Origin of the sequence: Sphingobium sp. B12D2B, assembly GCF_025961775.1 — a bacterium.
Classification (GTDB): Bacteria; Pseudomonadota; Alphaproteobacteria; order Sphingomonadales; family Sphingomonadaceae; genus Sphingobium.
This window is the reverse complement of sequence record NZ_JAOQOH010000001.1, coordinates 2,396,072-2,509,962: the sequence shown is the minus strand read 5'-3', so window position 1 is coordinate 2,509,962 and position 113,891 is coordinate 2,396,072. Positions and strand designations below refer to the sequence as shown.

Annotated in this window: 94 protein-coding genes and 3 tRNA genes (2 of these 97 running past the window's edge); 47 read left to right on the top strand and 50 right to left on the bottom strand. The window is 64.9% G+C overall.

The genetic code is table 11. The annotated features are described in order from the left end of the window. From M2335_RS11865 to M2335_RS11855, 3 genes are all read right to left on the bottom strand, one after another. A protein-coding gene (locus M2335_RS11865; protein ID WP_264594823.1) for a family 43 glycosylhydrolase crosses the window boundary here: on the bottom strand, window positions 1-1,360 show its 5' portion. It extends 83 nt beyond the left edge of the window; only the first 1,360 of its 1,443 coding nucleotides appear in the window; its start codon is at window positions 1,358-1,360; the stop codon falls past the left edge of the window. A gap of 63 nt (window positions 1,361-1,423) precedes the next feature. Continuing rightward, window positions 1,424-2,137 (bottom strand): acetylxylan esterase, encoded by a 714-nt coding sequence (locus M2335_RS11860; protein ID WP_264594822.1) that lies wholly within the window; start codon window positions 2,135-2,137, stop codon window positions 1,424-1,426. A 60-nt stretch (window positions 2,138-2,197) separates the two neighbouring features. Then, window positions 2,198-3,148, bottom strand: coding sequence for an alpha/beta hydrolase (locus M2335_RS11855; protein WP_264594821.1), 951 nt, complete (start codon window positions 3,146-3,148; stop codon window positions 2,198-2,200). Window positions 3,149-3,418: 270 nt separating this feature from the next. Here M2335_RS11855 and M2335_RS11850 point away from each other — a divergent pair, with 270 nt between their 5' ends. Next, window positions 3,419-5,935, top strand: coding sequence for a glycoside hydrolase family 9 protein (locus tag M2335_RS11850; RefSeq protein ID WP_264594820.1), 2,517 nt, complete (start codon window positions 3,419-3,421; stop codon window positions 5,933-5,935). Window positions 5,936-6,127: 192 nt separating this feature from the next. Here M2335_RS11850 and M2335_RS11845 read toward each other — a convergent pair whose 3' ends face one another. Together M2335_RS11845 and M2335_RS11840 are read right to left on the bottom strand one after the other, a co-directional pair. Then, window positions 6,128-6,724 carry a 2-dehydro-3-deoxy-6-phosphogalactonate aldolase gene (locus tag M2335_RS11845; protein WP_264595411.1) on the bottom strand — a complete coding sequence of 199 codons (597 nt, stop codon included), beginning with the start codon at window positions 6,722-6,724 and terminating at the stop codon, window positions 6,128-6,130. Between the two features lie 46 nt (window positions 6,725-6,770). Continuing rightward, the gene (locus M2335_RS11840; RefSeq protein ID WP_264594819.1) at window positions 6,771-7,781 is read right to left on the bottom strand and encodes a sugar kinase; all 1,011 of its coding nucleotides are present in this window, start codon (window positions 7,779-7,781) and stop codon (window positions 6,771-6,773) included. 141 nt (window positions 7,782-7,922) lie between these two features. Between M2335_RS11840 and M2335_RS11835 the strand changes: the two genes are divergently transcribed. From M2335_RS11835 to M2335_RS11820, 4 genes are all read left to right on the top strand, one after another. After that, entirely contained in the window at window positions 7,923-9,023 is a 1,101-nt protein-coding gene (locus M2335_RS11835; RefSeq protein ID WP_264595410.1) for a fumarylacetoacetate hydrolase family protein, read from the top strand. Further along, entirely contained in the window at window positions 9,020-9,784 is a 765-nt protein-coding gene (locus M2335_RS11830) for an SDR family NAD(P)-dependent oxidoreductase (RefSeq protein ID WP_264594818.1), read from the top strand. Before M2335_RS11835 ends, M2335_RS11830 begins: the two co-directional genes overlap by 4 nt. Before the next feature lies 1 nt (window position 9,785). Continuing rightward, a complete protein-coding gene (locus M2335_RS11825; protein WP_264594817.1) occupies window positions 9,786-10,646 on the top strand; it encodes an SMP-30/gluconolactonase/LRE family protein in 861 nt (286 codons plus the stop codon). A gap of 67 nt (window positions 10,647-10,713) precedes the next feature. Beyond that, entirely contained in the window at window positions 10,714-12,132 is a 1,419-nt protein-coding gene (locus tag M2335_RS11820) for a sugar porter family MFS transporter (RefSeq protein WP_264594816.1), read from the top strand. 61 nt (window positions 12,133-12,193) lie between these two features. On the opposite strand, the gene M2335_RS11815 is transcribed toward M2335_RS11820, so the two are convergent. The 4 genes from M2335_RS11815 to M2335_RS11800 all read right to left on the bottom strand — a co-directional run bounded on the left by M2335_RS11815 (window position 12,194) and on the right by M2335_RS11800 (window position 17,431). Next, window positions 12,194-13,261 carry a LacI family DNA-binding transcriptional regulator gene (locus M2335_RS11815; protein WP_264594815.1) on the bottom strand — a complete coding sequence of 356 codons (1,068 nt, stop codon included), beginning with the start codon at window positions 13,259-13,261 and terminating at the stop codon, window positions 12,194-12,196. A 264-nt stretch (window positions 13,262-13,525) separates the two neighbouring features. Beyond that, the gene (xylA, locus tag M2335_RS11810; protein ID WP_264594814.1) at window positions 13,526-14,836 is read right to left on the bottom strand and encodes a xylose isomerase; all 1,311 of its coding nucleotides are present in this window, start codon (window positions 14,834-14,836) and stop codon (window positions 13,526-13,528) included. Window positions 14,837-14,864: 28 nt separating this feature from the next. Next, window positions 14,865-16,313 (bottom strand): xylulokinase, encoded by a 1,449-nt coding sequence (gene xylB, locus M2335_RS11805; RefSeq protein ID WP_264594813.1) that lies wholly within the window; start codon window positions 16,311-16,313, stop codon window positions 14,865-14,867. A 5-nt stretch (window positions 16,314-16,318) separates the two neighbouring features. Continuing rightward, window positions 16,319-17,431, bottom strand: a complete 1,113-nt coding sequence (locus M2335_RS11800) for a glycoside hydrolase family 43 protein (protein ID WP_264595409.1) — start codon at window positions 17,429-17,431, stop codon at window positions 16,319-16,321. A 260-nt stretch (window positions 17,432-17,691) separates the two neighbouring features. Between M2335_RS11800 and M2335_RS11795 the strand changes: the two genes are divergently transcribed. After that, a complete protein-coding gene (locus M2335_RS11795) occupies window positions 17,692-19,353 on the top strand; it encodes a glycoside hydrolase family 43 protein (RefSeq protein ID WP_413716118.1) in 1,662 nt (553 codons plus the stop codon). Between the two features lie 19 nt (window positions 19,354-19,372). Beyond that, on the top strand, window positions 19,373-21,739 hold the full coding sequence (locus tag M2335_RS11790; protein WP_264594812.1) for a glycoside hydrolase family 95 protein: 2,367 nt from the start codon (window positions 19,373-19,375) through the stop codon (window positions 21,737-21,739). On the opposite strand, the gene M2335_RS11785 is transcribed toward M2335_RS11790, so the two are convergent. The 4 genes from M2335_RS11785 to M2335_RS11770 form a co-directional block, all read right to left on the bottom strand. Further along, window positions 21,723-24,392: a glycoside hydrolase family 3 C-terminal domain-containing protein gene (locus tag M2335_RS11785; RefSeq protein WP_264594811.1), complete on the bottom strand. Its 2,670-nt coding sequence runs from the start codon at window positions 24,390-24,392 to the stop codon at window positions 21,723-21,725. The genes M2335_RS11790 and M2335_RS11785 overlap by 17 nt on opposite strands. A gap of 46 nt (window positions 24,393-24,438) precedes the next feature. After that, entirely contained in the window at window positions 24,439-26,442 is a 2,004-nt protein-coding gene (locus M2335_RS11780) for a right-handed parallel beta-helix repeat-containing protein (RefSeq protein WP_264594810.1), read from the bottom strand. Between the two features lie 162 nt (window positions 26,443-26,604). Next, window positions 26,605-28,149, bottom strand: a complete 1,545-nt coding sequence (locus M2335_RS11775) for a tryptophan halogenase family protein (protein WP_264594809.1) — start codon at window positions 28,147-28,149, stop codon at window positions 26,605-26,607. A gap of 65 nt (window positions 28,150-28,214) precedes the next feature. Beyond that, window positions 28,215-31,118, bottom strand: a complete 2,904-nt coding sequence (locus tag M2335_RS11770; RefSeq protein WP_264594808.1) for a TonB-dependent receptor — start codon at window positions 31,116-31,118, stop codon at window positions 28,215-28,217. Window positions 31,119-31,482: 364 nt separating this feature from the next. On the opposite strand from M2335_RS11770, the gene M2335_RS11765 reads away from it, so the two are divergent. From M2335_RS11765 to M2335_RS11745, 5 genes are all read left to right on the top strand, one after another. Then, entirely contained in the window at window positions 31,483-32,169 is a 687-nt protein-coding gene (locus M2335_RS11765; RefSeq protein WP_264594807.1) for a SapC family protein, read from the top strand. A 13-nt stretch (window positions 32,170-32,182) separates the two neighbouring features. Next, on the top strand, window positions 32,183-33,199 hold the full coding sequence (locus M2335_RS11760; protein WP_264594806.1) for a cupin-like domain-containing protein: 1,017 nt from the start codon (window positions 32,183-32,185) through the stop codon (window positions 33,197-33,199). Between the two features lie 38 nt (window positions 33,200-33,237). Further along, the gene (locus tag M2335_RS11755; protein ID WP_319801198.1) at window positions 33,238-34,326 is read left to right on the top strand and encodes an alpha/beta hydrolase; all 1,089 of its coding nucleotides are present in this window, start codon (window positions 33,238-33,240) and stop codon (window positions 34,324-34,326) included. Then, a complete protein-coding gene (locus tag M2335_RS11750) occupies window positions 34,323-36,278 on the top strand; it encodes an NPCBM/NEW2 domain-containing protein (protein ID WP_264594805.1) in 1,956 nt (651 codons plus the stop codon). The genes M2335_RS11755 and M2335_RS11750 overlap by 4 nt, the downstream gene beginning before the upstream one ends. 366 nt (window positions 36,279-36,644) lie before the next feature. Next, the gene (locus tag M2335_RS11745) at window positions 36,645-37,514 is read left to right on the top strand and encodes an OmpA family protein (protein WP_264574834.1); all 870 of its coding nucleotides are present in this window, start codon (window positions 36,645-36,647) and stop codon (window positions 37,512-37,514) included. A 78-nt stretch (window positions 37,515-37,592) separates the two neighbouring features. Here M2335_RS11745 and M2335_RS11740 read toward each other — a convergent pair whose 3' ends face one another. The 6 genes from M2335_RS11740 to M2335_RS11715 form a co-directional block, all read right to left on the bottom strand. After that, on the bottom strand, window positions 37,593-38,402 hold the full coding sequence (locus M2335_RS11740; protein WP_264594804.1) for a FadR/GntR family transcriptional regulator: 810 nt from the start codon (window positions 38,400-38,402) through the stop codon (window positions 37,593-37,595). Window positions 38,403-38,522: 120 nt separating this feature from the next. After that, window positions 38,523-40,130, bottom strand: coding sequence for an alpha-N-arabinofuranosidase (locus M2335_RS11735; protein ID WP_264594803.1), 1,608 nt, complete (start codon window positions 40,128-40,130; stop codon window positions 38,523-38,525). Between the two features lie 46 nt (window positions 40,131-40,176). Then, window positions 40,177-42,123: a sialate O-acetylesterase gene (locus tag M2335_RS11730; protein WP_264594802.1), complete on the bottom strand. Its 1,947-nt coding sequence runs from the start codon at window positions 42,121-42,123 to the stop codon at window positions 40,177-40,179. Window positions 42,124-42,207: 84 nt separating this feature from the next. Next, window positions 42,208-43,140, bottom strand: a complete 933-nt coding sequence (locus M2335_RS11725) for a Gfo/Idh/MocA family protein (RefSeq protein WP_264594801.1) — start codon at window positions 43,138-43,140, stop codon at window positions 42,208-42,210. Next, window positions 43,140-44,132: an AraD1 family protein gene (gene araD1, locus M2335_RS11720; protein WP_264594800.1), complete on the bottom strand. Its 993-nt coding sequence runs from the start codon at window positions 44,130-44,132 to the stop codon at window positions 43,140-43,142. Before araD1 ends, M2335_RS11725 begins: the two co-directional genes overlap by 1 nt. Before the next feature lie 72 nt (window positions 44,133-44,204). Next, the gene (locus tag M2335_RS11715; protein WP_264594799.1) at window positions 44,205-45,737 is read right to left on the bottom strand and encodes an aldehyde dehydrogenase (NADP(+)); all 1,533 of its coding nucleotides are present in this window, start codon (window positions 45,735-45,737) and stop codon (window positions 44,205-44,207) included. A 281-nt stretch (window positions 45,738-46,018) separates the two neighbouring features. Here M2335_RS11715 and M2335_RS11710 point away from each other — a divergent pair, with 281 nt between their 5' ends. Continuing rightward, the gene (locus M2335_RS11710; RefSeq protein WP_264594798.1) at window positions 46,019-47,395 is read left to right on the top strand and encodes a cation:proton antiporter; all 1,377 of its coding nucleotides are present in this window, start codon (window positions 46,019-46,021) and stop codon (window positions 47,393-47,395) included. Between the two features lie 51 nt (window positions 47,396-47,446). Here M2335_RS11710 and M2335_RS11705 read toward each other — a convergent pair. The 4 genes from M2335_RS11705 to M2335_RS11690 form a co-directional block, all read right to left on the bottom strand. After that, window positions 47,447-47,521 (bottom strand) — tRNA-Glu (locus M2335_RS11705). Window positions 47,522-47,686: 165 nt separating this feature from the next. Next, window positions 47,687-47,762 (bottom strand) — tRNA-Ala (locus tag M2335_RS11700). Window positions 47,763-47,952: 190 nt separating this feature from the next. After that, window positions 47,953-49,419 carry a DEAD/DEAH box helicase gene (locus M2335_RS11695; protein ID WP_264594797.1) on the bottom strand — a complete coding sequence of 489 codons (1,467 nt, stop codon included), beginning with the start codon at window positions 49,417-49,419 and terminating at the stop codon, window positions 47,953-47,955. A 308-nt stretch (window positions 49,420-49,727) separates the two neighbouring features. Further along, a complete protein-coding gene (locus M2335_RS11690; protein ID WP_264594796.1) occupies window positions 49,728-50,111 on the bottom strand; it encodes a hypothetical protein in 384 nt (127 codons plus the stop codon). A 371-nt stretch (window positions 50,112-50,482) separates the two neighbouring features. Between M2335_RS11690 and M2335_RS11685 the strand changes: the two genes are divergently transcribed. Further along, on the top strand, window positions 50,483-51,277 hold the full coding sequence (locus M2335_RS11685; RefSeq protein ID WP_264574992.1) for a response regulator: 795 nt from the start codon (window positions 50,483-50,485) through the stop codon (window positions 51,275-51,277). Here M2335_RS11685 and M2335_RS11680 read toward each other — a convergent pair. After that, a complete protein-coding gene (locus M2335_RS11680; protein WP_264569907.1) occupies window positions 51,274-52,935 on the bottom strand; it encodes a CHASE domain-containing protein in 1,662 nt (553 codons plus the stop codon). The two genes, M2335_RS11685 and M2335_RS11680, sit on opposite strands and share 4 nt — an antisense overlap. Before the next feature lie 106 nt (window positions 52,936-53,041). Between M2335_RS11680 and M2335_RS11675 the strand changes: the two genes are divergently transcribed. The 5 genes from M2335_RS11675 (at window position 53,042) to M2335_RS11655 (ending at window position 55,309) form a co-directional block, all read left to right on the top strand. Beyond that, entirely contained in the window at window positions 53,042-53,545 is a 504-nt protein-coding gene (locus M2335_RS11675; RefSeq protein ID WP_264594795.1) for a Dps family protein, read from the top strand. 122 nt (window positions 53,546-53,667) lie between these two features. Next, window positions 53,668-53,841: a NepR family anti-sigma factor gene (locus M2335_RS11670; RefSeq protein ID WP_264569909.1), complete on the top strand. Its 174-nt coding sequence runs from the start codon at window positions 53,668-53,670 to the stop codon at window positions 53,839-53,841. 31 nt (window positions 53,842-53,872) lie between these two features. After that, window positions 53,873-54,412: a sigma-70 family RNA polymerase sigma factor gene (locus M2335_RS11665; RefSeq protein ID WP_264588332.1), complete on the top strand. Its 540-nt coding sequence runs from the start codon at window positions 53,873-53,875 to the stop codon at window positions 54,410-54,412. Window positions 54,413-54,523: 111 nt separating this feature from the next. Further along, window positions 54,524-54,889, top strand: coding sequence for a response regulator (locus tag M2335_RS11660; RefSeq protein ID WP_264594794.1), 366 nt, complete (start codon window positions 54,524-54,526; stop codon window positions 54,887-54,889). A gap of 150 nt (window positions 54,890-55,039) precedes the next feature. Beyond that, window positions 55,040-55,309, top strand: a complete 270-nt coding sequence (locus M2335_RS11655) for a GlsB/YeaQ/YmgE family stress response membrane protein (protein WP_264594793.1) — start codon at window positions 55,040-55,042, stop codon at window positions 55,307-55,309. A 67-nt stretch (window positions 55,310-55,376) separates the two neighbouring features. Here the strand turns inward: M2335_RS11655 and M2335_RS11650 are convergent, their stop codons facing one another. From M2335_RS11650 to M2335_RS11640, 3 genes are all read right to left on the bottom strand, one after another. Further along, a complete protein-coding gene (locus tag M2335_RS11650) occupies window positions 55,377-57,698 on the bottom strand; it encodes an EAL domain-containing protein (protein WP_264574848.1) in 2,322 nt (773 codons plus the stop codon). 199 nt (window positions 57,699-57,897) lie between these two features. After that, window positions 57,898-60,015, bottom strand: coding sequence for a peptidase domain-containing ABC transporter (locus M2335_RS11645; protein ID WP_264594792.1), 2,118 nt, complete (start codon window positions 60,013-60,015; stop codon window positions 57,898-57,900). Then, window positions 60,016-60,573, bottom strand: a complete 558-nt coding sequence (locus M2335_RS11640; RefSeq protein ID WP_264574850.1) for an HlyD family secretion protein — start codon at window positions 60,571-60,573, stop codon at window positions 60,016-60,018. It abuts the gene before it with no gap. Between the two features lie 565 nt (window positions 60,574-61,138). Between M2335_RS11640 and M2335_RS11635 the strand changes: the two genes are divergently transcribed. Further along, on the top strand, window positions 61,139-62,584 hold the full coding sequence (locus tag M2335_RS11635) for an FAD-binding oxidoreductase (protein ID WP_264594791.1): 1,446 nt from the start codon (window positions 61,139-61,141) through the stop codon (window positions 62,582-62,584). A gap of 116 nt (window positions 62,585-62,700) precedes the next feature. Next, on the top strand, window positions 62,701-63,474 hold the full coding sequence (locus tag M2335_RS11630) for a glycosyltransferase family 25 protein (RefSeq protein WP_264594790.1): 774 nt from the start codon (window positions 62,701-62,703) through the stop codon (window positions 63,472-63,474). On the opposite strand, the gene M2335_RS11625 is transcribed toward M2335_RS11630, so the two are convergent. Continuing rightward, window positions 63,471-65,384 carry a PAS domain-containing sensor histidine kinase gene (locus M2335_RS11625; protein ID WP_264594789.1) on the bottom strand — a complete coding sequence of 638 codons (1,914 nt, stop codon included), beginning with the start codon at window positions 65,382-65,384 and terminating at the stop codon, window positions 63,471-63,473. The two genes, M2335_RS11630 and M2335_RS11625, sit on opposite strands and share 4 nt — an antisense overlap. A 264-nt stretch (window positions 65,385-65,648) precedes the next feature. Here M2335_RS11625 and M2335_RS11620 point away from each other — a divergent pair, with 264 nt between their 5' ends. From M2335_RS11620 to M2335_RS11610, 3 genes are all read left to right on the top strand, one after another. Then, window positions 65,649-67,049 (top strand): aldehyde dehydrogenase, encoded by a 1,401-nt coding sequence (locus tag M2335_RS11620; RefSeq protein WP_264594788.1) that lies wholly within the window; start codon window positions 65,649-65,651, stop codon window positions 67,047-67,049. Between the two features lie 525 nt (window positions 67,050-67,574). Further along, window positions 67,575-68,867: a flavin-dependent oxidoreductase gene (locus M2335_RS11615; protein WP_264572456.1), complete on the top strand. Its 1,293-nt coding sequence runs from the start codon at window positions 67,575-67,577 to the stop codon at window positions 68,865-68,867. Further along, on the top strand, window positions 68,864-69,328 hold the full coding sequence (locus M2335_RS11610; protein WP_264576122.1) for a DUF3237 domain-containing protein: 465 nt from the start codon (window positions 68,864-68,866) through the stop codon (window positions 69,326-69,328). The genes M2335_RS11615 and M2335_RS11610 overlap by 4 nt, the downstream gene beginning before the upstream one ends. Here the strand turns inward: M2335_RS11610 and M2335_RS11605 are convergent. Continuing rightward, complete coding sequence (locus M2335_RS11605; protein WP_264594787.1) at window positions 69,313-69,702, bottom strand: winged helix-turn-helix domain-containing protein; 390 nt, start codon at window positions 69,700-69,702, stop codon at window positions 69,313-69,315. The genes M2335_RS11610 and M2335_RS11605 overlap by 16 nt on opposite strands. A gap of 108 nt (window positions 69,703-69,810) precedes the next feature. On the opposite strand from M2335_RS11605, the gene modA reads away from it, so the two are divergent. From modA to M2335_RS11590, 3 genes are read left to right on the top strand one after another with little or no spacing between them, the layout of a single operon-like run. Further along, entirely contained in the window at window positions 69,811-70,593 is a 783-nt protein-coding gene (modA, locus tag M2335_RS11600; RefSeq protein ID WP_264594786.1) for a molybdate ABC transporter substrate-binding protein, read from the top strand. A 6-nt stretch (window positions 70,594-70,599) separates the two neighbouring features. After that, on the top strand, window positions 70,600-71,265 hold the full coding sequence (modB, locus tag M2335_RS11595; RefSeq protein WP_264594785.1) for a molybdate ABC transporter permease subunit: 666 nt from the start codon (window positions 70,600-70,602) through the stop codon (window positions 71,263-71,265). Next, complete coding sequence (locus tag M2335_RS11590) at window positions 71,258-71,980, top strand: ABC transporter ATP-binding protein (protein WP_264594784.1); 723 nt, start codon at window positions 71,258-71,260, stop codon at window positions 71,978-71,980. The genes modB and M2335_RS11590 overlap by 8 nt, the downstream gene beginning before the upstream one ends. Here M2335_RS11590 and M2335_RS11585 read toward each other — a convergent pair. Continuing rightward, window positions 71,977-72,549 (bottom strand): TetR family transcriptional regulator, encoded by a 573-nt coding sequence (locus M2335_RS11585; RefSeq protein ID WP_264594783.1) that lies wholly within the window; start codon window positions 72,547-72,549, stop codon window positions 71,977-71,979. The two genes, M2335_RS11590 and M2335_RS11585, sit on opposite strands and share 4 nt — an antisense overlap. A 72-nt stretch (window positions 72,550-72,621) precedes the next feature. Here M2335_RS11585 and M2335_RS11580 point away from each other — a divergent pair, with 72 nt between their 5' ends. Further along, window positions 72,622-73,671, top strand: coding sequence for an aromatic ring-hydroxylating dioxygenase subunit alpha (locus tag M2335_RS11580; RefSeq protein ID WP_264594782.1), 1,050 nt, complete (start codon window positions 72,622-72,624; stop codon window positions 73,669-73,671). 11 nt (window positions 73,672-73,682) lie between these two features. Here M2335_RS11580 and M2335_RS11575 read toward each other — a convergent pair whose 3' ends face one another. After that, on the bottom strand, window positions 73,683-74,567 hold the full coding sequence (locus M2335_RS11575; RefSeq protein WP_264594781.1) for a helix-turn-helix domain-containing protein: 885 nt from the start codon (window positions 74,565-74,567) through the stop codon (window positions 73,683-73,685). A gap of 92 nt (window positions 74,568-74,659) precedes the next feature. On the opposite strand from M2335_RS11575, the gene pobA reads away from it, so the two are divergent. Both pobA and M2335_RS11565 read left to right on the top strand, forming a co-directional pair. Continuing rightward, a complete protein-coding gene (gene pobA / locus M2335_RS11570) occupies window positions 74,660-75,826 on the top strand; it encodes a 4-hydroxybenzoate 3-monooxygenase (RefSeq protein ID WP_264594780.1) in 1,167 nt (388 codons plus the stop codon). A 156-nt stretch (window positions 75,827-75,982) separates the two neighbouring features. Further along, window positions 75,983-76,624 (top strand): RBBP9/YdeN family alpha/beta hydrolase, encoded by a 642-nt coding sequence (locus M2335_RS11565; RefSeq protein ID WP_264594779.1) that lies wholly within the window; start codon window positions 75,983-75,985, stop codon window positions 76,622-76,624. 25 nt (window positions 76,625-76,649) lie between these two features. Here M2335_RS11565 and M2335_RS11560 read toward each other — a convergent pair whose 3' ends face one another. Next, window positions 76,650-77,399 (bottom strand): SDR family NAD(P)-dependent oxidoreductase, encoded by a 750-nt coding sequence (locus tag M2335_RS11560; RefSeq protein WP_264594778.1) that lies wholly within the window; start codon window positions 77,397-77,399, stop codon window positions 76,650-76,652. A 96-nt stretch (window positions 77,400-77,495) separates the two neighbouring features. Beyond that, a complete protein-coding gene (locus M2335_RS11555; RefSeq protein WP_264594777.1) occupies window positions 77,496-77,672 on the bottom strand; it encodes a hypothetical protein in 177 nt (58 codons plus the stop codon). An 84-nt stretch (window positions 77,673-77,756) separates the two neighbouring features. Between M2335_RS11555 and M2335_RS11550 the strand changes: the two genes are divergently transcribed. Continuing rightward, window positions 77,757-79,409 carry an alpha-glucosidase gene (locus tag M2335_RS11550; RefSeq protein WP_264594776.1) on the top strand — a complete coding sequence of 551 codons (1,653 nt, stop codon included), beginning with the start codon at window positions 77,757-77,759 and terminating at the stop codon, window positions 79,407-79,409. A 220-nt stretch (window positions 79,410-79,629) separates the two neighbouring features. On the opposite strand, the gene M2335_RS11545 is transcribed toward M2335_RS11550, so the two are convergent. Further along, window positions 79,630-80,376 (bottom strand): glutathione S-transferase family protein, encoded by a 747-nt coding sequence (locus M2335_RS11545; RefSeq protein ID WP_264594775.1) that lies wholly within the window; start codon window positions 80,374-80,376, stop codon window positions 79,630-79,632. A gap of 50 nt (window positions 80,377-80,426) precedes the next feature. Here M2335_RS11545 and M2335_RS11540 point away from each other — a divergent pair, with 50 nt between their 5' ends. Continuing rightward, a complete protein-coding gene (locus M2335_RS11540; protein WP_264594774.1) occupies window positions 80,427-81,311 on the top strand; it encodes an SDR family NAD(P)-dependent oxidoreductase in 885 nt (294 codons plus the stop codon). Window positions 81,312-81,394: 83 nt separating this feature from the next. Here the strand turns inward: M2335_RS11540 and M2335_RS11535 are convergent, their stop codons facing one another. Both M2335_RS11535 and M2335_RS11530 read right to left on the bottom strand, forming a co-directional pair. After that, window positions 81,395-82,306, bottom strand: a complete 912-nt coding sequence (locus tag M2335_RS11535; RefSeq protein WP_264594773.1) for a TauD/TfdA dioxygenase family protein — start codon at window positions 82,304-82,306, stop codon at window positions 81,395-81,397. A gap of 299 nt (window positions 82,307-82,605) precedes the next feature. After that, window positions 82,606-83,019, bottom strand: coding sequence for a hypothetical protein (locus M2335_RS11530; protein WP_181559247.1), 414 nt, complete (start codon window positions 83,017-83,019; stop codon window positions 82,606-82,608). Window positions 83,020-83,640: 621 nt separating this feature from the next. Here M2335_RS11530 and M2335_RS11525 point away from each other — a divergent pair. From M2335_RS11525 to M2335_RS11505, 5 genes are all read left to right on the top strand, one after another. Then, the gene (locus M2335_RS11525; protein ID WP_264579247.1) at window positions 83,641-85,119 is read left to right on the top strand and encodes an aldehyde dehydrogenase; all 1,479 of its coding nucleotides are present in this window, start codon (window positions 83,641-83,643) and stop codon (window positions 85,117-85,119) included. 11 nt (window positions 85,120-85,130) lie between these two features. Beyond that, window positions 85,131-86,012, top strand: coding sequence for a hypothetical protein (locus tag M2335_RS11520; protein ID WP_264594772.1), 882 nt, complete (start codon window positions 85,131-85,133; stop codon window positions 86,010-86,012). Between the two features lie 17 nt (window positions 86,013-86,029). Next, a complete protein-coding gene (locus M2335_RS11515; RefSeq protein ID WP_181559250.1) occupies window positions 86,030-86,527 on the top strand; it encodes a DUF3237 domain-containing protein in 498 nt (165 codons plus the stop codon). A gap of 156 nt (window positions 86,528-86,683) precedes the next feature. Continuing rightward, entirely contained in the window at window positions 86,684-86,890 is a 207-nt protein-coding gene (locus M2335_RS11510) for a hypothetical protein (RefSeq protein ID WP_264572475.1), read from the top strand. Beyond that, window positions 86,887-87,120 (top strand): hypothetical protein, encoded by a 234-nt coding sequence (locus M2335_RS11505; RefSeq protein WP_181559252.1) that lies wholly within the window; start codon window positions 86,887-86,889, stop codon window positions 87,118-87,120. The genes M2335_RS11510 and M2335_RS11505 overlap by 4 nt, the downstream gene beginning before the upstream one ends. 18 nt (window positions 87,121-87,138) lie before the next feature. Here the strand turns inward: M2335_RS11505 and M2335_RS11500 are convergent, their stop codons facing one another. From M2335_RS11500 to M2335_RS11490, 3 genes are read right to left on the bottom strand one after another with little or no spacing between them, the layout of a single operon-like run. After that, window positions 87,139-87,543 carry a nuclear transport factor 2 family protein gene (locus M2335_RS11500; RefSeq protein WP_264594771.1) on the bottom strand — a complete coding sequence of 135 codons (405 nt, stop codon included), beginning with the start codon at window positions 87,541-87,543 and terminating at the stop codon, window positions 87,139-87,141. Beyond that, window positions 87,540-88,490, bottom strand: coding sequence for an SDR family oxidoreductase (locus M2335_RS11495; protein WP_264594770.1), 951 nt, complete (start codon window positions 88,488-88,490; stop codon window positions 87,540-87,542). The genes M2335_RS11500 and M2335_RS11495 overlap by 4 nt, the downstream gene beginning before the upstream one ends. A gap of 51 nt (window positions 88,491-88,541) precedes the next feature. Next, window positions 88,542-90,236: an alkaline phosphatase family protein gene (locus M2335_RS11490; RefSeq protein WP_264594769.1), complete on the bottom strand. Its 1,695-nt coding sequence runs from the start codon at window positions 90,234-90,236 to the stop codon at window positions 88,542-88,544. Between the two features lie 57 nt (window positions 90,237-90,293). Here M2335_RS11490 and M2335_RS11485 point away from each other — a divergent pair, with 57 nt between their 5' ends. The 6 genes from M2335_RS11485 to M2335_RS11460 all read left to right on the top strand — a co-directional run bounded on the left by M2335_RS11485 (window position 90,294) and on the right by M2335_RS11460 (window position 95,689). After that, window positions 90,294-92,441 carry a protein-disulfide reductase DsbD family protein gene (locus M2335_RS11485; protein ID WP_264594768.1) on the top strand — a complete coding sequence of 716 codons (2,148 nt, stop codon included), beginning with the start codon at window positions 90,294-90,296 and terminating at the stop codon, window positions 92,439-92,441. Window positions 92,442-92,445: 4 nt separating this feature from the next. Continuing rightward, on the top strand, window positions 92,446-93,189 hold the full coding sequence (locus M2335_RS11480) for a TlyA family RNA methyltransferase (RefSeq protein ID WP_264594767.1): 744 nt from the start codon (window positions 92,446-92,448) through the stop codon (window positions 93,187-93,189). 114 nt (window positions 93,190-93,303) lie between these two features. Further along, window positions 93,304-93,852: a TspO/MBR family protein gene (locus M2335_RS11475; RefSeq protein ID WP_264569944.1), complete on the top strand. Its 549-nt coding sequence runs from the start codon at window positions 93,304-93,306 to the stop codon at window positions 93,850-93,852. Between the two features lie 38 nt (window positions 93,853-93,890). Continuing rightward, complete coding sequence (locus M2335_RS11470) at window positions 93,891-94,169, top strand: accessory factor UbiK family protein (protein WP_264572482.1); 279 nt, start codon at window positions 93,891-93,893, stop codon at window positions 94,167-94,169. A gap of 187 nt (window positions 94,170-94,356) precedes the next feature. After that, entirely contained in the window at window positions 94,357-94,863 is a 507-nt protein-coding gene (locus M2335_RS11465) for a YbjN domain-containing protein (protein WP_181559260.1), read from the top strand. Between the two features lie 10 nt (window positions 94,864-94,873). After that, the gene (locus M2335_RS11460) at window positions 94,874-95,689 is read left to right on the top strand and encodes a pyrroline-5-carboxylate reductase family protein (RefSeq protein WP_264594766.1); all 816 of its coding nucleotides are present in this window, start codon (window positions 94,874-94,876) and stop codon (window positions 95,687-95,689) included. Between the two features lie 4 nt (window positions 95,690-95,693). On the opposite strand, the gene M2335_RS11455 is transcribed toward M2335_RS11460, so the two are convergent. After that, the gene (locus M2335_RS11455; protein ID WP_264594765.1) at window positions 95,694-96,194 is read right to left on the bottom strand and encodes a MarR family winged helix-turn-helix transcriptional regulator; all 501 of its coding nucleotides are present in this window, start codon (window positions 96,192-96,194) and stop codon (window positions 95,694-95,696) included. Window positions 96,195-96,374: 180 nt separating this feature from the next. On the opposite strand from M2335_RS11455, the gene M2335_RS11450 reads away from it, so the two are divergent. Next, window positions 96,375-96,449: transfer RNA gene (locus M2335_RS11450), tRNA-Gln, on the top strand. An 85-nt stretch (window positions 96,450-96,534) separates the two neighbouring features. Here M2335_RS11450 and M2335_RS11445 read toward each other — a convergent pair. The 4 genes from M2335_RS11445 to M2335_RS11430 all read right to left on the bottom strand — a co-directional run bounded on the left by M2335_RS11445 (window position 96,535) and on the right by M2335_RS11430 (window position 101,196). Continuing rightward, complete coding sequence (locus M2335_RS11445; RefSeq protein WP_264594764.1) at window positions 96,535-97,428, bottom strand: ROK family protein; 894 nt, start codon at window positions 97,426-97,428, stop codon at window positions 96,535-96,537. Window positions 97,429-97,431: 3 nt separating this feature from the next. Next, window positions 97,432-98,547 (bottom strand): glycoside hydrolase family 68 protein, encoded by a 1,116-nt coding sequence (locus tag M2335_RS11440; protein WP_264594763.1) that lies wholly within the window; start codon window positions 98,545-98,547, stop codon window positions 97,432-97,434. A 253-nt stretch (window positions 98,548-98,800) separates the two neighbouring features. After that, window positions 98,801-99,811, bottom strand: a complete 1,011-nt coding sequence (locus tag M2335_RS11435) for a LacI family DNA-binding transcriptional regulator (protein WP_264569950.1) — start codon at window positions 99,809-99,811, stop codon at window positions 98,801-98,803. 116 nt (window positions 99,812-99,927) lie between these two features. Beyond that, window positions 99,928-101,196: an MFS transporter gene (locus M2335_RS11430; RefSeq protein ID WP_264569951.1), complete on the bottom strand. Its 1,269-nt coding sequence runs from the start codon at window positions 101,194-101,196 to the stop codon at window positions 99,928-99,930. A 263-nt stretch (window positions 101,197-101,459) separates the two neighbouring features. Between M2335_RS11430 and M2335_RS11425 the strand changes: the two genes are divergently transcribed. Both M2335_RS11425 and M2335_RS11420 read left to right on the top strand, forming a co-directional pair. Beyond that, complete coding sequence (locus M2335_RS11425) at window positions 101,460-102,470, top strand: alpha/beta hydrolase (RefSeq protein ID WP_264594762.1); 1,011 nt, start codon at window positions 101,460-101,462, stop codon at window positions 102,468-102,470. A 161-nt stretch (window positions 102,471-102,631) separates the two neighbouring features. Next, complete coding sequence (locus tag M2335_RS11420) at window positions 102,632-103,222, top strand: PAS domain-containing protein (RefSeq protein WP_264595406.1); 591 nt, start codon at window positions 102,632-102,634, stop codon at window positions 103,220-103,222. A gap of 45 nt (window positions 103,223-103,267) precedes the next feature. On the opposite strand, the gene M2335_RS11415 is transcribed toward M2335_RS11420, so the two are convergent. The 6 genes from M2335_RS11415 to M2335_RS11390 all read right to left on the bottom strand — a co-directional run bounded on the left by M2335_RS11415 (window position 103,268) and on the right by M2335_RS11390 (window position 112,361). Beyond that, the gene (locus M2335_RS11415; RefSeq protein WP_264579232.1) at window positions 103,268-103,861 is read right to left on the bottom strand and encodes a superoxide dismutase family protein; all 594 of its coding nucleotides are present in this window, start codon (window positions 103,859-103,861) and stop codon (window positions 103,268-103,270) included. A 91-nt stretch (window positions 103,862-103,952) separates the two neighbouring features. Continuing rightward, window positions 103,953-105,044: a YihY/virulence factor BrkB family protein gene (locus M2335_RS11410; RefSeq protein WP_264594761.1), complete on the bottom strand. Its 1,092-nt coding sequence runs from the start codon at window positions 105,042-105,044 to the stop codon at window positions 103,953-103,955. After that, complete coding sequence (locus M2335_RS11405; protein WP_264594760.1) at window positions 105,041-105,271, bottom strand: hypothetical protein; 231 nt, start codon at window positions 105,269-105,271, stop codon at window positions 105,041-105,043. The genes M2335_RS11410 and M2335_RS11405 overlap by 4 nt, the downstream gene beginning before the upstream one ends. Continuing rightward, a complete protein-coding gene (locus M2335_RS11400) occupies window positions 105,271-109,533 on the bottom strand; it encodes a translocation/assembly module TamB domain-containing protein (RefSeq protein WP_264594759.1) in 4,263 nt (1,420 codons plus the stop codon). Before M2335_RS11400 ends, M2335_RS11405 begins: the two co-directional genes overlap by 1 nt. Continuing rightward, window positions 109,533-111,707: an autotransporter assembly complex protein TamA gene (locus M2335_RS11395; protein ID WP_264594758.1), complete on the bottom strand. Its 2,175-nt coding sequence runs from the start codon at window positions 111,705-111,707 to the stop codon at window positions 109,533-109,535. Before M2335_RS11395 ends, M2335_RS11400 begins: the two co-directional genes overlap by 1 nt. Window positions 111,708-111,911: 204 nt before the next feature. Then, window positions 111,912-112,361 carry a hypothetical protein gene (locus M2335_RS11390; RefSeq protein WP_264594757.1) on the bottom strand — a complete coding sequence of 150 codons (450 nt, stop codon included), beginning with the start codon at window positions 112,359-112,361 and terminating at the stop codon, window positions 111,912-111,914. 242 nt (window positions 112,362-112,603) lie between these two features. Here M2335_RS11390 and M2335_RS11385 point away from each other — a divergent pair, with 242 nt between their 5' ends. Further along, a protein-coding gene (locus M2335_RS11385) for an FAD-binding oxidoreductase (RefSeq protein ID WP_264594756.1) crosses the window boundary here: on the top strand, window positions 112,604-113,891 show its 5' portion. The gene runs 152 nt beyond the window's last position; 1,288 of the gene's 1,440 nt are visible here — the first part of the coding sequence; its start codon is at window positions 112,604-112,606; its stop codon lies off the right edge, out of view.

Sequence of the window (113,891 nt, the reverse complement as noted above, 5' to 3'; positions counted from 1 at the left end):
CGAGCGCACGTGCTTCGCCCGTGCCGGGCGTCGCCTTCGGCATGATCCGGTAAGTGCCGTCGGTGAGCTGGTCGATCCGCCAGAGCTGCTCGGGCGCCCCGGTGAAGGCCGGCACCGCTTCCACCTCACCTGTGGCCGTCGCCGCAAGCGCCCGTTGCGTGCCGGCGATGACGATCTTGTAATAAGGCGCACCCATTACGCCGCCGGCGCCCGGCACGGGGGCGACCGTCCAAAGCTGCTGGGGGCGGACCATATAGTCGCCCATATCTACGGGCACGGCTCCGTCCGGCCAGCCGGGTTCGACCTGCACCAAGGTCTGGTCGGGTACGTTGACAGGCGGTGTGCCGGGCGGGGCGAAGAAGCTGCGGCGGGCGTCGAACTCGATCCGCACGAAATCGGCGGCAAGCTGGAGGGCATAGCCGCTACGCTCGGCCTCGATCTCGTAGGTGCCCTCGGCGATGTTATCGCCCGCAACCGGCCAGCCATCCTTCCACAGCAGGGGGCGGATGCCGAGCACGCTGCGGCCCCGGTTCATGTCGATCTCATAGTGCATCGAGAACTTCTCGACCCCTTCGCCCAGGTCGATCAGCCCGAAGTGGCCGGGGCCGATGTCCCGCCCGCGCGCGTTGACGACCATCTTGCCGCCGCCCTTGAGCAGCGGAATGCCCATGTGATCCACATAAGGCCCGAGCGGATCGCGTGAGCGGCCGACGCGGATGTGGTAGGTGGAATTGGGGCCGTCACAGCAGGTCCCGTGCGTGCCAAGAAGATAATACCAGCCATCGCGGTGGAGCAGGGCGGTCGCTTCCATGTCGATGGCGATATCCACCGCCTTGTTGCCGGCCTTGCGCGCGCCGGTGGCCGGGTCCAGCTCGATCATCTGGATCGCGCCGAAATAGGTGCCATAGCTCAGCCACAGCCGGCCATCGACATAGAGGAAAGCCGGATCGATGGCGTCGAGATTCTCCTTGCCATCGCTGGAGGCGACCGTGCCGACTTCATGATAGCCGAAATCGGGGGAGGCGGGATCCAGCGACTTGGTCCACATGATCTTCACGTCGCTGGCATGGCCGCCGGACATGCCGCCGCCACCGACGGCGTAGGAGACATAATAGCGATCGCCGATCTTGATGACATCGGGCGCTACGCCGCCGCCCGGCCGGTTGCCGCCGCTGCGCCACGTCCAGCCATCTTCGGACACGAGGCCGCCCTGACCGGTGCCGAAGGTGTAATATTTGCCGTCCGAATAGGTGATAGTGGACGGGTCGTGGATATAGGGCTCGCCTGCAAGCTGCGCGCTGGTAGGGCTCTGGAGCAGGAGGGCAAGGGCGAGGCTGGTGGCTGCGATGGTGCGGTTCATGCGATCACCTCGGTCAGGCGAAGGGAAGGAGGAAAGGGCTGCTGGGCTGGAGCGCTTGGCTCGTCAGAGCGTGGTCACGGCGAGATCGGTGATGCCTCGCCCGGCTTCATCGATGAAGCGGACGCAATAGTCGCTCAGGCCCGGCCCGTTGATGACCGCGCCGCGAATGATGTTGCGCCCCTTTTTCAGGGTGATGCGGCGTGAGACTACATCGTCCATCACCATGCGGCGATCATTGAACAGGACAGCGGTCTCGGCTCCGTTCACCCACCACATGGAGGTGGAGTTGGAGCCGACGGCCATGCGCACCTCCATGTCGCGCGGGCTGTCCACGACCGTCGCGACATGGAAGATCACGCCATATTTGGTCTTGCTCAGTGACTGGGCGAAATTGAACAGCTTCACGTCGAATGCGCTTGAATCGAGCGCATGCCAGGCGAGCGTCTGCCCTTCCACGGTCACAGTCTCACCCGCGCGTGGCAGGCCGCTGGTCTGGGTGGGGAAGGGATAGGCGGTCAGCGTCTTGCGCACATAGCTGCCGGTAAACACCGTGTTGGTGCGGTTGGGCTTGGCGATCGGCTCCAGGATCAGCCAGCGGCGAATGAACCCGTCCCCATCCGGCTTGGCCGGGGCGCGTGCAGCAGGCGTGAAATAGGGTGCGAGTGTGCCGGCGCCCTCCGCCGCGTTGGCCATGCCGGGCGCGCCTGGCAGGGTGCCGAGCAGGACAAGCGAGGCGAGGCAGAAACGCACATGAGATAGGGCCTTGGACGCGATCATGGTCATTCCTTCAAGGGTGGGCTGCGGCGTGCGCAGCCCGCAAGAGACCTGCGGGGCAGGTCAGGACGGTTTCAGCAGCCCGTGCATGTCCAGCCACGCTACAAAGGCATCCAGCCAGCCGGTGCTGGTCGTGCCGTCCTTGCCGAGGCCAAAGCCATGGCCGCCGCGCTCGTAGAGGTGGAATTCAACCGGTTTGCCGGCCTCCTGCCACGCGTCGAGCAGGCCGAAGCCCTTTTTGGCGAACAGGGGATCATCCGAGGCGATGACGCCGAACAGCGGCGGCGCGTTGGCCGGAACAGTTACCCGCTCCATCGAGCCGTAGATGGGCGCGATGAACGCCAGGCCGAGATCGGGACGGGCGAGGGTGGTGACCATCGTCGTCATGGCCCCGGCCGAAAAGCCCATCATGCCGACGCGCTTGGGATCGATGCCCCACTCGGCGGACCGCGCGCGTACCAGCGTGATCGCGGCGACGGCATCGGCGATCTGCTCCGGCAGGCCGGCCACGGCCTCGTCCGGGCTGGAGCGCGTCTCCGCCCGGCCTACATTGGCGAAGGCAGCGCGCAACTGGCGGTCGAAATCGGCAAGCGCGGGCGGTGTGGGCCGCAGGCGATATTTGAGCACGAAAGCCGTGATGCCCCGGTCTGCCAGCGCGCGGGCAACCCGCCAGCCTTCATTTTCCATGGAAAGCAGCAGGAAGGCCCCGCCCGGCGCGACGATGACCGCCGTGCCATTGGCCTTGCCGGGTGCTGGCAGCACAGGGGTGAGCGTGGCGGTGGAGACATTGCGCGCCATCGGCACGCCATATTGGCGGAACCAGCTTTCGGGCGCCGTGGCGCCCTTGACCGGGCCGGTGCCGAGCGGGATAGCGCCGGGTTCGGCCGGCGCGGGAATGGCGGTTACGGTCGCATCCTGCGCGGCGGCAGGAGACAGGGCGGCAGGAAACAGGACGGCCAGGGCCAGTGCAGACAGCACGGCGTGAACGGACGCATGACGAATCGAGATGCTCAAGACTTTCCTCCCCGGTTCAGTGGCGGTCGATAGGCCGACCGCCTGCCTGCTCCTCGATACGACATTGCGGCGAACCTGCGAGTCCCCCGATGCGATGGCGGCAGGATAATCGTTGATTTCTTCAAACGTCAACTTGTCCGACAAAAATAGCGAGCAGTTTCAATCGTTGAGCGTTGCGGGGCCGCATGTAAGCCAACGTTTTTACACAATTTTGTTGCCAATCTAAAAATCACATGGCTATGTTAGCGTTAACAAAATGAGGAGGGGCGGATGCGGCGCGCGGCTATTTTTGGATCTTTTGTCGTAGTTTTTACGGCCTCGGCCGTGCCTGCTGCCTATGGCGAGGAGCCCGCCCTGCGGCTAGGAGACTCCGGCTATTTCGAGGCGCCGGCCGCCAATGTGCTGGTGTTCAGCAACTGGTATGACGGGCTGTTCGCCGACTCGAAGATCAGCGGCGTGGAGATCATCCAGCAGGATCAGCGTATCGCCACCAATGGCGATGTCCGCCTCTCCGCTACACCGGGCCAGTGGGATGCCATCGGGCGGATGGTCGAGCGCAAGGTCGATGCGCGCACCGGCACCATCGAGGCAGTGCTGGAATATCCAGAGCATGACTTCCGCTACATCATCCGCGCCGTTCCGCGCGGCGCCGACCTTATCCTGACCGTCGAATTGCCGCGCGCCTTGCCGGCGGCACTGGTGGGCAAGGCGGGGCTGAACCTCGAGTTCCTGCCCTCGGCCTATTACCACAATGCCTTCATGGTGGATGGCAAGGCCGGTGCCTTCCCGCGTTATCCGGCCAGCGCGATGGTGCGGACGCCGGAGCGTAATCCTGCGAGCGGACGCAGCGATGGCCCCGGCGCCGAGCCGCTCCCACTAGCGCAAGGCAGCGACATCGTGCTCGCTCCGTCTGACGCCGCACGCCGGGTCCGCTTGCGCTCGCAAACGCCCATTGCGCTCTATGACGGGCGCAATCAGGCGCAGAATGGCTGGTTCGTCCTGCGGTCGCTGCTGCCGGCGGGCAAGACGGGCGTGGTGATGGAGTGGATCCTCTCGCCGACCAGCGCGCCCGGCTGGCTGCGGCCGCCGTCCATCGGCCATTCGCAGCTTGGCTACACGCCGCGGCAGGCGAAGGTCGCGACGATCGAGATCGACCGCGCAGACACCCGCCGGTCGCAGGCGCAACTTCTGCGCGTCGAGCCTTCGGGGCAGGAGGTGCCCGTTCTCAGCGGCACGCCGACTGAAGCGGGGGATTATCTACGCTATCGCTATCTGCGCTTCGACTTCAGCACCGTGCGCGCCCCGGGGCTCTATCGGCTGACCTATGGCGACAGCAAGACCGCGCTTTTCCGCATCGCGCAGGATCTGTTCGCCGATGCCTGGCACACGACGCTCGACGTCTACTTCCCGGTGGCGATGGACCATGTGACCGTCAACGAGGCCTATCGGATCTGGCACGGCGAGTCCCACAGGGACGATGCCCGGCAGGCCCCGCTCAATCACGAGCATATCGACCTGTATGCGCAGGGGCCGACCACCGATACGCGCTTCAAGCCCGGCGAGCATATTCCCGGCCTCAACATCGGCGGATGGTACGATGCCGGCGACTATGACATCCGCACGCAGACGCAATATGCCGTGATACGCTCCATGGTGCGCAGTTGGGAAAGCTTCGGGCTGGATCGCGACACGACCAGCGTGGATGGTGCCACACGGCGCGTGGAAATCCATGTGCCGGATGGTCAGCCCGACCTGCTCCAGCAGATTCGCCACGGCACGCTGCAACTCGTCGCGCAATTCGATGCGGTGGGCCATGCGATTCACGGCATCGTGGAGCCGGATGTGGGCCAATATACCCATCTCGGCGACGCCGTGACCAAGACAGACGGCAAGATCTACGATCCGGCGCTCAAGCCTTATGAGGTCAAGGGGGACCGCAGCGGCACGCCGGATGATCGCTGGGCGTTCACCAGCCGGTCCTCGGCGCTCAATTACGGTTCGATCGCTGCGCTGGCTGCGGCCAGTCGCGCCCTCAAGACGCTGGACCCGGCGCTCTCCGCCAAGGCATTGGCCATTGCGACGCGGGTGTGGGCCGAAGAGCAGAGCCATCCGCCTTATGTCTTCCAGCATGGCAATACGACCGGCGGGCCGCTCGAAGCCGAGCAGTTCGCGGCCGCCGTGCAATTGCTCAAGACTACGCGCGACAAGCGCTACGCGGCACAGATCGAGGCGTTGTGGCCATCCGTCTCAAAATTCTTCGGGTTTCAGGCTGCGCTGGCGACCGAAGCCTTGCCGTTCATGCCGCCTTCCTACCGCACGGCGATGGAGCCGCTCGTGCGGCAATGGGCCGCGCAGAGCGACAAGATCGCCCCCGCCAATCCCTATGGCGTGCCGATCTCGGAAGGCGGCTGGGCGGGGAATGAAGGCGTGATCGACTATGGCCTCGCCGCTTATGCGCTGCACAAGGCCTTTCCAAAGATCGTGAAACCCGATGCGGTGTTTCGCAGCATCGACTATCTGCTCGGCAACCATCCCGGTTCCGACATCTCCTTCGTCTCAGCTGTTGGCGCGCGGTCGAAGGAAGTGGCCTATGGGACCAATCGTGCGGACTTCAGCTTTATCGCTGGCGGGGTTGTGCCGGGTGCGCTGATTATCAAGCCCGATTTCCCGGAGAACCATGAGGATTGGCCGTTCTTCTGGGGGCAGAATGAATATGTGATCTCGGCCGGCGCGGGATTTATCGAACTGGCGAACGCTGCGCATGAGTTGGCGAACGCGGAGCGGTAAGCAGGGGTGAGACTAACCACCCCTCCAACCGTCACCCCGGGCTTGACCCGGGGTCCAGCTAACCTGTTTCGGCGCATTTCGTCTGGCAGACCCTGGCGAGAAGTCGGTCCGGAAGGAAGCTGGACCCCGGGTCAAGCCCGGGGTGACGGCGGGGGTGGGGCAGGGTTTTGCCGAACACGCCACCTCAGGCGCTCAGTTCTCAAGGGCGCGCCACGCCGTGACCATGGCATCGGCCCGCTGGCGGACCTGCGCCGCATCCAGCCCCGGCTGATAAATCGATGATCCAATGCCGAACCCAGCCGCGCCGGCGCTGCGCCATGCGGCCATATTGTCCGGCCCGATGCCGCCCACCACCAGCACAGGAATGTCGGCGGGCAGCACCGCCTTCATCGCCTTGAGCACCGCCGGGCTGTGCATCTCGGCGGGAAAGAGCTTGAGCGCATCGGCCCCGGCATCGATAGCAGCGAAGGCCTCGCTCGGGGTTGCGATGCCGGGCATGGAAAGCAGGCCGAGCGCCTTCGTGCGGCGGATTACGGGTGGGTCCATATTGGGCGAGACGATGATGCGCCCGCCCGCCTGTGCGACCTGATCGACCGCGTCCACGCGCAGCACGGTGCCGGCCCCGATCAGCGCGCCGCCGGGCAGGCTGGCGAGGGCGGCGATGCTCTCCAGCGGGCGGGGCGAATTGAGCGGCACCTCGATGCAGCGCAGGCCCGCCTCGATGAGCGCAGCCCCGACCGCGGGGGCCTCCTCGGGGGTGAGGCCGCGCAGGATCGCCACCAGCGGCATGTCGGCGATCTGATCGAACCACTGTGTCACAGGGATGCTCGCTTTCTCATCGGCGGACGTCGCCGGTTTGGCCGGGGCGGAATGCGGCGAGTTCCTCCGCGCTGATCGGGCTGAAATCGCCATGAACGAAATGATTGAGCACACAGAGCGCCAGACCGCGCTCGGCTGCGGTGGCGATGCCGGCATCGATATGCGCGATGACCCCGGCGGCGAATGCGTCACCGGTGCCGATTCGGTCGACGATCCAAGCGACTTCAATAACTTGCGTCTCGAAGCTGTCATCCAGTGTATCGAGGCGGGCGCAAAGGTGATGGAGCCCGGCATGGGTGACCACGCGATGGGTGGAGGCGATTTGGCGCAGATTGGGGAAGCGCGCGAAGGCTGCCTCGGCTGCGGCGCGGCGTCCGTCCGCGTCCTGCGCATCGAAGGACTGGCCGAGCAGCATCGCAATGTCCCGCGCGCTGCCGAAGAACAGATCGGCCATCTCGACATGGCGGGCGAGGATCGGCGCGGGATTGTCGCACCAGCTTTCCCAGAGCGTCGCGCGGAAATTCCCGTCGAAGGAGATCGGAATGCCGGCGGCCTTCGCCGCTTCCATCGCCGCGAGGGACAATTTGGGAGCGTCAGGCGAGAGGGCGGGGATGATGCCGGAAAGATGCAGCATGGCCACGCCCTCCAGCGCCGCGGCCCAGTCATAACGTTCGGCCGGGGTGATCGCGAAGCTGCTGCCGGCGCGATCATAGCTGATCGCAGGGGCGCGCAGGCCGCTGCCCGGCATGAGATAGAACAGCCCCATCCGCCCCGGCTGGCGCTGCACATGCCGCACGTCCACGCCGGGCCGGCGCAGGGCGTCCAGCGCCGCATCGCCAACCGCGCCTGGCGGGAGCGCGGTAATCAAGGCGCTCGGAATGCCCAGCCGCGCCAGCGCCACCGCCACATTGGCCTCCGCACCGACGAATCGCGCATCCAGCCGCTCGCTCTGGAACAGGCTCTCGCCGGGGACGGCGGAGAGGCGGAGCAGCATTTCGCCGAAACAGAGGATCGGGCCGGGTGTCATCGTCTCTCTTGTCAATGCATTAGAGGCGCAGGAGTAGCCCCTCTTGACAAACAAGCGCAATAGCTCTTGATAGCGCTAACACACAGGGGCGCCCTCGGGGGCGAGGGAGAGGAAGTGATACATCCAGACGAGTCCGGCCCGATGCTGCCCGTCGATTGGGAAGAGGGCATGTTTCTGGGGCGAGCCGATTTTGGCGATGGCCCGAGCCCCGTGCTCGTCCGGCAGGGTGAGCTGCTTGATATGGCGCACGTCTGGCCGACCGTCTCGGCCCTTGTAGAAAGCGGCGATTTTTCAGGCGCTGGCGGCACGTCGCTGGGCCGTTTCGATCCTGCATCCACGCGCTTGCTCAGCCCCGTCGATTTGCAATGCATCAAGGCTTGCGGCGTCACCTTCGCTTTGTCCGCCATCGAGCGGGTGATCGAGGAGCGGGCGCGGGGCGACTGGAGCCGGGCCGCCTCGATCCGCGAGCGGCTTGAGTCGCGCATTGGCGGACAAATCCGCTCCGTCCAGCCCGGTACGCCGGAAGCCGCCTCTCTCAAGGAGGCGCTGATCGAGGACGGGCTGTGGTCGCAATATCTGGAGGTCGCCATCGGCCCGGATGCGGAGGTATTCACCAAGTCGCCGGTGCTCTCCACCGTGGGGCCCGGCGCCGCGATCGGCATCCGTTCGGATTCTGCGTGGAACAACCCCGAGCCGGAGATCGTGCTGCTGGCGGACAGCCTCGGCGCCGTCGTGGGTGCGACGCTCGGCAATGACGTCAATCTGCGCGATTTCGAGGGCCGCTCGGCCCTGCTGCTCGGCAAGGCCAAGGACAATAACGCCTCCTGTTCCATCGGCCCGCTGGTGCGGCTGTTCGATGACAGCTTCAGCATCGATGATGTGCGCCGTGCCGAAGTGCGGCTGACCATCGCCGGTGAGGATGGGTTCGTGCTGGAGGGCGTGAGCAACATGGCGGAGATCAGCCGCGATCCGCTTGATCTGGTGCGCCAGACGCTGAGCGAGCATCAATATCCCGACGGCTTCGCGCTGTTCCTCGGCACGCTGTTCGCGCCCGTGCAGGACCGCGACGAGCCGGGGCGCGGCTTCACCCACAAGGTGGGCGATGTTGTCACCATCGCCTCCGACAAGCTCGGGCGTCTGGTCAATCGGGTCGTCACCTCGCGCGATGCACCGCCCTGGCAGCTGGGTATTGGCGCCTTCTACGCAAATCTGCAGCGGCGCGGTCTTCTGGAATCGGCATGAACAAGTCTGAGCAAACACAATACGCTGTTTATCCCAGCCTGGCGGGCAAGAACGTGCTGGTCACTGGCGGGGCGACCGGGATCGGGGCGGCCATTGTCGCGGCGTTTGCGGGGCAGGGCGCGCATGTCGCCTTCCTCGATTTCAACGACATTGCCGGCGCCGATCTGGCGCGGGATCTCGCCGGCGCGCGCTTTCGCCATTGCGACCTTCGCAATGTTGCCGATCTGGAGCGGACCGTCCGAGCGCTGGAGAGCGAAATGGGCGGGTTCGACGTGCTGGTCAACAATGCCGCCAATGACGACCGCCATCGCTATGACGAGGTGACCGCCGATTATTGGGACGAGCGCATGGCGACGAACCTGCGCCATCAGTTCTTCGCCGCGCAGGCTGTAGTTCCGGCGATGCGCGCGCGGGGCGGCGGTGCGGTCATCAATCTGGGGTCGGTGAGCTGGCATCTCGGCATGTCGGAACTGGTTCTTTACCAGACGGCCAAGGCCGGCGTGGAAGGCATGACCCGGGCGCTGGCCCGCGATCTGGGCGGCGACAATATCCGCGTGACCGCCATCGTGCCGGGCAATGTCGATACCCCCCGCCAGAAGCAGTGGTACACGCCGGAAGGTGAGGCGGAGATCCTGCAGGCCCAGTGCCTCCCGCGCCGCATCCAGCCGCGCGATGTCGCCGCGCTGGCGCTGTTCCTCGCCTCCGATGACGGAGCGCTGTGCAGCGGGCACGAATATTTCGTCGACGCAGGCTGGCGCTGAGATGCAGCCCGAGCCGATCCTTCCCCTGGGCATGACGCTCGGCGAAGGGCCGGTCTGGTGGGGCGATGCTCTGTGGTTCGTCGACATCAAGGCGCACAGGCTCTACCGCCATGTGCCGACCACCGGCGCGCTGGCGGTATGGGATGCGCCGGACCAGATCGGCTGGGCGCTGCCTACGCGCAGCGGCGACATGATGACCGGCGTGCGCACCGGCCTGCATCGGTTCGATCCGCAAAGCGGGGCATTTTCGCTGTTCCACGATCCCGAGCCGCATCTGCCCGGCAATCGGCTGAACGACGCCGCCACCGATACTCAAGGGCGGCTGTGGTTCGGCAGCATGGACGACAGCGAAGCCGCCCATACCGGGCGCCTCTATTGCCTCGCCGGCGGGCAGTGCGCCGCCACGGCCGTGCCTGCTGTCGAGATCACCAATGGCCCTGCCATCAGCGCAGATGGGCGCACGCTTTATCACACCGACACGCTTGGCCGGAAAATCTGGAAAGTCCCCGTCGATGAGAACGGCACGGTCGGCGCGGGCGAGCTGTTCATCACTATCGAGGATGGCGCGGGCTGGCCCGACGGCTCCGTGCTGGATAGCGAAGGTTGCCTGTGGGTCGCTTTGTTTGGCGGCTGGGGCGTGCGGCGCTATGATCCGCAGGGCTCGCTGATGCAGACCATCTCCTTCCCGGTCGCCAATGTCACCAAGATCGCCTTTGGTGGGCCGGATTTGCGCACCGCCTATGCCACCACCGCGCAAAAGGGGCTGGATGCCGCCGCGCGTGAGGCACAGCCGTTGGCCGGCCACGTCTTCGCATTCGATCCCAAGGTTTCAGGATTGCCGGTTACCCCGGCAGATATTTGACAGAAGAAACGCCGTCCCGGCCTCGGCTGGAGTCGGCAGAGTTTTTGAGAGAGAGGAGGGGCTCGGCATGAGCGCTGAAACGCACGCCATCGGGCGAACCAACATCGGGTTCATATTCGCCATCGTGGCCATCGCCACCATCGGTGGCTTCATGTTCGGCTATGATTCCGGCGTGATCAACGGCACCCAGAAGGGGCTGGAATCCGCGTTTGACCTGGGCGCGCTGGGCATCGGTATCAATGTCGGCGCCATTCTGGTCGGCTCCGCACTGGGCGCGTTTCTCGCCGGGCGCATGTCCGACCTCATTGGCCGTCGCGGCGTGATGATGCTGGCCGGCCTGCTCTTCCTCATCAGCGCGCTGCTGGCCGGTGCGGCCGGGTCTTCGGCGATGTTCATCATGGCGCGGATCATCGGCGGCCTCGGCGTCGGCGCGGCCAGCGTGATTTCGCCGGTCTATATTTCCGAGGTGACGCCCGCCTCGATCCGGGGGCGCCTCTCCAGCATCCAGCAGGTGATGATCATCACCGGCCTTACCGGAGCGTTCGTCGCCAACTTCGTGCTGGCGCGCTATGCCGGCGGCTCGACGGCGACCTTGTGGTTCGATCTGCCGGCCTGGCGCTGGATGTTCCTGCTGCAGGCGATCCCTGCGGCCATCTATATCCTGGCGCTGCTGATCATTCCCGAAAGCCCGCGCTATCTGGTGGTCAAGGGCAAGGAAGAGCGCGCCCACGCCGTTCTCTCGCGGCTGTTCGGGCCGGAGGAAGCGACGCGCAAGGTTGGTGAGATCCGCGACAGCCTCGCCGCCGATCACCATCGCCCGCGTCTCTCCGATCTCATCGACAAGACGACCGGGCGCATCCGGCCGATCGTGTGGACCGGCATCGGCCTTGCGATCTTCCAGCAGTTCGTCGGCATCAATGTGGTCTTCTATTATGGCGCCACCTTGTGGGAGGCCGTCGGCTTCTCGGAGGATTATGCGCTGCAGACCAACATCCTCTCGGGCGTTCTCTCCATTGGCGCCTGCATCGCCACCATGTTCCTGGTGGACAAGATCGGCCGCAAGCCGCTGCTGCTGTTCGGATCGGCGGGCATGGCCGTCACGCTGGCGATCGTGGCCTATGCCTTCTCCACGGCGGTCACCGGCGCCGATGGCGGCGTGGTGCTGCCGGGCAGCAATGGCATCATCGCGCTGATTTCGGCCAATCTCTACGTGATCTTCTTCAACCTGAGCTGGGGGCCGATCATGTGGGTGATGCTGGGCGAGATGTTCCCCAACCAGATCCGCGGCTCGGGTCTGGCGGTGGCGGGGCTGGCGCAGTGGCTGGCCAACGCCTTGGTCTCCGTCAGCTTCCCCTCGCTGGTGATCAGCCCCGGCCTTGCGGTGGCCTATTTCGGCTATGCCTTCTTTGCCGCCGTCTCCTTCTTCTTCGTCCGCGCCATGGTGCGCGAGACCAAGGGGCGGGAACTGGAGCAGATGGAAGGCTGATCGCTCACCCAATCATACGCTCGGCCCGGTCACGCTTATGCGTCGCCGGGCCGTTCGCTTTTCAGGGCTGGGGCGGGGGTCCGTCACTCTCGCGCGCGATCAGCGTGTAGGGCGTCACGACATGCGGGTGGTCCACGCCCTTCGATGAGGCGTTGCGCATGCGGATTTCCCGCGTCAGCAGCGCCACCGCCTGCTGCGCCATATCGGTGATGGGCTGGCGGATCGTGGTCAGCTCCGGCCAACTGGTGAGCGCCAGAGCGGTATCGTCGAAGCCGCAGATGGTCAGCATTTGCGGCACATCGATACCACGCCGGTGCGCGACGGTCAGCGCAGCTGCGGCCATATCGTCGTTGGAGGCGAAGATCGCCGTTGGCGGCTCGGGCAGGTCGAGCAGGCGCGTGGCTGCCTCCAGCCCCGAGCGGAAGGTGAAGAAGCCCTGCTCGATCAGCTCGGGCTGCGGCTCGATGCCGTGCTTCTCCAGCGCGGAGCGATAGCCCTCCAGCCGTTCGGCGCTGGCCGTCTGGTTGGGGTGGCCGGTGATGAAGCCGATGCGCTGATGCCCGAGCAGGATGAGGTGATCGGTCATGGCGTGGGCCGCCGCCTTGTCATCGATGCTCACCGAGAGCGCCCAGTCGGGCGCGCGCCCGGTGGCGACCGCGACGACCGGCACGCCGGCGCCTTCCAGCACGGCGAGCACGGAGGGGGAATCGCTCAGCGGCGGGGGCAGGACGATCCCGTCCACCCGGCCCTTGAGCAGGGCCTCGATGGCCTTGTCCTCTGCGCCTTCCTCATTGCACTCCTTGACGATGAGCTGCGCGCCGGTGCGGCTGGTCTCCGCCAATATGCCGACCAGAAACTCGCTGAGATAGGCAAAGCTCGGGTTGGAGTGGAGCAGCCCGATGCGCGTGTCCTCCCCGCCGGCAAGCGTGCGGGCAGCGATATTGGGCGCGTAGTTCAGTTCGGCGATCGCGGCCTCGACCGCCAGGCGCTTGTCCTCACGGACATTGGTGCCCTTGTTGATCACGCGGCTCACGGTCATCGGCGAAACGCCGGCCAGGCGGGCGACATCCTCGATCTTGGGGCCAGAGCTCTGCCGACGGGACGAGCGGGAATTGCGGTTGGTGACCATCGCCTGACTTGTTCGCCTTCCTATCCGGAACCGGGCGAGACCTCTCCCAATATCGTGCGGTCACCGCAACAGATAAGATGAGGGGGCGATCTTGCTTTGGCTCCGCGTCGTTATCGTCTGTTCGTGCCGATCCTATGGGGCACGGCAATTTCGGTTTCGTTAGCGCCTGGGCGACAAGATAGCAAAAAAAGAGGTGGCCGCCGGAGCGACCACCTCATCAGTGACCTGACCCGGCGAAGAGGAAGCGCCCGGGTCCGGCATGGCTCAGATGAAGCGATTGACGAGATTTTCGATCCGCTCCTGCCTTCCGGAGGCAGGCTTGGGGTCGAGCGCGCGGGTTACGGCGAGGTCGGCGATCCCGGCGAGGTCGAGCGCAGCGATCTCCTTGCCGAGCGGGCCATCCCAGCCCGCATAGCGCTGATTGCGCAGGGCATCGATGCGGCCATCCTCGATGATCGCGGCGGCATTCAGCAGGCCACGCGCCACCGTGTCGATGCCGCCGATATGCCCGTAGAACAGGTCCACCGGGTCCATTGACTGGCGCCGCACCTTGGAATCGAAGTTGAACCCGCCGGTGGTGAAGCCGCCGGCGCGGATCACCTCGATCATCGCGACGGTTAGTTCTTCCACGGAATTGGGAAACTGGTCGGTATCCCAGCCATTCTGATGGTCGCCGCGATTGGCGTCGATCGATCCGAAGATACCCAATGCCGCTGCCGTGGCCAGCTCATGCTCGAAGGTATGGCCGGCGAGCGTGGCGTGGTTCGCCTCGATGTTCACCTTCACCTCATTCTCGAGGCCATAGCGCTTGAGGAAACCGTAAACGGTGGCCGTATCGAAATCATATTGATGCTTGGTCGGCTCGTGCGGCTTGGGCTCGATGAGGATCGTGCCGGAAAAGCCGATCTTGTGCTTGTGCTCGACCACCAGCGTCAGGAAGCGCCCGAAATTATCAAGCTCGCGCTTCAAATTGGTGTTGTGCAGCGTCTCATAGCCCTCACGGCCGCCCCAGAGCACATAGTTGACGCCGCCCAAGCGATGCGTGGCCTCCAGCGCATCGCGCACCTGCATGGCGGCGAAGGCATAGACTTCCGGGTCCGGATTTGTCGCGGCGCCAGCAGCAAAACGGGGGTGGCCGAACAGGTTGGCGGTGCCCCACAGCAGCTTGCGCCCGCTCGAAGCCTGCAGCTCTTCCAGATGATCGACGGCCTCGGCGAGGTAGCGGCGATGCTCGGCCACGCCTTCGGCCTGCGCCATCACGTCGACATCGTGGAAGCAGTAGAAGGGGACATCGAGCTTTTTGAAGAAATCGAAGGCGACCTCGCGCTTCTGATGTGCAGCAGCGCTGTCATTGGCGCCGGCATGCCAGGGGCGGTTGAAGGTGCCTGCGCCGAACACGTCCGAGCCCGGCCAGCAGAATGTGTGCCAGAAGCATACGGCAAAGCGGAGATGATCCTCCATCCGCTTGCCGAGCACGACGCGATCCTTGTCATACCAGCGATAGGCCAGCTCGTCGTCGGTATCCGGGCCTTTATAGGCGATGGGGGCAATGTCTGCGAAATAGTCGGTGGCCATCAGGCGCTCCCTGTCGGTTTCAAGAATGTCAGCTCTGTGCGGCGCGAATGGCGGGGTAGGCGCGGCGGAAGGCCTCGCGCTTGGGGGCCAGTCGTTCGGCGGTCAGCGGGTCGGGCTCGATCACATGGGCGACCGGCGGCGTCGTGCAGATGTCGGCGGGTGCGCCGCCGGTCACGCCGATCTGGGCCAGGCGGGCCGCGCCCATTGCCGGGCCGACCTCTCCGCCCTTGAGGTAGTTGAGGCGCGTGCCGAGCGCAGCGGCGATGATCTGGCCCCAATAGCGCGACCGCGCGCCACCGCCGATCACGGCCAGTTCCTCCACATCGCTGCCGGCGTCGCGCAGCGCATCCAGCCCATCGGCAAAGGCAAAGGCAACGCCCTCCAGCACCGCCTGCGCCAGCCGCTCCGGCCCGCTATCATGATCGAGATTGAGGAAGGCGCCGCGCACCTGCGGGTCGTTATGCGGCGTACGCTCGCCCGAGAGATAGGGGAGGAAGAGTTCCGGTCCGCACGCGGCGCCAACGGACTCCGCGCGGGAAAAGAGGTCGGCGGCGCCGGCTGCACCGGAGAGGCGTGCAGCAAAGTCAATGCACGACGCCGCCGACAGGTGCACGGCCATCTGATGCCAGTGTGCAGGCAGGCAGTGACAGAAGGCGTGCACGGTTCGGTCTGGATTGGGTTTGAACTGGTCGTTGGCGATGAAGATCACGCCCGATGTGCCGAGGGACAGCAGCCCGTCGCCATCGCTGACGATGCCGATGCCCGCGGCGCCGGCGGCATTGTCGCTCCCCCCGGCGGCGACCGGAACGGGGGACATGCCCCAGAGCTGAGCGACCTCCGCCCGCAACGTGCCGGTCAGCTCTGTGCCCTCGTATAGTGCCGGCATGTGCGTAAGGCTGAGGCCGGTCGCGTCCAGCAGCGCCTCCGCCCAGCGCCGCCCGGCAACATCCAGCCACAAGGTGCCGGCAGCGTCGGACATATCCGTGGCTTTGTCGCCGGTCATTTGCAGGCGGATATAGTCCTTGGGCAGCAGCACGGTGCGTGTGGCGGCGAAGATCTCCGGCTCGTGCCGGGCGACCCAGGCAAGCTTGGGGGCGGTGAAGCCGGGCATGACGATGTTGCCGCCGGTCGTGCGGAAGGCGTCGGTCTTGTCTTCCAGCGCGATGCATTCGGCGTGGCTGCGCCCGTCATTCCACAGGATCGCAGGACGCAGCGGCTGATCGTCCGCGCCGAGCAGCGTGGCGCCGTGCATCTGGCCGGCGAGCCCGACGCCCAGCACGGCGCGTCGCACGGCGGGGTCGATGGCCTGCACCGCTGCCGTGGTCGCCGCCCACCACGCGGCCGGGTCCTGCTCGGACCAGAGCGGTTGCGGCCGCTGCACGGTGAGCGCCGCCGTTCCCTGGCCGACAACGGCGCCATGCTGGTCAATAACGACCGCTTTCACGCCGGAGGTGCCGATGTCGATGCCGAGGAACATGCCGGTCAGTCGCGGAACGGATTGATCGTCTGGATCGTGCCGTCGGCATTGAAGGTCAGCTCCGTGACCTTCACGTTGCGTAGGTGGTTTTTGCCGCTCAGCTGCGTGTCATGATAGAAGAGCCAGGTCTTGCCGCCCCAGTCCACAATCGAGTGGTGGGTGGTCCAGCCCTGCACCGGTTCAATAATCTTGCCGCGATAGGTGAAGGGGCCATAAGGCGTCTTGCCCGTGGCGTAGACGAGGAAGTGCGTGTCGCCGGTCGAGTAGGTCAGGTAGTAAGTGTCGCCGCGCTTGTACATCCACGTGCCCTCGAAGAAGCGGCGATCATGGTCGCCACCGAGGAGCGGCTTGCCTTTCTCATCGAGGATTACGGCATCGCGGGGCGCTTCGGCATAGCTCTTCATGTCCGGGGCCATTTTGGCGACCTTGGGCATGAGCGCCGGCTGATCGTCCGCCTTCAGGTCGGTCACGCCGATCGCGGCGTCATACTTGCCCTTGGCCCAGTTCTGGAGCTGGCCGCCCCAGATGCCGCCGAAATACATGTAGCTGGTCCCATCCGTATCCGTGAACACATTGGGGTCCATGGAGAAGCTGCCGGCAATCGGCTTGGGCTCGGCCTTGAACGGACCCATGGGCGTGCTGCTGGTCGCCACGCCGATGTGGAAGATGCCGTCCTTGTCCTTGGCCGGGAAGTACAGATAGTAGGTGCCGTCCTTGAACGCCGCGTCGGGGGCCCACATCTGCTTGGCGGCCCAAGGCACGTCCTTCACGTCCAGCGCGACCGGCCCGATCTTCACCGGACCGCCGATCTTGTCCATCTCCAGCACGCGATAGTCGTGCATGGCGTATTGGTTGCCCAGGTCATCGTCCGGGATGCCGGCGTCGACATCATGGCTGGGATAGACGTAGATCTTGCCGTTGAAGACATGGGCCGAAGGATCGGCGGTGAAAATCTCCGTCACGAGCGGCTGGGAGAGGAAGCGCTTGCCGTCGGCCGAGATGCCATCCGATTCATGCGCCGCGCCAGTCGCGCCATTGTTTGCAGCGGCCGGTTCATCCGAGGAGCAGGCGGAAAGGGCGGTGGCGAGACCAAGCACGACAAAGCTGGTCCGGAGCATCGGGACTTTCGACAAGGGGGCTCTCCTTTGTTTATCTTGCGCGCCGCTTATGGTTGTGCGGCGTTGTTAAGGTAGCGCTACCATTGCGGATGTGGCGCGGTCAAATGGATTCCGCTCGCGCATGATTTTGTCCTGTTTGAAAGAGGATAGGCGCTCCTGCAGATAAACAGGGCTGGGCAAGAAGAAATGGGAGCGCTACCATTATGGCTCAGGGCAGCGAATCCGCACAGGATCAGCGTGGCGCCAAAAGGAGAGGGACAATGGAGATCGCGGCGGGACTGTGGGCGCGTGGGTGGATGGCCGCAGCGCTGGCCTTGATGCCCGCGGCGGCATGGGCAGGGCCGGAGGCCCGCTTTGCCAGCTTCGATTATGACGGCCAGTCCATCGAGCAGGTAACGGTCAAGCCCGGCGCCTACCGCAACCCCATCCTCTCAGGCTATTATCCCGATCCCTCGATCACGCGGGTGGGGGATGATTATTATCTCGTCACCTCATCCTTCGCGCATTTTCCGGGGCTTCCGGTCTGGCATTCGAAGGATCTGGTGAACTGGACGCAGATCGGCAATGCGATCGACCGGCCAGATCAGCTCAACCTTGCCGGCCGGGGCGTGTCCGAGGCCGTGTTCGCGCCGGACATCAGCTTTCATGATGGCACCTTCTACATCGTCAACACCTGCGTGGGATGCCGGGACAATTTCGTCATCACCGCCAAGAACCCTGCCGGCCCCTGGTCCGACCCCATCTGGCTACCGTTCGAGGGGATCGACCCGTCGATCTATTGGGAAGGCGACAAGGCCTATATCGTCAACAATCGCGGGCCGGATGAGACGCCGCGCTATGAGGGGCACCGCGCGATCTGGATTCAGGAATATGACTGGCGGGCCGGCAAGATGGTCGGGCCGAGCACCCAGCTCGTCAATGGCGGGGTGGACCTGAGCAAGAAGCCGATCTGGATCGAGGGGCCGCACATTCTGCGCAAGGATGGCTGGTATTATCTGACCGCGGCGGAAGGTGGCACGAGCGTCGATCACTCCCAGGTGGTGTTCCGCTCGCGCAAGCTGCGCGGACCTTATGTGCCGCACAAGGATAACCCCATCCTCACCCAGCGCGACCTCGATCCCGCCCGGCCCGATCCGATCACCTCCGCCGGCCACGCCAAGCTCGTCCAGACCCCGGCAGGCGACTGGTGGGCAACCTTTCTGGCGGTGCGGCCTTATGCCGACAATTATTACAATATCGGTCGCGAGACCTTCCTGCTGCCCGTCCAGTGGAAAGACGGCTGGCCGGTCATCCTGCCGCATGGCGAGAGGATCCCGTTCGCGCCGAAGGCGCCCGCGCTGCCTCCACAGGTCCGGCCGCCGCTGCCGACCAGCGGCGATTTCGCGTATGCCGACAGCTTCGAGGGCGACCGGCTGGGGATGCAATGGGTCGGCGTCCGCACGCCGGATCACCCGTTCTATCGGCTGGAGCGTGGCGATCTGGTGCTGGCCAGTGCCGCGCCGCTCGGTGACAAGGCCGGAACGCCCGCCTTCCTTGGGCGGCGGCAGCAGCATCATGTCGCGACGATGCGCACCGTCGTCACCTTCTCGCCGGAGCAGGAAGGCGACCGCGCCGGCCTTGCCGCGATGCAAAGCGACGATGCCTGGCTGTTCTTCGGCCTCACGCGGCTGAACGGGCAGGATGCAATCGCGCTGTATACTCGCGCCAAAGGGAAGGAGCAGCTGGTCGCCTCCGCGCCTATCGCCAACCGGAGCCCGATGACTTTGACGATCCGCGCGAACGGGGGGACCATGTCCTTCCACTATGCCGGGGCAGGGGGCATGGGCCGGCTCGCGGCGGATTTGGATGCCCGGTTCCTCAGCACACAGGATGCCGGCGGGTTCACCGGCACCATCGTGGGGCCTTATGTCTGGACCCGCTAGCCGAAAGGACCGCTGAGCGATGGTCACGCGCCGCGATGTGCTCGAAGGCTCGCTGCTGCTCGCCGCCAATGCCTGTTTGCCGGGCGCCGCCGTGACCGCGTCCGAGAGCGACAGACCCTTGCGCGACCGGCTTTGGTATCGGCGCCCGGCGACAGAATGGACGCAGGCCCTGCCGGTCGGCAATGGCCGGATCGGCGCGATGGTGTTCGGCGGCGTCGGCACCGAGCGGCTGCAACTCAACGAGGATACCTTATGGTCCGGCGGGCCTTATGATCCGGTCAATCCCGCCGCCCGTGCCGCCTTGCCGGAGGTGCGCAGGCTGATCGCGCAGGGAGATTATGCGCAGGCGCACGACCTCGCGAACCGCACCTTGATCGGCCAGCCGGTCCAGCAGATGGCCTATCAGAGCTTCGGCGATCTGTTGCTCAGCTTGCCGGGCGCCGCGTCCGCTACAGTCCCTGACGATTATAGGCGCGTGCTCGACCTCGACAGCGCCACGGCAACGACGACGTTCACGCTGGCGGGCACGCGTCACCGCCGCACGGTCTTTGCCTCGCCCGTGCGACAGGTGATCGTGCTGCGCTACGAGGTGGATGGCCCGGCATCGCTCGATCTCGATATCGGCTTCGCCCCGGCGCAGGAGGCGCAGGTGGAGGCTCGCGACGCGCTGCTGCTCATCCGGGGGCGCAATCGTGGCGCGCATGGCGTCGACGGTGCGCTGAAGCTGGCAGGGCTGGTGCGCGTGATCCCGGAAGGCGGCTCGCTCACCGCGCAGGGCGATCATCTGGCGTTGCGTGGCGCGCGGGCGGTGACGGTTCTGGTCGCGATGGCGACGAGCTTCCGCCGTTTCGACGATGTCTCCGGCGATCCAGATGCGCTTGTGCGCGGCTGGATCGTCGACGCGATGGCGCGCAGCACCGAGCAACTGCATGGTGAAGCGGTCGCTGCCCATCGCGCCCTGTACCGCCGCGTCGAGATCGACCTTGGCGATGACAGCGCCGCCGCGCTGCCCACCGATGAGCGCGTGATCGCCGCGCAGAGCCGCGATGACCCCGGCCTTGCTGCGCTCTATTTCAATTATGGGCGCTATCTGCTGATTGCCTCGTCGCGCCCCGGCTCCCAGGCCGCCAACCTGCAGGGCATCTGGAATGAGAGCATCGATCCGCCTTGGGGATCGAAATACACGATCAACATCAACACGCAGATGAATTACTGGCCGGCTGAGATCACGGCCTTGCCCGAATGCACCGAGCCGCTGGTGCGGATGGTGCAGGAGCTGGCGGAAAGCGGCGCCAGTACCGCGCGGGAGATGTATGGTGCGCGCGGCTGGGTGGCGCATCATAACAGCGATATCTGGCGCGCCACCGCGCCGGTGGATGGCGCGCGGTGGGGGATGTGGCCGACGGGCGGCGCCTGGCTGTGCACCCATTTGTGGGAGCGCTGGGATTATGGGCGAGACAAGACCTTCCTGCGCGATGTCTATCCGCTCATGCGCGGGGCGGCGCTGTTCTTTGTCGATACGCTGCAGGTCGATCCCGAGACCGGCGCCCTCGTTACCAGCCCGTCGCTCTCTCCGGAGAACGCCCATCATGGCGACATCGCGATCTGCGCCGGGCCGGCAATGGACCAGCAGATTTTGCGCGACCTGTTCGACCAGACGGCGCAGGCCGCCGATCTGCTCGGCATCGACAGCGCGTTCGCGGCGGAGCTTCGCGCCTTGCGCGGTCGCCTCGCGCCGGATCGCATCGGCGCGCAAGGGCAGTTGCATGAGTGGCAGCAGGATTGGGATGCGCAGGCGCCCGAGCCGGACCATCGCCACGTTTCGCATCTCTACGGGCTGTTCCCGAGCCAGCAGATCGACCCGGACAACACGCCAGCGCTCGCGGCGGCGGCGCGCCGCTCGCTGGAATTGCGCGGCGATCTCGGAACGGGCTGGGCGACAGCCTGGCGGATCAACCTGTGGGCGCGGCTTGGCGAGGGCGATCGTGCCCACCGCATCCTGCGCTTTTTGCTTGGGCCGGAGCGGACTTATCCCAATTTGTTCGATGCCCATCCGCCTTTCCAGATCGACGGCAATTTCGGCGGCACCGCCGGCATCGCGCATATGCTGATGCGCAGCGGGGGCGATGAGATCCACCTCCTGCCGGCGCTGCCCTCGGCCTGGCCGACCGGCGCGGTGCGCGGGCTGCGGGCACGGGGGGCCTGCATGGTCGATCTCGGTTGGGCGCAGTCCCGGCCACGGACGCTGACCCTCACCAGCGCCATCGATGCGGAGCGGACGGTCCGCTTCGCCAGCCAGCGCCTGATTGTGCCGCTGAAGGCTGGCCGCCCCCAGCAGGTCGACGTGAGCGGCTGGCTCGGCATCCCGCCTATTTCGGCAGGGTGACGCCGGTGCCGATCGCAAAGCCCGCGCTCTGCACCGGCAGGCCGCTGTCTGGCTGAGCGGAGCCGACCGAGACGCGATACGCACCGGTGAAGACCTGCCGCACGCCCTCCAACGACACCGTGCTCAGATCGCGCGGCGAGAGATCGAAGCTGATCTGGCGGGATTCACCGGGCTTCAGGTCCACGCGCTGAAAGCCGCGCAAGGCGATACGCGGGGTGCCGGGCACATCCGGGAAATCGAGGTAGAGCTGCGCCACCTCTTCGCCCGCCCGCTGCCCGCTATTGCGCACGGCCGTGGAAACCCGCACGCCCTGCGCAGCATCGCCCGATGCCTGCACCCCCAGAGGCTCATAAGCAAATTGCGTGTAGCTCAGCCCATAGCCGAAAGCGTAAACCGGTGTGCCGGTGAAGTAGCGATAGGTGCGCCCTGCCATGCTGTAATCGCCGAACGGCGGCAACTCATCCACGCTGCGATAGAAGGTGAGGGGCAGGCGCCCGGAGGGATTGGTCTTGCCGGAGAGGACATTGGCCACCGCGAGGCCGCCATTCTGCCCCGGATACCAGGCCTCCACGATGCCCGCTGCATGGTCCTTCGCCCAGGCGAGGTTTATGGGGCTGCCGTTCATCGCCACGATGACCAGCGGTTTACCCAGCGCGCGGGCCTTTTCCAGCATGGCAAGCTGCTCGGCCGGCAGATCGAGCGTGGTCTTGTCGCCACCCTCAAAGCCCGGCACCTTCACCGGCGTTTCCTCGGCTTCGAGATCCGAGGTGAGGCCGACGACCGCGACGATCACGTCCGATTGCGCCGCCGCAGCGGCAAGGGCGGCATCGGCATCGGGCGAGACGCGCTTCCACATCAGGTCGATGCCGGTGTTGATGTGCGAGGTCATCATGATCTCGATCGGGTAGCGCTTGCCCTTCTCCAGCGTCAGCGTCTTCATCGTCGGCAGGCTGTTCCAGCGCGAGTTTTTGAGGTCCACGAACGGCTTGCCGTCGAGCAGCATCTCGCCGTTGGAGCCGGACAGGCCAAGCCGGTAGGTGCCGCTCTCGGGCGGGACGAAGAAGCCGGTCCATACCACGCGATGATGGTCGGAGACTTTCGCCAGATCGAGGCTGCGCCCGGCCACATCGGCCTCCCTGCGGGTCACGACCGGCTTGGTCTGGAAGGTCATCGCCTTGGTTGCGCTGTCGAACGTGCCGGGCGCGAAGCGGGCCGGCGGCGTCTGCGTGGGATTATAATAGCGCGCCAGCAGCCCGGGCTTGCCATCCGGCGCGACGAGCGCCGTCGTCGGCACGCGGTCGCCATCGGTAAAGGTCTCGGCGAAGGGGGCATGGTGGATCGTCGCGCCGGGCATCGCCTGGCGCAGCCCCTCCAGCACGGATATCGGCGGGCCGGAGAGGGTGGAGGAATAATTGCCGCGCAGCACGCGGGTGGCGTCCGCCAGCGGGCCGATGACGGCGATGCGGGCATCGGGCTTGAGCGGCAGCGCGCCATCATTTTTAAGCAGTACCAGGCTCTTTTCGGCGGCCTTCAACGCCAGCGCGTTGTGGTCCGGCGCGCCGATGACGGATGGTGCTATGGCCGGGCGCGGCGCAAGACCGGGCAGGTCGCCATTGCGCAGGCGCGCGGAGAACAGCCGCACGAGCGCGGTGTCGACATCGCTCTGGGTGATGAGATTGCGGTTCAAGGCGTCGAGATAGGGCTGTCCCAGCCCGGCGGTGTCGCTTAGCGTCGCGCCATTGCACTCGCTGTCGACCCCGGCGCGCATCGCGGCGGCGACGGCCGTGGCGGCATCCGGCGCATAATGATGATTGCGGTTGATATCCGTCACCGCATCGCAATCGGAGACGACATAGCCCTTGAAGCCCCAGGCGTCGCGCAGGTGTGTCTTGAGCAACTCGTCACTGGCGCACGCCGGCTGCCCGTTCACCCGGTTATAGGCGCACATGATCGATCCCGCCTTGGCGTCCACGATGGCAGCGCGGAAAGCGGGCAGATAGGTGTCCTCCATATCGTGGCGGGAAACGTAGACATTGGCATGATGGCGCGTCGATTCCGGGCCGCTGTGCACGGCATAATGTTTGGGCGTCGCGATGATGTTGGGCCGTGCCGGGTCAGGCCCCTGCATGCCGGTGATGAACGCCTTGCCGATCTCGGCCGTGAGGAAGGGGTCTTCCCCATAGGTTTCCTGCCCGCGCCCCCAGCGCGGATCGCGGAAGATGTTGATGTTGGGCGACCATGTGTCCAGCCCCGTGCCGATGCGCCCGAGGCGCCCGGTCTGACGCGCCCGCGTATGCAGGCCGCGCATCTCGACGCTGATGATGTTGGCGACATCATGGACCAGCGGCGCATCGAAGGTGGCGGCGAGGCCGATCGGTTCGGGGAAGTTGGTGGTCGGCAGCGTGCCCATCGCGCCATGCAGCGATTCCGTCCACCAATTGTAGCCGGGAATACCAAGGCGCGGGATGGCGGGCGCGACATTCACAAGCTGGTCCGCCTTTTCCTGCGGCGTGAGCTTCGCCACGATGTCTGCCGCCTGCCGCTCCGACTGCGCCATGACCGTGTTGGCGTCGTCCGTCTGAGCGGCCAGCGGCACGGCGAACGCTGCAGCACCGGCGAGGATGAGGGCGCGTAGCGAGGGTGCGGGGGTCATGATCTGTCTCCAGCGTCTGAGTCGGCGAAAGGATGGGGAAGGGCGGTCATGGCGCGGTGCCGTCCATCTGGACCCCGGCACGGGCGATGACGGCGCGCGCCTCGGGCGGCCAGGCTTGCCCGTTGACGGCAATATTATTGGCGAGGTGGTTGTTCAGATAGGCTGACCAATTGCCATTGGCCTTTCCGCTGTTGAACCAGTTACCGGTCGCAACATTATCCAAATTGGTTCGGCGCGGCCGGGCATCGTCCTGCGCATTGAGGTTCACCCACAGGCCGACGCCGTCGATGACGTTATTGCGTACGGTGACGTAGCGCGAGCCTTCGTCCAGATAGACGCCGATGCCGCCGGGGACATCATAGATGTGGTTTTCCGCAATCAGCGCGCCCGGATCGGCGGAGAGATGGTAGATGGCGCCGCCGTCCGGAAACCAGCGTTTTACGCCATGAACGCGGTTGCCGAAGATCACCGTGTCGCGCAGGATCGTCGGCTTCTCGTAGATGCGATTGCCGGGCTGATCATAATAGCCGCGCGCCCGCGTCATATACGCGGTGTTGCCGCCGGGATCATTGGTCCCCCAGCCCCAACCGACGTCGATGCCATCATAAGGCGCATCGGACACATCATTGTGCAGGATGAGCGTGGCTGAGGCGTAGGTAACCAGAATGGCGGCCTGCTCGCGATAATCCTGCGACACTGTCTCGATGTGATTGTTGCGGATCAGTATGTCGCGGACGGCCAGCTCCGGTCTGGAGGGATGGTGGGCATCGACGGTCGTTCCCCCAACCATGATCGCGCCGCCGGCCAGCGGGCCGAAGCGCGAGCCGCTGACCTCGATCGACTGCGCGGCAAGCCCGGGGCCGCGCATATTGGCTTCCGGGCTGTTGCCGATGCCGAGCGCGATCTGTCCCAGTTGCGCGAAGGTGACGTTGCGGAACGTGATGCGCCGCGCGGCGGAAATCTGCACAGCGGCGGGCTGCTGGCGCCAGTGGTTGCGTTGCGCCTCGAACGCGGCACAGCCCCAGCTGCAATCGCGAACTGGATCGGCGGGATAATTGGCGATGTCGCCTGCGAGATAACTCCCGCTCTGCTGGCTGGCATAGCCCTCGGCGCTGCTCGGCCCACGCCAGCTTGTGTGGCGGAAGGCCAGCCCCTCGAAGAGAATGTCCGACACCGGCGCCTCCGCGCTCCCGGCGATCGTGATGAGCGCCTCCAGTCGCGGCACGACGATCTTATGGGCCTCGGGCGACTGGCCATCCTGCGGCTTGTGGTAGAGCACGCCTTTCGCCGGATCGGCGTACCAGTCCCCGGCTGCGCGCATGAAGGCGAGGGCATTGGCGATGAAGAAGCGGGCCTTGTTCCCGGAGACCGGCTTTGCGAAGGTATCATAGCCGATCAGATTGTTGCGCCAGCCGGGCTGCTTGAGAAGAATGCGGTCGCCCTCGATCCGGTCGATGACGGCCCGTCGATCGGTGAAAAAGCCGGTGTTCTCCACCTCCATGCGGCTCTGGTCCGGCAAGGTGGCAAGAAAGCGCCATGCCGGATCGACGATTTGGATGCCCCAATCGAAAAAGGCGAAGGCGCTCCGGGGCGCCTCGACAGCGGCGCGATGGGCGAGGCGGCCATCGACCCATAATTGGCGCGGATCGCTGCCCTTGCCGATCGACGCCGTCCAGATGTTGCGGTCGCGGTCGGCGAGCGTCCAACCCTGCACGATCGACCCGCCGGAGAGTGTGGGCTGCGCGCCCGGCGCGGCTTCCCAGCGGACGATATGGCCGGCATGGCCGCCATCCTCCGGGCCAAAGTGCAACGGCGCGTCGAGGGAATAAACGCCGTCGGCGAGCTGGACGGTGACGGGCCTGTCGCGGTTCAGGCGCCGCACGGACGCCTGCGCCTGCATCAGCGTGCCGAACGGGCGTGCGGCGCTGCCATCGCCTGTCTCGGTCCCGAGCGAAGCAACATGCAGCACGGCCGGCTCGGCGTCTGGCCGGGGCGATATCTGCACATTGGCGAAGGCATCTTCCGAGTTGGGTGCGCCTCGCGCAGGCATTGCGGGGATGACGGGCGCAGGCGGCAATTGCGCGGCGACCATACACGGCCATGCGCTGGTCAATGCGATCAGGATGCGAAGTGGTGGAAGAAAGGTAGCGCTACCCAATAAGCGTGGGACGTGGGGCTGAATGCCGGAAGCCTGTCTCATGCCCCCAAAAGCTCAGACGGGCTGGAGGCCGTAGTCGCGAATCTTGCGCAGCAGGTCGCGATGGCGCGGGAGGCTGGTCCGTAGCCGGTCGGTCTGGCGGCTGTTCTCGCGGATCGCCTGCATGGCGAGGGCAGCCTCCGGCGTCAGCGTTTCGGGTGCGACTTCTGTGCGGAAGCCCATGCCGTACAGCACATATTGGTAGCTCGCGGCGGGGAAGACCTCTTCGATGCGGTCGAACTCGTCATGGAACCAGGGCGACTGGTAGCGCCAAAGGTGCAGCAGGTCCGCCAAGCGGTCCGGGATGGTCTCCGGCAGCAGATTGTCCCGCCAGAAGGCGCTGTCGGTGCGCTTGGTCAGCACATAATGCAGCTTGAGAAAATCGATGATCCGGCCCCAGCGATAGCTGGTGGTCTCGTTGAAGCGTCGGGCGATGATGTCCATCACCTCCCGGCAGGCCGGCATTTGCTCGGCGATCATCTTGGCGGAGAGTTCCACCAGCACGATGGCGGAGGCTTCCAGCGGCTCGAGGAAACCGGCGGCGATGCCCACCGCCACGCAATTGCGCTTCCAGAAGATTTCCCTGTGACCTGAGCGGATGTCGATCTTCCGCAATGGCAAATCCGCGCCTGCCGGACCGATATATGCGCGCAGCTCGCGCTCGGCCTCGTCCTGCGTGATGTGGCGGCTGGAATAGACATGGCCGATGCCCCGGCGGGAGGGCAGGCCGATATCCCAGATCCAGCCGGCGCTTTGCGCGGTGGAGATGGTGTGCGTCGCGACCGGGCTGCTCTCGCTCTCATAGGGCAGTTGCACGGCCAGCGCGGTGTCGCAGAACAGGATGTCACCGCAGTCCTTGAACGGCACGCCCAGCGCATCGCCCAGCAACAGGCTGCGAAAACCCGTGCAGTCGATGAATAGATCGCCTTCGATCTCGCCGGCCTGCTCCGTGTCGATGGCGCGGATGTCGCCATCCTCCGCCAGCAGCACTTGCCGTACATCGGCCAGCACATGGCGCACGCCCAAAGTCTCGCAGCAATGGCGCTGCAGGAAGGGCGCAAACTTTCCGGCATCAAGATGATAGGCGTAGTTGGCGGCGCCTTCATACTCAGCCGTGGTGATGGATTTGGGCCCTAAATTCTCGTCGCAGATCACGCCCTGCGGACACACGGTGTCGCAAAAGCTCTGGCCTTTTCCGTTGGCGAGCCAGTGGGGGACGAGATTGACCCGGGCAAAACCTTCCGGGAGAACGAGCGGGTGATAATAGCCGTCGTCCGCCGCGCCCGTGGTCCAGCGGTTGAAGCGCGCGCCCTGTTTGAACGCCGCATCGCATTCGCGGAAGAAGTCGGTTTCGGATACGCCCATGGTCTTGAGCGTCGAGCGCAAGGTGGGCCAGGTGCCTTCGCCAACCCCGATGATCGGCGTGTTCGGCGATTCCACCAGCGTAACGGTGAAGCTGTGCGGGATGCGGCCGCGATGTCTCGCTGCGATGATCCCAGCCGTCAGCCACCCGGCGGTGCCGCCGCCGACGATCACGATATTCTTGACCGGATGAACCATGACCACTCACATGAACGATGCGGGGGAGCGCAGGAGTGCGCTCCCCCGGCAAGAAGTCAACCCGATCAGTACTTCACGCGGACACCGGCCGAGAAGCGGCGCCCGTAGGAGAAGACATCCAGCGTCTGATTGCTGAACCGCCCATGCGTGCTGTAGGTCGAATTGTTGAGGTTGTTGGCCTCGACAAAGACCGTCGCGAAAGGCGTGACGTCATAGCTGGCCGAGGCATCGATCTGCAGTTGTTGATCGACATAGACCGGCTCCGCACCGAAGGTACCGCCCTGATCCTGACCGAGCCGGACCAGATATTCGTCACGCCAGTTGAGGGCGCCACGGATCTGGAAACCGTCCTTGTCATAGAAGGCGATCAGGTTGGCCGACTTGGCAAGGCCGGTGATCGAGAAGGCCGAGCCGTCCGTGCTGGTGGGATCGTAATTGCGGTTGCTCCACGGGAAGGTGGCATTGGCCTGGAAGCCGAAGCCGCTCTCGCCAAAGACGTGCTGCACAGCGATTTCCACGCCCTTCACGGTCGCTTCCGGCCCGTTGACCTGGCTGTTCACGTTGAAGCGCGCAATCCGGCCGGTGCTGGGATCGATCGCATCGTCAATCGACTGCACCGACACACCGCCGACCACGAAGTTGGTGATGTGCTTGAGGTAGAAGTTGGCCGAAACATAGGAGTTGCGCTGATAGTACCACTCTGCCGCCGCATCGAAGTTATCGGAGAGATACGGCTTGAGATCGGGGTTACCGCCACTGGCCGAGAGGCTGCCCACGCGCAACGTTCCCAGCGTGACGGTGGGACGCAGCGCGGCGAGGCCCGGACGGGTCAATGTCCGCGAGGCACTCATGCGCAGCAGCAGGTTGGGCATCACCTCCAGCTTTGCATCGAGGCTGGGCAGGAGGAAGGTGTAGTTGGAACTGCGCGAGATGGTCGTCGGATCGGAGAAGCCGTTGGTCCCCAGGGCCGGGTTCGGCTGGATGAGGGTCGGATCGCCCGACGGGATCGACAGGCCCAGCAGACGGCGCCCGATCGCGTTCGAGGTCAGATGCGTGCCTTCATGCCGCAGACCGGCCGTCAGGCTGAACGGCATGCCGCCCAGATCGGTGTCGAAGGTCGCCCGGAAGAAGATGGCATAGGTCTTCTCGCGGATTTCATACACGCTGGCCGGATCGAGCGTCGGTGCCACCGATCCACCCGAGGCTTCGAGCAGCTTGTAGACCTGATACGGGTCATAGACGATGACCGAAGGCCCGAGATTGCCCTGATAACCGGGGATCCAGTTCGCGGTGCTGATGATGCCCTGATAGACGCTGGCCGGCAGTGGCGCGATGCCGCCGCTTGATCCGCCGGGGCGACCGGAAGGCGTGCCATAGCCTGAGCGGCTGGCGAACACGCCGTTGCTGAACGTGCTGGTGTTCTCGCCGTACAGCTTGTCTTCCATATACTGGCCACCGAAGGCCAGCTTGACGTTGTCCTGATCCCAGCGGAGCACGGCCCGCAATTGCTTGACGGTGTCCGCATTGTAGGGCGCGCCGCGCACGATCACGTGCGAACCGATCACGCTCGTGTCGGTAAAGCGCGAGACATTGCCCGCCGGGCCGATGTCGTGGATCTGTGGCAGATAGTCCTTGCTGGGGCCGAGGATCGTGACGCCGGTATTGGCCCCCAGGATGGTGGTGCCGCCAGCATTGGTGCCACCGTAACCGATGTCCATGCTGTCATTATAGCCGTTCCGACCCGGATTGCGGGTGCTGCGGGAAATGAAGCCGTCAACATCCAGCTTGAGATTCTCGCTAACATCCCATTTGACGTTCGCGCCAAAGGTGTTGGTCTCGAGAATGGTGCGGGTGTAGTTGGCGTTGAAATCCATCGGCGTGCCGAACTGCGAGAAGTCGACGACCGTGCCGTTCTCGTCATACTTCACGTTGCGCAGGTCGCTGCCGTTGAACCAGGCGGCATAGCCGAACGCATTGCTGTGCACGGTTTGGCGGCTGAAATTGTCATCGACCGTGATCAGCAGATTGTCCGAAGGCTGCCACTGCAGGGCGATGCGCGCATCGAGGCGCTCGTCCTTGGTGTGGATCTGCTCGATGCCGGTCTGCTGCGGAAACCAGTTCAGCACCGAATTGCGATTTGAGGGCGTCGCCCAGGCGGCGCTGGTCGGATCGCTGGTCGGTGTGCAGGTCGGCACATTCGGGCCGGCCTGGCAGGGCGCGAAATTGGCGCCGATCCAGCCCGGTACGAACACGCGGTTGGAGGTGGTGTCCGTGCGCTTGTAGTTGACGTTGCCGAGAATGCCGATGGTGTCATCGGCGAATGTGTTGGAGATCAGCAGGCCGGCAGACGGCGTCACATCCTTGCTGCGCGACTGGTACGAGCCGGAGGCGCGGCCGATGACCTGGAAACCCGGACGGTCGAACGGCTTGGGCATCTCCACATTGATGAAGCCGCCGATGGCGCTGGTGGAGAGTTCGACATTGGGCGTCTTGTAGACGTTCAGCCGACCGACGAAGTCCGAGCCGATGGTCGTGAAGTCGACGCCGCGGTTGCCGATGGCAGTGGAAATGTGGCGGCCATCGACCAGCGTGTCGATGAAGTCGCCGCCAAAGCCGCGGATGGTGACGCCGTCCGCCTCGCCACGGCGACCGTTGCGCTGCACGGAGACGCCGGGCAGGCGCTGCAGGGCGGCCGCGACGTTAGGATCGGGGAACTTGCCGATGTCCTCGGCCGAGATCGCTTCCACGACGCCGGCGGACTCGCGCTTGATGTCGAGATTCTGCTGGAGCGAGGCGCGGTAGCCGGTGACGATGATGTCTTCAGTCGATGCGCTCTGGGGCGCTGCGCTGCTTTGGGCCATCGCCGGTGCCGAGACGATCAGCGCCAGGGCACTGGGGGCGCCGAGCAGGACCGCCTTGAGAATTGCAGGACGATTGAGATAATCGAAGTTAGGCTGAATGCCTTTCATAACCCCCTCCACTTGTAATCATCGAACGGCTCCGCTGACCGGTTTCCCGGACAGAAGACGCCACGAAACGGCATTGCTGCCGCCGGTTTTCACATGATGCGGATAAAGTGGTCCCTTGTCGGCGTGACACGTCACGCTTACACCCTCTCCAGACATCGTGTTTTTCTATGCTTGAACGTTAGTGCGAAAAGGTAGCGCTATCAAGCTCAAATTTTCGGTGTATATATGGCCCACCAAAGGGCTGGATTATCGACCGAAAACGTCCGATTCCTGCGGTGGATTGCAGCGATTGGACTCGCGGTGCGGAGAACGGCGTCAAGAAGCGCGCTCCCGCCATCGCAATAAAAATGAGGAGAGGGATGGCATGGAAGCAGCACTCGAAATTCTGGATTCGCAGGCCCATCGGCACCTGCGTTTAGGCGCGATTTCGCCGGAAACGCGCAACTTCGTTCCGGTCCTGCCGTCGGAATTTGCGGCTGCTGCGGCGGTTTGCCCGATTCTCTTCGCGAAGAACCCGGAAACCGGCGCCTTCTATGTCGGTGCCCTGTTCGGCTTCAAGGAAGGCGAAAATCTGCTGGTCGACTCGCATTCCGGCAAGGCGCCTTTCCGCTCGCTCGATGAGCAGCGGGAGGCCTTTTTCGTCTCCGGCGAGAATATCGCGATCGACCGGGCCAGCCCGCGCCTGAGCGAAGTGTCCGGCGAGCCTTTGTTCGATGAAGATGGCGGGGCGACATCGACCACGCGGCATATGCAGCGGTTGCTCGGGCAGATCGTCGCCGGCCAGCAGGAGGCCGAGCGCTTCATCGCCACGCTCAACCGTTTGGGGATCATTCAGCCGATCGATATCTCGCTGCGGTTCGACGATGGCGAAACCATTGAGTTGGCGGGCTTATACACGGTCAGCCTCGATCGGTTGCACGATCTTGACGATGCCAGCGTGCTGGCGCTGTTCCGCAACGGCGATCTTCAATTGGCCTATTGCGTCGCCGCTTCGCTCAAGCAGGTTCCGGTGCTTGCCGAGCGTCGCAACCAGATGACGCAGGCCGGCTGATCGGAGAAGCTCGATGGCCGCCGCCATTGCCGAACTGGACCGGGATGCACTCACCGGCGCGGAGGCGTTTCGGCGCCTGCTGGTCGAGCCCTGCCAGCCTGCGGTCGTTCGCGGCCTGTGCGCCGATTGGCCAGTCGTCCGGGCAGCCGCGCAGGCGGACGGTGCGCTCGCGGACTATCTGGACCGCTTCGCCACAGACCGGCCGGGAGAAATCTTCGTCGGCGCGCCCGACATTGCCGGGCGCTATTTTTACGACGATGGCCTGGAGGGCTTTAATTTCGAGCGGCGCGAAGTGCCTCTGCGCGAGGGCTTGCGGGAGATAATGGCGCGCGCCGAAGCCCCCGGCGATGGCACGGTGTATATGGGCTCGCTGCCGGCCAGCAGCTATGTGCCGGGCTTTGAGGCGGATAATGCCCTGCCATTCATGCCGCAGGGCGTGGTGCCGCGCATCTGGCTGGGCAACGCATCCCATGTGAGCTGCCATTACGATACGTTCGAGAATCTCGCTTGCGTGGTGGCGGGCCGACGATGCTTCACGCTGTATCCGCCCGATGCGATTGGCGACCTGTACGTCGGGCCGATCGACCGCACCTTGTCCGGTCCGCCCGTCAGTCTCGCTGCTTCGGCGTCGGAGGGCGATCCCCGTTACCCCCGCATGGCGCAGGCCCGCGCGCGGGCCATGACGGTCGAGCTTCTGCCGGGAGACGCGCTCTACCTCCCCAAATTGTGGTGGCATCAGGTGGAGGCGACCGCACCCTTCAACATGCTCGTCAATTACTGGTGGGATGCCTTCTCCGCCGGCCCGGATGCGCCGATGACGGCGATGATGCTGGCGATGATCGCCATCGCCGAGCGTCCGGCGGCTGAGCGGGAAGCATGGCGCGCCTATTTCGACCATTATGTCTTTCAGCGCGACGGGCATCCGCTTGCCCATCTGCCGGAGGCGCAGCGCGGGTTGTTGGGGCGGCTGCGGCAGGGGAATTACGCGCGCATCCGGGCGCTCGTCATGCAGCAACTGCGCGGTGGCTGACTGGCTGCCGCTGATAAACACCAAAACAGGAGGATGGGATGACTATGAAGACAAGCGCAATTCATGCGGCCCTGCTGGCAGGTCTGTGCCTGGCTATGCCTGCCGCGCCGGCTCTGGCGCAGGTTGCCACCAACGCGCCAGCGCCGGTGCCGGGCGCGCCGAAGGTGACGCTGGAGCGTATCAAGGTCCATTCCCCGGCCATCGCAGGGAATCTGGAAGGCGAATCCGGTGACCGCGATGTTATCGTCGTCCTGCCGCCCAGTTATGCCGCCAACCGGACCAAACGATATCCGGTCGTCTACGCTCTGCACGGCTATTCCATCGGTGCTGAGCAATGGATCGGCGAAATCCATGTGCCGCAAGTGATCGAGGGTGCGCTGGCCAAGGGCGCGCAGGAGATGATCCTGGTCTTCCCGGACAGCAAGACCATTCACAATGGCTCGATGTACTCAAGCTCGGCGACAACCGGCGACTTCGAGCGGTTCATCTCCCACGATCTCATCGCCTATATCGACAGCCACTATCGCACGCTGGCGAACCCGCAGAGCCGGGGCCTCGTCGGCCATTCCATGGGCGGCTATGGCGCGGCACGGATCGGCATGAAGCACGCCGATCAGTTTGGGGCGCTCTATCTGATGAGCCCGTGCTGCCTGTCCGCGCGCGATGCCTTTGCGCTGGATGAGACGGGGCTGGCGCAGATCGCGGCGGTCAAAGCTCCCGCTGATTCGGCCAACCTGCCATTCCCGCTGCGGGCGCAGCTTGCGGTCGGCGCGGCCTGGTCGCCCAACCCCAAGAAGCCGCCGCTCTATCTCGATCTCCCAAGCGGCGATGAGGCGCAGCGCAATGCCATTCTGGCAAAATGGGCGGCCAATGCGCCATTGGCCTTTGTCGACCAATATATCGGTGCGCTCAAAGGCTATGCCGCGATCGCGATGGACGTCGGTGATCAGGATAGTCTCAAGACCGACACCGAGACGCTGCACAAGGTCCTCGATTCCTACGGCATCGCGAACAGCTTCACCCTGTACGAGGGCACGCATACCAGCCATGTCGCGTTCCGATTCCAGGACCATGTGCTGCCGTTCTTCAGTACGCATCTGGTTGCCAAAGCCGGCGCGGCCCGATGACCCTCAGACATGCGTCCCGTCTGTGGCTGGCGGTAGGGGCGGCAGCGGCGGCGTTGGCAGCGATCCAAGCTGGCGCCCAGACAACCCCCGCCGCGTCGCCGGATGCCGCCCGCAGCGCTATGGTTGATCCGCTGGCGCCCACGGGGCGCTGGAGCATCTACAGCGGCGGGCATGCACCGCTGCCGCCAATGGGCTGGAACAGCTGGAACGCCTTCACCAGTGATATCGATGAAGCCAAGCTGATGGCCTCGGCCCGGGTAATCGTGGAGAGCGGCCTCGCCGCAAAAGGCTATCGCTACATCAACATCGATGATGGCTGGTGGCTCAAGCGCCGCCAGCCGGATGGGCGGATGCTGATCCGGACCGAGACTTTTCCCTCGGCGGCGATCGCAGGCGGCGGCAACAGCTTTCGGCCGCTCACCGACAAGCTGCACGCCATGGGCCTCAAGGCCGGCATTTATTCCGATATCGGCCGCAATTCCTGCGGGCAGGTGTTCACATCGACCTTCCCCAACCAGCCCGAAGGCACGGTGCTGGAGCGCGAAGTGGGCCTTTACGGCCATGTCGATCAGGACATCGCGCTCTACTTCAAGGAATGGGGCTTCGACCTCATCAAGGTCGACGCCTGCGGTATTCGCGGGCTGCCACCCAGCGACCCGCGCGTGAAGGCAGGGCAATATCGCGGCCTCCATCCGCTGATCGACGTGGAGTCGCTCGGGCGTACCGACATTCCGGCCGTCAAGGCGCTGTATGACGAGGTGCGGCAGGCGCTGGAGCGACATAATCCCGACCAGGATTATGTTTATTCGCTGTGCCTGTGGGGATCGGCGGACTCGCGGGCATGGTCCCGAACGGTCGGCAACATGTCGCGCACCAGCGAGGATATCTTCCCCACCTGGAGCCGGATGCTGCACAATCTCGACAGCGTCGCGCATCGCCCGCTTTATGCTCACCCCGGCTCCTGGAACGACCCCGACATGCTGTTCGTCGGCACCGGGGACTTCGACATGACCAACCCCGTCCGTGCGCGCTCGCACATGGCGCTGTGGGCCATGGTCAATGCCCCGCTGATCATCGGCTATGATCTGCGCAAGGCCTCGCCGCAGATGCTGGCGATCCTCGGCAATGAGCGGATCGTCGCGCTCAATCAGGACCCCGCAGGCAATCAGGCGGTGCTCGCCTTCGATTCGCAGGACGTGCAGATCTTCGTGAAGGCGCTTGCCGATGGCGACAAGGCGGTCGCGGTTTTCAACCGCACGGCAGCGCCCGCCAAGGCGGTGCTGACGGCGGATCATCTGAAGTTCGCGACCAGTGCGCCGGTCAGGCTGACCGATCTCTGGCAGGGCGCAGACCGCCAGTTCACCGGCGAGCAAGCCCTCGACCTCGCGCCCTATGAGACGCTGATCTTTCGTGCAAAGGGCGCGCGGAGGCTCGTTGGCGGGCTTTATCTTTCCGAGCAGCCGTCACGGGTCAATCCTGCGGAGGATGGGGTGGTCGTGCCGGAGGCGGACCCGCAGGTGCATCGCGGACTGCTCCCCTGGCGCGGGACCAAGGGTGGAGGCGAGCGCACGCAATATGGCGGCTGGGGCGGGGCACGGCTGGACCAGACGCCGTTCGGGCAGGCGCTATCCGTTGCCGGCACGCATTTCGAGACCGGCCTTGGCATTCTCGCCAATTCGCGGGTGGAGGTGCGCAATGAAGGGTTCCGGCGCTTCGTCGCCTCCGTGGGAGTGGATGACTCCGCGCGCTCCCGCCAGCAGCCGGTGACATTCTTGGTCTACGGCGATGGCAAGCTGCTCGCGCGCTCCAGGCCGGCCCAAGCGGGAGAAGCGGCGCAGTCGTTCGATGTCCCCGTTGACGGGGTCCGCATCATTGAGCTGGTCGCCCGGACGGCGCAGGCTGAGCGCTTTCCCGACCCGGTGACCTGGGGTGATGCGGCGCTGATGGAATAGGCGCCGACACGCTACCACGAGGCATGCCTTCGCTCTCCTCGCCGAGCGATAAGGACCATCCCGCCCGTTCGTCGGTCATCGCATTTCTGTGCGCCTGCATCGCCGAGTTGAGTCGGCGCAAAGTCGTCCTGCCGCACGATCCACTCTGGTTACCGGTGGTTAACGTGGGGGGAGGGGAACCGTTCATCTATGCGCAAGGTTCCCCTGAACACGCAGGAACTCGTGGTGCTTCCTGCGCCGCATTGAAAGGTTCGGAGAGTTCATGACGGAGGGGTTTCTGACAGTCGAATACGCACCTCGCGAGCGGCGGTCGGATGATGCTGCGATCCTGCAGACCCCAGCCGATCGACGAGTAGGAGAAACGCAATGAATACCCTTTCCACCAGTTCCAAGCTTCTTATGACGCTGGCCTTGATGACCGGCGTGGCGTCCGGCAGCGTGCTCGCGCAGACCGAAACCGCCCCTGAGGCGGATGTCTCGACGACGGTTTACACCGATTCCGCCCAGATGACGGCCGGCCCGGAGATCGAGGGGATCATCTCTGCGCGTAATGGCGACCAGCTGCAGATCACCTCGACCGATGGCACGCGCAATACGGTTACCGTTAACAGCTCGACCCGCATTACCGCCAGCGGCGGCTTCCTTGGCCTCAATCGCGATCAGCTGGGTGCCGATCAGCTCCTGAACGGCCTGCCGGTCAAGGTCGACACGCTGCAGGGCGGCGGCGGTCTGGTCGCCAGCAAGATCGACCTCAAGAACCGCGATCTGCGCACGGCCGAAATGATCCGCAACGGCACCTCGCAGCGCTTTGAGGAGCAGACGGCCGCCACGGACGCCCTGCGCGCCCGCATGGGCGATATCGACAAGTACAACATTAAGAGCACGACCAACGTGAACTTCGACACCGGCAAGGCGGTGCTCTCGCCGATGGCCAAGCAGAACCTCTGCGCCACTGCCGCGCAGGCTGAGGCCACCGAGAATGCCCTGCTGCTCGTGGTCGGCTACACGGACTCGACCGGCGACCCGGAATTCAACCAGACGCTGAGCGAGAAGCGCGCGGCGAGCGTGCTCAATTATCTGCAGCAGACCTGCAAGTGGAAGCCATACCGCATGCTCGCCCCGGCCGGCATGTCGCTTTCCGATCCGGTCGCTGATAACTCCACGCCGGAAGGCAAAGCCCAGAACCGTCGCGTGGAAGTCCATGTGCTGGTCAGCAAGGCGGTCGACGGCGCCTAAGTCAGGATCGCGCCGGCCCCGTCCATCGCTGGCTCAATCGAGCCGGCGGTTGGCGGGGCCGATCTGCGTTCGGAAGCCTCACGGGAGGTCGCCTGTCTCGCCGTCCGCAGGACGCTGCATCGCCGCCCGTGTGTCATCGAGGGCGAGCTGCACGAGAACCTGCATGGCGTCCGCTGCCGCATCTGCGTCCCCGGCGGCAATCGCATCGTACACGCGCATATGATCGGGCACCGGGTCGCGCGGAAGGCCGACGGACCGCTGCTTGAACTGCGTCGTCCAGTTAACCGCCGCACCGATACTGGCGCTGAGCGTCATCAACACGGCGTTGCCGGTGCAGGCAAGCAAGGCGCTGTGGAAATCCCGGTCCGCTTCCCGCCCTTGCTCGGTGGCCAGCGTGAAGCGGCGCATTCGGGTCAGCGCATCCTTCATCGCGGCAACATCATTGCGATCCCGCCGCTTGGCGGCGAGGCGCGCCGCCTCTGGCTCGACGATTGCCCGCAGCTCGAACAGGTCGCGCACATAATTCACATCCGGCTCGCCGCCGAACGCCCAGGCCAGCACCATCGGATCGAGCAGGTTCCAGTGACTGCGCGGCAGTACGCGCGTGCCAGCCTTGGGGCGGCTTTCCACCAGCCCTTTGGCGGTCAGCACCTGAATGGCCTCGCGATAGGCACTGCGGGAAACGTCCAGCGCCTCGGCATTCTCAATCTCGCCCGTCAGCCGCTCGCCCGGCGCGATCCGTCCGGAGACGATGGCCGAGCCGAGATAATGAGCCACAGCCCCGCGGAGCCGCCGGCCCGATCCCTTGGCCGAGCGGGGGAGCCCGGTCGGGGTGTCGCCTAAACCTCCGTTCCCGGCCGTGCTGTTGTCCTGCGTGCTGATAGTCATGCCCCTGTTGCCGCCAGATCGTCTGGACGTTGCTGGAGGCTCAATTAGCGGGACTTGGGGCCTTGTGGCAACAGGAGGGCTGGCGCGGGCGCGATCATGCGCGCCCGCGCGGCTTCTTCATCAGGGTTCCAGCGCGATCACCGCGACGGACTTAGCTGGCATGTCGATCGTCAGCTTGCCACCGCGCACGCTGCCCGCAATCGGCTTGGGGCTGACGGTATTGGGGGCGGCGAAGCTGTTGATGCTGTCCACCTTTGGCGCGGTCAGCACCTCGCCGCGCGCCGAGCGCACGTTCAGCCCTGCGACGTTCACCGTCACCGGCGCCGCGCGCTGGGTGTCGACATTGGTCAGTGCCAGCCAGTATTTGCCCTGCTTGTCCTTCACGGCAACGGCATCGATGCGCGGCAGGGTGATGTCTCCATGCTGGTACGTTCCGGCCTGGAAATTGACCGGAATGAAGGTCGCATCCTGGAAAGGCACATACATTTTGAAGACGTGATAGGTGGGCGTGAGCACCATCTTCTCTTCATCGGTGAGGATCATCGCCTGCAGCACGTTGATCATCTGCGCGATGTTGGTCAGCTTCACCCGGTCCGCATGGCGGGCGAAGATGTTGATGTTGAGCGCCGCGATGATGGCGTCGCGCAGCGAGTTCTGCTGCTGAAGGAAGCCGGGATTGGTGCCGCGCAGGGGCTTGAGCCACACGCCCCATTCATCGATGGCGAGCGAGACCTTCTTCTCGGGATCATATTTGTCCATCACCGCCGCATTGGCCTTGATAAAGCCGTCCATCCCAAGCGTTTCCTTGACCAGCCGGGCATAGGCGCCCTCATCGAAGGCGTCGCTGGGGTAGGAGGGCGGCCAGCCGCCGGTCGTGTAGCGGTGGAGCGAAAGGCTCTCGATCGACCAGGCCCAGTCGTGCTGCTTCCAGGTCTTCATCACCTCCTCGGTGTAGGCGGTATTGTCATCGCCCGGCCCGACGGCGACGCGCAACATGGCATCGGGTTTGCCTTCACCCTGCTCGGGGTGATAGTTGCGCACGAAGCGCGCATAGAGCTTCATCTGGTCGGCATAGAATTCCGGCCGCATCGCGCCGCCACAGCTCCAGCTCTCATTGCCGAGGCCGAGATATTTGATCTTGTAAGGCTCGCGGTGGCCATTGTCGGCGCGCTCCTTGCCGGCGGATGTGGTGGGATCTGCGGTCATATAGGCGACCCAGTCCGCAGCTTCCTTCACCGTTCCTGAGCCGACATTGACGTTGAGGTAGACCTCGGCGCCGACCTGGCCGACGAAATCCATGAACTCGTCCGTGCCGAAAGCGCTGGTCTCGACCGAGCCGCCCCAGTTGGAATTGATCGAGCTGCGGCGGTTCTTGGCCGGGCCCACGCCGTCGCGCCAATGATATTCGTCCGCAAAGCAGCCGCCAGGCCAACGCACCAGCGGGGTACGAATGGCGCGCAGGGCGTTGACGACATCGGTACGGATGCCGCGGACATTGGGGATCTTGCTATCCTTGCCGACCCACACGCCGCCATAGATGCCGGTGCCAAGATGCTCGGCGAACTGGCCGAAGATGTCGCGGCTGATCGTCGCGCCCGGCTTGGTTGCGTCGATCCGCACCTCGACCGGATCGCCGGCGCGAGCCTGCGCGGCGGCGGGCGTGGTCGCGGCGGTGAAGGCCGGGATGCTCATGGCTGTGGCCAGCAGGGCCAATGTTGCAAATCTCAAAGTCTCTCTCCCCTATTTGAATGTCTTCAGTGCGAATGATCTCGTGTCAGGGCTGCACCTCGCTGCGGATCGGCAGCTCGAAACCGGGAACGGGCAGCGCGCGGCCATCGAACAGGTTAACAATGGGACTGTCGCCCCACGCATAGCGCACCCGGCTGGCGGCGCGGCCATCGTCCTCGAGCCACACGTCCGCTCCCGAGATGCGCGTCTGCGCATAGCGGCAGTTCTCCTGCGTATCGCCGCATAGCTCGAAGCCGATGGGCGCAGCGGCGCTCCATGCGGCGAGGCTGCCCTCAATGCCTGAGAAGCTGATCCTGATCCGCCCCCGCGTGCGCAAGGCTTGCATGGGCATCGGCAAAGGCGTTCCCTGCGCGGCCATGGCCAAGCGAGCGCCGAGCAGCGCCTTGTTGGCAGGGTGGATATCGGTGCGCTCGCCAATGTCGATGGCGGTCACCAAGGCGGCATTGGCATCAGCGCTGACGAAGGCGCGCTGGTCCTCGCGAATGGTCGCCCAACCGGATGTCGCCGGTGCGAACTGCGCTGGCCCGTAATTGGCAAGCTGCACCACCAGCATGCGCAGGTCCTTGCCGAACTGGTGACGCCATCCTGCGGCAAGCGCGGCGAGGCGGCGGGCATAGCCGGGCACGTCGACGTCGCTCTCGCCCTGATACCAGGCAGCCCCGCGCAGGGCGATCTCCCCGAGGGGCGCGACCATGGCATTGTGCATGATGCCGAGGCCGCCATTGCCGTCCCATGGCGGGCGCGGCGGGAAGCTGGGGACGGGGGCGATGCTGTAGCGCCAGCCTTGCGCGAGGGGGATCTCAGCACCGCCGGTGATGGCCAACTTCAACCGTTCCGGGCCGGTGGTGAAGCCGCCCTTGTCCCAGCTGTTGCTGATCGCGACCATGATCTCATTATCGCCCGCATGGAGGAAAGCAGGCGGGACGGCATAGCGGCGGGCCTCGTCCCAGCTGAACGTATTGCCCACCGCGCGGCCGTTGACGAAGGTCATGTCCATGTCGTCGATGATGCCCAGTTCCAGCGTCGCGCCGGCCCTGGCCTGTGCGCCGGTCAGCCGCACGGTGCGGCGCAGCCAGACGGTGCCGGTGGCATCCTTCGCGAGCCGCGTGCCTGTCCAGTCGTTCCACACGCCGATGGCGGGCACATCCTGCCAACTGAGGATATCCGGCTTGCGCCAGGGCTCGCTCTTCTCGGCTTCGTCCCGATACCAGCGCTCCCATTGCGGGGCGAAGGCGGTGACGGCGCCGAGCGGATCGGTGGCATGTTGGCGCAGCATTGCCAGATCGTCCTTGCCGTCCAGCGCTTCGGCGGCATCCGGTGTGAGCCAGGGTCGCAGCCGCGAGCCGCCCCAGCTCGCATGGATGAGGCCGATGGGGATCTGTTGCTGCGCCCGCAACGCCTTGCCCATGAAGTAGCAGGCAGCGGAGAATTCCGGCGTCGATTGCGGCGTCGCGGCTGTCCATGCCGTCGGGCTCCCGAAGCGCGGCGCGGGCAGGCTGGCGGTCGCCTTGGGAATTTGCAGCAGGCGCAGGCCGGGATCGCCCGACTGCATCACCACCATCGGGCCGTTCAAGGCCCGTGCGAGCGGGAACTCCATATTGGACTGGCCCGAGCACAGCCACACATCGCCGACCAGCAGATCGCGCACCGTCACAGCATTGCCATCCGCGCCCGAGAGCTGAAGCGTCAGCGGTGTTTCGCTGGCCGGGCGTGGAGGGAAGTGTAGGGTGAAGGCGCCATTGGCATCCGCCGTGGCTGCGGCCTGTTCACTGCCGAGAGTGGCGCGGATTGTCTCGCCTCGGGCGGCGGTTCCCACGATGACGATAGGCGCGTCGCGCTGGATGACGGCCTGATCCGTCCAGACCGGGGAAAGCTGAGGGGCGGCCAATGCGCCGCTGGCCGTAAGCAGACAGCCGAGCGCCAGAACAGGTCGGGCATATCCCAAGCCCCGCCGCGCGCCGCACACGCTCATCGTCCTCTCCCCACTCTTTGTTGGTAGCGTTATCATGATTGGCCGATCAGGATTCGGCAACCCCTTACAGTCAGATTTTCCGGCTCAATCCTCGAAGGCTTCCACCTGCACGCGCTGGCCGCGCAGGAAACTGTCGGCGACGATGCAAAGCGGCGCGGTGTCGACATCGCTGCGCCCATCGCGCACCAGCTCGGCGAAGCGAGCATAGAGGCCGGGATATTCGACATCGGGGCTCTCGACCGTGCCCTTGGGCAGGGAGAGCACGGCGCCACCTTTGGCCAGATGCACAGTGCCGGCGTCGGTCTCTACGATGATGTCCCAGCTCTGCGGCCCGGTCTGGCGCCAGTCGAGATCCATGTGGATCGGCGTGTCTAGCGTGTCGGACAAGCGCAGATCGGCGGCGATCGGCGCCGCCCGGTTCTCGGGGAATTGCAGCGTGGCATCCTTGAGGAACACCGGGTTGGGCAGGATCTGCGTGAGGATCGACAGCGCATTGATGCCGGGATCGAACACGCCAAGGCCACCGGGTTGCCAGATCCAGTCCTGCCCCGGATGCCACACGCGCACATCCTCGCGCCAGATGATCGACACATGCTCGATCCGCCGCTCGGCCAGCCATTGGCGGGCTGGCTCTACACCGGCGGCATAGCGCGAATGCCAGGAGGCGAAGAGGGTGACGCCGGCCGCCTCCGCCAGACCTTGCAGCGCAATGACTTCCGACAGGGTGGCGCCGGGCGGCTTTTCCAGAAACACATGCAAACCGGCCTCGATGGCACGGGCGGCGAGCGCATAGCGCACCTGCGGCGGTGTGCAGAGCGCGATCGCATCCACCGCCGGGCCATGGGCGATCAGCGCCTCGAGGTCGCTGAAATGGGGGATATCGTCCAAGCCGGCGGGATGGCGGCTGACGGTCGCGGTCAGCGCGAAATCGGGATTGGCGGCAATGGCGGGAAAATGCTGGTCGCGCGCGATCTTGCCCACGCCCTGCAGGGCGATGCGAATGGGGCTGGCGCTCATTACAGCACGCCCGGGCTGACGCGGGTTTCTGCCATGCGCGTGAGCGGGTTGGAGACCGGCAGCGTGAAGGGCGCCGCGCTGATCTCGAACACGTCACCTTCCTGCGCGCTCACGCCATCACTGAAGGACAAAGTGGCCGTGCCGAAGAAATGCACGTGCAGGTCACCCGGCCGGCGGAAGAGCGCATATTTGAAGTGATGATGCTCGAGATTGGCGATGCTGTGGGACATGTTCGCCTCGCCCGAGAGGAAGGGCTTCTCCCAGATCACGTCATCCCCCCGGAGGATGCGGCTGGTCCCCTCGATATGCGCTGGCGCCGGACAGAGCAGCAATTCCGGCCCGAGCGCGGCCTTGCGGAGCTTGGAGTGGGCGAGCCAGAGATAATTGTGCCGCTCGGTCACATGATCGCTGAACTCATTGGCAAGCGCGAAGCCGAGCCGCCACGGCTTGCCGTCTGCATCGATGATGTAGAGGCCGGCCAGTTCCGGCTCCTCGCCGCCATCCTGCGCGAAGGCTGGCATGTCGAGCGGCTGGTGCGGTCCGACCAGTTGCGAGCCATCGCCCTTATAGAACCATTCCGGCTGCTGGCCGACCTCACCCGGCGCGGGCTTGCCGCCTTCCAGCCCTTCCAGGAAGATGCGCATCGAGTCTGTCAGCGTTTCGGCCTGCAGCGCCTGCTTGTGCATCTTGTCCCGCCCTTCCGCGGAGCCGAGATGGGTAAGACCGGTGCCGGTCATCAGCAGATGGGCCGGGTCTTCATGATCGATCGGCGCGAGCAATTCGCCGGCCGAGAAGGCGGCGGCGAGATCCACAGAGGCACCTTTGGCATAATGCTGCACGGTCTCCAGCAGGGACTGACGCCGCGCGAGAGCGTCCTGCGCAAGTGCCCGGATGCTGCTGCTGCCCTGCAGCAGCCAGGCCTCATCATCCACGGCGAGGATCACGGATCGCGCGCCGGAAGGTGCCTGATGTTGCAGCAAACGCGTGGCCATTGGACGTCCTCTTCCATTCCTCATGCGCCGCGCGGGCGCCGGTTCGTGCTGTCTCGTCGGGGATTGCCGGCCTCAGCGACCGGCGAGCAAAGTGCCATCATACAGGCGCGGGATGCCATCCCCCAGCGCGGTATCGCGCAGCGGCTCTGGCAGCACCGACTGGGCGAGATTCTGGTAGCTCACCGGCCGCAGGAAGCGATCGATGGCGAGGCTCCCCACCGAGGTGGTGCGCCCGTCCGACGTGGCCGGGAAGGGGCCGCCATGGACCATGGCGTGGCAGACCTCCACACCGGTCGGCCAGCCATTGGCGAGGATACGCCCCACCTTGCGCTCCAGCACCGGCAACAGCCGCGCAGCAACCGGCTCATCCTCGGCGTCCATATGGAGCGTTGCGGTGAGCTGACCTTCGAGCGCCTTGAGGATCGCCATGACCTCGGCCTCATCGGCGCAGCGCACCAGAATGCCGCTGGCGCCGAAAACCTCGTCGGCGAGATCGGGATTGGCGAGGAAAGCCTGCGCGCTGGTCTGGAACAAGATGGCGCCGCCGCTCGTGCCCTCACCGGGATCGCCACTGGCCAATGTCTCGACGGCCTCATGATCGGTTAGCGCCGCAACGCCTTTCCCATAGGCATCGCGAATGCCGGTGGTGAGCATGGTCTGTGGGGCGGCCGTTGCCACGCCCTCGGTTGCGCTGGCAATGAAGGCATCGAGCCCGTCGCCCTCCATGGCGATCAGCAGGCCCGGATTAGTGCAGAACTGGCCGGCGCCCATCGTCAGCGAGCCAACGAAGGCGGTGCCCAGCGCAGCGCCGCGCGCCTTGAGGGCTTGCGGCAGCAGCAGCACCGGATTGATGCTCGACATCTCTGCATAGACCGGGATCGGAACCGGGCGGGCCTGCGCCAACTTGACCAGCGCGAGGCCGCCAGCGCGCGAGCCGGTGAAGCCGACCGCCGTGATGCGGGGGTCTTGGACGAGCGCGGCGCCGAGTTCGTGCGACGGCCCCATGATCTGGCTGAACACGCCCGTCGGGAGATCGCAGGCCTTCACCGCCGCCGTCAGCGCCTGCGCCATCAGCGAGGCCGTGATCGGGTGGGCCGGGTGGCCCTTGACGACGACCGGGCAACCCGCCGCGAGCGCAGAGGCCGTGTCGCCACCAGCAGTCGAGAAGGCGAGGGGGAAGTTGGAGGCACCGAACACCGCCACCGGGCCGAGCGGGATCATCCGCATCCGCAGATCGGGACGGGGCAGGGGCTGCCGCTCGGGCATCGCCGGATCGACGCGCAACTGCTGCCACCAGCCTTTGCGCACGACATCGGCGAACATGCGCAGCTGTCCCACGGTGCGTCCACGCTCGCCTTCGAGCCGGGCGCGCGGCAGGCCGCTCTCGCGCATGGCGGTTTCGATCAGGCCATCGCCCAGCGCCATGATCTCCTCGCCGCAACGCTCCAGGAAGCGCGCACGATCTTCGCGGCTCGTCGCACGATAGACCTCGAAGGCCGCCTCGGCAGCAGCGCAGGCCGCAGCGACATCCTGCGGGCCGTGGACGGGAAGTGGATCACCATAAGGCGCACCGGTTTCGGCAGTGATCGAGCGGAATTCGGACATGAGGGACTCCCTTTATTACTCCGACATATGAGGCCGGGCGCGCAAAGGCAACGGGGTGCGGCTGCGCTCGGGAAGTTTTTGTATCGCCGGATTTCCGATGCCTCCCCAGCTCGCCGGACAATCTATAGGCAGCGCGTAGCCGCGTTTTGTTGGGCCAGACGCGCCAGTTGGCCATTCACAGGCGCTGCAGTCCTCGCTTCCAATGATAACGCTACCATGGTAGCTTCTGGTCAGGCGCGGGACAAGCGGGCCATCGGGGAGGACACATGGAGCAGGGCGCGATGCAGCAATCGCTTTGGGATGAATTGGGCCGCGTCTTGACGCCCCACGGCCCCGCCGTTCAATCCGCTGTGAGCTTCACGCCATCCGACTACAGCGTGCACTTCTTCCTGCAGATCGCCGTCATCCTTGTGACGTGCCGGGTGGTTGGATGGCTCGGCCGCACCTTGTTCCGGCAACCGCAGGTGGTCGGGGAAATGATCGCCGGCGTCGTGCTGGGTCCGTCGCTCTTCGGCCTGTTCGTGCCCGATCTGCAAGCCGCGATTTTCCCCAACGAAACCAGCAACGTCCTTTATGTCGGCGCGCAGCTTGGCGTAGGCCTCTATATGTTTCTGGTTGGATTGACGCTCCGGCTCGATCACGTCCGCTCGAAGGCGCGCGCCGCCGGCGCGGTGTCGGCCGCGGGCATCGCCGTGCCGTTCATGCTGGCGGCGGTGATCACCCCCTGGCTGTTGACGATCGACGGGCTGTTCACGGCCGGGGTGGGGCGGGGGAGCGCCACCTTGTTCCTCGGCGCGTGCATCGCGCTCACAGCCTTTCCCATGCTGGCGCGGATCATCAACGAGCGCGGCCTCGCCAACACGTCGCTGGGCACGCTCTCGCTGACGGCGGGCGCCTTTGACGATGCCGCCTCCTGGTGCGTGCTCGCGGTCGTGCTGGCGACCTTCGGCGCCGGGCCGGGGGTCGCGGTGATCGCCATTGTCGGCGCGCTGCTCTATGCGGGGTTCATGCTGATGTGGGGCCGTCGGCTACTCGTCCCGCTCGGGCGTTTCGTTGAGGCGGAGGGCGGCATAAGCATGACGGTGCTCGCCATCGTCCTTGCGCTGTTCAGCCTGTCGGCGTTTCTCATGGACGCGATCGGCATACACGCAATCTTCGGCGGTTTCCTGCTCGGCGCCTGTATGCCGCGCGGGCTGATTGCGCTGGAAATCAAGCGCAAGGTCGAGCCGCTGGTGGTGGTGCTGCTGTTGCCGATGTTCTTTACTTATTCCGGCCTGAACACGCGGATGGACATGGTGAACTCCGTGCCGCTGCTCCTGACGGCGCTGGCCATTCTGCTCGTCTCGGTGATCGCCAAATTCGGGGCCTGCTGGGCCGCCGCGCGGCTGGCGGGCGAGGATCATCGCACGGCGCTGGGCATCGGCGCGCTGATGAACGCCCGGGGGCTGATGGAACTCATCATCATCAACATCGGCCTGCAAAAGGGTATTATCGGTCCGACGCTGTTCGCGATGCTGGTCCTCATGGCCATCGTCACGACGGTGATGGCGGGCCCGCTGTTTGAGCTGGTCTACGGCCGGCAGGCACGGGCGCGCGGCGATCTGGCGGCGCTGGAAGAGGCAAATGGCCCATCGACCGCCATGGCCCCGGCGGAGTGACGCTGGCGCGACTAGGGGAATGCTACGCTTGATAATGTGGGAAAGTCTGAGTGGTGACCCCTACGGGAATCGAACCCGTGTTTCAGCCGTGAAAGGGCCGCGTCCTAACCGCTAGACGAAGGGGCCATCCATGTCGGTCCGTTGCGGAGCCGTCATCAGGTCCGGCGCCTATGCCGTGGGATGGCCGGAGTGGCAACCCCAAAAAGGCGGACCGGTCCACAGAAAATGCGTCTTCCCGCCGCGCGGCTTAAGCCGGGGAGGGAGCGATAGCGTGGCTGGAAGAAAAATCCCTGGTGGAGCTGAGCGGGATCGAACCGCTGACCTCGTCATTGCGAACGACGCGCTCTCCCAACTGAGCTACAGCCCCCAGGGAGGGCTGCCTATAGGCAAGGCCCGCGCCGATTGCAATCGGGTTTTGCGTGTTGGTGGCGCGTCGCGTTGCGATAGCGACCTGAGTGTCGGATAGCACCGAAATTGCCGGTTTGCGCACCGCCAATTGGCAGGCGTGGAGACGCGCTGCGGCGTCCCCGAGCCTCCCGTCTGTATCGTCGGCAGGTTTAGTTGTTGAAGCCTACGGAGAGGAAATCCGGCATGGGGCCGTTCCATCCGTCATCCGGCTCCTGATCCGCGCGATTGCGCTGCTGCGGGGCCTTGGGACGCTCAGCGTCAGACCGGGCATCCTGGCGCCGTGGCTGGGGCTGGCGATCCTCACGGGTCTCACGCGGCGGGCGCGCATCCTCACGCGCGGGGCGTGCCTCGCGAGCGGGCGATTCGGTTTCACGATCATCCTTGGCGTCGGCGCCACGCTCACGCCGAGCCGGTGCCTTCGCCGGACGCTTGGATGCGCCTTTCGCGCCACCGCGACGATCGCGTCCGCGCCCTTCGTCCTCACCATCGTCGACGGCTTGCGTGCCCATGTCGAGGCGCGGGATTTTCGTGCCGATCAGCTTTTCGATATTCTCGACAGCTTCGGCATCGCTGTTGGTGATGAAGGTGAACGCCTTGCCGGTCGCGCCGGCACGGCCAGTGCGGCCGATGCGGTGCACATAATCGTCCGGGTGCCAGGGTGCATCGAAGTTGAAGACGTGACTGACGCCCTTGATATCGAGCCCGCGCGCGGCAACGTCGGAGGCAACCAGCAGGTTAATCTCGCCGGACTTGAAGCGATCCAGCTCCGCAATCCGCGCGGCCTGATCGATATCGCCGTGGATTTCACCGGAGCGGAAGCCGTGGCGCTTGAGGCTCTTGTTCAGCTCCCGCACCATCGTCTTGCGATTGCAGAAGATGATCGCGCTTTCGGCGCTCTCGCTCCGCAGCAGCGAGCGCAGCGTCTCGCGCTTGGCCCGCTCGGCGACGGGCACGAGCATCTGGGTGATGTTGGCGCTGGCGGTTGCGGGGCGCGCCACCTCGATCGACTTGGGATTGCTCAGGAAGCGATCTGAAAGCTTCTTGATCGGCGGCGGCATCGTCGCCGAGAACAGCAGCGTCTGCCGGTTCGCGGGGAGCTTGGTGCAGATATTCTCGATATCGGGGATGAATCCCATGTCGAGCATCCGGTCGGCCTCGTCGATGACCAGCAGTGAGCAGCCGGTCAGCAGGATATTGCCCCGCTCGAACAGGTCCATCAGGCGACCAGGCGTGGCGATCAGCACGTCGACGCCCTTTTCGAGCGCCTTGATCTGGTCGCCCATCGAGACGCCACCGATGAGCAACGCCATCGAGAGCTTGTGATATTTGCCGTATTTCTCGAAGTTCTCGGCGACCTGCGCCGCGAGTTCGCGCGTCGGCTCGAGAATGAGGCTGCGCGGCATCCGCGCGCGGCTGCGGCCCTGCGCCAGAATGTCGATCATCGGGAGGACGAAACTGGCCGTCTTGCCGGTGCCGGTCTGGGCGATACCGATGATGTCCCGCATCATCAGGACCGAGGGAATTGCCTGCGCTTGAATCGGAGTCGGCTCTGAATACCCCGCCTCGCCGACGGCTTGCAGCAATTCGTTCGAAAGGCCGAGATCGGCAAAGGGCATCAGAATTCCGTGAATAGAGGGCGCGTGACTCTTGTGGATCACACGGGCAACCGCTTGCGCCATGATGAAGGCGGGCGCGGATGTCAAGATTTTCTAGGGATGCGGGCGCTCGTCGAGGCTGCGTCACGGCGCGTGTCTACGCGACCTTTGACTGTCCGAGGCGAAGGAGGGGATCTGGCACCACCGGGCTAGCAGCATCTAAAATAGCCTGATGGTGCCAGATCTGCCCGTTAAACGAGCTATAGACGGGTTCGTTCCGGCCTTCGAAAACTTTCTCGCTTAATTTGGCAGAGAATGGTTTTCGCTTATTAACCCTCTGAAGAATCGTCTGATTCGTCAGTGTCTTGCTGCGCGCGCCATGCGAGATATCCCACCGTCGCAGCGGTCAGTCCGACGGCAACGAGCAGGGCGGGGTGGCGGCGGACGAACCGGGCGGCCGGCGAAGCCGCGAGCCCTGAGGGTTTCATGCCGGGCACATGATCGCGCACATTCTCAACGAGGGATTTCGAGCCCTTCGAAACCTTGCGCGCTGTGTCCTTCCCCAACCGGGATGCCCGGCGGCCGGCCTCGTCCGCCAGCGTTGTTGCCCTGGCAAGACCACGCTCGGCAATATCCTCCGCGCGGGAGCGAAGCGTTATGATCACGTCGCGGCCGTCTTCCAGAGGCGTGGAACGGTTTGTGCGAATGTGCATGGCTTAACTCCTCGTGATAACCTTCCTGAACCCAACGGCGGTTCGGACGGATGGTTCCTCTGTTCGCCGCGCGGGCACGGGCTCAGCAAAGAAGAGAAGAGATAATGTGGGGTGGTTGACCGGTTTCCGCACTTTGGGGGGTGAGGAGGAGCGGAAACCGGTCAAGTGACGCTGACATTATCGGGGGCAGACTAATGTCAATGCTGATCCTCAAATGCACCTGAATCGCGTTGGTTCCCGAGGTTTGCAAAAATAAATTTCTTGTGGGGAACCCTGTCGAAACCGTACATTCCGCGCACTTTTGGTGCTCCACCGCGTCATGCGGTGTTCTTGGTTGTGGGCGCTGGCTGAAATGCAGGAGACACGTTCATATGGCTCTATCCGACCTTATCGCGCGGCAACTTCCTTATCTGCGGCGATATGCTCGAATTCTGACGGGGTCTCAGTCGCTGGGTGACAGTTTCGTGCGGGAGCTTCTGGAGGCGGCGTTGGCCGATTCCAGCCTTCGCGAGCAAATCTCCACGTCGCGGACCGGGCTGTTCAGTGCCTTCTCGCGCATCTACGCTTCAGCCGGCGCCGAGCTGTCGATGAGCGGCGGCCTCGGCTCGGATGAAGGCACGACTGCCAGCAATCGCCTCGAACTGGTGACGCCACTGGCACGTCAGGCGCTGCTGCTGAACGCCGTGGAAGATTTTTCGGAAAGCGAGATCGCTGAGATTCTCGACTGCCCCGAGGACGACGTTCGCGAAATGATCGACAGCGCGCTGGCGGATATCGATTCCAGCAGCCGTCTCAATGTGCTGATCATCGAGGATGAGCCACTCATCGCGTTCCAGATCGAGGAGATCGTGACCTCCATCGGCCATGTCGCAGTGGGCACCGCTGCGACGCACGCGCAGGCGGTCGCGCTGTTCGATCAGCACCGGCCGGATCTCGTGCTGGCCGATATTCAGCTGGCGGACGGCAGTTCGGGGATCGATGCAGTCAACGAGATCCTGGGCAAGTTCTCGGTCCCGGTGATCTTCATCACCGCTTTCCCGGAGCGCTTGCTCACCGGCGAACGCCCCGAGCCGACCTATCTGATCACCAAGCCGTTCAGCGACGACTTCGTTCGCGCCACGATCGGGCAGGTCGCGTTCTTCGGGTCCACGGCGCCGCTGCGTTAAGCGGCGCCATCCTTCCTGCGCAACTGGAATGATTTCGGTTTGCGCAGGGGGATATCGAACGTGCACATGAGGCCGCTCGACAAAAAGTCGATGCGGATCGGTGTTCCCAACTCGTGGGCCAAAGCCCGTTCGATCAGGTTCAGGCCAAAGCCGCGCTTGACCGGTTCCACAACCGGCGGACCGCCGCGCTCTTCCCACGATACCGAGATCTTCTCGTCTCCCACCGACCAGTGCAGATGCACTTCGCCCTGATCGGCGGACAAGGCGCCATATCGTGTCGCGTTGGTGAGCAGCTCGTGCAGTGCCAAGCCGATGGACAGCGCATCGTTGGGCGAGATTAGCACATTGGGGCCATCGGACACGATGCGGCCGCGGGCGTGGCCATGCGATCCCAATTGCGTCTCAATCAACGCCTTGAGGTCCGTTGGCCCCCATTGCGCGCCATCCAGCAAAGAGTGGCTGGCGGCTAACGCGCGCACTCGCTCCATCAGATTGTCGGCAAAGCTGTTAATGTCGGTCGCGTTTCGACGGGTCAGGGCGATGATTGACGTGACGTTGGAGAGCGAGTTCTTCACCCGGTGATTGAGTTCGCGCACGAAGGCGGCGCGTTCCGCCTCGCGCTCGGCCTGCGCATTGACGAGCGCGACGAGATCCTCGTTGCGGCGCTGCACGAGCAGGATGTACGCGAGCAGCAGCATCGAAAAGGAGACGCCGCCGACCAGCACGACCAGTGTGAGGGGGTAGAGCCAGTGCTCACCGGCCGGATAGAAGCGCACGGACCATTGCTGGTCGAACAGGGAAAAGCGCTGCTCCAGCGGCCTTTCCACTCTCTCGCTATCGCCGGCGGCAAAGATGCGCTCCTGCCCATCCGGTGTGGTATCGAAAATCTCGATCCGGCCGGTTTCCAGCAGGGATGGTTTCACAGCGGCGCGAATGAATTCCTCGACCCGGATGGCGCCATAGATGAAGCCATTGACTGGGCCCTCATCATTCTGCGCGACCGGGAGCAGAACGACGATGCCGGTGTTGTGGTCGGCATTCTCGTCGACCTTCAGCTTGACCGGGTCTGTTGCGGCCATCGAGCGGGTGCGCAGAGCCCGGTCGATGGCAGCAGCGCGCCGTGCGTCGCTGTGAATATCGAAGCCGAGAACGCGGCGATTGGCCAAGGAATTGGGCTCGACGATGGTGATGATATACATCGGCTGCTTGGATTGCGCGGGGGCCGGGTTGACGGCAAAGTTCTCATATCCCGCTTCCCGCATTCTTGAGGTCAATTCCGGCAATTCCGCGGCGGTGGTGTGGCGCGCCCAGCCAATGGCCACGACACCCGTAAAATCATAATCCTGGCGGAGGCGGGTGATGAAGTCGCGAAAGAACTCGGGGCTGACCCCGTCTGCGCTGAGAAAGAGTGCGCTGGTGGCCTGGAAATAGGCGGAACTGGCGGCTGCCTGCCGCTGCAGAGCGGCCACGATCTCCCCGGCCTGCATGACGGCGGCCGCTCGCCGCGTCCGCTCGGACGCGACTTCGACGGACCAGGCACTGGCCCCAACAAGCGTGAGCGAAAACAGGAAGACCCCGATCGGCGTCGCCCGGGGATACTCTCTTAACCAGCTATCGAAGCGTCGCTTGGCACGTTTGCCAATATCCCAATTCACCATGAACCCAAATTACCAAAGAGGTGCCAAAGCGCCGTGATCCGTTAGATCGGAACTCTTTCCCCTTGGGATCGTTCCCCCACTCGTACGCCCCCAGCGGAGATCAGTGATGGCGAATAGCGCCCTGAATGCAAAGCCCAAAGATGCGGCCTTCAACACCGGGATCGATCGGCAGAATGTCGATGCGATTGCCGACAAGCTTGCCGATGCTCTGGCTGACAGTTTCTCGCTGTATCTCAAGACGCTGGGTGTACATTGGAACATCGTCGGGCCGAGCTTCTTTGGTCTGCACAAGCTGACCGAAGCCCAATATGAGGATCTGGCGCTGGCCATCGACGCGCTGGCGGAGCGCATTCGGGCGCTTGGCCACATCGCTCCTGCAGCCTTTGGCGACTATGCCGAGCGCAGCGTGGTGGAGAGCAGCAAGACGGTCCAGTCCTCCGCCGAGATGATTGATGCGCTGATCAAGGATAACGAAGCGGTCGCCCGGCGTCTTCGTGAGGCTGTCGCGGTCGCCGAAGGAGGCGACGATGTCTTTAGTGCAGACATGTTGACAGCTCGCATCGGAAAGCATGAGGAAAATGTCTGGATGTTGCGCGCTGTCGCGGCGTGAGCTGCGCTCCGGAACGCACATCAGTCACTTTACGAGGGGGCGGGAATTGGATTTCAGAGGTTTTGGGAACGGTTGTGCAGTCACATCTCAACAATTCTATATTCTGCGAGGCAAGTAGGGGCATGTCCAGCACGCCTGAAAAGCCCGGAAAGAACTCCGTGCAGCGCAGTGGTCGCGCAAAACCCGTTTGGGCCGAAGGCTTGAGGCGGATGTACGATGAAGTCGTCGACGAGCAATTGCCGGACGACTTCGTGGCGCTCCTCAAGAAGCTGGATAAAAGCGGTGACAGCCAGTAACATCCCGAAAAATTATGATTTTCGTACGGAGATGACCGGCGTACTTCCGCACCTTCGCGCTTTCGCGAGAGGCCTGTGCGGTCGCCCGGACTATGCCGACGACCTCGTTCAGGAAACGATGCTCAAGGCTTGGGCCGCGCGGGATTCCTTCCAGCCCGGCACGAGCATGCGCAGCTGGACGTTCGTCATTCTGCGCAACGTCTATCTGAGCGAAGCGCGACGCAACCGGTTCCGCGGCGATTATGATCCCGACCTTGCCGAAAAGCTGCTGAGCCAGCCCGCCGGGCAGGAAGACGGCCTTCACATGGGCGATCTGCGGGCCGCGATGATGCGCCTGTCGCCCGAACGTCGCGAGGCTTTGCTGCTCGTCGGGGCCGGTGGCTTCAGCTATGAGGAAGCCGCGGACATCGCCCAATGTGCGGTCGGCACGATGAAAAGCCGCGTCGCGCGCGCGCGCCGGAGCCTGGAAGATATGCTCGGCGACGAGGGTGAGAAGAGCGGGCGCTCGAAGAGCCGCGCCGTCTCTCACACGGAAATGCTGGCGGATCTCGACAAGGTCGCCAGCCTTTAATCTCGAAACAAGCGTAAAGACCCGCACTTGGTTCGGTCCATCGCAACGCTGTGGATCGCCTCGGGCGGGTGCGCATAGTCATCCCGTCAATCCTTGCTAACAGGCTCGCCCTTGTCGCCACGCCCCCACGCCGTTCTTCTGGTCGAAGATAATCCGATCATCGCGATGAATACCGAAGCCCTGCTCGAAGACCTGGGCATCACGGATGTGCGGGTGGCCGCCAACCTCGCCGAGGCGCTGGCATTCGTGAACGAGGTCGCGTTCGATTTCGGGCTGCTCGATCTCAAGCTTGGGGATGAGGAAGACAGCCTTCCCGTCGCGGCCCGTCTCGCGGACAAGGGCGTCCCGTTCGCCTTCGCAACCGGCGCGGGTGACGCGATGTACGGGGCGGAACGTCAGAACGCGGTGGCTATTCTCAAGAAGCCCTATCGCCTCGAAGACTTGCGGCGCGTGATCGAGGCGCAATTGGGCCTGTAACTTGTGTAAAGTTACGGCCGCAAGATGGGCCCATGTCGCACCCTGCACTCCATTCAAGATGACGGCATTTGTCAACTATCCGTTCAGCAAGAACGGAACGAATTCCTCAGACAATTGTTTTGCCTTCAACATCACTGAGGGAGACGGAATATGGGCCTTATCATTCTTCTTATTGTCGGTGGCATTGTTGGTTGGCTTGCCAGTCTGATCATGCGCACCGATGCCCAGCAAGGCATTTTGCTGAATATCGTGGTGGGTATTGTCGGTGCGGTTCTCGCCGGCTTCCTGCTGTCCCCGATCCTCGGCGCCGCCCCGATCACGTCGGGCGCGATCAATCTGACCTCCATTGTCATTTCGCTGCTTGGCGCCATCGTGCTGCTTGCGATCGTCAATCTGGTTCGTCGCGGTTCGGTGCGGTAAATAGCCCGACATAAATGCCAAAGAAAAAGGCGCCGGGTCTTCGATCCGGCGCCTTTTTCGTTGCCTGTTATGCTGCGGAAAGGGCGCTCTTGCGAGCTCGGCTCGCAGCCTTGCGGTTCGCCGCTTGGAGATTGGCAAGAAAGTCGGGAAGCGCGACCGGGCGACCGATATGATAGCCCTGGATGATGTCGCATTCCATGGCGGCCAGTGCCTGCAAGACATTCTCGTCCTCCACGCCCTCGGCAACCACCTGCATGTCGAGCTCATGGGCCAGCTTGATGGTGGAATTGATCAGCACCGCATCGCTGCGGCTGGTGAGGATTTGCCGCACGAAGCTCTGGTCAATCTTGAGTTCGGACGCCGGCAAGCGCTTGAGATAGGATAGCGTCGATTGGCCGGTGCCATAATCATCGATGGAGATGTGCACGCCCATCGCCCGGAGCGACTCCAGTTCGGCGATGCCCTGTTCGTCCGCCATGCTGGCCGATTCTGTGATCTCCAACGTAAGATTTTCGGCAGGCATTCCGTAAGTGTCGAGCAGCAGGCGGAGCGGCGCCTCCAGCTTGTTCTTGCCGACCATGCGCATCGAGAGATTGACCGCGACCGAGAGATTGAGCGGCGCGAAGTCGGCAATGGCGCGTTCGAGCACATAGAGCGTCAGCCGCTCAATGCGCCCCGCATCTTCGATGGCGCGGACGAACCGGTCCGGCCGGATAAAGCCCCGCTCGGGGTGAATCCAGCGGATCAGCGCTTCGGCGCTGGTGATGCGATTGCCGTGCAGGTCCAGCTTGGGTTGGTAGGCCACCCACACATCACCCCGGCGCAGCGCCTGCTCGAACTCGTTGAGAATGGAGAGCTTCCAGAACAGCTCGTCCTCCTCGGTCTCGTAGCGCTCCCACAAGATGCCGCGATTGGTGGCGTTGGTCGCCGCGAGGACTGCCTTGGGAATGGCTTCGGACACGCTCATGTCCGGCTTGTCGCAAAAGCCTGCGTGCAAAGTGATGTCGACCGTGAGCTGTTCGACCTGAACCCCCGGCGCGAACAGCGCTTCCAGACCCTCAAGACTGTCGACCACCTGAGGCACATCCTCCCGGCTCCGCCAGGCAAAGCTGTGATTGTCGATCTGGTAGATCCGCTCGTGGCCTGCGGCGAGGATGAGGCGGTCGCGAATCTTGGCGAGCAGCGTGCCCTGCGCCGCGAGGCCAAGCAGCGCCGTCGTTTCCACATAATTGCGCAGGCTGACAACGATCGTCACGCCTTCTTCGCCCTCGTTGAGAACCATGGCGGCCAGATTTGGGAGCCCCGCTTCAGCCGACTTGGTGCTGCGATCCAGCAAGGCCTGCGCGACACTGAGGAGCGACTGTGCGACCAGCGCCGCGACCAGCGTAAGGATCGCCGGGCCGACATCCGGCCGCCAGAGGGTCAGATGTTCCGTGTAAATCTGCGCGGGCACCAGCCCTATGGTTCCGGCCAGATAGAGCGGATAACGAAAGCGGGGCTTGAGCAGGAAGGAGAGGCCGATCAGCGCCAGCGCGAGTAGCATGGCCGGCCACGGCCCCACCTCGACCGGCAGTCCGGCGATCAGCGTTTCCGCTGCGGCGGCAAAGACATAAAGGCTGGAGAGCTTCTCGTGATAGGGGACGTTGAACTGGTCGCCGAAGCCGAAGGCATCGATGCCGACCAGGACCTTCTTGCCCTTGAAAAAGTCCTTGGGGAATTTGCCGGCCAGCACGTCCGAATAGGAAATATGGTCGATCTGGTTCCACCAATAGGACCAATCGATGGGGAAGGAGCCTTCCCCCGGATAGTTGGTGCCGGCAAGCGCCTGGGAAATATCGCGCAATTCCGTACCCAGGACCGGAGCATTGAGCACCAGTCGCCGATAATATTGGTCGGGATCGCTATGCAGCCACACGTTGACGGGCGTGACATAGGGCAGCAACGCCTCCGTCGGCAGCGCCTCGTAGGTTGCCCGCCCATTGGAGCGATTTTCCAGCAGTGCGGCCAGATAGACATCGGCCTTCGAGGCCGCGAGTGCCTTGATGAGCCGGTCGTCCTGCGCAGGGTCCGCTGCAGGTTGGTCGAAAATAATATTGGAGACGATGCGCTCGGCGCCTGCGCGATTCAGGGCATCGATCAGCTCGCCATGGCGCCCGCGCGGCCAGGGCCACGTGCCCAGCGCCTTGATGCTGGGCGTGTCGATCTTAACGATAACCAGCTCGCCGCTCGGCTGCTTGGGAAAGTGCTGGTAGCGCTCGGTGCGCGTCAAATTGTCCAGCGACGTGCCGGCGCCACTCATCATCACGATCATGCCGATGAGGCACGCCGCGGCGAGGATGAGGCTGCGAGCCGACCGGGTCAGTCTCGCAAGGAGGCGCAATCGCAACATGGGTCCACACTCGGGCGGTTCAGTCGCCAGTGGACGTCAATGTCAGGAAACTATGAACAAGTTGTTCACAAGAGATGGAAAGGCTTGTGCGAGGGGACAGGCAGGGAGGTGCGGCGGCGGTCTTCGAGAGCTTGGGCCGACTGTTCGTCGCGACGCGCTGGTGTACCGTCTGCGGTGTGAAACCGGCGTTCTGCTTGCTCTAGCTTGTCGTCGACCGCGGCTGACTATCGCTCGTGACCACCCCGTTCTCCACCCTGATCACCCTGTCGGCGGCGGCAATCGTCTCCGGCCGATGCGCGATAATGAGCCGGGTGATGCCCAATGCAGCGACGGCGCGATTAACCATGGCCTCATGCTCCAGGTCGAGATGGGCGGTGCCTTCATCCAGCAGTAGCAGTGCCGGCTCACGATAGAGCGCGCGGGCAAGGAGGATGCGCTGTTTCTGTCCGCCGGACAGGGTTGAGCCCATATCCCCGACCAGCGTCTCGGTCCGCATCGGCATCGCCTCAATGTCCTCCAGAATGGCAGCGGCTTTGAGGCAATCCCGCAGGCGATCAGGGTCGATCTCCCCAAATGCCGCGACATTATCGGCGATGGACCCAGCATAGAGGACGTCGTCCTGCAGCACCGCAGCGACATACTGGCGAAAGGCGCGGCGGCCGAACTGCGGCAGTGGCTGGCCGTCGATCAGCACCTGCCCCTTGGTCGGATCGATCAGGCCAAGGATGATCTTGGCGAGGGTCGTCTTGCCGCTGCCGGAAGCGCCGGTGATCGCGACATGATCGCCCGGCTTGATGACGAGATCGACGCCCCGCAGCACAGGCGGATCGTGCGGGCCGTAGGCAAAATGCACATCGCGCAGTTCTATCCGGCCGGAGAAGTCGGCGTGGTTCAGTGGTTCGGCAAAGCCCGCATCCTCCTCGCTCTGCACAATGTCCGCGAGCTGATCGAGATGGAGTTCGAGCAAGCGGAGCTTGACGCCTTCATCCAGCAGCGATTGGCCAGCTTGCACAAATTGCGTGCGAAAGGCCAGATAGGCGAACAGGGTGCCGAGCGTGATGGCACCATCCATATTGGCGCGCATGGCGACGAAAATCACTATCACCAGTTCCAGAGCGGGGATCATCGTCTTGGCGGTCTCGTGCCAGGCCTTGACGCGCTCGTGCTGGTAGCGCGCGCCGAGCGCCTCGGTCAGTCGGTTCTGCCAGTAGCTGTGGCGCATCGCTTCGCGGCCGGCGAGGCGCAGCGTGACCATGCCGCGCAAGGTCTCGATGAGCGTGCCCTGTTCGCGGGCGAGGGCCTTCACATATTCCGCCTCACGCTGTTTCTCGCGTGCGAGCAAGGCCAGCCGAACGCCGGAATAAAGGACGAGCCCGACCAGCGTGATCGGTGCCAGTTCGGGCGCGATCAGGAACATCATCACTAGGGTGAGGACCGAGAGCGTGCCATCGATCAACGCGAGCGGCGCGCTTTCGATGAGGAAGCGCTGGATCGGCAGTACGGATTGCACGCGGGTGAGGATGTCTCCCACCTTGCGCTTCTCGAACCAGGCGATGGGCAGGCGGAAGAGGTGGCGGACGATGTTGGAAGTGATGCCGAAAGAGAGCAGAGCGCCTGACGACAGCAGCACATATTTACGCAGCAGCGCCGCGCCGGCACCAATGAGCGCGAGCGCGCCAAATCCCAGCGCCAGCGTGAGCAGCAGGCCGCCGTCCTGCGCAGGCAGAACCTCATCGACGGCGGTGCGCAGATAGAAGGGGCTGGCGAGAATGAAGATCTGCATGACGATGGAGAGGATGACCGTCTGCGCAAAGGTGCGGCGTGCGCCCGTCATGCCGCTCCACAGATCGCGGAAGCGCAGGCGCCGCCTGGCCCGGACGGACTGGAAGTCCTGCGAGGGGCGCAGTTCCAGCGCGACGCCGCTGAAATGGCGTCCCAGTTCGTCGAACTTGTACCAACGCGCGATGCCCACCGGGTCGACGACATAGGCACGGCCCGGCTCGACGCGTTCGAGCACGACAAAGTGGTTCAGATCCCAGTGCAGGATGGCGGGCAGATGCAGAAGATGCAGGCCGGCCAGATCGAGTTTTAGCGGGCGCGGCAGCAGCTGCATGTCGTCCGCAGTCTGCATCAGTTGACGCAGCGTCATGCCCCGCGCGCTCACGCCAAAGCGCTGGCGCAGGGCATTGAGATCAAGCTCATGCCCGTGCCAGTTGGCGACCATTGCCAGCGAGGCGAGACCGCATTCCGCCGCCTCGGTCTGCAGGATCGGGCGAATGCGCCGCCGGCCCATGATTTTGGCAATCAGCGCGTTCATCTAGGACTCGCTGCGGGGAAGGACCGGCGCGAACAGCCAGCGCCACAGGCGGACCCGTTCGATGAGGATAGTCGCGGTGACAGGCTGTCCGTCAATGGCCCTGACCCTGAGGTTGCCCGGCTCTGCGCCTGGCGCTGTCAGATGGATCTCGACCGGCACCGTTGTTTCGCCGGGGTCCATGCGCGTCGCGATCGCCGCAATCGTGCCGCTCAGCGTCGTTGCGTCGGCAGCGCTGCCGCCAGCGAGCGAGACCCGGGCTTGTTGGCCTTGATGAACATCCTTGATCTGGGCGAGCGGCACGGTGACGCGGGCCGTCCATTCCGGCGAGGGGCGCGCTGCGGGTTGGGAAGGGGAGGGCGACGGCGTGTCTGACATGTGCAGGCTTCCCTCGGCCTTGATGGTCCGGCTGAAGCTGCCGAACGCGAGACAGGCTACACCGGCACAGACCAGACCAAGCAACAGCCAGCCGATGGCCTGCCAACGCAGTGGAGGGACGAGGAAAATGTCCCCGTGCAGTCGGTTGTGATGATCGAGTGCTTGTCGCCTGAAGAGTGGCATCCGGTCCCCCTGAGCGGCTTTCTAGGATGCTCTGCTGTCCCGAGGCGATGAAAAAATGCCGTGTCAGGTCATGGCAAATAAAAACCGGGCGGACGATCGCTTATTCGCGCGCGCCCCCCCGGCCATAGGATCAATCTGATCGTGGTGACCAGAAGCGACTGACAAATCAGCCGCGAATGCCACCGCTCGATTCGTGGCTCGGACCACCGCCCGCAACCAGATCGACTTCCTGCTCGCTGAGTTCTTCAACGATCACTTCGTTTACCATCGACGACTCCTGTATTTGGTCGGATCACCCGACCTCGACGACAATAAACTATGGTTAACAAGACGTAAACCAAGTTTACCTTTTTGCACTTAAGGAGCCGCTTGCGCGGCAATTCCACCAAAAATCACATGAATTTAGATACTTAACAGAATTTTGACTGGCTTCGCTAATCGTTGGCCGTCTCAGGGTGAAACAGAGGCGACCCTGGCGGGAGATTTCATGATTCGTTCTATCGCCCTTGGCCTATGCAGGGCGCCACCGGGCGTTATGCTGTGGCGGCAAGAGGAGAGAGGCGGGATGACCCAAGCAACGCTGGACGAGCGCTTACAAAGCTTCGCAGACGAAGCTCAGCGTGGTGCCCATGTCATCGCGCGCCTCCGCCAAGCCTTGGGCGCTGATATCGTGAAGGATGGGACGGACGGCGATTTCGCGCGCCATGTCTCTGATTTCACGAATGTCATGCCGGCGGACATTCCGCTCCCCGGCATCGCCTATCCGCGCACGACCGAGCAGGTCTCGCAGATCATGGCGATCTGCAATGAGGAGCACTGGCCGGTCGTGCCACAGGGCGGCTTGACCAGCCTGTGCGCCGGCGGCCTCGCGGATCGACCCTGCTTGTTGCTGTCGCTCGAACGAATGCGCGGCATCGAGGAATTGGACGAGGCTGGCCGCACGATGACCGTGTTGGCCGGAACGGTGCTGGAGACCGTTCAACGCGCCGCCGACGAGGCCGGCTTCCTGTTCCCGCTCGATCTTGGCGGACGCGGAACGGCGCAGGTCGGCGGCAATGCGGCCACCAATGCTGGCGGCAACCGCGTGCTGCGCTATGGCATGATGCGCGATCTCATTCTGGGCGTTGAAGCGGTGCTGCCGGATGGCACGATCATCTCGTCGCTCAATGTAATGATCAAGAACAACGCCGGTTACGATCTCAAGCATCTCTTCATCGGCAGCGAGGGCACGCTCGGTGTTATCACCCGGCTGGTGCTGCGGATGTTCCCCAAGCCACGCAGCGCCTGCACCGCCGTGGTGGCGGTCGAGGATTATGCGGCCACGCTGGAGTTGCTCAAACAATGCAATTCGGCATTCGCGAGCACCTTGTCCGCCTTTGAGGTGATGTGGCCGGACTTCTACCAGATCGGCACGACGGCGCTGGGTCGCCAGCCGCCCTTACCGCACGGTTACAGCGTCTATGCGCTAGTCGAAGTCCTTGGGACCGACCCGGAACGCGATCCCGAGCGGTTTGAGGAAGTGCTGGGCGGCATGATCGAATCTGGCCTGGTCAAGGATGCCGTCATCGCCCAGTCGGACAAGCAGCGGCAGGAGATCTGGGCGGTGCGCGATTGCCCCGGTGAGTGGCACAAGGGCGTGCATTGGCCGCAAGTGGCCTTCGATGTGAGCCTGCCGACGCGCAAGATCGGCGATTTCATCCCTTATGTACGCGACTTGCTGCTGGAGCGGTGGCCGGATTGCGTGACGGTCTTCTTCGGCCACCTCGCTGATTCCAACCTCCACCTCTCTGCGCGCGTCCCGCGCGACCCGATGCCCGAGCATGAGATGGAGGCGCTGGTTTACAAGGCGGTCGGCGAATGGGGCGGCTCGATCACCGCCGAGCATGGCATCGGCAGCATCAAGCGCGAATTTCTCCACCACTGCCGTACACCAGAGGAACTGGCGCTGATGCGCACGCTCAAGCGCGCGATGGACCCGAACAATATTCTCAACCCGGGCAAGGTGATCTGAAGCGCTGGCTCGGCTTTGCAATTCCTTAAAGGGAGAAGCCCAGTCTATAGGCCCGTTGAGGGCCGGAGCGAGTCGCGGCTGATCATCCATTATCCAGTCGAGAAGGACCGCAGCCGATGGTAAGCCCAACCCCCGCCGGTCGTGCTCTGCTCGATGCGTTCGATGCCATCCGGATCATCAATCTTCCTCACCGGGCCGACCGGCGCCGCGAGATGGCCGCGCAGTTCAAGCGTCTGGGGCTAGACCTCGATCATCCGAAAATCGCGTTCTTCACGGCGAAGCGCTTTTCGGATGCCGCAGGGTTTCCGACGCCGGGAACGCGAGGGTGCTTCGATAGCCATATGAGCGTGCTGCGGGAGGCGGCGGAGGCGGGGCATCGATCCGTCCTGGTGCTGGAGGATGACTTCGATTTCCATGACCGGATAGATACGGTTCTGCCGGCCGCTCTGGCCAAGCTGGGCGAGCTGGAATGGGACATCTTTTTCGGCAGCCTTCTGCCGGGGCAATATGAAGCGACCGAGCGCCCGCTTGAGCTGATCCCACCCGGCAAAGGGCTTGCCGGCTGCCATTTCTACGCCGTGCGCGGCGATACGATCGGCTTTGCCGCGCACTATTTAGCCGCGATGCTGAAGCGCCCCGCAGGCGGGCGGCATCCGGATGGCGAGCCGATGCATTATGATGGGGCGCTGTCTGTCCTGCGCAACCGCCATCCGGAACTGCGCAGCTATGTCGCCAATCCTGACCTTGGGCACCAACGCCTCTCGCGCACGGACATCCACGATGTTCGCTTTTATGACCGCTTGCCGGTCTTGCGCACCTTTGCATCCTTGCTGCGCCGGGCGATCCGCCTGAGCGGGCGGACCCGGCAAATGGGGCGCAAGTCCGTTTAAACCGCAGGGGTAGGGCGATCCTCCCTGCAACACGCCTGATAGATGGCCTTGGCGAGCTGGTGCTCGCCAAACGGTTTGCTCAGGCGATGGATCTGTCCTTCGGGCAAAACCAGCCCCTCGCCATATCCGCTTGCGATGATGATCGGCATGTCGCTCTGCACGGCGGTGATGGCCGCGGCGAGGTCCGTCCCGGTCATGCCGGGCATGGCCTGATCGGTGATGACCAAGTCGAAGCCGCCATCCTTGAATTTTGAAAGGGCATGAGCGCCGTTGACTGCGCTGACGACCTCGTGCCCCAGATCCTCCAGCAGCGCGACCGTGTTCATCAACACCAGTGCATCGTCATCCACCGCTAGGACACGACATTTGGCTTGCGGCGGCAGCGGCGGTTCCTTCGCAGCGGGCGTGGTTGCCTGTGACTGCTCGGCGGCCTGCGGCAGCCACAATTGCGCAGATGTTCCCTTGCCCGGCGCGCTGGTGAGCGTGAACGCGCCGCCGATCTGGCGCGCAAAGCCATGGATCATGGGGAGGCCAAGGCCCGTGCCCTTGCCAACGCCCTTCGTCGTGAAAAAGGGTTCGGTCGCGCGCCTGAGCGTCTCGGCATCCATGCCGATGCCGCTGTCCACCACAGTCAGAACCACATAATGCCCCGCTTCCAGATCGGCGATCTCATTGCTCCGCACGGTCTGGCGGTTTGCCTTGATGATGATCGCGCCGCCATCCGGCATGGCATCGCGCGCATTCACGGCCAGGTTGAGGATCGCCATTTCGAGTTGATTGGCGTCGGCTTTCACCGCCTGCAGTCCGAGTGGAATGATCATGCTGACGGGCCATTCCGGCCCGATGGTGCGCTGGACGAGTTCGGTCATGCCGCGCAGCAATTCGGGAATATGCACGCGACCGATGGACAGCTCCTGCCGCCGCGCGAAGGCGAGCATGCGCTGGGTCAGCGTCGCGCCCCGATCGACGGCCTGCATGGCATTGTCGAGCAGGCGTTGCGTCTCGGCCTGTTCCGGGATCCGTCGGCGCAGCAGGATGAGGCTGCTGTTGATCGCCATCAGCAAATTGTTGAAGTCATGCGCCACGCCGCCGGTGAGCTGGCCGAGCGCTTCCATCTTCTGAGCCTGGCCTAGCGCCTCGCGCGCTTCGTCCAGCGCGCGCTGGGCTGCCTCCCGCTCCGTAACGTCGCGGGTGATCTTGGCGAAGCCCACCAGCGCGCCGGTCTCATCGCGCAGCGCCTCGATGACGACGCTCGCGCGGAAGCGCTCGCCGCCCTTGCGGACGCGCCAGCCCTCCGCCGTGAACCGACCTTCCGAACGCGCGGTCTCCAGGGCACGTTGCGGCTCGCCGGCTGTGCGATCTTCTTCTTGATAGAATTGCGAGAAATGCTGCCCGAGCACCTCGTCCTTGCGATAGCCCTTGATCCGCTCCGCACCGGCATTCCAGCTGGAAACCATGCCCTCAGGGTCCAGCATGTAGATGGCGTAATCGGTGACGGACTGGACGAGCAGGGCGAACTGTTCTTCGCTTTTACGCAGCGCCTGCTCTGCGAGTTTGCGTTCGGTGAGGTCACGAGTGATCCCGGCATAACCGATCAGCGCGCCGTGTGCGTCCCGAACCGGATCGATGACGACATGCGCCCAGAAGCGCGAGCCATCCTTGCGCAGTCGCCAGCCCTCGGATTCGTGCTTGCCCTGTGTCGCGGCGATCTCCAGCGCGCGCTCGGGCATGCCCTTTTCCACGTCTTCGGCTGTGTAGAAGCGCGAAAAATGCACGCCGATAATGTCTTCCGGCCGGAAGCCCTTGAGCTTTTGCGCGCCTGCGTTCCAGTTCGTGATATGGCCCGTGCGATCCAGCATGCACATGGCATAATCGGTGATGCTTTCGACCAACTGCCGATAGCTCTCCAACGATGCTGCCCTGAGGTCTTCGGATGCCTGCACGTCTCGAACCCGCCGTCTGTTCCCAGTTATGCGCCACAACGCGCGAGGATCGACCCCTGTTCCTTCATTTCTTGGCGCAAGTCGAGCGTGGGGCGCGCAAGACAATTGCATCCGGCGGTTCCGCAAGGCAGAGGGGAGCCGCGCCGCCGCACGCATTTGGTCTGATCATTGCCATCCGGCCTCATGCGAGTGCGCGACACTGGTCTTGAGAGAGAGAACTGGAGGAACGCCATGGAGTTTAGCCGCAACAATCCGATGACGGGCGAGGTCGCATCCTCGGCGACCGCGATGAAGGCCGCCGATATCGCGCCGATCGCCGCCAAGGCTGCGGAAGGGTTCCAGAGCTGGTCGGTCATGGGGCCGAATGCGCGACGCGCTGTGCTGATGAAAGCCGCCGCCGCGCTGGAATCCAAGAAGGATGCCTTCGTCGAAGCGATGATGGGCGAGATCGGTGCGACGGCGGGTTGGGCGATGTTCAACCTCGGCCTCGCTGCCAGCATGATCCGTGAAGCGGCCGCGCTCACCACCCAGATCAATGGTGAGGTCATCCCCTCGGACAAGCCCGGCTGCCTCTCCATGGCGCTGCGTGAGCCGGTTGGCGTCATCCTCGGCATCGCGCCGTGGAACGCGCCGATCATTCTCGGCGTGCGCGCCATCGCGGTGCCGCTCGCCTGCGGCAACAGCGTCATCCTCAAGGCGTCCGAATCCTGCCCGCGCACCCATGCGCTGATCATCGAGGCGTTTGCCGAGGCCGGCTTCCCCGAGGGTGTGGTGAACGTCGTCACCAACGCGCCAGAAGACGCGGCCGATGTCGTCGGTGCGCTCATCGATGCGCCGCAGGTCCGCCGCATCAACTTCACCGGCTCGACCGCCGTCGGCAAGATCATCGCCAAGCGCGCTGCCGAGCACTTGAAGCCCGTTCTGCTCGAGCTGGGCGGCAAGGCACCGCTGGTCATTCTGGAAGACGCCGATCTCGATGAAGCGGTGAAGGCCGCGGCCTTCGGCGCGTTCATGAATCAGGGCCAGATCTGCATGTCGACCGAGCGGATCATCGTGGTCGATGCTGTCGCTGATGCCTTCGCCGCCAAGTTCAAGGAGAAGGTCGCCTCCATGCCCGTGGGTGATCCCCGTCAGGGCAACACCCCGCTCGGCGCGGTGGTGGACGCCAAGACCGTGGCGCACTGCCAGAGCCTGATCGAGGACGCGCTGGCCAAGGGTGCGACGCAGCTCACCGGCGGCGAGACGACGCACAATGTGCTGATGCCCGCCCATGTCATCGACAAGGTGACGCAGGACATGAAGCTGTTCCGCGATGAGAGCTTCGGGCCGGTCGTCGGCATCATTCGCGCCCGCGACACCGAGCATGCGGTCGAACTGGCCAACGACACCGAGTATGGCCTCTCGGCGTCGGTGTTCACCAAGGATATCGCCAAGGGCCTCGGCATCGCGCGGCGCATTCAGTCCGGCATTTGCCATGTCAACGGCCCGACCGTGCATGACGAAGCCCAGATGCCCTTCGGCGGCGTCAAGGGTTCGGGCTATGGCCGCTTCGGCGGCAAGGCCGGCATCGACAGCTTCACCGAGCTGCGCTGGGTAACGGTGGAAACCCAGCCGGGCCATTTCCCGATCTGATCGGGGTGCGATCATAGCGCCAGGGAGCTCGCGCCTTCTGAAGGGAAGGGGCGGGCTTCCTTCGTTTTGGGCGCGCTGTTTGTCCATTCTTTCATTCCCGTTCGTGTCGAGCGAAGTCGAGACACGGCAAGCACAGGTCCTGAGTGCCTCGACTTCGCTCGACACGAAAGGCGCGCTTGGTGCTGCGGAACGTCGCGCCGGTCCTGCTTCCTTCAGTGCTCCTGCGCAGGCAGGAGCCTAGGGCCCAGCCGCAGTGCCCTTGCGCCCTGGGTTCCTGCCTCCGCAGGAACACGGCAGGGGTGCGCGACAAGTCAAAGCCAGTGCTCGTGAGAAGGCAGGAGCCCAGGGCTCAGCCGCCCGACCATCGTCCTACTTCTGACCGCCGCCACCCCGCAGCAGCCGGCATACGATTGATCCCACCACATTGCCACTGCGCCCCCACGACGGTACAGCGCTCCCTCGGGCAGATGAGGCGCCGGCGCGGGTCGGCTGGGTTAGGCCCGCACGGAAAGGGCAATATTCTCGATGACGCACGACCATGTCTTGATCGCCGGTGGCGGCATTGGCGGCCTCGTCCTGGCCCTCACGCTTCATCAGATCGGCGTGCCCTGCACGGTGTTCGAGAGCGTGCGCGAATTGAAGCCGCTCGGTGTGGGCATCAACATCCAGCCCAATGCCATTCGCGAACTGGAAGATCTCGGCATAAGCGAGGCGGATCTGGACGAGGTCGGCATTCCCGCGCGGGAATGGGCGCTGGTCGGGCTGAATGGCCGCGAGATTTATTCCGAGCCGCGCGGCAAGGTCGCCGGCTATGACTGGCATCAATATGCTGTCCACCGGGGTGCCTTCCACCTGATGCTCTGCCGCAAGGTGGTCGAGCGGCTCGGCCCGGAGGCTCTGAAGCTCGGCCATAAGGTGACCGGCTATCGCAAGCGGGCGGAGGGTGGCGTCACCGCGCTGGTCGATCTCGCCGGCGGCGGCAAGGTCGAGGTCGATGGCACCCTGCTGTTCGGAGCCGATGGCATCCATTCCAGCGTCCGCGCGCAGATGCACCCGGATCAGCCGCCGATCCACTGGGGCGGCACGATCATGTGGCGCGGCACCGCGCGCGGCGTGCCGATCCGCACCGGATCGTCCTTCGTGGGCCTAGGCACCAGCCGGCACCGCGTGGTGATCTACCCGATCTCGCATCCCGACGAGGAGGGGCTGGCCGATATCAACTGGATCGCCGAGAAGACCTACGATACCGATCATGACTGGCGCAAATCCGGTTGGTTCCGCCCGGTCGAACTCGCCGAATTCGCGCATGAGTTCGACGGGTTTGTCTATGACTGGCTGAATCTGCCGGAGCTGCTGGCCAAGTCGGATGTCGCCTATGAGAACCCGATGATCGACCGCGATCCGCTGCCGACCTGGGTCGATGGTCCGGTCGCGCTGATGGGCGATGCCGCGCATCCCATGTATCCGACCGGTTCGAACGGCGCATCGCAGGCTATCGTCGATGCGCGGGTGATCGGCCGTGAATTGCTGGCGCATGGCGTGACACCGGCCGCGCTGCGCGCCTTTGACGAGAAGCTCTGCGGTCCCATCGGGCAGGTCGCCATGCGCAATCGCGGCTCCGGCCCCTTCGGGCTGCTGGAACTGGTCGAGGAGCGCTGCGGCGGTGCGTTCGAGGACATTGAGGATGTGCTGCCCGCTGCCGAGCGCTCTGCCTTCATGCTGGCCTATCAGCAGGCGGCCGGCTTCGCACGCGATACGCTCAACGCCGCGCCGCCCACCATCGAGCCGGGCGCGCTGGTCGCAAAGGTCGCGGCATGACGCTGCCCGCGCCCGGCCTCTCGCACGTCTGCGATTTCGAGATCCGGCTCGATCCTCCGCATGAGATGGGCATTACACCGGCTGGCACACGGCGGATCATCCCGGTGGTCGGCGGCACGGTGACAGGGCCGTTGCTCAATGGCACGCTGCTGAACGTCGGCGCAGACTGGCAAACCGTGCAACCCGGCGGCGTGGCGCAGCTCGATGCCCGCTACGCTATGGAAACGCACGACGGCGCCGTCATCGAGATCGTGGGCCTCGGCATCCGCCATGCCTCGCCCGAGGTCGCGGCCCGCATCGCGTCCGGCGAACAGGTGCCGCCGTCCGACTATTACATGCGCTCTTTCATTCGACTGGAAACTGGCCATGCGGGGTACGACTGGGTAAACCGCGCCCTGTTTGTCGCCACGGGCGGCAAGGTCGGCCCGACGGTTCGGCTTTCGGTTTATAGGATCGATTGAGCGCCGTCGGGATCGACGCCGTTCATAAGAGCGATCAGGTGACTGGCATGGGCCGTTCCGGCCGCCTGCACTGCGGTTTCGAGCTGCCGATAGGCTTCCAGGACCGCCCGGCCGTGATCGGTGAGGCGCGATCCGCCCCCGCTGGCGCCGCCCTTGGCGGTTTCGATTAGCGGGGCGCCCCATCCCGTGTTGAGAATATCGACCATGTCGCGGGTGCGGCGATAGCTCGTGCCCACCGCGCGGCCTGCCGCCGCGATCGACCCCGTCCGCGCGATCTCCGCGAGCAACTGCGCCTTGCCCGGACCGATGGCGATCACGCCATCGGCGATGACCTGCGCCTTGATCTTCAGCGTTGTTCCGCCGTCCTCACTCACGCTCTGCCGACCTCCTCCGCGCGCCTCTTGCGCATTCAGGACACTTGACACAGCGCCCCGCAGACGTCGATGTGTGCAATGTCATACATCGATCGAAGGGCGGACCTCATGACTCATCTGCTGCGCCGTTGCGCCGTGCTGCTCGGCCTGCTGGCGCTGGTCGCGTGCGGCAAGCCCGAGCCGGCGCCGCAGATCGCGGCTGCTGCCGACCTGCGCCTCGCGCTGACCGATGCGGCGGCGGCGTTCGAGAAAGAGACCGGTGAGAAGGTGGTGCTCAACTTCGGTGCCTCGGGTAATCTCACGCGGCAATTACAGCAGGGCGCGCCGTTCGAGCTCTTCCTCTCCGCCGATGAAAGCTATGTGACGCAGCTCGCCAAGGCCGGCAAAACTCGCGACGAAGGCCGGCTCTACGCCATCGGGCGCCTGGCGCTGATCGCGCCTAAGGGCTCGCCACTTAGGCTCGATTCGCAGCTTGCCGGTCTGCGTGAGGCGCTGGCGCGCGGGGACATCAGCCGCTTTGCCATCGCCAATCCCGAACATGCGCCTTATGGTCGCCGCGCGCAGGAGGCGCTGGATCATGCTGGCCTGTGGAAGCCGCTTCAGGATAAGCTCGTGCTGGGGGAAAATGTGTCGCAGGCGCTGCAGTTCGCCACGGAAGGCGGGGCGCAGGGCGGCATCGTCGCGCATTCGCTGGTGCTCGATCCTGCTGTGAAGGGCAGGGCGGCCTATGTGCTGATCCCCGCCAACTGGCACACCCCGCTGCGCCAGCGCATGGTGCTGATGAAGACGGCGGGGCCGGTGGCCGAGCGCTTCTATGCCTATCTGGCCCAGCCTGCTGCCAAGGCGATCTTCGCCAAATACGGCTTCACCCTGCCGGCCGGAGCACTCTGACCGGCGATGGACTGGCAAGCGCTCAATCTCTCGCTCCTGCTCGGGGCGCTCACCGTCGCGATCCTGCTGCCGCTGGCTTTGGTGCTCGGGCGCTGGCTGGCGCTGGCGCGCTTTCGCGGCCGGGCGGTGATTGAGGCGCTGGTGACGCTGCCGCTGGTGCTGCCGCCGACGGTGATCGGCTTTTACCTGCTCTCCGCCATGGGGCCGCAAAGCTGGGCTGGGCGAGCATGGGCGGCGCTGTTCGGTAGCGGGCTGGCGTTCAGCTTCGAGGCGATCCTCGTCGCCTCGGTGCTGGTCAATCTCCCCTTTGCGGTTCAGCCGGTGCAGCGGGCTTTCGAGAGCATCGATGCCGATCTGCGCGATGCCGCGGCGACCTGCGGGCATTCGCTCTGGCGCAGCCTGTGGCGGATCGAACTGCCGCTCGCCTGGCCGGGCATTCTCACCGGGGCCGTGCTAACCTTCGCTCACACGCTGGGCGAGTTCGGCGTGGTGCTGATGGTGGGCGGGTCGATCCCGGGCAAGACGCGCACGCTGGCGCTCTCGCTCTATGATCGCGTGCAGGCGTTCGACATGGCGTCAGCCAATGAGATGGCGCTGCTGCTGATGGCGGTCCCGCTGGTGGCGGTCAGCCTTGTCTTCCTGCTGGGCCAGAGGGGGCGCCGACATGGCTGAGGCGAGCGGCGAGGGCGTGACCCTGCATCTGCGCCATCATGCGCCCATCGCGCTGGACGTGGAACTCACTCTGGCGCGTGGACGGACCTTGGCGCTCGTCGGTCCTTCGGGTGCGGGGAAAACCTCCATCTTGCGCGCGATTGCGGGGTTGTTGGCACCTGCCAGCGGGCGGATCAGCGTCAACGGCCAGTGTTGGCTGGACACGCAGGCCGGCGTGCAGATGGGCGCGCGGGACCGGCATGTCGGCTTCGTGTTCCAATCCTACGCCCTGTTCCCGCACATGAGCGCGCGGCAGAATGTGATGGAAGCGTTGCTGGACATTCCGGCGACGCAGCGACAGGGGCGGGCGGATGCGCTGCTGGCGCAGGTCCATCTCGAGGGGCTTGAGGAGCGGCGCCCCCGAGAACTCTCCGGCGGACAGCAACAGCGCGTCGCGCTGGCGCGGGCGCTCGCGCGCGATCCGCAGGTGCTGCTGCTCGATGAGCCATTCTCCGCCGTGGATCACCCGACCCGCCGGGCGCTCCATCGCCTGCTGGTCGAATTGCGCGCCCGCTCGGACATTCCCATCATTCTCGTGTCCCATGATGTGCGCGATGCCGCCGATGCCGCCGATGAGGTCGCGCTGGTGCTGGATGGCCGGATCGTGGAGCAGGGCGATCCGCATAGCCTCATGAGTGATCCGCAGAGCCGCTTGTCGCGCTGGCTTGCCGGCTAAGCCCGGCTGGCCGCTTCCGGAAAGCCCGCCACCAGCGCGTCCAGCCCGGGCTCGAAGCTCCCTTGAAAGTCCAATATGCGATCGAGGAAACTGTGCATCGGCCCGTTCGCCTCGAAGGCCGACCAGCCCAGCACGAAGGAGATGACTGCGGCCTGCCGGGCAAGGGCCTGCTGCTGCGGTAGGCCCAGCGCCAGCAGTGGCGCGGCGATGCGGTGCGCGTGGACCGCTGGATCGGCCTCCGCCGGCGGGCGAGACACTGCACAGAGCAGCGCGCCATCGCGATGGGCAAGGAAGCTGCGCCGCAGAGCCCGCCCGAACTGCCGCAGCCAGTCGCGCCAATCCTCAGCGTGGGTAACGTCCGCATAAGCCCGGCCATGAATGCGGCGGGCCATCAGACCCAGCAACTCGGCCTTGTCTTTGACGTGCCAATAGATCGCCGGGGCTTGCACATTGAGGCGCGCGGCCAGCTTGCGCATGCTCAGCGCGTCCAGCCCGTCAGCCTCCAGCTGGGCAAATGCCGCGCGCAGCAAGCGCTCGATATCCAGCGGGACGGAGATGGGGGAAGCCATAAAGGATCATTGACTCCTTAACACCGTTAAGTCAATTTGCCTGCAGTGGTTTAAACTGGAGAGGCGCCTGTCATGGCCTATGTTCGCAATGCCTGGTATGTCGCGGGATGGTCGCATGAACTGGAGGCGGAGAAACCCTTTGCCATCTCCATCCTCGGCGAGCGGATCGTCATCTGGCGCACGGCATCCGGCGCGCTCCACGCGTTGGAAGATCGCTGCGTCCACCGCCTCGCGCCGCTTTCGCTGGGCCGCTGTGAAGGCGAGCGGCTGCGCTGCATGTATCATGGCCTGCTGTTCGATGCGGACGGGCAGGTCGTCGAGATCCCCGGCCAGGCGCAGCTTCCGCCGCAGGCCCGCGTGCGCCGCTATGCCGTGGTGGATCGCCATAGCTGGCTGTGGGTCTGGATGGGCGATGTCGACGCGGCCGATGAGCGCCTGATTCCGCCCGCCGTGGGGCTAGACCATCCCGATTACATCCTCGGCCACGGCCATCTCGATTATGCGGCGGAAGCGCGCCTCATCAATGACAATCTGCTCGATTTCAGCCATTTGACCTTCGTCCATGCAGAGAGCTTCGGCTCCGGGCCGCAATTTGCCGAGACGCCGGCGCGGATCACGCCGCTGGAGCGGGGCATCCGCTATGAGCGCTGGACGGAGAACGCCATCGGATCGGCCTCGCGCCGCAGTCCCGAACCGATGGACAGTTTCATGAGCTATGATTTCCTCATTCCCGGGGTCCTGCTGATGACCGGCGGCGTCTTCCCGCTCGGCACCGCCAAGGCTTGCGACTATGGCCAGCCGGACCTGTCGCGGGCGGTGAGCGGCGTCACCTTCACCAGCCAGGCCGTGACGCCGATGCGCGACAAGAGCGCACGCTATTTCTTCTCCTGGGGGCCGCATCGCAGCCATGGTGACGAGGCGCTGCGCGACGTTTTGATGCGCATGGCCGATCAGGCCTTCGCCGAGGACAAGGTGATGATTGAGGCCCAGCAGCGCGTGATCGATGACACGGAAGAGGTGCAAGTGATGCCCACCGTGCACGATCGCGGCGTGACCCTGTTTAATCGTCTGGTCAAGAAGCTGGCGCGGCAGGAGAGCGGTTCGGAGTTGGCAGCTGCCTGACGCGGTACGTCTCACACGTTCTTGCGCCGTTTTTCCAAGCCTGGTGCCCGTCCGGTCATCCGCTTGTAGAAGCGCGAGAAGTAGGATGGGTCGTCAAAACCCAGTTCCGCCGCAACCTCGCTGCAGCCGGCATTGGTGAAGCGTAGCAACCGCCGCGCCTCGAACAGCAGCCGGCGGTTGATGATCTGCAGCGGCGTCATGCCCAAGCTGGCCTGCGTCTGGCGCGAGAGCGTGCGGACCGTGCAATGCAGCCGCTGCGCATAATGCTCGATCGGTCGATGCTCGCGATAAGTTGCCTCGACCATAACGCGAAACCGCTCGGCCAGGGTGGACCGCGCGGCATCTAGCGGCGCACCGGCAGCAAGGGTCGTGCGTAGCCAGGCTTCGGCAAGCGCATGATGCAGCCGCTGGCCATTGGGTGCGAACCGGTCCTGCTCGGCCTCGACCAGCGCGGTGCCCAAAGCATCCAGACGCGCGGTCAGCGCTGCGTCCGGTCGCAGGATCGCCGGCGTCCGGAGATGTTGCCCCAGCGCATCCTGCCGGGTGAGACTGTCCACAAAATCCTGTGAGGCCGTCACGACAATACCTTCGACATCGGGCGAGAAGCCGAAGCCATGCACAATTCCGCTCGGCGCGCAGACCAGCAAAGGACCGGCCTCCCGCCGATCCTCCCCCGCAAGATGCAGCCGCACCTCGCCCCGTGCCACACACAGCATCTGCGTGAGCGAAGCATGGGTATGGGGTGCGATTTCCCAGTCATAGCGCCGGCTGCGCACAGCAATCGTCTCGGCGTGGAAAAAGTCCTCGCGCCGTGACGCCTTGTCCTCGCCATAGAGATCGTAAGCTGGGACGATCGCTTCGCGGGAATGGCGTGGGGGATGGGTGAGGGCAGTCATGTCCGGAAAATACCAGAGCTTGTCGCAACTGTCCCTTCCCAAATGCGCGCCGTCATGCGGATATGCGGCCAAGAGTCTGCGAGGAGGATGGAATGACACAGGTGTGCATCATTGGCGCTGGGCCGGCGGGTCTGCTGCTAGGGCATCTGCTGCGGGCTGAGGGCATCGATTGTATCTTGCTGGAGCGCCAGACGCCCGATTATGTGCTCGGCCGCATCCGTGCCGGCGTGCTGGAGCGCGTCACCGTCGAGCTGATGGAACGCCTTGGCCTTGATGCGCGGCTCAAGGCCGAGGGTCTGGTGCACGATGGCTTCAACCTGGCCGATGGCGAGCGGCTGATTCGCATCGATATCGCCAAGCTCACCGGCGGCCATGTCGTCGTCTACGGCCAGACCGAGCTGACCAAGGATCTCATGGATGCCTGTGACGAGCGCGGGCTGGAGGTCGTCTATGGCGCTGCCGATGTCGCCCTGCACGAGATCGAGAGCGACACGCCCTATGTCACCTACAGCAAGGATGGGCGCGAACACCGCGCGGACGCGCGTATCATCGTCGGTTGCGATGGCTATCATGGTCCCAGCCGTCAGGCGATCCCGGTCAGTGCCGGCCAGTCCTACGAGCGGGAATATCCCTTCGGCTGGCTCGGGATCCTCGCCGATGTGCCGCCCTGCAATCACGAGCTGATCTACGCCAATCACGAGCGCGGTTTCGCGCTGGCCTCCATGCGCAGCGAGACGCGCAGCCGCTATTATGTCGACGTGCCGCTGACCGAGAAGATCGAGGACTGGCCGGATGAGCGCGTGTGGGACGAGTTGGCGATCCGCCTCGGGCCGGATGCCGCGGCGCACATCACCCGGGGCCCGGCGTTGGAGAAGTCCATCGCGCCACTGCGCTCCTTCGTCTTCGCGCCGATGCGCCATGGCAGCCTGCTGCTCTGCGGCGACAGCGCCCATATTGTGCCGCCCACCGGCGCCAAGGGCCTCAACCTTGCCGCTAGCGACGTGCATTATGCTGCCGCGGCGCTCACCGCCTTCTTCAAGCGCAACGATGCCGATGCCGTCGCCGGCTATTCGGACAAGGCCCTGGCCCGCGTCTGGAAGGCCGAGCGGTTCAGCTGGTCGCTGACGCGCCTCATGCACCGCTTCCCCGAAGACGGCCCCTTCGAGCGCGCCATGCAGGTTGCCGAACTGGACTATATCGCCGGCAGCGTCGCCGCGCAGACCAGCATCGCCGAGAATTATGTGGGACTGCCGGTTTAATCGGTAACGGCATCGTTCATGGGGGAACCACGTGGCCGGATCAGCGCACGCTCCACCGCAATCATATTGTCAACTTAAACGTTAGACATTATAACGTGAGACGATCGGGACGTAGACCGAGCCGACTGATCTGCCCTGAGAGCAGGAGTTTTGATCATGGATCATGTCACATCCACATTGTCGACCCCGGTGGTCCTCACCGTGCCAGGATTGGACGGCAGCGGCCCCGCGCATTGGCAGAGCATTTGGGAGCGTGAGAGCGAGGAGTGCGTCCGTGCCGACCTCGGCAATTGGGCGCGGCCCAACCGCACGCATTGGGTGAGCAAGCTCAATCTGGCGATCCGCAGCGCGGGCCGGCCGGTCATTCTGGCGGCGCACAGTTTGGGGTGCCACGCCGTCGCTGCCTGGGCTGCGATGGAGCGGCCGGACTTCGGCTATCCGGTTGTCGGCGCGCTGCTCGTTGCGCCGCCCGAACTGGATCTGGCACCGCTGGATGAGCGGCTGGAGCCATTCGCTCCGGCCTCACGCGCGCCATTGCCTTTCCCCTCGATTTTGGTGGCGAGCCGCGACGATCCATACATCCAATACCACCGGGCAAGGCGTCTCGCCCAGTTCTGGGGCAGCCGTTTTGCCGATGCCGGCGCAGTCGGCCATATCAACGCGGCGTCTGGCCTCGGCAGCTGGGGATTTGGGCGCTTCCTCCTGGCCCGGCTCCACGGGGCAGGGCGCAAAGATAGGCACGGAACAGCGGCCTCAGTCTGGCCGATGGAAAGCGCAAGCGTCGACCTTTCGGCCTGATCCTGCTCGAAGGCCTCGCTCGGGGCTAAAGCTCCACGCAGCCGCCGTCCACATACAGGTCGATGCCGGTGATGAAGCTGGCTTCGTCCGAGGCGAGGAACAGCACCGGGCGAGCGATTTCCTCCGGCGTGCCCATGCGCTTCATCGGGATGGCGTCGATCATCATCGCGCGCATGCCCGCCACGGCCTCGGGTGGCAGGCCGGAGCGGTTGATGATCGGCGTTTCGGTCGGGCCCGGGCTGACCATGTTGACGCGAATGCCACGGCTGATCAACTCGACAGCCAGGGTGCGCGCCACCGCGCGAAGGCCCGCCTTGGCGGCGGCATACATGGCATTGCCTGGCACGGCGGCGACCGATCCGATCGAGCCGGTGATGACGATGGCGCCGCTCGGTGCCTGCCCCATCAGCGGTAGGGCCTTCTGAACGGCAAAGAAGCAACCGCGCAGATTGACGTTGTGCACCTCGTCCCACTGCGCCAGCGTCACCTCTTCCACGGGAGCGAAGGCACCGATTCCGGCATTCACGAACAATATGTCGATCCGCCCATGCGCCGCGCGGATGGCATCAAGCACGGCGTCGTTGCTGTCGATCTGCGCGATATCCGCCTGAAAACCCTGCGCGCCGGGAATCGCCGCCACGGTCTCGTCGATGGTCGCCTGCGACCGCCCAGTGAGGAACACATGCGCGCCCTCGGCTGCAAATCCTTGCGCAGCAGCACGCCCGATCCCGCTGTTGCCGCCAATGACGAGCACAACCTTGTCCTGAAACCGCATCGCTCTCTCCCGTTGATTTTGTCCGGAGCCTAAACGGATGGAGGCGAAAGGCAAATGAGGGATTTGAGGCTATCCCTCAGCGAGCGCTGACCGCCTTCATTCGACCACTTCCAGCACCCGCATCCCCTTGGTCCGGCTGGTGAGGTGATATTGGCGGCAGAGAGCGCAGCGATAGGGGCGGAGCGTAATCGTTGCGCGGAGCGCCACCGCGCGGGCGTCCGCTTCGGTGGCATAGCGCTTCTTTTTGGCGCAAATCCCAGCTCTTGTTCGCATTCGTCCCTCGTTCCGGGTGGCTTGCAGGCTGACGGCTACCCGACGCAATTGCCAGCGCCCAACTTCCCATGCAGTTTGGCGCGGATGAGCGAGAATCACCAGCCTGCCGCCACCAGCCTTCCCGTCAGCCAGCGCGCGCCCGACACGCTGCCCTGGTGGCAGGGCGCGACGATCTACCAGATCTATCCGCGCAGCTTCGCCGATTCCAATGATGACGGCGTCGGTGATCTCCCGGGGATCACCGCGCGTCTGGATCATGTCGCCAGCCTGGGGGTAGACGCGATCTGGCTCTCGCCCTTCTTCACCTCGCCGATGCGGGATTTCGGTTACGACGTCGCCGATTATTGCGATGTCGACCCGATCTTCGGCACCCTCGCCGATTTTGATGCCCTGCTGGCCCGCGCCCACGAGCTGGGACTGCGGATGATCATCGATCAGGTCTTTGCCCATACCTCCGATCAGCACCCCTGGTTCCAGGCCAGCCGATCCGATCGGCAGGGCGACCATGCCGGGTGGTACGTCTGGGCGGACCCTAAGGCGGACGGCTCGCCGCCTTCCAACTGGCAGAGCGTGTTCGGCGGCCCTGCCTGGACGTGGGATGCCCGGCGGCGGCAATATTATTTCCACAATTTCCTGCGCGAGCAGCCGCAGCTCAACGGGCATCATCCGCAAGTGCAGCAGGCCTTGCTCGATGTTTCGCGCTTCTGGCTGGACCGCGGGGTGGACGGCTTCCGGCTCGATGCGCTCAACTTCCTGATGCACGATCCGCGCCTGCGCCCCAATCCGCCGCACCCGAACCAGGCCGGGCAGCGCACGCGGCCGTTCGATTATCAGGAGCGCCGCTACAATCAGGGGCACCGCCATATTCCGCGCTTCATCGAGCGGGTCCGCGCGCTGATGGACAGCTATGATGACCGGTTCACGGTTGCGGAGATCGGTGGGGACGAGGCCCTGCGCGAGATGAAGCTCTACACCAGCGGCGAGAACCGGCTGAACACCAGCTACGGCTTCGATTTTCTCTATGCCGACGCGCTGACCCCGCGCGTGGTGGCGGATGCGATCGGCCAGTGGCCGGACCGCGCCGGCATGGGCTGGCCGAGCTGGGCATTCGAGAACCATGACGCGCCCCGCGCCGTCACCCGCTGGCTGTCTGACGGCGCTGAGCCCGAGATGCGAGCGCGATTCGCCGCGATGAAGATGCTGCTGCTCACCTGCCTGCGCGGCAACATCTTCCTCTATCAGGGCGAGGAACTCGGGCTGACGCAGGTGGATGTGCCGTTCGAGGATTTGCAGGATCCCGAGGCCATCGCCAACTGGCCGCTGACCCTCAGCCGCGACGGCGCCCGCACGCCGATACCATGGAAAGGGGACGCGCCTCATGCCGGCTTTTCAAGCGTGAAGCCGTGGCTGCCGGTGGGGGCTGACCATCCGGCCCTGGCTGTCGACAAGCAGGAGGCAGAGGAGGGATCGTTGCTCCATCTCACCCGCGCGCTGTTCGCCTTCCGCAAGGGGCAGCCCGCTTTGCGCTGGGGCGCCATCCGCTTTCTGCAGGTCGATGAGCAGGTGCTGCTCTTCGAGCGGCGCTTTGGCGAAGAGCGCCGGCTTTGCCTGTTCAATCTGGGGGCTGAGCCTGCGCCTTGGCCCAAGCGGCTCGGTCTGGCGGCGCCGTTGATGCAGGTCGGCGGCGCGGCAAAGGGCGATCTGCCGGGCTATTCGGGCTGCGTTCTGGAGCCCTGATCGCCTGCGCTTCGGTTGGTCAGGGGGAGATCGCTTGTCCGTCAGCCGGGGCAATCCGGTATCGCTGCAGCACGAAAACGGCCGGGAAGGCCGGGCTGACGGACAAGGCCAGCGCTCTCATGCATGAATTAGCTTAACCGGAGCCTAACGGGAACTTTCGCGATAGAAAAATGTGCGAAAAGGCACGGTGACCCGCAGCAGAAGAGGCGGCGGCGCGCCTTCAATCCTTGCGGGAGACCATGCCGGTGTGGTCCGGCATCGCCAGCGCTGCTGCCACACCGGGGCGGGCCTTCATCCGCGCCATCCACGCCATGGCCTGCGGCGTGCGGGTTTCGTTCCACAGATCGGGGTAACTGCGCGGCATGGAGATGGCCATGGCGAAGACGGCAATGTCGGCCAGCGTGAACATGCCCCCGACCAGCCAGTCATGGCCCGCGAGCGCGCTTTCCACCCGGTCGGTCACGTCCTCCAGATTGGCGCGCCAGCCCTCAAGCTCTCGCTCGGAGAAGCCGCCCTTGGCCGCCAGCTCCCATTTGTCGCGCTTTTCCTTGAGCGGGATGCGCTTGAGTCGCGCCTCGAACTCGCCCTCGGGCAGCGCCTTGGCCATGCCGGGGATCACCCGATGCCAGGCGAGGAAGGAGAGGGACGGGCGGAACACCTCATCGACATATTTGGTCCAGATGCGCATCTGCCCCTGCAGATAGGGATCGGCCGGCTTGAGCGGCGGGCCGTCGAAGGCGTCGTCAATATATTCGTTGATGACCGTCGATTCCGTCAGCACCCGCCCGTCGTGGACAAGCGTCGGCACCTGTCCGGCTGGGTTGATCGCGACATAGGCCGGCGCATGCTGCTCGAACTTCATCAGGTTGATGTAATGGCTGGTGAAGGGCACGCCTTTCTCATGAATGGCCTGCAAGACCTTCAGGCTGTTGGAAGCCGGCTCGCCATGATAGAGGTCCACGGTCATTGGTTGTAAATCCCCATAATAAGAGTGGTAGCCATGAGGCGAGGAGAGGCATGAAGACAGTAGCAGGCACGATGGCCTTCATCACCGGCGGTGCGAGCGGCATCGGCCTTGGCATGGCGCGCGCGCTGGCGGCGCAGGGCGCCAGGATCGCGGTGTGCGATGTGCGCGCCGATCATCTGGCGCAGGCGGCGCAGGTCGCGGCGGACGAAGGCTGGGCGGACCGCTTCCGCGCGCTCCAACTCGATGTCCGCGACCGCGACGCCTTTGCCGCCGCGCTGGACGACGCCGAGGCCGCGCTCGGCCCGCTGCAGATCCTCATCAACAATGCCGGCATCGGCATCCAGGGCCCGGTCGATGAAGCGACCTATGCGGATTGGGATTGGGCCATTGGCGTCAATCTGATGGGCGTGGTCAACGGCCTCGTTTCGGGCCTGCCACGCATAAAGGGGCATGGGCTGGGCGGGCATGTCGTCAACACCGCCTCGCAGGGTGCGATCATGCAGGCGCGCGCCACGCGCGGCGTCTACGCGCCGACCAAGGCGGCGGTCATTTCCATGACAGAGCATCTCAAGCTGGAGCTGGATGCCAAGGGCAGCAGCATGGGGGGCAGCAGCATGGGAGGCGGCGCGATCGGCGCCACGGTGGTGTGCCCCGGCCCGGTGCGCACCAATATCGAGGAGACCGAGCAGCACCGCCCGGCGGAGTTTCAGGTGGATACGCCCTTCCGCCACCGGGACGAAACGGCGCCGCCCGGCGCCTTGCCGCCGACGGCGCCGGGTTTCTGGCTCGACCCGTTGACCGTTGGGGAGATGACCGTGGACGCGATCCTCACCGGCAAGCTCTATGTCATCACCCACCCGGCCTTCATCGACTCGGTGAAGGCCCGTCATGCCGGCATCGAGGCGGCGATGGCGGAGGATTATCTGCCGCGCTGAGGCCATGGCGCGCGGCGGGGCGCCAAGCCGGGCGTTGCCGGGCATGGCGCCACTCAACACGCAGTTGAGAACCGCACAGGCGCTCAGTGCGCCGCCTCGGCCTGACGCCGGCGGAACTCATAAGTATCGCCTTCCTCGCCGCTCTCATTGAGCGTCGCACGGCGCATGTCGCGGCGATACTGGTCGGTTTCCAGCGGCGTCGCGGCGTGCAGAGCATAGCGATTGTCCCAGATCACGATGTCGCCGACCGTCCACTGGTGGCGATGGATATATTTGGGCTGGGTCACATGGGCGTACAGCTCTTCCACAAAGGCATGGCCCTCATCGTCGCTCATGCCGACCACGCCCACGCAATGCCCGCCGACGAACAGTGCCTTGCGCCCTAGCGGCGCCTCACGCACCAGCGGATGGTGCACCGGCGGCATCGGCATTGCGGCCTTCATTTCCTCGGTGACCTCAAGCCCGGCATATTGGCGGCCGCGCCAGAAATCGTGGATGCCGGTCATGCCATCCACCCTGTCCTTCATCGCCTGCGGCAGATCGTCATAAGCCGCGCGCAGATCGAGGAACAGTGTGTCGCCGCCAACCTCCGAGGGCGGGCACTCCACACCGCGCAGCATCGACCATTTAGAGGGCAGGGGGTTGAACGAGCTGTCCGCATGAAAGCGCTCGGCGCCCTTGGCGATGTTCGCATTGGCCGGGGTCAGCGGCTTGATATTGCCATCAGGATCGAGATTGCCGGCCGAGAACAGCTCCGGCGCGATCCGGCCCGCCGGGCGCTTGCCATAATTGGGCGGATATTCCAGCGGCCCGAACAGCCGGGCGAAGCGGATATGCTCCTCATCCGTGATCGGCCCCTGCCGCACGACGCAGACGATGTGCTTGTCCATCGCATCCTGCACCGCCTGGCGTAGATCCTCGGTTGGCTCGGCCTTGAGGTCCGCCCCGACGATCTCGCCGAAGAACAGGGGATGAAGCTGATTGACGGTGATCATGGGCGTCCTCTCTCGTCTCTCCCGCCTTTGCTTGCTTGAGTCTGCGGCGGTTTTCGGCGCGGAGTGTGAGCCGGTTACAGGATCGAGTCAATATGGTTGGATTTTGCAATCATTGTAGGGCTTGGAGTTTCGTGCACACCCCCGTCATTCCCGCGCACGCGGGAAGCCAGCAGTAACCTCGCCATGATGCGCAGCAATGATCCATGGTTTGCCAATCCAGAAGCGCCCCTCAAAAGCCCTTCCTCTTCACAGGAGGAGAAAAAAGCAGCGCTGTGAGTGACTGATAAGTTGTCGTTTTCTCATTGGGTCCAAGACCAGAAGTAGAGAGCATTCCGCTCGTAAACAGCTCCGGTTGAACCTTCGATTATCCCATTGGACCACTGGGTTTCAGCATAGCCACTTGTCTCATTGTTGAAGGTCGTCGGCCAGAAAGTTGCGCCGCACAAATGTTGGTCTGATGGAACTGGCCGGACAATCCGATCCTTTGGATCAAAGCGCCGACGTACGAAATCGTCGGCTTCCTCAGGCGACAATTCTACCCTCATGCACATGTGATAGTCGATCGCACCGATGCGGTAGATGTCCAATGGCTTGAGCAGATAGCGGGCGGGCAAGCTCCAGCGCATCGGTTCGATGGATATAACTGCCACGATAGCCAATGCTGCGGTTAACCACAGAAGCGCCCAGCAGCGATTGAAGGATCTGACGGTCACAATGCCACTCTGCCAAACGGAAGGAATGCCGGCAATGTCGTATGGGCCGGTCGTCGACTTGATGGGCGCGTCGCAGCGCGGCGGTCTCCTCTCCGCGGGATCCTCTAAGTCAATTGGCCCTCACTGATCAAAATGATCGCCGCGATTGCTGTAGCTGCTATGCCAGTCGATCCAACGACACCAATCAGTCCGACAACGCCAAATGCGGCGTGTCCGCTTTGGAAGTCTCGATGGATTTTAACGGCGCAGTAGATGGCGTTGCAGAACAGTCCCACGAGGGGGCAAAGACCATTTGTGTTTCTCCGGTGGATCATTTCAAAGGCCTTTCAGTATCACTCTAGGCCAATGAAATGCAGCCCTTCGACTGGATCAGGACGAACCGGTGTTAGGGGGGCAGCTTTTGATTGACGCCTGACACCGCGAACCACTGTAAGGGCCGCGCTACATTCTTCCAGACAAAGTCAACCTCTCCGCTCATCCATCACCGCTTTCCCCTTGCGCACCCGCCCGCAATCCTTAGCATCCGCGCCATCGAATCCGGCGGCGTGCAGGTCGCCAGAATCCGGGCAGTCCGCTCCCCAGAAGGCGGCGGCGCCGGGCATAAATTGAAGGAGAGAGAGCGTGGCAGGACATAATCCCGAAGGCGTGTTCGTGAAGGAGCCGGGCAAGGTCTGGATCAACGGGCAATGGCGCGCGCCTAACAGCGGGCGGTTCATCGAGCTGGTTTCGCCGAACACCGAGCAGGTGGTCGGCGCCGTGGCGGAAGCCGATGAGGCGGACATGGACGCTGCCGTTGCCGCCGCCCGCGCTGCCTTCGACCACGGTCCGTGGCCGCGCATGAGCGTTGCTGAGCGCAACGAGATCATGAAGAAGATCACTGCGCATCTGCAGAGCCGCGCGAGCGAGTTGGCCAAGGCCTGGACCGCGCAGATGGGTGGCCTCGCGAGCTTCGCGCCCGGCATGGTCGCGGGCGCAACCATGCAGTTCGATCAGACCCGCGAGGTGGGTGCCAACTTCCAATATGTCCAGCAGCGCGAGACGCAGGCCGCAGCCGCCGCCTATCTCGTCTATGAGCCGGTCGGCGTGGTCGCTTCCATCGCGCCGTGGAACGGGCCTTATGGCATCATGGCCTCCAAGGTCGCCAATGCGCTCATCACGGGCTGCACGGTCATCATGAAGCCCTCGCCGGAGACGCCGCTGGAGGCCTATATCATCGCTGAGGCGTGCGAGGCGGCGGGCGTGCCGGCGGGCGTCGTCAATCTCGTCTGCGGGCATCGCGAGGCGAGCGATCACCTTGTCTGCAATCCCGGCGTGGACAAGGTGAGCTTCACCGGCTCCACCGTGGCCGGCAAGCGCATCGCCAGCGTGTGCGGCGAGCGGATCGCGCGCTGCACGCTGGAGCTGGGCGGCAAGTCCGCTGCCATCGTGCGAGACGATTTTTCCGCCGAGGAGACCGCCAAGCTGATGACGCAAACGATCAGCCTGCTCTCCGGGCAGGTCTGCGCGATGCTCAGCCGGCTGATCGTCCCACGCGGCCGGCAGGACGAGATTGCCGATGCCATTGCGGCGGAAATGCAGAAGGTGAAGATTGGCTATTCGGACGATCCGACGACGCAGCTCGGCCCGCTCGCGATGAAGCGCCAGCTCGAGCGCGTGGAAAGCTATATCGAGGAAGGCAAGAAGACGGCCGATCTGGTGACCGGCGGCAACCGCCCCAAGCATCTCAACCAAGGCTATTTCATCGAGCCGACGTTGTTCAAGAATGTGGATAACAAGTCGAAGATCGCCCAGGAGGAAATCTTCGGCCCGGTCCTCAGCATCATCCCGGTGGATAATGAGGAGGAGGCCATCGCCGTCGCCAATGACAGCAATTACGGCCTCTCGGGCTCAGTGCTGACCAAGGATGCGCAGGCCGCCTTCGACGTCGCCCGGCGCATCCGCACCGGCGGCATCGGCCAGAACGGTCTGAAGGTCGATTGGGGCCTGCCTTTCGGTGGCTATAAGCAGTCCGGCATCGGCCGCGAGGGCGGCGTGGACGGGCTGATGGCCTATCTGGAGATCAAGGCCATGTACATGGACGCGCCGGTCAACGCGGCGTGAGCCAAAAGGGGATGAGCCGCGCGGCGCTCTATGACGCGCTGGAGGCCTATCTCGCGGCGCTGGGGCGCAAAGACCCCGGCGCCGTGGACTGGGCGCCCGACCCGTTCATCACCGAGAACAATGTCCGCCTCCAACCGGACGATGGCTTGTGGGGCACCATCGAGCGGCTCGGCGACTATCGCCTGATGTTTGCCGACGAACAGACGCGACAGGCCGGCTTTTTCGGTACGGCGGTGGAGCCGCTGGATGAGAGCGCATACACCGTGCGCCTCGGGCTGGACGAGGCGCGCCGGGTGGCGGAGGTCGAGACCATCGTGGTGCGGCAGGTCGATAGCTCCCCGGTATTCGAGAACCAGCGATTTGACGACAAGCCGATCCTCAACGTCGCCGTCGAGGCGCCCGTCTCCCGCGCGGAAATGATCGCCTTGTCAGATGGTTATTTCGAGACCTTGCAATTGAATGACGGGACGATTCGCACCAAATTCCACCCCGATTGCAACCGCGTCGAGAACGGCGTGCAGACCACCAACAACCCCGAGTTCGCCAAGCTGGTGCCGGTCGCCGGCCTGCCGTGCGAGGCGCAGTTCCGCACCGGCAATTACCGCTATGACGATCGCCTGCGCGCTCGCCGCTTTCCGCTGGTGGATGAGGAGCGGGGGCTGGTGCTGGCCTATGGTTTCATCGATCATTGCGGGCGGCTGGATCATTACACGCTGACCGATGGCACGCAGGTCCGCTCGCACATCCGCCGGCCGCATAGCTACTATCTCGCCGAGCTGTTCAAGATCGATCACGGCATGATCTGCCAGATCGAAGCGAATTTCATCACCGTGCCCTATCATATGCCCAGCCCGTGGGATGCCTGCCCGGAGGCGGGCACCCACGCCGCCTGATCGTCCAAGGAGCCGCAATGTCCTTCTCGACCCTCGACCAGCCCGTGCTTGAGTTCGCCTTCGAGTGCCGCCTCATGTTCACGCGGGTCTTCGGCGTGCCCAATGTCCATAATGGCGGCTTCCGCTCGGCGGTGCTGGTCGATGAAGGGCATTTCGAGGGGCCGCGGCTGCGGGGGCGGGCCGTGCCCAATTCCGGCGGCGATTACGCCCATTTCCGCGATGACGATACCGCCGTGTTCGATGCCCGCTATCTGCTGGAAACCGACGATGGCGAGATCATCTACATGCAGAACAAGGGCTATCTCTGGGGGCGCAAGCCGGACTCCATGGCCAGGCTACGCGCCTGGGCCTTCGAGGGGGGTGAGCCAGTCGCGCATGAGGATTATTATCTGCGCGCGCAGCCGACCTTCGAGACGAGCAAGGGCAAATATGACTGGATGACCCGCCATGTCTTCGTGGGCGTCGGTGAGCGCAAGCCGGACGGCAATCTGGTGCGCTATTATGCGCTGACCTGATCCGTGCGCGGTGCGCCGGGCTGTTGCCGGGGCGATTGCGTGCGACAGATGACACATTAGCTGCTAGGGCGACGCCATTAGCGCGAACCCTGCTCGCAAGCTGTCGCGATAACTGAGAGACCGTCGTGCTCCCGCTTGCCGTGTCGGGAGACGCTCATGGAAGATTTCAATCGCCTTTTGCACGATCAGCAGCGCGCGCTGATCGATGCCCAGTTCGCCGGGTGCAGCCAGCGCCATCATGCCGCGCGGGAAGCCGCCTGCTCTGTGTCCGCCCGCATCAAGGCGCATCCCTATCCCTACCGTCTGCGCTCGGCCACGGCGATGCGCGCGGTGTTCGCGCAGCAGGGGAGCCTCGCCGCATGAGCCGCGTCGTCATCCTCGCCGCCCCGGAAGCGGATGTGCTGGCCTATTGTGCCAAGGCTGGCATCGGTCTTTCTGTGGTCGAGCCACTGCCGAGCGGTCAGACCCGCGCGGTTCTCAACAATGTCATCGATGCCGACAAGGTGCGCAAGGGCATGAAGGCGATGGTCGTCAGCGGCCCGGTCGCGCGCTCGCCGCTCTATGTGAGCCGCACGCAGTCGCCCTATCGCTAAAGCAGCTCGCCGCGCCGGTCAGCCGGTCGGCGGCGCCAGCGCGCAGGCCACGTCCACAATCAGCCCATCGCGCAGGGTGTAGAAGATGAACTGCCGCATCTCCTGCACCTCGCCGGCCTTGATCGGGAACAACCCGCCCGCGCCATTGTCATCGAGCGTCGCCCGGTCGAGGTCGCGATAGGCCTCGATGCGCACGATGGCGTCGACGGCCGTCAGGGTGTCGCTCGATGCGAAATTGAGGACCCGCACGCTCTCATGAACATGGGCGTGGAGGAAGCTGTAGAAGCGCTTCATGTCCTCGCGGGATTGCAGCGCGACGCCGAAGAAGCGCATGTCCATCGGCTCTGCATAAAAGTCGCAGACCGCGTCATAATCCTTGGCATTGAACGCCGCGAGATAGCGCTCGTAATCGGGGCGGTTCATGCCGGTTGCGCCGCTGCCGCGCCACGGGCGGCCTCGACCAGCATCGCGCGATTTTCCTCGATCATCTGGCGGACGGAGCGGGCGGGGCGGCCGGTCAACGTCTGCACGTCATCGGTGCGCAATTCCAGATAGCCTTCGCGGATCGCGCGGCCGAAGGTGACCATATCATCGCTGTTCCAGGGAATGCCGCTCACATATTGGTCATCGACCGGGCGCCGGGGAATGCCCATGCTGTCGAAGATGGCATATTGCTGCGCGTCGTCGACGGGAATGTGCTCTACCGGACAGCCGGTGATCTGCGTGATGAGCGCGGCGACCTCGCCAAAGGTCTGCAACTCCGGCCCGGTGATGTTGTAGACCTTGTTCTCATGGCCGGGCGTCGTCATCGCGGCGACGGCACAATCCACGCAATCGTCGCGCCACACCATCGCTTCGCGGCCCTCGCCGGCATTGCTGAACCATTGGCCGGTTGCCAGCACGTTCGGGCCGGCCATCAGGATCATGGCATCGGCATAATGTGCGTCGCGCAGCGCCGTCCACGCCATGCCGGAGGCGCGCATCGCCTGTTCCGTCTCAATATGGTCGTGGCGCACTTCCGCCGGGTTGTTCGGGTCATCGATGCCGATGAAGCTGGTGTAGAGAATATGGCGCACGCCGGCGGCCGCGGCCGCGTCGATCGCCGCCTTGTGCTGGACGACGCGGGCGCCGACCCGCGTGCCCGAGATGAGCAGCATTTTCTCCGCGCCCTGCACGGCGGCGGCCAGCGTTTCGGGCTTGTCATAATCGCCATAGCGCACGTCGCAGCCCTGCGCGGTGCGGTCCGCCAGTCTGTCCGGCGAGCGGCTGATGAGGATGAGCTGGTCTGCCAGCCCTTTCTCGATCAGCCGATCCGTGGCGGCCCGGCCATATTGGCCCGAGGCACCGGTAATGACGATCTTGCCTGACATGCGTAGCCTCTCCTTATTCGGTCATGCTTGTTGCGACCGATTCAGGCCAGTCTAGCGATCCTGCGGGGCAGGGCAACGGCTTGCCGGACCGGGATCGAGATCGAGGCAGCGGCCATCGATCCGGTCGGCGGGCACGGTGACGCCGATCTGCGCCGCGAGGGTCGGGAGGATATCCACCGTCTCGACTGCCTGGGGCTGCTCCATGTGCATCAGGCCCTTGCGCCAGAACAGCATCGGCACCCGGCGATCATAGCCCCACGGGCTGCCATGGGTTGAAACATAGCCCGGCGCCGGTGTGGCAATGGGCATGATGCGCGGCTTGAGCAGAAGGACGAGATCGCCCGAGCGCTCCGGATCGTAGCTGGCCTTGGCGATCGTCGCGAGTGACCAGCTTTCCGGCGATCCGGTGGGGGCCGGCGCGGCCTCGATATCCTTGCGGGTGAAGACGGCCTCGACTTGCCGGTGAGCGGCGTAGAACGCCTTGGCCTCGGCAATGACGCGGGTGCGCTGGGCGGCGGTGAGGGCGGCATTCACATAGATGTCGCCAAAGGGATTGGTGCCGAGCAGCAGCGTACCCTGCGGGACGGTGATGCCGGTGCGCGCGCTGATCGCCGCACTCACCGCGCTCGGGTACAGGGCGGGGTCCGCGCGCTCGGCGTCGGTAACGGCCTGTTCGCGCAGCCGCTCGGGAATGTCCGGCCCGCCATGGTCGGCAGTGAGCATCACCATATAATCGAGGCCGGTCGCGTCCAGCCGATCCAGGAAGCTGGCGAGGGCATCGTCCAGCGCAAACATCTGGATGCACATTTCCGCGCCGCGATTGCCGTAGCTATGGCCGATATAGTCGGTGGCCGAGAGGCCGACGATCAGCAGGTCGGTGGTGTCGCCGCGCCCGAGCTGCTGCGCCTCCAGCTGCTTGACCGCGAGCGCCAGAACGGCGGCATCGGCTTCCGGCGATGTGCGGAAGGCGCGGGCATCGCCGCCGGCGCGGGCGAAATGTCCGTCACCGACGCTGAGCGTATCGGTCAGGCGGACGGCGCGGTCACTGGCCTTGCAGAAGGCGGGCACGTCCATCGCCGGGCGGGGCTGGTCGAAGGTCTTGCGCACCCCGGCGTTCACTTGCTCGATCAGCGGCGTGAGCGGCGTCCCTCGATAGCTGGTGAAGCCATTGCCGCCCCACCACCAGATTTGGTCGACCACCGGCCCGCCCATCATGATCGCTGAGCGATCCTTGCCGGAGACGGACACCACCTTGGCCGCCGGATTCTGCGCCTTCATATAGCCCCCGAGTGTCGGCACGCGGAGCATCTTCACGGACGGCGCATAATCCCGCGAGCTTGTGCCGGGCACGTCTGGGTCTTCGGCGCAGTAGACGGTCTTGTCGGCACGGGCGATCTTCTGGTCGATCCAGTCATTGCCGATGATGCCGGTGCGGGCGGGGCGGCTACCGGTCAGGATCGTCGAGTGACCGGGGCAGGTTTCCGTGGCGGCGTGGCCCTGATAGCCATTGGGGAAGACGACCCCCTGCTGCAGGCGGGCCAGGCCGCCGGTGAAGGCGCTGCGATAGGCCCCGAACAGGTCGGTGGAAAACTGATCGACGGAGATGACCACCAGCAGCTTGGGCGGGCTCTGCGGCGCCTCAGCTGCGGGCGCAGCGGGCGCGGCTGGAGTCTGCGCGGGCTGGGCCAGCGCCGGGCCATTCAGGGCCAGCGTTGCGGCAAGGCACAGGCAAGCAGGGAAACGCATAGATTCTCCTTGGGGTCGGGGCGGCGCGCGCTTACAGAACGGCCAATGATCCGTTTCATGGCTTTTCCTGTGCGCCGGCTCAATGGCGTTTTGATGACGCTAGGGGTTCTTCTGGCAGCATTGCTGGTCGGCTTAGCTGCTTTTGCGCAATCTGCGGCACCAGCCGATGGCGGTGCGTTCGGGCAGCGCGGGGCACCGAATATCATCGCGAGCCTTATCGCCGAGACGGATCGCCCGGCGGCCGGGAGCACCGTTACGCTCGCTATCGTGATGAAACCCAAAGCCGGCTGGCATGGCTATTGGGGCAATCCGGGCGATGCCGGGCAGGGCATGCAGGTCGCCTGGGATTTGCCGGCGGGCAGTGGCGTCAAGATAGGCAATTTCCGCTATCCCGTGCCGGACCGACTGCTGATCGCCGGGCTGATGAACCATGTCTACGAGCATGACTATGCGGTGCTGGTCGATCTGGCGGTTCCCGCTGGGTTGGCGCCAGGGACGGTACTTCCGGTGCGCGGCAAGGCGCGGTGGCTGGCCTGCACGGACGCGATCTGCGTGCCGGAGCAGGGCGAGATCGCGACCACTCTGACCATTGGCGATGGGGCCACGACGGCGGCCTCCCGCAAGATCTTCGATGGATTTCGCGGGGCTCACCCCCGTCCGCTCGATCAGCCTGCGCGATATGCTGTGGCCAATGGCATACTGAGCATCGCCGTGCCCTATCCACAGGCTGCCCCGATGGGCGCGCCATGGTTCTTCGCGACGACACAGGACGTTGTGCGCTATGCGCAACCGCAGACCGTGCGTCGCGCGGGTGACTGGCTGGTGGTGGAGGTGGGGCTGGCCGAGGACGCGTCCGTGCCCGGCACGGTCGAGGGCGTGCTGGCAGTTTCGCCGGGCGTCGCGCTGGCGATCAGGGCCACGCCCGGTGCTGTGCCCGAGGGTGGTGAGCGGCTGACGGTGGCGCCGGATGGCGCCACAACGGCCGAGCCAGCCGCGCAGACCGGGCTTGGCGCGGTCCTGCTGATCCTCGGCGGCGCCTTTCTGGGCGGACTGATCCTCAATGTCATGCCGTGCGTCTTCCCGATTCTCAGCCTCAAGGCGATCAGCCTGGCCAAGGCGGGCGGGGATGAGCGGCAGGCCCGGCGCGATGCGCTGGCCTACACCGCCGGCATTCTCGTCACCTGCCTCGCGCTCGGGACGCTGATGCTGGCGATCCGGGCCGGCGGCACGCAGGTCGGCTGGGCCTTCCAGTTGCAGGACCCGCGCGTGATCGCGGTGCTGCTGATGCTGATGGTGGCGATTACGCTCAATCTTCTCGGCGGGTTCGAGATCGCATCGCTTTCGGTCGGGCAGGGGCGGGCCGGGCAAGGCGGGCAGGCGGGCGCATTCTGGACTGGCGCGCTGGCCGCTTTCGTGGCGACGCCCTGCACCGGGCCGTTCATGGGCGCGGCCATGGGCGCCGCGCTGGTGCTGCCCTGGCCGCTGGCTCTGGCGGTGTTCGCAGGCCTCGGCCTCGGGCTGGCCTCGCCGTTCATCGCCATTGCCTGGGTTCCGGCACTGCGCCGGCTGATGCCCCGTCCCGGCGCCTGGATGACCCGCTTTAGGCGCATCATGGCAGTGCCGATGGGGCTGACGGCGCTCGCACTGCTCTGGCTGCTCTCGCGGCAGCTTGGTGCCGGTGGCGTGGTGCTGGGCGTGCTGCTGGCGGGCGGCGTGATCCTGGCCCTCCTGCTGCTGGGGCGTCGCCAGCGCGCCGGCGCTGGCGTCAACTGGGCCTTGGGCGGACTCGTAGCCCTGCTGCTGAGCGGCGCTGCAATCGCCGCGCCTGCGCTGGTGCGCGGGGATCGTCCCGTAGCGGGCGAGGGGCTGGTGGGCGAGCCGTTCAGCGAGGCCCGGCTGGCTGCGCTCCGGGCGCAGGGCAAGCCGGTGTTCCTGTATTTCACGGCCGACTGGTGCCTCACCTGCAAGGTCAATGAGGCCAATGCCATCGATACGCAGGCGGTGCGCGAGGCCTTCGAGGCGGGCGGGGTCGCCGCGATGGTCGGCGACTGGACCAATGCCGATCCGGCGATCAGTCGCTTCCTCGAAGCGCATGGCCGCTCAGGCGTGCCGCTCTATCTCTTCTACGCACCCGGCGCCGCAACGCCGCAGGTTCTCCCGCAAGTGCTGACATCCGGCACGCTCACCGCTTTGGCGAAACGCTGAGCGCATGGCCAAGAAGCGCCTCGATCAATTGCTCGTCGAGCGCGGCCTTGCCGAGAGCCGCACCCGCGCGCAGGCCCTCATAATGAGCGGCAACGTACTGGTCGGCGACAAACCAGTGGACAAGGCGGGGCAGGCGGTGCCGGAGGAGGCGGAGATCGTCCTCAAGGGGCGGGATCACCCCTGGGTCTCGCGTGGCGGCCTCAAGCTGGCGCACGCGCTGGAGGCGTTCGACATCGATGTGACCGGACTGGTGGCAATGGACGTCGGCAGTTCCACGGGCGGCTTTACGGACGTGCTGCTGACCAACGGCGCGGCGCGGGTCTATGCCATCGATAGCGGCACCAACCAGCTTGCGTGGAAGCTGCGGCAAGACCCCCGCGTCATCGTTCACGAGCAGACCAGCGCGCGTATTCTGACTGCCACGCATGTGCCTGAGCCGGTCGACATCATCGTCTGCGATGCCAGCTTCATCAGCCTCGCCAAGGTGCTGGAGCGCCCGCTGACCTTCGCGGCACCCGCCGCCCGGCTCGTCGCGCTCATCAAGCCGCAGTTCGAGGCGGGGCGCGAAGAGGTCGGCAAGGGCGGCGTGGTGCGCGATCCGGAGGTCCACGCCCGCGTCTGCGCGGAGGTGGAGGCCTGGCTGGCGGCGCAACCGGGATGGCAGGTTACCGGCCTCACCACCAGCCCGATCACCGGGCCGGAGGGCAATGTGGAGTTCCTGATTGCCGGCGCACGCGTGCCAGGATGAAGCAGGCGCGATCCTCTCCCGTGCAATCGGCATGCGGGAAGGGCTGGCGCGGCGCAACGCCATCGTTAAAGTCATGTCAACGCTGTGGGGATTCGGCATGAAGTGGGAGTGCGCGTGAACCAGATTGCATCGCGAAGTCAGTTGCGGATGTCTTTCCTCCGCTGGGCGCTTGTCACCATCCCCGCCATCGAGTTTCTCGGCTTTGTGTCGGGCTATCTGTCCAACAGCGGCTATGACAATCGCTGGTTCGATGCGCTGAGCAAGCCGGCATTGGTACCGCCCGGCTGGGTGTTCGGGACGGTGTGGCCCACCCTCTATCTGCTCATGGCCCTGGCGCTGGCAATGATCCTGCACGCGCGCGGCGCGAGGGGGCGGGGGCTCGCCATCACGCTGTTCATCGTCCAGCTCTGCATCAACCTCGTCTGGTCGCCCTTGTTCTTCGGCGCGCATCAGGCGACGCTGGCTTTCTATTTGATCCTCGTCATTCTGGTGCTGGCCACGATCACCACCATCCTGTTCGGGCGGATCCGGTCTGTCGCGGCGTGGCTGATGGTGCCCTATCTTTGCTGGTTGGGCTTTGCGAGCGGGCTCGCCTTCGATATCGACCGGATGAACCCGGATGCCGAAACCCTTGTTCCGGCCGCGGTGCGTACCCAAATCTAGGCGATGGCCGCCATCAGCGGCGGCGAAGGATCAGACCCATGCAAAGTGAAAACCGCTTTTTCGACGACCTGTCCAAGATCATCAACGGCGCCGCCGGCACCGTGGCCGGGGTGGGGCGCGAGTTTGAAAGCAATGCCCGGGAGCGCGCGCGCGAGTGGATCGGCGGGCTCGATTTCGTAAGCCGCGAGGAGTTCGAGGCGGTCAAGGCCATGGCGGCGCAGGCGCGCGAGCAGGTCGAAGCGCTCGAGGCGCGGCTGGCTGCGCTGGAGGGCGGTGCGCCGAAGGCCGGCAAGCCGTCGGACAAGGCCGCAAGCTGAGTTTTCGACCAGCTATCCCGCATTTATCCACAACTTATTCACAGCAACATATCTCATTCCGGACAGGTTGGGCGCGGCTTCGCTGCCGCCTGCCTTTCCGCTTGCGCCGTGTCGTGCTACGAAGGGCTGTCCAGCAGGGGCAGGACGGCGCTGGCCGTTACAGGAAGTGGACTGACGGTTTTTGAGTATGATCGACCGGGATGAATTTACAGGCGGCGAGCAGGAAGCCGAGCCGATCGATATGCTCGCGGCCTATTTCGAGGCGCATGACTGGCCCTTCGAGCATGTCGGCGAGGACGAGCTTGTTGCGCGGCATCGCGGCAGCTGGACCGAATATGAGGTCCGGGCGATCTGGCGTGACGATGACATGGTGCTGCAGCTTCTCGTGCTGCCGGACATTCGCGTCGCCGATGATAAGCGTCTGGCGATCTGCGAAACCATCGCCCTTATCAACGAGCAGCTTTGGCTGGGCCATTTCGAGCTGTGGTCGGCGAGTAGCACGCTGCTGTTCCGTCATGGCGCCTTGCTCGGCCCTAGCGGATCGCTGACGCTCGATCAGGCGCAGTTGCTGGTGGAAAGCGCAATCGATGAGTGCGAGCGCTTCTACCCCGTCTTCCAGTTCGTCCTGTGGGGCGGCAAGAATCCCGCCGAAGCCATGGCCGCCAGCCTGATCGAGACGCATGGCGAAGCCTGAGGCTGGCCCGATGTGGCCTTCGCACCTTCTTCTGCTGGGTTGCGGTAACATGGCCGGGGCCATGCTGCTGCGCTGGCTCGACGAGGGCCTGCCCGCCGAGCGGGTGACGGTGGTGCGCCCCAGCGGCAAGGCGGTCGCGCCGGGCGTGCGGGTGCTGACCGCGCTCGATGGGCCCGTGGACCGGGACTCGCTGGTGATGCTCGGCTGCAAGCCGCAGCAACTGGCAGACGTTGCCGGGACAACGGCGGCGCTTCTCGGCCCCGGGGCGACCCTGCTTTCGATCCTCGCGGGCGTACCGATCGCCCGCATTCGGGATGCTTTCCCGGCCGTCCAGTCGATTGTCCGCTGCATGCCCAATCTGCCCGTTCGGGTCGGCAAGGGTGTCAGCATTCTCAAGGTGGAAGACGCGGCTGACGAACGCGCGCGCGATCTGGTCGACGCCATGTGCAGTCGCCTCGGTCTGGTCGAATGGCTGGACGATGAGCAACTGTTCGATGCCGCGACGGCGCTCGCAGGCTGCGGCCCGGCCTTCGTCTATCGCTTCATTGATGCGTTGGCTGCCGCCGGCGCCGAACTTGGCCTTGCGCCGGATGCCGCCGCGCGCATGGCGCTCAAGACCGTGGAAGGCGCCGCGTTGAGCGCAGCGGCGGCGGATCGCCCGCCCGCCGATCTGGCGGATGCGGTCGCCAGCAAGGGCGGCATGACCCGCGAAGGTCTGGACATACTGGATCGGGCGGACGGCCTTGCACCGCTCGTTGTGGAGACGCTGAAGGCCGCGCGGGATCGAGGCGCGGTTCTTGCTGCCTTGTCCAGCAAGGCCAGCTGAACCGTCAGCGCGCGATTTGCAGGGCGGCGACCAGTCGCTGGGTTTCCGGATCCAGCAGGCTCTCCAGCACCCGCCAGAAGCCGGTGACGGACGATTGCCCCGCTGCCGAATAGGCCGCCGCGAACCGTTCGCGCACGGCATCGAACAACGCCTGCTCGATAGCCTGCCCAGCAGGCGTCAGCCTCAGCAGCTTCTGCCGGCGGTCGCGGTCGCCCTTGTGGACCGCGAGCAACTCGCGCTCGATCAGCTCATCGAGCACCCGCCCCAGCGACTGCTTGGTCACGCCCAGCAGCGCGATGAGCGCCGACACGCTGAGATTGGGCCGCCGCGCGATGAAGTAGAGCGCCCGTTGGTGCGCGCGGCCGAGCCGGTGCTGATCCAGAATCGGGTCCATGGCCTGCGCGAACGCCATATGACCAAATTGCAGCAGCTCGATCCCGCGACGAATCTCCTCCTCGCGCAGGAACAGGGGAGAGGCTGCGGGACTGGATGGGGCGTTGCTCATGCGCCGTTTCATAAGGCCTGTGGGCAGGCGATGGAACTTCGTTCCGCAGCCCGATTACCCCTTTCGCAAGCAAGGCGCACAGGGGGAGCATACTCGCCTAAAGAGATCGCCAAACCACCGTTTCTCCGGCTTGGCATTTGCGCCCGGCCCTGTATATGGGCCGCTCGCAGCGCGCGATGCTGGGGCGTAGCCAAGCGGTAAGGCAGCGGTTTTTGGTACCGCCATGCGGAGGTTCGAATCCTCCCGCCCCAGCCAAGTTCAAATTCAGTGAGTATGAAGCGCCGATGTGGCAAGCGAACGCCGCGGCGTCGTCACGCCGCGCAAACGCTCTGCCAAAAGCTCAGCCCTGCAGCGCGGCTATGGCAAGCGCGATGGCGCCCATTGGGCCGGCTTCGTCGCCCAGGCCTGCGAGGCACAGACGTTGCTCGACCGTCTCCTGCGTGAGGAAGGGCAGGTAGCCCGCCAGATCCCGCAGCAACGTGGCGCGCACGGTGGGCAGGAGCGCAGCGCGGCTGGTGGCCACAGTGCCACCCAACAGGATACGCTCTGCCGCTGTGGTGAGGAACAGCGTGGCGGCGAGTTGCGCCAGGTCGGACGCCACGAAATCCCAGCGCGGATCGTCATCGGCGACGTGCTCGGGGCTGGTGCCGAAGCGGGCGGCGAGGGCGGGGCCGCTCACCAGTCCTTCGATGCAGTCGCCATGGAACGGGCAGGCCCCGGCAAAGCTGTCGCCTGCCGCACGCCGCACATGGATGTGGCCGATTTCCGGGTGCATGGCGCCGTGCACCGGCTTGCCGTCAACAAGCAGACCGCCGCCGAGCCCGGTGCCGATGGTGATATACCAGAAGCAATCGAGATCGCGACCGGCACCCCAGCGATGCTCGGCCAGGGCCGCGCCGTTGACATCCGTATCGATGGCCATCGGGCAATCGAGGCCGCTTGTCAGCCCCCCGGCAATGTCGGCGCCCGCCCAGCCGGGCTTGGGGGTGGGCAGCATATGGCCGAAATTATCGGATTTGCGGGACAGAGCGATGGGGCCGAAAGACGCGATGCCGATCGCGGCAATGGTCGCATCCGCGTGCCAGGCGCGCAATTGTGCGTTGGCGGCAGCCAGCGTCTCGTCAGGCTGCGTCGTCGGAATGCGAACCCGCTCGACGATGCGATCACCTTGAGCAAGCAGGACGAAGGTCTTCGTCCCACCCAGCTCGACCCCGGCAAGGCGCGTGCTCGACATGGCTCAGTCGATAATCCGCGTCGTCTCGCCATCCAAGGCGAGGCGAAGGAACGGCGCGAAGGTGCCGGCAAAGCGCTTAGCACCCTCGGCAGCCTCGCCACGGCCCCAATCGTCCGCGAAGGCCGTGACGGAGAGATCCGGCAGCACCAGCCAGCTATAAGCCTGACGCGGCGCTTCCGGCGGGTTGGCGATGACGAGGCCGGAACCGTTCAAGGGTTTCCACCCGTGCGTGATCTGCTCGGACACCATGCCGTAGAGGCCCGTCGGGGCACGGGGGGCTTCCGGGTTGAACACATGGGTCTGTGTGGACCAGAACAGATAGTAAAGTCCATTGGCCAGCACGATGTGCGGCCGCTCCAGCTCATTGTTGAGGCCATCGGCGCTGATGATCGGCGCGGTCACCTCCCACTGGCCGAGGGCATCGGGCTTGGCCCGCGCCGCGCCGATCACGCCATTATAGGCAGATTGCGAGGTGGCCAGCGAGCCGGTGAATAGCAGCCAATGCTCGCCGCTCGCCGGATCGAGGAGATAGCCGGGATCGCGAAAGGCCTTGATGGTGCCGAGGCCGCCACCGGCTGACAGCGGATCGGCATAAAAGCGCGGGTCGCGCGGGAAGGATCCGCGCAGATTGCGGCAATTCTCGACGGACCAGCCGCCATCCTTGCCGACCAGATCGGCCTCGACCTCGAACAGGCGTTGCTCGAAGCTGAGTTCGCTCTCGCCACGAAAGCCGGCGGCAGTGAAATAGAGCGTCAACCGGCGCCCGTCATTCTCCAGATAGGCCGAGCCGGACCATTCCCGGCTGCCGGGCGAGAAGCCATCGGGCATCACCGGGCCATAATGCCGCCAATCATCCCCCCGCCGCTCGAACAAATGAATGCGGGCATGACCGTGACGGTCATCCGGGTCGGCAAACCAGGGCGAGGCCAGCGCCATCCACAAATCGGCCGGCGCCGGCGAACCGTCGCGCTGCAGGATGGGCCAAGCGTCCCACACGCAGACATCGTCACTGATCCGAGCCACATCGGCCTCGCCGATGAGCGGCGCCACGCAGGATGGGGTCAGTTTGAGGTGCTTAAGCTGTTCGACCGTCCAGCGGGTCGTGCTGATATCGTTCATGGAGAGCCAGTTAGGTCAGAGAAAGGAGAGGGCGCGGGTGCGCAGGAGGCCGGGGCAGGCGATGTCCGGAAAGGAGGCGTTCGCAACTGTGTTGCAAGGCCATTGACCCCTCGCGCCATGCTGCAAATATGCGCGCGATTGCGCCTGAATTTCGATCATTGTCCCCGTTCCTCAAGTCCTCGCAACCAATACGCCATTGGCAATCGATTACAACCATTTTGGAACAGGGCTGTCGCAGCGGAAAATCGGTCCGTCAGGTGGAGCCGCGCACCACCAGAGCGGGGTTGAGAATGATCGAACCGGTCTGTCGGCCCTCGATGCGTTTAAGCAGGCAATCGACCATCTGCGTGGCGCCGCTGGCGATATCCTGGTGGATCGTGGTCAGCGGCGGCACGATGCTCTGCGCAATCGGGAGGTCATCGAAGCCGACGATTCGCACATCGTCGGGGATCGACATGCCCCGGCTGATGACGGTCTGGACGGCGGCGAGGGCGATCATGTCCGAGGCCGCGAAAATGCCGTCAGGCAGTTGATCGACCTGATCGAGATAGGCGTTGATGTCCGGCGCGCTGAGTTCCGGCGCGAGGTGGGTCGGCACTTCGGTCAGCATCACCTCAGCCGCGTGATCCTGCTGCACGGCGCGCGCGCCCTGTAAGCGCTGGGCGATCTCGATGGCGCGGGGATTGCCGAGGAACGCCACGCGCTTGCAACCGCGCTCGATCAGGTGGCGCATTGCCATCTGGCCGCCGAGGAAATTGTCCGTGCCGACCGAGCAATGGCTCTGCCCTTGGGTGAAGGCGCCCCAGGCGACCATCGGCAGATAATGACCGGCGGCGGCATTAAGGACCGCGGACTGGTCGGACTGGCCGATGATGATGAGGCCATCCACCCGCGCGGTCTTGATGATGCCCTCCAGCCAGTCGTCCCGGTCCGGAATGACCCGCGAAAGCATCAGGTCGAAACCGCGCTCGGTGAGTTCATCGGCCAGGAAACCGATGATCGTCATGAAGAAGGGGTCGGAGATATGCTGGGCGCGCTCATGGCCAAGCGGGATGACCACGCCGATCGCCCCGGTCTTGCGCGTGCGCAGGTTGCGGGCGAGCGGGCTCGGCTGAAAACCATGTTGTTGCGCCAGCTTGCGGATGCGCTCGGCAGTCTCGGAATTGACCACGGCCTTGCCGGCCAGCGCGCGGGAGACGGTCGCGGCGGAGACACCGGCGAGCTCTGCCAGATCGTAGATTGTCCGAACCTGCTTGGGTTTCAACGCTCCTGTGTCCTCTCGCATCCAAAGGCCAAACAAATGGCATCTCTAGGGCGCAGGCGGGTTTTGCCAAAGCATTTTTCCGGCGCGGGCCGCAGCGTCCGCGCCGGGAGGGCCCGTCAGGCGGTCGGGCCGGTGTCGCCGATGATGACTTCCTTGCGGTAATCGGCGCTGTTGCGCTCGGCTAGGCGGCTCGCAAACGGCTGCTTGCGCCAGTTCCAGATGCACTGGATGGCAAGGCCCGTCGCCATCAGTGCGCCGAGCGCGATGCTGTAGCGCGCGTCGCCGAGCCCGTCGCCGATCAGCGCCATCGCAAGCGGGGCGATGACAGCGCTGAGGCAGGTGAAGAACAGCAGCAGCCCCGCAACCGAGCCGTGGCGCGCCTTCTCGAAGCAGCTGATGCCGGTCGAGTTGATCGTGGGGTAAAGCACGGACATGAACAGGCCGGTGGCGGGCAGGGCGTAGATGGCGACGCCCCGATCCCCCAGCACGGCGATCCAGAACAGGATCGTCATTGCGACGGTGCACACGGCGAGCACGGCGGTCCAATCGTAACGCGCCAGCAGCCACACGCCGAGGAAGCGACCGGCAGCGCGAAGCACGAAGAAGATCGAGACGGCATAGACCGCGAGCCACGCGTTCGAGCCCTCGTAACTGGCGAGGAATGTCGGCGTCCACACGTAGATCGCGGCTTCCGCGCCGACATACAGCATCAGAGCGGTGGCGAAGAACATGGCGGTGGGATCGGTCATCATCCGGGCAGCATCGCGCGGATCGGCAGGCTTTTCATCGGCCCGCACCGGGGTCGGGAAGCGCGCGCCGAATGCGCCCAGCACGAGCAGGGCGCAGATGCCGGCGGCGAGGAAGTAGACCCACTTCCAGCTCAACCCTTCCTGCAGCGACCAGGCAACGACGGCCGGGCCGACAATCGCGCCAGCGCCGAAGAAGCCCTCGACCAAGTTCATGATCGTCGAATGCTCGCGCGTCGAGCGGGAGATGTCGCCGATCAGCGCGAGCGCGCCGGCCTTGAAGATGCCGATGCCGATGCCGGAGATGAACAGCAAGGCGACGAAAAACAGGAAGTCGTGTCCGGCGGCGAAGGCGACAGAACTGAGGCCAAAGAGCGTCAGGCCGATCAGGATCGTCGCCTTACGGCCGATGCGGTCTGCCAGAAAGCCGAGCGAAATGGCCGAAATAGCGATGCCGGACATCGTCGCATATTGGAACGATCCGGCCGCCGTCATGCCCAGATTGAACTCGCGGATAATCTGCGGAATCACCGTGCCAACCGAATCGGTAGTCATCGCGAACATCGCGAACATCAGGAAGACCAGCCATTTCAGCAGGGCCGATGCGTTGCTCGGCTGGATGTGGGGGCGTTCCGTCACTTCGCGATCCTCTCGGCCTTATTGTTCCATCGCAGCGTCGGTCGAACCAGGCTGCATGCAGATTATCATTCCGCAGCAACGCGCGGCGAATGAGGGTATGGCTGTAATCGATTGCTTTCGGAATGTCGATTGGCTCAGCGTCGGCAGATCTGGCGGGCGGCTCGCACTAGCCGGGCGGCTTGCAATGCAATCGATTACCGCTAGTGTCTGCGGCGATGTGAACATAAGCCGGCTCAGCTGGCGACGATGATGGGACAGGACTGATGGCAAAGGAAGACGGCGCACTGGATCGCAGAGGCTTTCTGGCGGCAGCGGGCATTGCGGCAGCCGTGGCCGGTGCAGCAAGCGTACCGATGGCCGCTGCACAGCCGCCGGCTGGGATGCCGCCTCGCGTCATTCCGCCTTCCTGGACTGCCGCGCCGACCATCGACCTGTGGACGGGCGCGCCGCCCGAGAACGGCTTTTCTGCACGTCCTCTGCCGATGGACAAGGCGCCGCCGGTTTTCATGCACAATGTCGACAAGCCCTATCTGCGCGTCTTCCGACCGGCCAAGTCCAATGGCCGTGCGGTGCTGGTCATTCCCGGGGGTGCCTACATCTTCATTTCCATCGATAATGAAGGGGCGGAAGTCGGGCAGGCGCTCGCGGGGCAGGGCTATACGGTCTTCGTCCTCGTCCACCGGCTGCCGGGGGAGGGCTGGACCAACCGGTCCGACGTGCCGCTGCAGGATGCGCAACGCGCCATGCGCCTCATCAAGTCGATGGCCGGGACCTATGGCATCGATCCTGATCAGGTGTCGGTGCTCGGCTTCTCGGCCGGCGGGCATCTGGCGGCGACCCTGATCACCGATTTCGCGCAGCCGGTTTACGCCCCGCGCGATGCCATCGACCGGCTCGACGCGAGGCCGCGCACTGCCGGGCTGATCTATCCGGTCATCAGCATGCGCATGCCGGATACCCACCCGGATTCGCGCAAATATCTGCTGGGCGAGAAGCCCGATCCCGCATTGGTCGCCCGGCGCTCGCCGGCCGCCCATGTCGGGCCGCAGACGCCGCCCACGTTCTTGATGCACGCGCTCGACGATCCGGCGGTGCCGCCGTCGAACAGTCTGGAGATGCTGCAGGCGTTGCGTGTCGCGGGGCGGCCGGTGGAGGCGCATTTCTTCGAGGAAGGCGGCCACGGCTTCGGGCTGGGCTGGCCGCAACTGCCGGTCCGCCAGTGGCTGGGGCTTTTCGTAGCCTTTCTGGATCGGCACGCCCGGCCGGAGGGCTGAGGAAGGCTCACAGCTTACTCCCTCTTCTTCAGAGGAGGGGCCGGGGCGAGGGGGCTGGAGGGCTAAGGCTGCCATGCAGCCGCGCAAGAAAACTCGCTCGGACACTGCCATTCTCCCGCCAGACCTTGGCGGTGCGTACGGCTTTTGATATCGCTGCCGGCATGGCGATAAGCGACATCATCGATGCCAGTTCGACCGCAGCGGTGATCAGCAATCCCCGGCTGCCCGATAATCCCATCATCGCCTGCAATGAGGCGTTTCTGCGCCTTACCGGCTATAGCCGCGCGGAAATTCTCGGGCGGAATTGCCGCTTCCTGCACGGGGCCGAAACAGAAGCCGCATCAAGCGAATTGCTGCGCACGGCCATTCGTCAGAAGAAGCCGGCCATTGTGGAGATCACCAATTATCGCAAGGATGGTTCGCCGTTCCGCAATGCGGTGATGATCGCGCCGATGTTCGACAGCGATGGCGGGCTGGAATATTTTCTGGGGTCTCAGGTCGAGGTTGCGGCCGTGGCAGCCGCCGGGCCGGACAGCCGCAAGGGCATGGCCACCGCGCGCGTCTCGGCACTCACCGAACGGCAAAGACGCATTCTGGTGCTGATGTCGGCGGGCAAGCTCAACAAGCAGATCGCATTCGACTTGGGCCTCAGTGAGCGGACCGTGAAAATGCACCGCGCCGCGCTGTTTCAGGCGCTGGGCGTCCGAACCGGAGCGGATGCCATCCGACTGGCTGTCGAAGCCGGTTACTGATCTCGCGATCAGCCCCGGCTTCAAGAAAATCACCTAAACGCGCGGTCAGGCGCCCGCTTGGAAGACGCCGCACGCAATGCGCCCGCCGCTATCGCCAGACGGATCGGTGCGCTGGTCGTCCGTGCCTTCATGCACGACGATCGCCGAGCCATCGGTGTCCATCAAGCCGGCCATCGTGGCGCCCTTGAGCGTATATTCGAGCGTACCCCGGCCATCCTCGCCAATGTCGATGTTCGGCATGTCGCCGGCATGCTGACCCTGCGGGTTCTCCAGACCATGTTTGGTGCTGGCAGGATTCCAGTGACCGCCCGCCGTGGTGAAGTCGGGCGCATCGCACTTGCCGGTCATATGCACATGGACACCCTTGCTCCCTGAAGGCAGGCCCTGCAGGGCGAGCATGATCTGCAAGCCGCCATCCATGGCGCGGATGGTCGCGGTGCCGGCCGGCGCGCCCTGCGCCGTCTGCAGGGTCGCGGTGGCGCTTTCGCCGCTCGCCATATTGCCCGTGGCATTGCCCATCATGGCATTGTCGGCAACATTATCGGCCGGCACGGCGTTGTTCTGCGTGTGATCGGGGCTGCTACAGGCTGCCAAACCCAGCGTGGCGATTGCGGCCACGGCGTAAATCCTTGCAGTCACGGCATTACTCCCATTGCTTACGGATATAGAGCGAACACGAGAGGGAAGCGGATCGTTCCCGAAAAGATTGGCCGCGCCCCGACGACCCCGCTCAATGCGCCTTGTTGGCGGCCCGATCGGCGTCGCGCCGGCGCTTCTTTTCGAGCAATATGCGGCTGGCATCATTCACCGCCAGATTGTCCGCCATCACCGCGCCGCGATGGCCGATCGGGCGATCCGGCCCGATGGTGGAATCGACCATGGTCTGCCGCTCCATCTCGCTATTCACCTCAGCGCCGATCAGCACCGCAAAGGCGGAGAGGAACAGCCACATGAGGAAGATGACGACGGCGGCAAGCGAGCCATAGGTGGCGTTATAATTGGTCAGATTGGCGACGTAGAAGCCGAAGCCCAGCGTGATCCCCACCCACAGCAGGGTGGAGAGCACCGACCCCACCGAGAGCCAGCGCCATTTCGCGGCTCTGCGGTCCGGCGCATAGCGGTAGAACACGGCGAAGGTCAGGCTGATGAGCACGCCCGCAAAAATCCAGGTCGCGACCTGAATGATCAGCGCCGAACCGCTGCCGATATAATCGGAGAGCACGCGCCCGGCATAAGTGAACAGCGAGATCGCCAAGGTGCCGATCACGCCCACCGCGACCATGCCGACGGTGATGCCGGCGGCCACGCCGGTGGTGCGGAAGAAATTGCGCGTCTCATGCTCTTCATAGATGATGTTGAGGGCCGCGATCATCGCCGTCGCCGAGCGCATGGCGCCATAGATCGAAAAGGCGAGGGCCAGCACCAGACCGAAGCCCTGCGCCGCCTTGCTGGTCGTCACAATGGCGAGAAGCTGCTCTTCCAGGATGGTGAGCACCTCCGGCGGCACGAAGCCGCGCAGCAGGTTCACGTTGCTGGCGACGATCTGCGGATCGCCGATGAGGCCGTACAGCAGAACGATCGAGGCGATCAGCGGCACGAAAGCAAGGAAGGAGAAGAAAGCGACCCCGGCGGCGAGCAGGCTGAGATTATGGAAGCCGATCATCACGTAGATGCGCTTGAGGATCGCCCACCACGCTTTGGGCGGCAAGGAGAGCGGCGAATCGCCCTTCGCGCCGGGGATTTCTTCGGCAAGCACTTCGAGTTCCTGGGCAGAGATCGGGCGGTCCTCCTTGTCTTGATCGGTGTCGGCCTGGCTGGTCATGGTTGGGCCGTGGCGTTGTCGACCACATCATTTTCATCGATGGGGAGGGCGAGGCGGCCGGCTGCGGCAGAGGCATTGAGCTGCTCGTCGAGCTGCGCCTGCATATTGGCCGCCATGCCCTCGACCCGGTTGGATTCGGCAGCGTAGCGCTCATCGAAGCTCGGCTCCTTGCTGCACCCCGCCAGCCCGAGCGCTGCCAGCATCGCCAGGATCGTTACCGCGCGCATCAATAATCCTTCCGGTAGCGCAGGTTCACCCCGGATCCCCCGAAGTTGCTGACCGAACTCAGCACCGAGAGCGCTTTCGAGAGGCTGATTTCCAGCTGCGTAGCGGTGTGGCCGCGCGCATCGGTGATGATCTCCACATAGACATCGTTGCTGATGTACTGCCCCACGGCGAGCGAAGTGCCCCGGCCTGTTTCCTCGTCGGCACCCAGCAGACGCAGCCGGTCGATGCCACCCGCCGATTGCAGCACGCCCAGCGGATTGAGGCCGCCCGAGCCGCCGCGCAGCGAGTTGAGCGAGGCGGCCAGCTGCACGGCCTGGATGGCGCTCAGCTCGCCCACCGAATTGCCGAACAGGATGCGCGCCATCAGCTCGTCCTGCGGCAAGCTGGGCGTCGAGGTGAACGCGATCTGCGGGTCCTGCGCATTGCCAGTGATCGTGATGGTGATCGTCACGTCCTCGACCTCGCCGCTCGCGACGATGCGCAGCTGCGGGTTGGTCATCTCCGGCCCGCTGAAGGTGATCCGGCCCTGCTGAAGCTCGAACGAGCGCCCGGCAAAGCCCAGCGTACCGCGCACGAGGTTGACGCCCCCTGTGATCTGCGGCGCTGCGCTGGTGCCAGCGACGCGCAAATCCGCCGCCCATTCGGACTCAAGGCCCATGCCGCTCACATAGATCTGGTTATCCGCCTGCACGCGCAGGTCCAGCCGCCAGTCAGAGGGGATGGTCTTCATTGGCTCAGGCGCGCCGGAGATGCGCTCGCGCTTGAGCGTCGGCTTGCGCCGCACGCCGGTCAGCGTCGGGACTTCCGCGCTGCCCTGGAAGACGATGCGATAGCGCGTCTCGGGCAGGGTGAGGCGCCCCGTGATCGTCGGTGGCTGGTTGGGGCCGTTGACCACCTGGATCTGGCCGGTCGCCCGCGCCTGCAGGCCATCGCTGCGCGCCAGCTGCGCATTGTTCATGTCGATGCCGAGCTGGATGGGGAAACCCTGATCGGAATTGAGCGAGACCGATCCGCTGGCGCTGACCGTGCCATTGCCGGCATTGGCGGTGAGGCTCTCGACCTCCAGCCGGTCGTTGGTGAAGCGTCCGCGCACGGCCATGTTGGTGAGGCGGGTGCCGTAGCTGGTGTTCTCATAGGTGAGGTTGCTGGCCCGCACGACCCCCGTGAGCTGCGGCGACCGGACCCGTCCGCTGAAATCGGCGGCGACACCGACTGGGCCCTTGAGGCTCTGGTCTGGCAGCGCGGCGAGTGAGAAGAGCACGTCGGCCGGGCCGTTGTAGCGCAGGCCGCCGGACAGAGGCGCGGCGAGCAGGCGGGTCGACCAGCTGCCGGCGCCCGGCCCGAGCGGCTGGAGGCTGACCTTCATCCGGCCGATCGCGGCGCCGCGCCGGCGGATGAGCGCATTCGCCTCACCGCCTTGCGGGATCAGCCGGCCGGCGAACTGGATATCGACCGGTTCGGAGACGGCCGCGAGGCTGGTGCGGGTGAAATCGTCGATCGTCAGGCGGGCGTCGGCGGCGGGGAAGGCCGTCTCGCTGGCCTGGGTGAAGTCGAGGCTGCCGGTGGCCTTTCCGCCGAGGCCAAGGCCAGGCACGAAGGGGTTGGCGATGGCGAGGTTGAGATCCTGCATCCGCGCCTGCACGGCCATGCCGTCACCATAATGGCCGGCAAGGTGCAAGGTGCCTCCGCCGACCGTGAGCCGCGTCGGGGCGAGTGTATAGCGTCCGTTCGATGGCACGATCCGCATAGGCGAGCTTGTCTTGACGTCGACGCCGTTGAAGCGACCGTCCAGCGCGAGCTGCCACAGATCCCGCGCCATGCGGGCGTTGGCAGCCAGGCGGAACGGATAGCGCGTGCGTCCCTCGACCAGCAGTTTCGCCTGACCGCCGCCCTCGCGATAGTTCAGCGTGCCGCGCGCGACCGCGATGGTGAGATCGCCCATCCGGGTGCCGGCAAGCTGCGCATCGGCAACGATCTGCGGCTGCTCGGTCAGCAGAATGTCCGCCTTGATGAGCGCCTGCTCCACGGTAAGGCCGGCCTTGCCGGGCAGGCTGGCATTGCGCGCGGTGGCATCCACCAGCGCGCGCTGGACGGCACCCTGCGCGGAAAGCGCAACCCGCCCGTTGATGCCGGACCCATCGGCCAGCAATGTGCCCTCGAACGGGCCGGCGCGGCTTCGCGAGATGCGCCCGGAGAGGCCGACGCCGCCGAAGCTCGTGCCTTGGCGCACATCGACGGTCAAAGGTCCGCGCGCAGTCATTACAGCCAGATTGAGGTCCAGCGGACCGTAGTCGGAGGCGCCTTCGCCCTGCACCAGATAGGTGCCGTTGTCGCCCCGCACGGTCGCGGTCACATTGGCGAGGCCGATGCCAAGGCCCGGTCGCTCGGCTGCCAGCCGGACCAGCGGCCGATTGACCGTGCCGGTCACCTCGACGCCCAGCGGGCCATATTGATCCGAGCTTCCGCGCCCGGAGAAGCGCACGCTGCGATCAGCGCCGTAGCGACCGCGCGCGCCGGTCATGCGGAATTGTGGCGCCGAGACGTTCAGCCGCTCGACGCTGGCCACGCCGTTGCTGTCATAGCCGACATCCGCGACGATGAGTGCATTGCCGCCAAGAAAGCTTTGCAGCCCGTCGTTCAGCAGGCGTGTCGAGCGCGCGGTGACGCGGCCGCCGAGGCGGAAAGAACCGTTCTGGCCGGTCTTGAGGTCCATGTCGGTTTGCAGATTGAAGATGCCGACGCTCTCGACCTGATAGCCATTCACCCGGCCATTGAGGGCGCCAGTGTAGAGCGCGGTGTTGAGGTCGGCCACGATCACGGCGGTGGCGTCGATCCGGTCAGACCGCAGCCGCATATTGTCCGAGAGGATGCGGCCATTGGCATAAGCCAGGTCGCCGTCCAGACGCACATTGGTCAGCAGGGGCTCGATGCTGGCATTGACGCCGCTGATCCGCCGGGCGCGTCCCTCGACGGGGATCATCCAGCGGTCCTTATCCAGCGCGGCGCTGCCCGAGACGGCCAGGCCTTCGATCAGCGTGGCGCCGAAGCCAATCTGGCGGGCGTTCACGCCATAGCGGATCGTGGGGGCAACGAAGGCGCCGTTGAGCGTGGCGTTCATGGCGATGTCCGCGCCGCGCAGGTTTTCGGCGATCACGCTGGGCTTGGTGAGCCGGAAGGCGAGATCGAGATTCTCCATGCGGCTGGCACCCAGATCGATGAGGCCTTGGGCGCCGAAGGTGAAGTTGTCGCTGGCCAGGCCGCCACGAATCTGGGCGCGGCGGTCTGCGAGGGCAGCGGTCATGTCGATTTGCGTCACCGGCTCGAGCATGGCGCGAGCCGGGCCGGTGAGGAAAAGCCCGGGCCGCAAGGGGCCACGCACCGTGAAGGTGCCGTCGCGGCCCGTGATCGCGACATTGGCAAGGCTTTCGCTGCCCATCCGGCCCGTCAGCTTGCCGGTCCAGCTCTGCCAGTCACCCTTGCCGGCCAGCGCGATGGCTGTCGGCTGGGCGATGCCGGTGTAGCTTGCCAGCAAGCCCTGCGCCGGCGCCGTTACGCGCAGATCGACCGCCAGGCGATTGAATTCCGGTACCGCGTCGAGCAGCAGCGCCAGCCTGTCACCACCCGCAACGCCCGGCGCCACAATGGCGCGCCCGTCTGCCTTGATCCGCGCGCGGCGGTCCGCAATGTGGACCGTCCCGGCGAGGCCGAGCAGGTGCTTGCGGCCGGTCACCGGGGTGTCGATCTGCAGGCGGCCAATGTCGAGCCGGTTCACGTCAATGTCGAGATCGGGCAGCAGCGGCCCATCGCTGGATGGCGTCGGCTTGAATTCCGGCGAGCGATCCAGCCGGGCGGCGGGGATCAACAGGGAGCGGATGTCGACATGGCTGCGCGCATAGGCGAGCGGCCGCCAGTCCATCTCGATGAGCGGCGCGCTCAGGAATACGCCCTTTGTATCCCGCACCTCTACGTTGCGCAGACGCATGGCGCCGAAGATCGAGCCATCGATCCGCCCAATGCCGATCGACATGCCGTTCTCGAATTTGAGCCCGGTGATCTGCCGGGTGACGAACCCCCGCCCACTGTCACTGTTCAGCCAGGCATAGCCGCCAATGATGACGGCCAGCAGCAAGGCGAGCAGCGCGCCGATGCCGATCAGCACGCGGCGCGGCCAATTCCGGCGGCGGACGATCACGGTTTCGGCAGTCGTCTCTTCCGGCATATCCGGGGCGATCGGCGCGGGGGGCGGGGTCGGATCAGCCATCAGAAAGCCTGCCCGATGGAGACGTAGACGGAGATACGGGATTCTCCCGGCTGGCGGTTGATCGGTGTGGCGACATCGAGCCGCATCGGGCCGAAATTGGTGTAGAAGCGCCCGCCTATGCCGACGCCGAAGCGCCAATCGTCAAAGCGTGGCACCTGGCTGGTATAGACCTGCCCGCCATCGATGAAGCCGACGATGCCATAATCGCCGAAGCGATAGCGCACTTCCGCTGCGGCCTCGACGAGGCTGCGGCCGCCGATCGGCCGGGCATCGGGATCCTTGGGGCCGAGTTCCTGATAGCCAAAGCCGCGCACCGATCCGCCGCCGCCGCCGTAGAAGCGCCGCGAGGGTGCGATCTGCTCACGCGCCGCGCCGCCGATCATACCGACGCGCGCGCGGCCGGCCAGCACGAAGCCGTCCGAGACGGGATAGTAGCCCGTGCCTTCCAGCAGGGCGCGGGCGTAGGTCTGCGCGCCGCTGCCGAGCGATGCCTCCGGCGAGAGCCAGGCGGAGATCCGGAAGCCACGGGTCGGGTCGAGCAGGGAGTTGGATGTGTCGAACGTCACCTGACCGGGCAGCGCCGCGACATAATAGGTCCGCCGGCGCAGCTCACCGGCGTCGAAATTATAATCCTGCTCGTTCGAGCCGAGCAGCTCGAAGCCGAAATTGTAGGTCAGCCGCTTCTGCCAGATGGGCGTGCTTTCGTAGGCGATGCGGCCATACAGACGGCCCGTGAACGCCTCGAACGCGTCGAAATTGCTGTGGCGCGCATCGATGCCCAGTTCCACGCTGCGGTCCCGCTTGCCGGCATTCGAGCGACGGAAGGAGACGCCGAGGCCTTGCTCCAATGTGCCGGCCGTGCCCTGAACAATGAGCGCGCCCTCGGGTGGGAACATGTTCCGGTGCGTCCAGCTCCCCTCGACCTTGACGCCCTGGCCCGTGCCATATCCGGCTTGGGCGGCGAGGGTGCGGGCGGGGCCGGCCTCCTGATTGACGATGAGGGTCGCATAGTCGGTGCCGTCGCCGGCGGGCTCGCCGCTCGGGCGGGGCGTCACGGATCCCACGGAGAGCAGGCCGGTAGCGATCAGCGCCTGACGCAGATCATCGATCTTGCGGCTGTCATACAACTCCCCTTTGCGGAAGCGGGCGATCCTCTGGATATGGTCCGCCTCGAACACCGGCTTCTCGCCCTCGACCACGATGTCGCCGAAGCTGCTGCGGGGACCGGGGGTGATCGGCAGCGTGTAGTCGCCGGCCTCCGTCTCCGGATCGAGCACGATATCGCGCTGGCCGACATTCACGAACGGATAGCCGTTCTCGGGCAAGGTCACGGCGATATTGGCTTCCGCGCCGAGAATGCGTTCGGCCACGATGGGGTCGCCGCTGCGGGGCCGGAAGGCGCGCGTAATGAGGTCCTCGGGCTGTACTGGCGTCGCATCGAAACGGATCTCGCCAAGATGATAGCGCGGGCCGGGGGTGGCCTGCAGGATGACCGTGATCGGTCCCTTGCTGTCCTGCTCGGGAAGCTCTAGCGAACCCCGCACCGTGGCATCGAAAAAGCCCTGCGAGGAGAGGATATCGACCAGCAATTTCTGGTCTTCCTCCAGCCGGGCATTGATCATGGCGCCATTGTCGGCCTTGCCATCGCCATCTTCGAGGGCGGAGAGCGACTTGAACTGGCTGACAATGTCCCCGCCATCGACGGGCAGCACCGGGCCGGCACCGTCCAGCGCGGAGAGACCCTCGATCTTGTAGCTGTAGCGCAGCGAAGGGGCGGGCCCCTCGTCAGCCTCGGTATACTGGCTCTCATCGAAGGTTTCGACATCGAAGGCGTTAAGCGGGGTGAGGGGCCGGTCGAGTTCCTTGTCCAGTTCGGGCGGAGCAGGCAGGCCATTATCCTCCGATTGTTCGGTGGTGGTCGGCTCGGCGCTCACGCTGGCATCTCGGCCGGTGCTGGCCGCGCGCCGGTCTGCGTCGGCTTCCCATGCCTGGACGCTGCCGAGCGGGGCGCTTTCATCGATCGGCGGAATACTGGCGTCGAACTCTTCGTCAGAAATAATCGGTTCGACAGGAGCCGCGTCTGGATTCTGCGTCGGCCGCGTCTGATCGGTCGCGGTGGGCTGGGCCTGTGCGGGATAGGCGAGCAGGCACAGCATCCCGGCACTCGCCAGCAAGCTTCCACGCCAGGCTTTTCCAATGTTCTGCGTGCTTGGCTTCAAGCCTGCCTTCGGTAATCTTAGTCGCAACGACGGCTCCCCTGTCGCGATTGACGCGACGTCCGCGAGCCTTGAGGCTCCCCGTCATGATAATGCTGCGGCGGCGATATGGTTTCTGGCCTCGAACGCGGAACGCGAAATTCCGCCCCGCTTATCGGCAGGTTATCTATCGGACCGCGCGCGCCTTGGCTCGTCGTCAGGTTCGGCGTGCACGACCTGGGCCGTGAGGCGCGAGAAGCGCTCGATCTCGCAGGCAGAGCCATTGCGAGCATGCAGCATGTCCCGCCCGGCGCACAGCACCCCATCCTTGTCGGGCGAGATGTAGAAGCCCGAATAGAAGTCCGCTGCCCGGCAGGCCCGCCCCAGATGGGCGCGGTAGCGCTCGGTGTTGCTCACCACCATCGTCACGCCATCGGCATGCGTCACCACCGCCGCGCGGATCAGGTTGAGGGGGAGGCAACGCGGGCCGCGCCCTTCCTTCCACTGGATGACCGGGGGCGCCGGTGCGGCTGTTCGGGGTTGCGCCGGCATGGTCGGGATGCGGATGATCACTCGCTGTTCGATGGAGAGCTGGGCGAGCTGGACCTGTCCCATGCGGGCCATCGGGCTCATCTCTGGGCTCGCCACGCGCTGCTCGGCCTCTACGGCCTGCGATGCTCCCAAAAGCAGGAGCGGCAGCAAAATGGTTGGCGACGATGCTGGCAATGAACTGACCCCAGGGGAGGAAAATGCCCTAACCCTTACCGCTTGAACAGCCGATTAATTGTATGATCAACAACGAAGGCGCGCGCTTCGCAAGCATTTTTGCGCGCAGATGGTGGTCATGCGGCGGCGCAGAGGGCATATAGGCGGGCATGATCTCCGAGACAGTTCTGGACGCCTTTCGTGCGATTGCTGGTCCCCGTGGCCTGATAGAGGATCGCGATCTCATCGTGCCTTGGCTGGGTGACTGGCGTGGCAAATATCATGGCGAGACGGCGGCCATTTTGACGCCCCGCTCTACGCAGGAGGTGGCCGCGATGGTCCGCTGCGCGCACGATCATGGCGTCGCTTTGGTGCCGCAGGGCGGGAATACCTCCATGGTCGGCGGCGCGACGCCCCCGGGCGATGGCAGCGCCCTCATCCTCTCGCTCCGCGCGATGAACCGGATTCGCGCGATCGATCCTGCCGCCAATCTCGCCGTGTGTGAGGCAGGCGTCATTCTCTCGACGCTGCATGAGGCGGCAGCGGCGGTCGGTCGGCGGTTTCCGCTGAGCCTGGGCGCCAAGGGATCGGCAACAGTGGGTGGGCTGGTCTCCACCAATGCCGGCGGGACGCAGGTGCTGCGGCACGGGACGATGCGCGCGCTGGTGGAGGGCATCGAGGCGGTGCTGCCGGATGGCTCGATCCACGATGGGATTGCCGCGCTCAAGAAGGACAATCGGGGTTACGATCTCAAGCAGCTGCTTATCGGGGCGGAAGGAACGCTGGGGATCGTGACGGCCGCGAGCCTTCGCCTGGTGCCCGCGATTGCCGATCGGGCCGTGGCTTGGGCCGGCGTGGAAGACCCCGCGCAGGCGCTGGCGCTGCTGCGGTTTCTCGAGCGGCGCCTCGGGTCCGTCGTGGAGGGATTCGAGGTGATGGCGCGCGATACGCTCGGCCATGTGCTCGATGTGATCCCCGACACTCGCGCGCCGATCGAGACCAGGACGCCGTGGAATGCGCTGATCGAGGTGGATCTGGACGCGGCCGACGAGCAAGAGAGCGCGGCTGCCCGGCTGGAGGCCGCTCTGGCCGAGGCCTTCGAACAAGGTCTGGTCGTCGATGCGGCCATCGCCGCCAGCGAGGCGCAGGCTGAGGCATTCTGGAAGCTGCGGGAAAGCGGATCGGAGGCGGAGCGGGCGCAAGGCCCCGCGCTGCAGTTCGATGTGAGCGTGCCGATTGCGGACATGCCCCGCTTCATGATCGAGGCGGCAGCGGCGTGCGAGGCGCGGTTCCCGGGGGCGACGGCTTCGTCCTTCGGACATCTTGGCGATGGCAATGTGCACTTCCATGTTCGCGCGCCGGCCGGCACCGGCCCAGGGCAGGGGGCGGACTGGCTCGCCTCGCACGGAGAAGAGGCAACGCGCTTCGTCAACGACATCGTCGTGGCGATGCACGGAT

What these genes read in the sequence shown, in the direction of transcription:
- M2335_RS11505 (WP_181559252.1), top strand. Translation starts at nt 86,887, where the DNA reads ATGAGCCGCGTCGTCATCCTCGCCGCCCCGGAAGCGGATGTGCTGGCC.
- M2335_RS11710 (WP_264594798.1), top strand. Translation starts at nt 46,019, where the DNA reads ATGCAGCAATCGCTTTGGGATGAATTGGGCCGCGTCTTGACGCCCCAC.
- M2335_RS11860 (WP_264594822.1), bottom strand. Translation starts at nt 2,137, where the DNA reads ATGATCGCGTCCAAGGCCCTATCTCATGTGCGTTTCTGCCTCGCCTCG.
- M2335_RS11400 (WP_264594759.1), bottom strand. Translation starts at nt 109,533, where the DNA reads ATGGCTGATCCGACCCCGCCCCCCGCGCCGATCGCCCCGGATATGCCG.
- M2335_RS11655 (WP_264594793.1), top strand. Translation starts at nt 55,040, where the DNA reads ATGGGCCTTATCATTCTTCTTATTGTCGGTGGCATTGTTGGTTGGCTT.
- M2335_RS11485 (WP_264594768.1), top strand. Translation starts at nt 90,294, where the DNA reads ATGGCTTTTCCTGTGCGCCGGCTCAATGGCGTTTTGATGACGCTAGGG.
- M2335_RS11585 (WP_264594783.1), bottom strand. Translation starts at nt 72,549, where the DNA reads ATGGCTTCCCCCATCTCCGTCCCGCTGGATATCGAGCGCTTGCTGCGC.
- M2335_RS11580 (WP_264594782.1), top strand. Translation starts at nt 72,622, where the DNA reads ATGGCCTATGTTCGCAATGCCTGGTATGTCGCGGGATGGTCGCATGAA.
- M2335_RS11540 (WP_264594774.1), top strand. Translation starts at nt 80,427, where the DNA reads ATGAAGACAGTAGCAGGCACGATGGCCTTCATCACCGGCGGTGCGAGC.
- M2335_RS11755 (WP_319801198.1), top strand. Translation starts at nt 33,238, where the DNA reads ATGACTATGAAGACAAGCGCAATTCATGCGGCCCTGCTGGCAGGTCTG.
- M2335_RS11685 (WP_264574992.1), top strand. Translation starts at nt 50,483, where the DNA reads ATGGCTCTATCCGACCTTATCGCGCGGCAACTTCCTTATCTGCGGCGA.
- M2335_RS11740 (WP_264594804.1), bottom strand. Translation starts at nt 38,402, where the DNA reads ATGACTATCAGCACGCAGGACAACAGCACGGCCGGGAACGGAGGTTTA.
- M2335_RS11610 (WP_264576122.1), top strand. Translation starts at nt 68,864, where the DNA reads ATGACGCTGCCCGCGCCCGGCCTCTCGCACGTCTGCGATTTCGAGATC.
- M2335_RS11510 (WP_264572475.1), top strand. Translation starts at nt 86,684, where the DNA reads ATGGAAGATTTCAATCGCCTTTTGCACGATCAGCAGCGCGCGCTGATC.
- M2335_RS11635 (WP_264594791.1), top strand. Translation starts at nt 61,139, where the DNA reads ATGACCCAAGCAACGCTGGACGAGCGCTTACAAAGCTTCGCAGACGAA.
- xylB (WP_264594813.1), bottom strand. Translation starts at nt 16,313, where the DNA reads ATGTTCCTCGGCATCGACATCGGCACCTCCGGCGTGAAAGCGGTCGTT.
- M2335_RS11425 (WP_264594762.1), top strand. Translation starts at nt 101,460, where the DNA reads ATGGCAAAGGAAGACGGCGCACTGGATCGCAGAGGCTTTCTGGCGGCA.
- M2335_RS11820 (WP_264594816.1), top strand. Translation starts at nt 10,714, where the DNA reads ATGAGCGCTGAAACGCACGCCATCGGGCGAACCAACATCGGGTTCATA.
- M2335_RS11555 (WP_264594777.1), bottom strand. Translation starts at nt 77,672, where the DNA reads ATGCGAACAAGAGCTGGGATTTGCGCCAAAAAGAAGCGCTATGCCACC.
- M2335_RS11670 (WP_264569909.1), top strand. Translation starts at nt 53,668, where the DNA reads ATGTCCAGCACGCCTGAAAAGCCCGGAAAGAACTCCGTGCAGCGCAGT.
- M2335_RS11745 (WP_264574834.1), top strand. Translation starts at nt 36,645, where the DNA reads ATGAATACCCTTTCCACCAGTTCCAAGCTTCTTATGACGCTGGCCTTG.
- M2335_RS11840 (WP_264594819.1), bottom strand. Translation starts at nt 7,781, where the DNA reads ATGACACCCGGCCCGATCCTCTGTTTCGGCGAAATGCTGCTCCGCCTC.
- M2335_RS11440 (WP_264594763.1), bottom strand. Translation starts at nt 98,547, where the DNA reads ATGAACGATATCAGCACGACCCGCTGGACGGTCGAACAGCTTAAGCAC.
- M2335_RS11815 (WP_264594815.1), bottom strand. Translation starts at nt 13,261, where the DNA reads ATGGTCACCAACCGCAATTCCCGCTCGTCCCGTCGGCAGAGCTCTGGC.
- M2335_RS11455 (WP_264594765.1), bottom strand. Translation starts at nt 96,194, where the DNA reads ATGAGCAACGCCCCATCCAGTCCCGCAGCCTCTCCCCTGTTCCTGCGC.
- M2335_RS11495 (WP_264594770.1), bottom strand. Translation starts at nt 88,490, where the DNA reads ATGTCAGGCAAGATCGTCATTACCGGTGCCTCGGGCCAATATGGCCGG.
- M2335_RS11665 (WP_264588332.1), top strand. Translation starts at nt 53,873, where the DNA reads ATGACCGGCGTACTTCCGCACCTTCGCGCTTTCGCGAGAGGCCTGTGC.
- M2335_RS11390 (WP_264594757.1), bottom strand. Translation starts at nt 112,361, where the DNA reads ATGAGCCCGATGGCCCGCATGGGACAGGTCCAGCTCGCCCAGCTCTCC.
- M2335_RS11645 (WP_264594792.1), bottom strand. Translation starts at nt 60,015, where the DNA reads ATGAACGCGCTGATTGCCAAAATCATGGGCCGGCGGCGCATTCGCCCG.
- M2335_RS11845 (WP_264595411.1), bottom strand. Translation starts at nt 6,724, where the DNA reads ATGCCGCTGGTGGCGATCCTGCGCGGCCTCACCCCCGAGGAGGCCCCC.
- M2335_RS11500 (WP_264594771.1), bottom strand. Translation starts at nt 87,543, where the DNA reads ATGAACCGCCCCGATTACGAGCGCTATCTCGCGGCGTTCAATGCCAAG.
- M2335_RS11795 (WP_413716118.1), top strand. Translation starts at nt 17,692, where the DNA reads ATGGAGATCGCGGCGGGACTGTGGGCGCGTGGGTGGATGGCCGCAGCG.
- M2335_RS11780 (WP_264594810.1), bottom strand. Translation starts at nt 26,442, where the DNA reads ATGCCTGCGCGAGGCGCACCCAACTCGGAAGATGCCTTCGCCAATGTG.
- M2335_RS11835 (WP_264595410.1), top strand. Translation starts at nt 7,923, where the DNA reads ATGCTGCCCGTCGATTGGGAAGAGGGCATGTTTCTGGGGCGAGCCGAT.
- M2335_RS11405 (WP_264594760.1), bottom strand. Translation starts at nt 105,271, where the DNA reads ATGCGCGCGGTAACGATCCTGGCGATGCTGGCAGCGCTCGGGCTGGCG.
- M2335_RS11565 (WP_264594779.1), top strand. Translation starts at nt 75,983, where the DNA reads ATGGATCATGTCACATCCACATTGTCGACCCCGGTGGTCCTCACCGTG.
- M2335_RS11775 (WP_264594809.1), bottom strand. Translation starts at nt 28,149, where the DNA reads ATGGTTCATCCGGTCAAGAATATCGTGATCGTCGGCGGCGGCACCGCC.
- M2335_RS11695 (WP_264594797.1), bottom strand. Translation starts at nt 49,419, where the DNA reads ATGCCCTTTGCCGATCTCGGCCTTTCGAACGAATTGCTGCAAGCCGTC.
- M2335_RS11785 (WP_264594811.1), bottom strand. Translation starts at nt 24,392, where the DNA reads ATGACCCCCGCACCCTCGCTACGCGCCCTCATCCTCGCCGGTGCTGCA.
- M2335_RS11460 (WP_264594766.1), top strand. Translation starts at nt 94,874, where the DNA reads ATGTGGCCTTCGCACCTTCTTCTGCTGGGTTGCGGTAACATGGCCGGG.
- M2335_RS11690 (WP_264594796.1), bottom strand. Translation starts at nt 50,111, where the DNA reads ATGCACATTCGCACAAACCGTTCCACGCCTCTGGAAGACGGCCGCGAC.
- M2335_RS11725 (WP_264594801.1), bottom strand. Translation starts at nt 43,140, where the DNA reads ATGAGCGCCAGCCCCATTCGCATCGCCCTGCAGGGCGTGGGCAAGATC.
- M2335_RS11410 (WP_264594761.1), bottom strand. Translation starts at nt 105,044, where the DNA reads ATGACCAGCCAGGCCGACACCGATCAAGACAAGGAGGACCGCCCGATC.
- M2335_RS11800 (WP_264595409.1), bottom strand. Translation starts at nt 17,431, where the DNA reads ATGCTCCGGACCAGCTTTGTCGTGCTTGGTCTCGCCACCGCCCTTTCC.
- M2335_RS11490 (WP_264594769.1), bottom strand. Translation starts at nt 90,236, where the DNA reads ATGCGTTTCCCTGCTTGCCTGTGCCTTGCCGCAACGCTGGCCCTGAAT.
- M2335_RS11535 (WP_264594773.1), bottom strand. Translation starts at nt 82,306, where the DNA reads ATGATCACCGTCAATCAGCTTCATCCCCTGTTCTTCGGCGAGATCGTC.
- M2335_RS11545 (WP_264594775.1), bottom strand. Translation starts at nt 80,376, where the DNA reads ATGACCGTGGACCTCTATCATGGCGAGCCGGCTTCCAACAGCCTGAAG.
- modB (WP_264594785.1), top strand. Translation starts at nt 70,600, where the DNA reads ATGGACTGGCAAGCGCTCAATCTCTCGCTCCTGCTCGGGGCGCTCACC.
- M2335_RS11770 (WP_264594808.1), bottom strand. Translation starts at nt 31,118, where the DNA reads ATGAAAGGCATTCAGCCTAACTTCGATTATCTCAATCGTCCTGCAATT.
- M2335_RS11420 (WP_264595406.1), top strand. Translation starts at nt 102,632, where the DNA reads ATGGCGATAAGCGACATCATCGATGCCAGTTCGACCGCAGCGGTGATC.
- M2335_RS11715 (WP_264594799.1), bottom strand. Translation starts at nt 45,737, where the DNA reads ATGTCCGAATTCCGCTCGATCACTGCCGAAACCGGTGCGCCTTATGGT.
- M2335_RS11470 (WP_264572482.1), top strand. Translation starts at nt 93,891, where the DNA reads ATGCAAAGTGAAAACCGCTTTTTCGACGACCTGTCCAAGATCATCAAC.
- M2335_RS11790 (WP_264594812.1), top strand. Translation starts at nt 19,373, where the DNA reads ATGGTCACGCGCCGCGATGTGCTCGAAGGCTCGCTGCTGCTCGCCGCC.
- M2335_RS11675 (WP_264594795.1), top strand. Translation starts at nt 53,042, where the DNA reads ATGGCGAATAGCGCCCTGAATGCAAAGCCCAAAGATGCGGCCTTCAAC.
- M2335_RS11650 (WP_264574848.1), bottom strand. Translation starts at nt 57,698, where the DNA reads ATGTTGCGATTGCGCCTCCTTGCGAGACTGACCCGGTCGGCTCGCAGC.
- araD1 (WP_264594800.1), bottom strand. Translation starts at nt 44,132, where the DNA reads ATGGCCACGCGTTTGCTGCAACATCAGGCACCTTCCGGCGCGCGATCC.
- M2335_RS11520 (WP_264594772.1), top strand. Translation starts at nt 85,131, where the DNA reads ATGAGCCGCGCGGCGCTCTATGACGCGCTGGAGGCCTATCTCGCGGCG.
- M2335_RS11560 (WP_264594778.1), bottom strand. Translation starts at nt 77,399, where the DNA reads ATGCGGTTTCAGGACAAGGTTGTGCTCGTCATTGGCGGCAACAGCGGG.
- M2335_RS11640 (WP_264574850.1), bottom strand. Translation starts at nt 60,573, where the DNA reads ATGCCACTCTTCAGGCGACAAGCACTCGATCATCACAACCGACTGCAC.
- pobA (WP_264594780.1), top strand. Translation starts at nt 74,660, where the DNA reads ATGACACAGGTGTGCATCATTGGCGCTGGGCCGGCGGGTCTGCTGCTA.
- M2335_RS11830 (WP_264594818.1), top strand. Translation starts at nt 9,020, where the DNA reads ATGAACAAGTCTGAGCAAACACAATACGCTGTTTATCCCAGCCTGGCG.
- M2335_RS11850 (WP_264594820.1), top strand. Translation starts at nt 3,419, where the DNA reads ATGCGGCGCGCGGCTATTTTTGGATCTTTTGTCGTAGTTTTTACGGCC.
- M2335_RS11750 (WP_264594805.1), top strand. Translation starts at nt 34,323, where the DNA reads ATGACCCTCAGACATGCGTCCCGTCTGTGGCTGGCGGTAGGGGCGGCA.
- M2335_RS11760 (WP_264594806.1), top strand. Translation starts at nt 32,183, where the DNA reads ATGGCCGCCGCCATTGCCGAACTGGACCGGGATGCACTCACCGGCGCG.
- M2335_RS11550 (WP_264594776.1), top strand. Translation starts at nt 77,757, where the DNA reads ATGAGCGAGAATCACCAGCCTGCCGCCACCAGCCTTCCCGTCAGCCAG.
- M2335_RS11630 (WP_264594790.1), top strand. Translation starts at nt 62,701, where the DNA reads ATGGTAAGCCCAACCCCCGCCGGTCGTGCTCTGCTCGATGCGTTCGAT.
- M2335_RS11445 (WP_264594764.1), bottom strand. Translation starts at nt 97,428, where the DNA reads ATGTCGAGCACGCGCCTTGCCGGGGTCGAGCTGGGTGGGACGAAGACC.
- modA (WP_264594786.1), top strand. Translation starts at nt 69,811, where the DNA reads ATGACTCATCTGCTGCGCCGTTGCGCCGTGCTGCTCGGCCTGCTGGCG.
- M2335_RS11825 (WP_264594817.1), top strand. Translation starts at nt 9,786, where the DNA reads ATGCAGCCCGAGCCGATCCTTCCCCTGGGCATGACGCTCGGCGAAGGG.
- M2335_RS11680 (WP_264569907.1), bottom strand. Translation starts at nt 52,935, where the DNA reads ATGGTGAATTGGGATATTGGCAAACGTGCCAAGCGACGCTTCGATAGC.
- M2335_RS11765 (WP_264594807.1), top strand. Translation starts at nt 31,483, where the DNA reads ATGGAAGCAGCACTCGAAATTCTGGATTCGCAGGCCCATCGGCACCTG.
- xylA (WP_264594814.1), bottom strand. Translation starts at nt 14,836, where the DNA reads ATGGCCACCGACTATTTCGCAGACATTGCCCCCATCGCCTATAAAGGC.
- M2335_RS11575 (WP_264594781.1), bottom strand. Translation starts at nt 74,567, where the DNA reads ATGACTGCCCTCACCCATCCCCCACGCCATTCCCGCGAAGCGATCGTC.
- M2335_RS11620 (WP_264594788.1), top strand. Translation starts at nt 65,649, where the DNA reads ATGGAGTTTAGCCGCAACAATCCGATGACGGGCGAGGTCGCATCCTCG.
- M2335_RS11615 (WP_264572456.1), top strand. Translation starts at nt 67,575, where the DNA reads ATGACGCACGACCATGTCTTGATCGCCGGTGGCGGCATTGGCGGCCTC.
- M2335_RS11730 (WP_264594802.1), bottom strand. Translation starts at nt 42,123, where the DNA reads ATGAGCGTGTGCGGCGCGCGGCGGGGCTTGGGATATGCCCGACCTGTT.
- M2335_RS11515 (WP_181559250.1), top strand. Translation starts at nt 86,030, where the DNA reads ATGTCCTTCTCGACCCTCGACCAGCCCGTGCTTGAGTTCGCCTTCGAG.
- M2335_RS11465 (WP_181559260.1), top strand. Translation starts at nt 94,357, where the DNA reads ATGATCGACCGGGATGAATTTACAGGCGGCGAGCAGGAAGCCGAGCCG.
- M2335_RS11480 (WP_264594767.1), top strand. Translation starts at nt 92,446, where the DNA reads ATGGCCAAGAAGCGCCTCGATCAATTGCTCGTCGAGCGCGGCCTTGCC.
- M2335_RS11590 (WP_264594784.1), top strand. Translation starts at nt 71,258, where the DNA reads ATGGCTGAGGCGAGCGGCGAGGGCGTGACCCTGCATCTGCGCCATCAT.